This window comes from Serratia fonticola, from assembly GCF_001006005.1.
Lineage (GTDB): Bacteria > Pseudomonadota > Gammaproteobacteria > Enterobacterales > Enterobacteriaceae > Chania > Chania fonticola.
In genome coordinates this window covers 978,243-1,093,585 of sequence record NZ_CP011254.1, presented here as the reverse complement: position 1 = coordinate 1,093,585, position 115,343 = coordinate 978,243, and the positions used below count along the sequence as shown (strand labels likewise).

104 protein-coding genes, 1 tRNA gene, 1 other RNA gene and 1 riboswitch (2 of these 107 cut by a window edge) are annotated in these 115,343 nt (G+C 54.9%); of the genes, 58 read left to right on the top strand and 48 right to left on the bottom strand.

What is annotated here, in order from left to right; translation table 11 throughout:
* From WN53_RS26765 to WN53_RS28915, 3 genes are all read left to right on the top strand, one after another.
* Positions 1–982, top strand: partial view of a tetratricopeptide repeat protein gene (locus tag WN53_RS26765; protein ID WP_024483702.1) — the 3' portion only. Its footprint begins 242 nt before the window's first position; the window shows 982 of its 1,224 coding nt (coding positions 243–1,224); its start codon lies beyond the left edge, outside the window; it ends in the stop codon at positions 980–982.
* A gap of 208 nt (positions 983–1,190) precedes the next feature.
* The gene (locus WN53_RS04725) at positions 1,191–1,862 is read left to right on the top strand and encodes a hypothetical protein (RefSeq protein ID WP_024483701.1); all 672 of its coding nucleotides are present in this window, start codon (positions 1,191–1,193) and stop codon (positions 1,860–1,862) included.
* A 105-nt stretch (positions 1,863–1,967) separates the two neighbouring features.
* Positions 1,968–2,366 carry a hypothetical protein gene (locus tag WN53_RS28915; protein ID WP_024483700.1) on the top strand — a complete coding sequence of 133 codons (399 nt, stop codon included), beginning with the start codon at positions 1,968–1,970 and terminating at the stop codon, positions 2,364–2,366.
* A gap of 106 nt (positions 2,367–2,472) precedes the next feature.
* Here WN53_RS28915 and degS read toward each other — a convergent pair whose 3' ends face one another.
* The 3 genes from degS to zapG form a co-directional block, all read right to left on the bottom strand.
* Positions 2,473–3,531 (bottom strand): outer membrane-stress sensor serine endopeptidase DegS, encoded by a 1,059-nt coding sequence (gene degS, locus WN53_RS04715; protein WP_024483699.1) that lies wholly within the window; start codon positions 3,529–3,531, stop codon positions 2,473–2,475.
* Between the two features lie 89 nt (positions 3,532–3,620).
* A complete protein-coding gene (gene degQ, locus WN53_RS04710) occupies positions 3,621–4,994 on the bottom strand; it encodes a serine endoprotease DegQ (RefSeq protein ID WP_024483698.1) in 1,374 nt (457 codons plus the stop codon).
* A gap of 199 nt (positions 4,995–5,193) precedes the next feature.
* Positions 5,194–5,592: a Z-ring associated protein ZapG gene (zapG, locus tag WN53_RS04705; RefSeq protein WP_024483697.1), complete on the bottom strand. Its 399-nt coding sequence runs from the start codon at positions 5,590–5,592 to the stop codon at positions 5,194–5,196.
* Positions 5,593–5,822: 230 nt separating this feature from the next.
* Between zapG and zapE the strand changes: the two genes are divergently transcribed.
* The 5 genes from zapE (at position 5,823) to sspB (ending at position 9,625) form a co-directional block, all read left to right on the top strand.
* Positions 5,823–6,953 carry a cell division protein ZapE gene (gene zapE / locus WN53_RS04700; protein WP_024483696.1) on the top strand — a complete coding sequence of 377 codons (1,131 nt, stop codon included), beginning with the start codon at positions 5,823–5,825 and terminating at the stop codon, positions 6,951–6,953.
* A gap of 296 nt (positions 6,954–7,249) precedes the next feature.
* Positions 7,250–7,678, top strand: coding sequence for a 50S ribosomal protein L13 (gene rplM / locus WN53_RS04695; RefSeq protein ID WP_021180678.1), 429 nt, complete (start codon positions 7,250–7,252; stop codon positions 7,676–7,678).
* Between the two features lie 15 nt (positions 7,679–7,693).
* Complete coding sequence (gene rpsI, locus WN53_RS04690; RefSeq protein ID WP_024483695.1) at positions 7,694–8,086, top strand: 30S ribosomal protein S9; 393 nt, start codon at positions 7,694–7,696, stop codon at positions 8,084–8,086.
* 388 nt (positions 8,087–8,474) lie between these two features.
* On the top strand, positions 8,475–9,116 hold the full coding sequence (gene sspA, locus WN53_RS04685; protein WP_024483694.1) for a stringent starvation protein SspA: 642 nt from the start codon (positions 8,475–8,477) through the stop codon (positions 9,114–9,116).
* A 5-nt stretch (positions 9,117–9,121) separates the two neighbouring features.
* Positions 9,122–9,625 carry a ClpXP protease specificity-enhancing factor gene (gene sspB, locus WN53_RS04680; RefSeq protein ID WP_037411554.1) on the top strand — a complete coding sequence of 168 codons (504 nt, stop codon included), beginning with the start codon at positions 9,122–9,124 and terminating at the stop codon, positions 9,623–9,625.
* A 310-nt stretch (positions 9,626–9,935) separates the two neighbouring features.
* On the opposite strand, the gene WN53_RS04675 is transcribed toward sspB, so the two are convergent.
* Both WN53_RS04675 and gltB read right to left on the bottom strand, forming a co-directional pair.
* Positions 9,936–11,354: a glutamate synthase small subunit gene (locus WN53_RS04675; protein WP_024483692.1), complete on the bottom strand. Its 1,419-nt coding sequence runs from the start codon at positions 11,352–11,354 to the stop codon at positions 9,936–9,938.
* 11 nt (positions 11,355–11,365) lie between these two features.
* On the bottom strand, positions 11,366–15,826 hold the full coding sequence (gene gltB / locus WN53_RS04670) for a glutamate synthase large subunit (RefSeq protein ID WP_024483691.1): 4,461 nt from the start codon (positions 15,824–15,826) through the stop codon (positions 11,366–11,368).
* A 695-nt stretch (positions 15,827–16,521) separates the two neighbouring features.
* On the opposite strand from gltB, the gene mnmL reads away from it, so the two are divergent.
* From mnmL to mtgA, 4 genes are all read left to right on the top strand, one after another.
* A complete protein-coding gene (gene mnmL / locus WN53_RS04665; protein WP_024483690.1) occupies positions 16,522–17,448 on the top strand; it encodes a tRNA modification radical SAM protein MnmL/YtqA in 927 nt (308 codons plus the stop codon).
* Between the two features lie 114 nt (positions 17,449–17,562).
* Positions 17,563–19,902, top strand: a complete 2,340-nt coding sequence (gene arcB, locus WN53_RS04660) for an aerobic respiration two-component sensor histidine kinase ArcB (RefSeq protein ID WP_046808022.1) — start codon at positions 17,563–17,565, stop codon at positions 19,900–19,902.
* A 237-nt stretch (positions 19,903–20,139) separates the two neighbouring features.
* Positions 20,140–20,793, top strand: coding sequence for an isoprenoid biosynthesis glyoxalase ElbB (gene elbB / locus WN53_RS04655; RefSeq protein ID WP_024483688.1), 654 nt, complete (start codon positions 20,140–20,142; stop codon positions 20,791–20,793).
* Positions 20,790–21,521 carry a monofunctional biosynthetic peptidoglycan transglycosylase gene (gene mtgA, locus WN53_RS04650; RefSeq protein WP_037411553.1) on the top strand — a complete coding sequence of 244 codons (732 nt, stop codon included), beginning with the start codon at positions 20,790–20,792 and terminating at the stop codon, positions 21,519–21,521. The genes elbB and mtgA overlap by 4 nt, the downstream gene beginning before the upstream one ends.
* Positions 21,522–21,719: 198 nt before the next feature.
* Here mtgA and dolP read toward each other — a convergent pair whose 3' ends face one another.
* Genes dolP through WN53_RS04630 form a run of 4 tightly spaced genes read right to left on the bottom strand, consistent with a single transcriptional unit; the run spans position 21,720 to position 25,310 of the window.
* Entirely contained in the window at positions 21,720–22,295 is a 576-nt protein-coding gene (gene dolP / locus WN53_RS04645; protein WP_021180667.1) for a division/outer membrane stress-associated lipid-binding lipoprotein, read from the bottom strand.
* A gap of 10 nt (positions 22,296–22,305) precedes the next feature.
* The gene (diaA, locus tag WN53_RS04640) at positions 22,306–22,896 is read right to left on the bottom strand and encodes a DnaA initiator-associating protein DiaA (RefSeq protein WP_021806942.1); all 591 of its coding nucleotides are present in this window, start codon (positions 22,894–22,896) and stop codon (positions 22,306–22,308) included.
* Between the two features lie 51 nt (positions 22,897–22,947).
* Positions 22,948–23,301: a YraN family protein gene (locus WN53_RS04635; RefSeq protein ID WP_024486687.1), complete on the bottom strand. Its 354-nt coding sequence runs from the start codon at positions 23,299–23,301 to the stop codon at positions 22,948–22,950.
* Positions 23,298–25,310, bottom strand: coding sequence for a penicillin-binding protein activator (locus tag WN53_RS04630; RefSeq protein ID WP_024486686.1), 2,013 nt, complete (start codon positions 25,308–25,310; stop codon positions 23,298–23,300). Before WN53_RS04630 ends, WN53_RS04635 begins: the two co-directional genes overlap by 4 nt.
* Before the next feature lie 62 nt (positions 25,311–25,372).
* Here WN53_RS04630 and rsmI point away from each other — a divergent pair, with 62 nt between their 5' ends.
* Entirely contained in the window at positions 25,373–26,242 is an 870-nt protein-coding gene (rsmI, locus tag WN53_RS04625) for a 16S rRNA (cytidine(1402)-2'-O)-methyltransferase (protein ID WP_024486685.1), read from the top strand.
* Positions 26,243–26,258: 16 nt separating this feature from the next.
* Here the strand turns inward: rsmI and WN53_RS04620 are convergent, their stop codons facing one another.
* Entirely contained in the window at positions 26,259–26,753 is a 495-nt protein-coding gene (locus WN53_RS04620) for a P-loop nucleotide/nucleoside kinase family protein (RefSeq protein WP_024486684.1), read from the bottom strand.
* Between the two features lie 235 nt (positions 26,754–26,988).
* Between WN53_RS04620 and rnpB the strand changes: the two genes are divergently transcribed.
* An RNA gene (gene rnpB / locus WN53_RS26980) (RNase P RNA component class A) lies at positions 26,989–27,367 on the top strand.
* Between the two features lie 54 nt (positions 27,368–27,421).
* On the opposite strand, the gene WN53_RS04615 is transcribed toward rnpB, so the two are convergent.
* Entirely contained in the window at positions 27,422–28,123 is a 702-nt protein-coding gene (locus WN53_RS04615) for a pirin family protein (RefSeq protein WP_024486683.1), read from the bottom strand.
* Positions 28,124–28,230: 107 nt separating this feature from the next.
* On the opposite strand from WN53_RS04615, the gene WN53_RS04610 reads away from it, so the two are divergent.
* Positions 28,231–29,136: a LysR family transcriptional regulator gene (locus WN53_RS04610; protein ID WP_021180661.1), complete on the top strand. Its 906-nt coding sequence runs from the start codon at positions 28,231–28,233 to the stop codon at positions 29,134–29,136.
* Between the two features lie 242 nt (positions 29,137–29,378).
* Here the strand turns inward: WN53_RS04610 and WN53_RS04605 are convergent, their stop codons facing one another.
* The 11 genes from WN53_RS04605 to WN53_RS04555 all read right to left on the bottom strand — a co-directional run bounded on the left by WN53_RS04605 (position 29,379) and on the right by WN53_RS04555 (position 36,868).
* Positions 29,379–30,365: a glutathione S-transferase family protein gene (locus WN53_RS04605; protein WP_024483098.1), complete on the bottom strand. Its 987-nt coding sequence runs from the start codon at positions 30,363–30,365 to the stop codon at positions 29,379–29,381.
* 78 nt (positions 30,366–30,443) lie between these two features.
* The gene (locus WN53_RS04600) at positions 30,444–30,839 is read right to left on the bottom strand and encodes a DoxX family protein (RefSeq protein WP_024483097.1); all 396 of its coding nucleotides are present in this window, start codon (positions 30,837–30,839) and stop codon (positions 30,444–30,446) included.
* Between the two features lie 278 nt (positions 30,840–31,117).
* Positions 31,118–31,405, bottom strand: coding sequence for a YqjK-like family protein (locus WN53_RS04595; protein ID WP_024483096.1), 288 nt, complete (start codon positions 31,403–31,405; stop codon positions 31,118–31,120).
* Entirely contained in the window at positions 31,383–31,802 is a 420-nt protein-coding gene (locus tag WN53_RS04590; RefSeq protein ID WP_021180657.1) for a phage holin family protein, read from the bottom strand. The genes WN53_RS04595 and WN53_RS04590 overlap by 23 nt, the downstream gene beginning before the upstream one ends.
* 2 nt (positions 31,803–31,804) lie before the next feature.
* On the bottom strand, positions 31,805–32,110 hold the full coding sequence (locus WN53_RS04585; protein ID WP_024483095.1) for an ElaB/YgaM/YqjD family protein: 306 nt from the start codon (positions 32,108–32,110) through the stop codon (positions 31,805–31,807).
* A 164-nt stretch (positions 32,111–32,274) separates the two neighbouring features.
* Complete coding sequence (locus WN53_RS04580) at positions 32,275–32,646, bottom strand: DUF1090 domain-containing protein (protein ID WP_024483094.1); 372 nt, start codon at positions 32,644–32,646, stop codon at positions 32,275–32,277.
* A 213-nt stretch (positions 32,647–32,859) separates the two neighbouring features.
* Complete coding sequence (mzrA, locus tag WN53_RS04575) at positions 32,860–33,198, bottom strand: EnvZ/OmpR regulon moderator MzrA (protein WP_037411365.1); 339 nt, start codon at positions 33,196–33,198, stop codon at positions 32,860–32,862.
* A gap of 32 nt (positions 33,199–33,230) precedes the next feature.
* Positions 33,231–33,905, bottom strand: coding sequence for a DedA family protein (locus WN53_RS04570; RefSeq protein WP_021180653.1), 675 nt, complete (start codon positions 33,903–33,905; stop codon positions 33,231–33,233).
* Positions 33,906–34,037: 132 nt separating this feature from the next.
* On the bottom strand, positions 34,038–34,487 hold the full coding sequence (locus tag WN53_RS04565; protein ID WP_024483092.1) for a hypothetical protein: 450 nt from the start codon (positions 34,485–34,487) through the stop codon (positions 34,038–34,040).
* Between the two features lie 187 nt (positions 34,488–34,674).
* Positions 34,675–35,451 carry a transcriptional regulator ExuR gene (gene exuR / locus WN53_RS04560; RefSeq protein ID WP_024483091.1) on the bottom strand — a complete coding sequence of 259 codons (777 nt, stop codon included), beginning with the start codon at positions 35,449–35,451 and terminating at the stop codon, positions 34,675–34,677.
* 118 nt (positions 35,452–35,569) lie between these two features.
* Positions 35,570–36,868, bottom strand: a complete 1,299-nt coding sequence (locus WN53_RS04555; protein ID WP_024483090.1) for an MFS transporter — start codon at positions 36,866–36,868, stop codon at positions 35,570–35,572.
* Positions 36,869–37,264: 396 nt separating this feature from the next.
* On the opposite strand from WN53_RS04555, the gene uxaC reads away from it, so the two are divergent.
* From uxaC to WN53_RS04540, 3 genes are all read left to right on the top strand, one after another.
* The gene (gene uxaC, locus WN53_RS04550) at positions 37,265–38,677 is read left to right on the top strand and encodes a glucuronate isomerase (RefSeq protein WP_024483089.1); all 1,413 of its coding nucleotides are present in this window, start codon (positions 37,265–37,267) and stop codon (positions 38,675–38,677) included.
* Between the two features lie 20 nt (positions 38,678–38,697).
* Complete coding sequence (locus tag WN53_RS04545; protein WP_024483088.1) at positions 38,698–40,188, top strand: UxaA family hydrolase; 1,491 nt, start codon at positions 38,698–38,700, stop codon at positions 40,186–40,188.
* 76 nt (positions 40,189–40,264) lie between these two features.
* Positions 40,265–40,828 (top strand): YgjV family protein, encoded by a 564-nt coding sequence (locus WN53_RS04540; protein WP_024483087.1) that lies wholly within the window; start codon positions 40,265–40,267, stop codon positions 40,826–40,828.
* A 91-nt stretch (positions 40,829–40,919) separates the two neighbouring features.
* On the opposite strand, the gene sstT is transcribed toward WN53_RS04540, so the two are convergent.
* From sstT to WN53_RS04520, 4 genes are all read right to left on the bottom strand, one after another.
* Positions 40,920–42,155 carry a serine/threonine transporter SstT gene (gene sstT, locus WN53_RS04535; RefSeq protein ID WP_024483086.1) on the bottom strand — a complete coding sequence of 412 codons (1,236 nt, stop codon included), beginning with the start codon at positions 42,153–42,155 and terminating at the stop codon, positions 40,920–40,922.
* A gap of 293 nt (positions 42,156–42,448) precedes the next feature.
* A complete protein-coding gene (locus WN53_RS04530; RefSeq protein ID WP_024483085.1) occupies positions 42,449–43,186 on the bottom strand; it encodes a glutamine amidotransferase in 738 nt (245 codons plus the stop codon).
* Position 43,187: 1 nt separating this feature from the next.
* Positions 43,188–44,168: a Gfo/Idh/MocA family protein gene (locus tag WN53_RS04525; protein WP_024483084.1), complete on the bottom strand. Its 981-nt coding sequence runs from the start codon at positions 44,166–44,168 to the stop codon at positions 43,188–43,190.
* 89 nt (positions 44,169–44,257) lie between these two features.
* Complete coding sequence (locus WN53_RS04520; RefSeq protein ID WP_021806929.1) at positions 44,258–44,764, bottom strand: M48 metallopeptidase family protein; 507 nt, start codon at positions 44,762–44,764, stop codon at positions 44,258–44,260.
* A gap of 149 nt (positions 44,765–44,913) precedes the next feature.
* On the opposite strand from WN53_RS04520, the gene rlmG reads away from it, so the two are divergent.
* Positions 44,914–46,053 (top strand): 23S rRNA (guanine(1835)-N(2))-methyltransferase RlmG, encoded by a 1,140-nt coding sequence (gene rlmG, locus WN53_RS04515; protein WP_024483083.1) that lies wholly within the window; start codon positions 44,914–44,916, stop codon positions 46,051–46,053.
* Positions 46,054–46,092: 39 nt separating this feature from the next.
* Here rlmG and WN53_RS04510 read toward each other — a convergent pair whose 3' ends face one another.
* The gene (locus tag WN53_RS04510) at positions 46,093–48,114 is read right to left on the bottom strand and encodes an NADPH-dependent 2,4-dienoyl-CoA reductase (protein ID WP_024483082.1); all 2,022 of its coding nucleotides are present in this window, start codon (positions 48,112–48,114) and stop codon (positions 46,093–46,095) included.
* Positions 48,115–48,526: 412 nt separating this feature from the next.
* Between WN53_RS04510 and WN53_RS04505 the strand changes: the two genes are divergently transcribed.
* The 3 genes from WN53_RS04505 to WN53_RS04495 all read left to right on the top strand — a co-directional run bounded on the left by WN53_RS04505 (position 48,527) and on the right by WN53_RS04495 (position 53,570).
* A complete protein-coding gene (locus WN53_RS04505) occupies positions 48,527–50,146 on the top strand; it encodes an ABC-F family ATP-binding cassette domain-containing protein (RefSeq protein WP_024483081.1) in 1,620 nt (539 codons plus the stop codon).
* Positions 50,147–50,220: 74 nt separating this feature from the next.
* Positions 50,221–51,927, top strand: coding sequence for an amidohydrolase (locus tag WN53_RS04500; RefSeq protein ID WP_024483080.1), 1,707 nt, complete (start codon positions 50,221–50,223; stop codon positions 51,925–51,927).
* Positions 51,928–52,229: 302 nt separating this feature from the next.
* A complete protein-coding gene (locus tag WN53_RS04495) occupies positions 52,230–53,570 on the top strand; it encodes an APC family permease (RefSeq protein WP_024483079.1) in 1,341 nt (446 codons plus the stop codon).
* Positions 53,571–53,878: 308 nt separating this feature from the next.
* Here the strand turns inward: WN53_RS04495 and pdxR are convergent, their stop codons facing one another.
* Complete coding sequence (gene pdxR / locus WN53_RS04490; protein ID WP_024483078.1) at positions 53,879–55,393, bottom strand: MocR-like pyridoxine biosynthesis transcription factor PdxR; 1,515 nt, start codon at positions 55,391–55,393, stop codon at positions 53,879–53,881.
* Positions 55,394–55,513: 120 nt separating this feature from the next.
* Between pdxR and WN53_RS04485 the strand changes: the two genes are divergently transcribed.
* Both WN53_RS04485 and WN53_RS04480 read left to right on the top strand, forming a co-directional pair.
* On the top strand, positions 55,514–56,779 hold the full coding sequence (locus tag WN53_RS04485; protein WP_024483077.1) for a 4-aminobutyrate--2-oxoglutarate transaminase: 1,266 nt from the start codon (positions 55,514–55,516) through the stop codon (positions 56,777–56,779).
* A 12-nt stretch (positions 56,780–56,791) separates the two neighbouring features.
* Positions 56,792–58,246, top strand: a complete 1,455-nt coding sequence (locus tag WN53_RS04480; RefSeq protein WP_021180637.1) for an NAD-dependent succinate-semialdehyde dehydrogenase — start codon at positions 56,792–56,794, stop codon at positions 58,244–58,246.
* Positions 58,247–58,356: 110 nt separating this feature from the next.
* On the opposite strand, the gene yfcF is transcribed toward WN53_RS04480, so the two are convergent.
* Together yfcF and WN53_RS04470 are read right to left on the bottom strand one after the other, a co-directional pair.
* Entirely contained in the window at positions 58,357–58,992 is a 636-nt protein-coding gene (gene yfcF, locus WN53_RS04475; protein WP_024483076.1) for a glutathione transferase, read from the bottom strand.
* Positions 58,993–59,111: 119 nt separating this feature from the next.
* Entirely contained in the window at positions 59,112–59,765 is a 654-nt protein-coding gene (locus tag WN53_RS04470) for a Qnr family pentapeptide repeat protein (protein WP_024483075.1), read from the bottom strand.
* Positions 59,766–59,955: 190 nt separating this feature from the next.
* Here WN53_RS04470 and WN53_RS04465 point away from each other — a divergent pair, with 190 nt between their 5' ends.
* The 11 genes from WN53_RS04465 (at position 59,956) to WN53_RS04415 (ending at position 72,804) form a co-directional block, all read left to right on the top strand.
* A complete protein-coding gene (locus tag WN53_RS04465; RefSeq protein ID WP_024483074.1) occupies positions 59,956–60,600 on the top strand; it encodes a thermostable hemolysin in 645 nt (214 codons plus the stop codon).
* Positions 60,597–62,036, top strand: a complete 1,440-nt coding sequence (locus WN53_RS04460; RefSeq protein WP_024483073.1) for an AMP-dependent synthetase/ligase — start codon at positions 60,597–60,599, stop codon at positions 62,034–62,036. Before WN53_RS04465 ends, WN53_RS04460 begins: the two co-directional genes overlap by 4 nt.
* A complete protein-coding gene (locus tag WN53_RS04455; RefSeq protein ID WP_024483072.1) occupies positions 62,033–62,689 on the top strand; it encodes an iron-containing redox enzyme family protein in 657 nt (218 codons plus the stop codon). Before WN53_RS04460 ends, WN53_RS04455 begins: the two co-directional genes overlap by 4 nt.
* Positions 62,686–63,495, top strand: a complete 810-nt coding sequence (locus WN53_RS04450; protein WP_024483071.1) for an SDR family oxidoreductase — start codon at positions 62,686–62,688, stop codon at positions 63,493–63,495. Before WN53_RS04455 ends, WN53_RS04450 begins: the two co-directional genes overlap by 4 nt.
* Entirely contained in the window at positions 63,492–64,103 is a 612-nt protein-coding gene (locus WN53_RS04445) for a tetratricopeptide repeat protein (protein WP_024483070.1), read from the top strand. Before WN53_RS04450 ends, WN53_RS04445 begins: the two co-directional genes overlap by 4 nt.
* Before the next feature lie 27 nt (positions 64,104–64,130).
* Complete coding sequence (locus WN53_RS04440) at positions 64,131–64,820, top strand: VIT1/CCC1 transporter family protein (RefSeq protein ID WP_024483069.1); 690 nt, start codon at positions 64,131–64,133, stop codon at positions 64,818–64,820.
* Positions 64,821–65,246: 426 nt separating this feature from the next.
* Positions 65,247–66,329: a type I restriction endonuclease gene (locus WN53_RS04435; RefSeq protein ID WP_024483068.1), complete on the top strand. Its 1,083-nt coding sequence runs from the start codon at positions 65,247–65,249 to the stop codon at positions 66,327–66,329.
* Between the two features lie 234 nt (positions 66,330–66,563).
* Positions 66,564–68,021 (top strand): EmmdR/YeeO family multidrug/toxin efflux MATE transporter, encoded by a 1,458-nt coding sequence (locus WN53_RS04430; protein WP_024483067.1) that lies wholly within the window; start codon positions 66,564–66,566, stop codon positions 68,019–68,021.
* Positions 68,022–68,124: 103 nt separating this feature from the next.
* The gene (locus WN53_RS04425; protein WP_024483066.1) at positions 68,125–70,890 is read left to right on the top strand and encodes a DUF2339 domain-containing protein; all 2,766 of its coding nucleotides are present in this window, start codon (positions 68,125–68,127) and stop codon (positions 70,888–70,890) included.
* Positions 70,887–72,263 (top strand): DUF3999 family protein, encoded by a 1,377-nt coding sequence (locus tag WN53_RS04420; protein WP_024483065.1) that lies wholly within the window; start codon positions 70,887–70,889, stop codon positions 72,261–72,263. Before WN53_RS04425 ends, WN53_RS04420 begins: the two co-directional genes overlap by 4 nt.
* A 241-nt stretch (positions 72,264–72,504) precedes the next feature.
* Complete coding sequence (locus WN53_RS04415; protein WP_024483064.1) at positions 72,505–72,804, top strand: DUF1889 family protein; 300 nt, start codon at positions 72,505–72,507, stop codon at positions 72,802–72,804.
* Positions 72,805–72,887: 83 nt separating this feature from the next.
* Here the strand turns inward: WN53_RS04415 and WN53_RS04410 are convergent, their stop codons facing one another.
* Positions 72,888–73,112: a hypothetical protein gene (locus WN53_RS04410; protein WP_024483063.1), complete on the bottom strand. Its 225-nt coding sequence runs from the start codon at positions 73,110–73,112 to the stop codon at positions 72,888–72,890.
* Positions 73,113–73,228: 116 nt separating this feature from the next.
* Positions 73,229–73,305: transfer RNA gene (locus WN53_RS04405), tRNA-Ile, on the bottom strand.
* Positions 73,306–73,453: 148 nt separating this feature from the next.
* Between WN53_RS04405 and mug the strand changes: the two genes are divergently transcribed.
* A complete protein-coding gene (gene mug / locus WN53_RS04400; protein ID WP_024483062.1) occupies positions 73,454–73,942 on the top strand; it encodes a G/U mismatch-specific DNA glycosylase in 489 nt (162 codons plus the stop codon).
* A gap of 49 nt (positions 73,943–73,991) precedes the next feature.
* Here mug and rpoD read toward each other — a convergent pair whose 3' ends face one another.
* From rpoD to rpsU, 3 genes are all read right to left on the bottom strand, one after another.
* A complete protein-coding gene (gene rpoD / locus WN53_RS04395) occupies positions 73,992–75,830 on the bottom strand; it encodes an RNA polymerase sigma factor RpoD (protein WP_021179483.1) in 1,839 nt (612 codons plus the stop codon).
* A gap of 157 nt (positions 75,831–75,987) precedes the next feature.
* Complete coding sequence (gene dnaG / locus WN53_RS04390) at positions 75,988–77,736, bottom strand: DNA primase (RefSeq protein ID WP_021179484.1); 1,749 nt, start codon at positions 77,734–77,736, stop codon at positions 75,988–75,990.
* Positions 77,737–77,873: 137 nt separating this feature from the next.
* Entirely contained in the window at positions 77,874–78,089 is a 216-nt protein-coding gene (gene rpsU, locus WN53_RS04385; RefSeq protein ID WP_001144069.1) for a 30S ribosomal protein S21, read from the bottom strand.
* A 324-nt stretch (positions 78,090–78,413) separates the two neighbouring features.
* Here rpsU and tsaD point away from each other — a divergent pair, with 324 nt between their 5' ends.
* Positions 78,414–79,427, top strand: a complete 1,014-nt coding sequence (gene tsaD / locus WN53_RS04380) for a tRNA (adenosine(37)-N6)-threonylcarbamoyltransferase complex transferase subunit TsaD (protein WP_024483061.1) — start codon at positions 78,414–78,416, stop codon at positions 79,425–79,427.
* Between the two features lie 31 nt (positions 79,428–79,458).
* On the opposite strand, the gene plsY is transcribed toward tsaD, so the two are convergent.
* Entirely contained in the window at positions 79,459–80,097 is a 639-nt protein-coding gene (gene plsY / locus WN53_RS04375) for a glycerol-3-phosphate 1-O-acyltransferase PlsY (RefSeq protein WP_024483060.1), read from the bottom strand.
* A 107-nt stretch (positions 80,098–80,204) separates the two neighbouring features.
* Between plsY and folB the strand changes: the two genes are divergently transcribed.
* The 5 genes from folB (at position 80,205) to lldD (ending at position 85,391) form a co-directional block, all read left to right on the top strand.
* The gene (gene folB, locus WN53_RS04370) at positions 80,205–80,564 is read left to right on the top strand and encodes a bifunctional dihydroneopterin aldolase/7,8-dihydroneopterin epimerase (protein ID WP_024483059.1); all 360 of its coding nucleotides are present in this window, start codon (positions 80,205–80,207) and stop codon (positions 80,562–80,564) included.
* Positions 80,565–80,704: 140 nt separating this feature from the next.
* Complete coding sequence (bacA, locus tag WN53_RS04365; protein ID WP_024483058.1) at positions 80,705–81,532, top strand: undecaprenyl-diphosphate phosphatase; 828 nt, start codon at positions 80,705–80,707, stop codon at positions 81,530–81,532.
* 268 nt (positions 81,533–81,800) lie between these two features.
* Positions 81,801–83,456, top strand: a complete 1,656-nt coding sequence (gene lldP / locus WN53_RS04360; RefSeq protein ID WP_024483057.1) for an L-lactate permease — start codon at positions 81,801–81,803, stop codon at positions 83,454–83,456.
* On the top strand, positions 83,453–84,235 hold the full coding sequence (gene lldR, locus WN53_RS04355; protein ID WP_037411340.1) for a transcriptional regulator LldR: 783 nt from the start codon (positions 83,453–83,455) through the stop codon (positions 84,233–84,235). Before lldP ends, lldR begins: the two co-directional genes overlap by 4 nt.
* Before the next feature lie 16 nt (positions 84,236–84,251).
* The gene (gene lldD, locus WN53_RS04350; RefSeq protein WP_037411338.1) at positions 84,252–85,391 is read left to right on the top strand and encodes an FMN-dependent L-lactate dehydrogenase LldD; all 1,140 of its coding nucleotides are present in this window, start codon (positions 84,252–84,254) and stop codon (positions 85,389–85,391) included.
* 28 nt (positions 85,392–85,419) lie between these two features.
* Here lldD and WN53_RS04345 read toward each other — a convergent pair whose 3' ends face one another.
* Positions 85,420–86,655: a multifunctional CCA addition/repair protein gene (locus WN53_RS04345; RefSeq protein WP_024483056.1), complete on the bottom strand. Its 1,236-nt coding sequence runs from the start codon at positions 86,653–86,655 to the stop codon at positions 85,420–85,422.
* A 244-nt stretch (positions 86,656–86,899) separates the two neighbouring features.
* Complete coding sequence (locus WN53_RS04340; RefSeq protein WP_021179496.1) at positions 86,900–87,517, bottom strand: TIGR04211 family SH3 domain-containing protein; 618 nt, start codon at positions 87,515–87,517, stop codon at positions 86,900–86,902.
* 278 nt (positions 87,518–87,795) lie between these two features.
* On the opposite strand from WN53_RS04340, the gene WN53_RS04335 reads away from it, so the two are divergent.
* From WN53_RS04335 to yjeH, 4 genes are all read left to right on the top strand, one after another.
* Positions 87,796–89,103 carry a CYTH domain-containing protein gene (locus tag WN53_RS04335; RefSeq protein ID WP_024483055.1) on the top strand — a complete coding sequence of 436 codons (1,308 nt, stop codon included), beginning with the start codon at positions 87,796–87,798 and terminating at the stop codon, positions 89,101–89,103.
* A 47-nt stretch (positions 89,104–89,150) separates the two neighbouring features.
* Positions 89,151–91,988 carry a bifunctional [glutamate--ammonia ligase]-adenylyl-L-tyrosine phosphorylase/[glutamate--ammonia-ligase] adenylyltransferase gene (glnE, locus tag WN53_RS04330; protein ID WP_024483054.1) on the top strand — a complete coding sequence of 946 codons (2,838 nt, stop codon included), beginning with the start codon at positions 89,151–89,153 and terminating at the stop codon, positions 91,986–91,988.
* A gap of 429 nt (positions 91,989–92,417) precedes the next feature.
* Positions 92,418–93,848 (top strand): bifunctional D-glycero-beta-D-manno-heptose-7-phosphate kinase/D-glycero-beta-D-manno-heptose 1-phosphate adenylyltransferase HldE, encoded by a 1,431-nt coding sequence (gene hldE, locus WN53_RS04325; RefSeq protein WP_024483053.1) that lies wholly within the window; start codon positions 92,418–92,420, stop codon positions 93,846–93,848.
* 207 nt (positions 93,849–94,055) lie between these two features.
* A complete protein-coding gene (gene yjeH / locus WN53_RS04320) occupies positions 94,056–95,306 on the top strand; it encodes an L-methionine/branched-chain amino acid transporter (protein ID WP_024483052.1) in 1,251 nt (416 codons plus the stop codon).
* A 32-nt stretch (positions 95,307–95,338) separates the two neighbouring features.
* Here the strand turns inward: yjeH and ubiK are convergent, their stop codons facing one another.
* A complete protein-coding gene (ubiK, locus tag WN53_RS04315) occupies positions 95,339–95,614 on the bottom strand; it encodes a ubiquinone biosynthesis accessory factor UbiK (protein WP_024483051.1) in 276 nt (91 codons plus the stop codon).
* A gap of 147 nt (positions 95,615–95,761) precedes the next feature.
* Positions 95,762–95,923, top strand: a riboswitch (FMN riboswitch).
* Positions 95,924–96,034: 111 nt separating this feature from the next.
* On the opposite strand from ubiK, the gene ribB reads away from it, so the two are divergent.
* On the top strand, positions 96,035–96,688 hold the full coding sequence (ribB, locus tag WN53_RS04310; RefSeq protein WP_024483050.1) for a 3,4-dihydroxy-2-butanone-4-phosphate synthase: 654 nt from the start codon (positions 96,035–96,037) through the stop codon (positions 96,686–96,688).
* A 59-nt stretch (positions 96,689–96,747) separates the two neighbouring features.
* Here ribB and zupT read toward each other — a convergent pair whose 3' ends face one another.
* On the bottom strand, positions 96,748–97,515 hold the full coding sequence (zupT, locus tag WN53_RS04305; protein ID WP_021806868.1) for a zinc transporter ZupT: 768 nt from the start codon (positions 97,513–97,515) through the stop codon (positions 96,748–96,750).
* 207 nt (positions 97,516–97,722) lie between these two features.
* On the opposite strand from zupT, the gene ygiD reads away from it, so the two are divergent.
* Positions 97,723–98,505 (top strand): 4,5-DOPA-extradiol-dioxygenase, encoded by a 783-nt coding sequence (ygiD, locus tag WN53_RS04300; RefSeq protein ID WP_024483049.1) that lies wholly within the window; start codon positions 97,723–97,725, stop codon positions 98,503–98,505.
* Positions 98,506–98,622: 117 nt separating this feature from the next.
* On the opposite strand, the gene WN53_RS04295 is transcribed toward ygiD, so the two are convergent.
* Positions 98,623–99,084 carry a helix-turn-helix domain-containing protein gene (locus WN53_RS04295; RefSeq protein ID WP_024483048.1) on the bottom strand — a complete coding sequence of 154 codons (462 nt, stop codon included), beginning with the start codon at positions 99,082–99,084 and terminating at the stop codon, positions 98,623–98,625.
* Positions 99,085–99,267: 183 nt separating this feature from the next.
* Between WN53_RS04295 and WN53_RS04290 the strand changes: the two genes are divergently transcribed.
* Complete coding sequence (locus WN53_RS04290) at positions 99,268–99,978, top strand: RES family NAD+ phosphorylase (protein ID WP_024483047.1); 711 nt, start codon at positions 99,268–99,270, stop codon at positions 99,976–99,978.
* A gap of 30 nt (positions 99,979–100,008) precedes the next feature.
* On the opposite strand, the gene WN53_RS04285 is transcribed toward WN53_RS04290, so the two are convergent.
* The gene (locus tag WN53_RS04285) at positions 100,009–100,650 is read right to left on the bottom strand and encodes a helix-turn-helix domain-containing protein (protein ID WP_024483046.1); all 642 of its coding nucleotides are present in this window, start codon (positions 100,648–100,650) and stop codon (positions 100,009–100,011) included.
* 122 nt (positions 100,651–100,772) lie between these two features.
* Entirely contained in the window at positions 100,773–101,783 is a 1,011-nt protein-coding gene (locus tag WN53_RS04280) for a LacI family DNA-binding transcriptional regulator (protein WP_024483045.1), read from the bottom strand.
* Positions 101,784–101,999: 216 nt separating this feature from the next.
* On the opposite strand from WN53_RS04280, the gene WN53_RS04275 reads away from it, so the two are divergent.
* The 5 genes from WN53_RS04275 to WN53_RS04255 are packed head-to-tail and all read left to right on the top strand — an operon-like array spanning position 102,000 to position 106,347.
* On the top strand, positions 102,000–103,766 hold the full coding sequence (locus WN53_RS04275; protein ID WP_024483044.1) for a class I mannose-6-phosphate isomerase: 1,767 nt from the start codon (positions 102,000–102,002) through the stop codon (positions 103,764–103,766).
* A gap of 4 nt (positions 103,767–103,770) precedes the next feature.
* Complete coding sequence (locus WN53_RS04270; protein WP_024483043.1) at positions 103,771–104,199, top strand: PTS sugar transporter subunit IIA; 429 nt, start codon at positions 103,771–103,773, stop codon at positions 104,197–104,199.
* 9 nt (positions 104,200–104,208) lie between these two features.
* Positions 104,209–104,709, top strand: a complete 501-nt coding sequence (locus WN53_RS04265) for a PTS sugar transporter subunit IIB (protein ID WP_024483042.1) — start codon at positions 104,209–104,211, stop codon at positions 104,707–104,709.
* Between the two features lie 16 nt (positions 104,710–104,725).
* Positions 104,726–105,526 (top strand): PTS mannose/fructose/sorbose/N-acetylgalactosamine transporter subunit IIC, encoded by an 801-nt coding sequence (locus WN53_RS04260; protein ID WP_024483041.1) that lies wholly within the window; start codon positions 104,726–104,728, stop codon positions 105,524–105,526.
* Positions 105,526–106,347, top strand: coding sequence for a PTS system mannose/fructose/sorbose family transporter subunit IID (locus WN53_RS04255; RefSeq protein ID WP_024483040.1), 822 nt, complete (start codon positions 105,526–105,528; stop codon positions 106,345–106,347). Before WN53_RS04260 ends, WN53_RS04255 begins: the two co-directional genes overlap by 1 nt.
* A gap of 46 nt (positions 106,348–106,393) precedes the next feature.
* Here WN53_RS04255 and WN53_RS04250 read toward each other — a convergent pair whose 3' ends face one another.
* The 4 genes from WN53_RS04250 to WN53_RS04235 form a co-directional block, all read right to left on the bottom strand.
* Complete coding sequence (locus tag WN53_RS04250; RefSeq protein WP_024483039.1) at positions 106,394–107,176, bottom strand: glucose-6-phosphate isomerase family protein; 783 nt, start codon at positions 107,174–107,176, stop codon at positions 106,394–106,396.
* A complete protein-coding gene (locus tag WN53_RS04245; protein ID WP_024483038.1) occupies positions 107,169–107,732 on the bottom strand; it encodes a glucose-6-phosphate isomerase family protein in 564 nt (187 codons plus the stop codon). The genes WN53_RS04250 and WN53_RS04245 overlap by 8 nt, the downstream gene beginning before the upstream one ends.
* A 132-nt stretch (positions 107,733–107,864) precedes the next feature.
* A complete protein-coding gene (locus WN53_RS04240) occupies positions 107,865–109,025 on the bottom strand; it encodes a glutathionylspermidine synthase family protein (RefSeq protein ID WP_024483037.1) in 1,161 nt (386 codons plus the stop codon).
* A gap of 3 nt (positions 109,026–109,028) precedes the next feature.
* On the bottom strand, positions 109,029–109,688 hold the full coding sequence (locus tag WN53_RS04235) for a DUF1190 family protein (RefSeq protein WP_024483036.1): 660 nt from the start codon (positions 109,686–109,688) through the stop codon (positions 109,029–109,031).
* A gap of 339 nt (positions 109,689–110,027) precedes the next feature.
* Here WN53_RS04235 and WN53_RS04230 point away from each other — a divergent pair, with 339 nt between their 5' ends.
* The 4 genes from WN53_RS04230 to dhaM are packed head-to-tail and all read left to right on the top strand — an operon-like array spanning position 110,028 to position 114,321.
* The gene (locus WN53_RS04230; RefSeq protein ID WP_024483035.1) at positions 110,028–111,128 is read left to right on the top strand and encodes a glycerol dehydrogenase; all 1,101 of its coding nucleotides are present in this window, start codon (positions 110,028–110,030) and stop codon (positions 111,126–111,128) included.
* Between the two features lie 50 nt (positions 111,129–111,178).
* Complete coding sequence (dhaK, locus tag WN53_RS04225; protein ID WP_024483034.1) at positions 111,179–112,246, top strand: dihydroxyacetone kinase subunit DhaK; 1,068 nt, start codon at positions 111,179–111,181, stop codon at positions 112,244–112,246.
* Between the two features lie 9 nt (positions 112,247–112,255).
* Entirely contained in the window at positions 112,256–112,894 is a 639-nt protein-coding gene (gene dhaL, locus WN53_RS04220; protein ID WP_024483033.1) for a dihydroxyacetone kinase subunit DhaL, read from the top strand.
* Complete coding sequence (gene dhaM, locus WN53_RS04215) at positions 112,891–114,321, top strand: dihydroxyacetone kinase phosphoryl donor subunit DhaM (protein WP_024483032.1); 1,431 nt, start codon at positions 112,891–112,893, stop codon at positions 114,319–114,321. The genes dhaL and dhaM overlap by 4 nt, the downstream gene beginning before the upstream one ends.
* On the opposite strand, the gene dhaR is transcribed toward dhaM, so the two are convergent.
* On the bottom strand, positions 114,318–115,343 hold the 3' portion of the coding sequence (gene dhaR / locus WN53_RS04210) for a dihydroxyacetone kinase operon transcriptional regulator DhaR (RefSeq protein WP_024483031.1). It continues 924 nt past the right edge of the window; the window shows 1,026 of its 1,950 coding nt (coding positions 925–1,950); its start codon lies off the right edge, out of view; the stop codon is at positions 114,318–114,320. The two genes, dhaM and dhaR, sit on opposite strands and share 4 nt — an antisense overlap.

Below are 115,343 nucleotides of genomic sequence, written 5' to 3'. Positions count from 1 at the left end.
TCGCAAAGCGGCAGAACAAGGTTTTTCTTATGCCCAATTTAACCTGGGAGTAATGTATGATTATGGTGCGGGCATTGCAGAGGATCTTGCGCAGGCAGTGGTTTGGTACCGCAAAGCGGCAGACCAGGGTTTGGCTGATGCCCAATATAGCCTCGGCGTAATGTACGCTACTGGCAGAGGTATCGCAAAGGATCATGTTCAGGCGATGGCTTGGTTCCATAAAGCAGCTAATCAAAAATTTGATAAAGCTCAATATGCCTTAGGTTACAAATATGCCAATGGTGACGGCGTGGAGAAAGATGAAGCTACGGCTGTATTCTGGCTTCGTAAGGCAGCCAATCAAGGTTATATTTCAGCAAAAAAAGCGCTTGAAGAAATAAAAGCGAAGGAGGATATGTCGATTACTCCATCCCTGCCTAAACCTACTGAGGTAAAGGCGGCCATTCAGCGAGCAGTGGATTTCATTGACATTGAGACCTTCGATGCGAAACTGTTGATTATAAGTAAATTGCGCGCTGCCGATGTGATCAATGTTCCTGGGTGTGTTTATGAAAGCAAGCGAAAAGTAAATTGCATTGTGCAACTGGATTTTGGCATGAATAATGTGATGTATATGCAACTTCCATTGGAGTATCGATATAGCCACTGGGAGGCTCCTATTTTGGAAAAGGTTGGGCAAGAAAATGTAGCCAATCCTTCCGTGCCATCTCCAACAGTTGAGCAAGCACAACAGGCGCTTGAAACATTTGCGAAAAATAAGACGGATGAAACGAGCGAACTTATAACCTCTGGCCTGCTAAAACTTGTATCAATCAAACAGGAATGTAAATTGAATGAGGATTACGGAACGGTGAAATGCAGTACACAAGTGTCAAAGTGTGATAAGAATAATCAGCAGGAAGGAATTCATGATTGGGACTTGGATTTTCACCTAAAAGGTAGTGAGTGGCAATATGGTCCATTGGAGAACACAGAGGGATAGTGCTAAAATTGATAAATACTGTGTGAATGCGCTTTGGTACCATGGTGTCTAGGCGATTTTACTTAATTTACGTTAGCTGAGTTATTGCAAGTAACATTATTTATGATATGTTTCAACTTAGAAAGTTATGTTTGTAATATTGGAAGGTAAGCAATAATTCATGATGTGAATTTTATTGTTGTAATTATCAATTAGGATGATACAAAGTATGAAAATTTTCCGCCACACTCTTGCGTTTTGCTCTCTGATGGTCGTGCCATTTATGGCGAGTGCAACCCCTTCTCTGCCTCAGCCTCAAGATGTTAAAACCGCCATCGAGCGTGCACTGGATTCGATAGAATTAGTGGAACCCACGTCTGGCAATCGAGAGGAAAGAAATCAATTTCTGATACAAAGATCATCCATCAAATCGATACGCTCTTCGGATGTGTTAAGCGTTCCTGGCTGTGTAATCGAAAGTGAGCAGAGCGTAAGTTGCATCATCGAAATGGACCGTGGCATGGGAAAGATAGGTTATATCAATGTGCCACTGGAGTACCAAAGCAAACGGTGGGAAGCGCCTTTCATGGTAAAGATTTTTGATAAAGAAGTAACGATGCCGGCTGTTCCGTCCCCAACTCTGGAGCAGGCCCAAAAAGCGATAATTCAATCTGCTGAAAATAGCGACGATGAAGGCGCCAAGCTGGTACAAACTGGCTTGCTTAAGCTCATCTCCATTCAGCCCAACTGTGAACTCGACTCTTATAATGGAAACATTATTTGCAAAGGTCAAATATCAAAGCAAGCAACAAAACAGCAGAAAGCTGAGATTATTGACGTGGACAGAATGCATTTCCATTTAAAAGGTAGTGCTTGGGTTTATGGTCGGGCACCGAGTTAAATATCTAGTTGATTTTATTTTGAGCGACTAATCCATTGATTTTTCGCTCAAGATGATTAGTTGGCTCTGATTTCCAAACGAAAAGAAACATTAGGTGACTAAACAATGGATTGCGAGCATAAAGTTATATCTATCAATCGCTCTGGCATCATGCAAACGGCAGATATTTATTATAGCAGAGGAAAAGACTGGTCTTTAAAAGTAGTCTTTAAAGACCAAACCGAGTATGAAGCGATCAGTAGTGATGTGTTTTCTTGTTTTTGCGAAATAAGAAATCATTTTTCTGATGTTGTGTTTATGTGCAAAGGTGCTAAACGTAATGTCTATCCTTCCAGTATGTGCAGAGATATGTCTGGCGGGTTGATTGCCTATGAATTCCATGAGGGCAAGCACGCGACATCAGAGGATATAGTTCCTATTTTCAATTTTGACGATGAAGATATAGTGTCCCCGGCAGAGCAAAAGCAGCATTTTTTATCTTGGGCACAATCTGAGCGATGCTGAGTTCTATATCATAACTGCGTTTAATACCGCTTCACCTGTTGCGCCATTAGACGCAGCCGTTAAGAACGAGTAATAAACCACCGTCTTGCTCGGGTGATCCCTGCTGTTAGTTATTATCCTCCGGGAATTCCCCCACCGCCATATGCAGCGTAATGCGTTGCCCATCGCGCAGCACTACCACCGGGATCTCCGTCCCAGGGCGGATCTCCGCCACCTGATCCATCGTCTCCAATACCGACACCGCCGGTTTGTTATCGACGTTAATGATGATGTCATTAATACGGAACCCCGCATTGGCGGCCGGGCCGTTAGGGGTAATTTCGGTCACGATGATCCCCTGCAGGCGATCGATGCCGGTCGTCGAGGTGCGCACCGGGATAATCTCTTTGCCCTGAATACCAAAGTAGCCGCGGATCACCCGGCCATCACGGATCAGCTTATCCATGATCTTGGTTGCCAGCTCTACCGGGATGGCAAAGCCTAATCCCTCTGGTGTTTCGCCATCGGTGATCTTGTCGTAGGTCAGCGTGTTGATGCCCATCAGCTCACCCAGGGAGTTAACCAGCGCACCGCCGGAGTTACCCCGGTTGATTGAAGCATCGGTTTGCAGGAAGGTTTGTCGCCCGGTGGTGCTCAGGCTGATACGCCCGGTGGCGCTGATAATACCCTGGGTAACGGTTTGCCCAAGGTTGTACGGGTTACCGATCGCCAGCGCCACATCACCGATGCGAGCGGGGCGTGCGGTATTGATTGGGATCACTGGTAAGTTGCCCGGATCGATTTTCAGCACGGCCAGGTCTGTCAGGCTATCGGAGCCGACCAATAACGCCTCATAGCGGCGGCCATCTTGCAGTACGGCGGTGATCTGCTGTGCGTCTTTGATCACGTGGCGGTTGGTAATGATGTAGCCGCGATCGTTCATGATCACACCGGAACCTAAAGAGAGCACGTTGGTCGCGCCGCTGATGTTGCGGTTGTAGATGTTGACGACGGCAGGGGCAGCCCGGCGCACGCCGGTGTTATAGCTGGCCGGCGTTTGATCGCTGGTATTCTCAGATTTGCTGGCGAATATGTTATTGGCGGAACGCAATACGGGCAGGGCGGCCAGCAGTATACCGGCAACGACCAAACCAATAACAATAGAACGCAAGAGCTTAGCAAACATAGAGTTTTAGTTAGTGTTGGGGAAGATGAACGGAGGATAGCACGAGTTAACCGGGCGCAGTATGCTGGCGCGCCCGGTTTCGCAACAAATTAACGCAGCAACAGATAAATGTTTTCGTCGCCACGTACGATGTTCAACGCCATCACCGCCGGTTTAGCCTCAAGCAGTTTACGCAGTGCGTTGATGTTTTCAACGCGCTGACGGTTGACGCCGATGATCACATCTCCTTTCTGCAGGCCAAACTGCGCCGCCGGAGTGCCTTTATCCACCTTGTCGATCTTCACGCCTTTATCACCATTTGGCAGCGCACCGTTGGTGAGGGAGGCACCTTGCAGCGCAGGCGACAGCGTTTCGGCATTGGTTGATACGCTTTCGCTGTTATCCAGGGTGACGGCAACCTCCATGGGTTTGCCTTCACGCAGCAGGCCTATTTTAACGGTAGTGCCCGGTGCGGTGGTGCCCACTTTGGCACGCAGCTCGGCAAAGCTGCTGATAGGCTTGCCATCCAGGGAGACCAAAATGTCGCCGGCTTTGATCCCGGCTTTGGCTGCGGCGGATTTTGGCATTACTTCACTGATAAAGGCTCCGCGTTGGGCATCCGTATTGAATGCTTTCGCCATATCGGCGGTCATTTCACTGCCTTTAATGCCCAGCAGGCCGCGCTTCACTTCGCCAAACTCAATCAACTGCTTGCTCAGGTTCTGTGCCATGTTACTTGGAATGGCGAAGCCGATACCGATGTTGCCGCCACCCGGAGCCAGGATTGCGGTGTTGATACCGATCAGCTCACCGTTCAGGTTCACCAGCGCGCCGCCGGAGTTGCCACGGTTGATGGAGGCATCGGTCTGGATGAAGTTTTCCAGCCCTTCCAGGCTCAGGCCGCTTCGGCCCAGTGCGGAGATGATGCCGGAGGTTGCCGTCTGACCAAGGCCGAACGGGTTACCGACGGCTACGGCGAAGTCACCAACACGCAGTTTGTCGGAGTCGGCGATTTTTACCGCCGTCAGGTTTTTGACATCGCTGACCTGCAGCAGGGCAATGTCAGACTGTTCGTCGCGACCAATCAGCTTGGCGTCATATTCGCGGCCATCATTGAGCTGTACGCTGATCTTGTCGGCGTTGTTGATGACGTGATTGTTGGTGAGGATGTAACCCTTCGCCGCGTCGATAATCACACCGGAACCCAGCCCCTCAAACGGGCGAGTGCTTTCCTTCGGTGTAGGCATGTTCGGGCCAAAGAAGAACTTAAACTGCTCTGGCAGCTGTGGCTGGCGTTGTACCTGAGTGCCTTCTACACGCACGCTAACGACGGCGGGCAGCACTTTTTCCAGCATCGGCGCCAGGCTTGGCAGTGACTCACCAGCAACGGCGGCAGGCATGGCTGCGTTGGCTGCCGGGAGGGAGGCAAATGCCAGGCTAATGCTCATTGCTAATGCACTAAGAATTAAAGATCTTTTCTTCATTGGTTATAGCTCTCTCAAAATCTGCCGGTGAAATTTTTTACGATACTGCCATAGCAATACCATTTGTGAAGTCTAGGACAATGAATTTACGCGAAAAGTTCACTTAATCGTCTAGAGTAAGCATAGTCAGGGCGGGGAATTAGGGACGAACAAAGTGAACAACCCGTGGGTTTTCCCCACGGGTCAGTATAACGGGGAATTAATTGCTGCGTGGTGCGCCGCGCAGCAGGCCAGATGCCCCTTCGGAGTAGTCACGAGGCATCTCCACCGGAGCCTGATCGTTATCCGCTTCCGATTCGGACAGACGGTAGCGGAACGGGTTGTCCTGCATCGGCAGATCCGGCAGCAGGTTATTGGAGCTTTTCGCCATATGTTGATACAGCTGGCGATAGTCGCGCGCCATGTTATCCAACAGTTCGGCACTGCGGGCAAAATGGCCAACCAACTCCTGACGGTACTCTTCAAGCTCGGTTTTGCTTTTATCCAGTTCGTTTTGCAGCACCTGCTGCTGACGTAATTTACTGTTACCAAAACGCATCGCTACCGCACCGATCACGATACCGACCACCAAACCAATCAGCGCATACTCCCAGGTCATGATGACTCCTATTTTGACTTCGTTGTTCCGCAGGGATTTTTCACTTAATAATATCCACTATAACCGTTAACCTTGTCCGAGTGGAATCCTGATAAGCCAATACCTGCAGTTTGCAGGGGTTTTCTTGGGGCACAACGCCGATAAATGTGGCGATCAGGGTGCGAAGCGGCTGCCATCCGCCGCGAAAATTGGATAAATAAATTCTCAGCGTTGTTAGGGATTGCGAATACATGCAGGCACAGTCACCGTTATCACGCTACCAGCAGGCGCTGGATGCGGGGGAATATCAGGCCGATGCGGTTCAGCGCCAGGCCGTTACGCAGTTGGATCAGATTTATCTGGCGTTGCAGCAGCTCCCGGCTCCTGCCGCCGCTAACGCTGGCAAGCGCCGTAACCTGCTTAGCCGCTGGTTAGGTAAGAGTGAGGAAGCCACCACGCAGCGGCCGGTACAGGGGCTGTATATGTGGGGCGGCGTTGGCCGGGGTAAAACCTGGTTGATGGACCTGTTTTTCCACAGCCTGCCCGGCGATCGCAAGCTGCGGCTGCACTTTCACCGCTTTATGCTGCGGGTGCACGAAGAGCTGACGGAGCTGCAAGGGCAGGAAAACCCGCTGGAGATCGTTGCGGACGGTTTCAAGGCGCAAACGGACGTGCTGTGTTTTGACGAGTTCTTTGTCTCCGACATCACCGACGCCATGCTGCTGGCAACGTTGTTGCAGGCGCTGTTCGCTCGCGGTATTACTCTGGTGGCTACCTCTAACATTATTCCGGACAACCTGTATCGTAACGGGTTGCAACGCGCACGCTTTCTACCGGCGATCGATTTGATCAACGAGTATTGCGACGTGATGAACGTGGATGCGGGCATTGATTACCGGTTACGTACCCTGACGCAGGCCCATCTGTATCTGACCCCGCTCAATCAGCAAACGCAGGACACGATGGACCACATCTTCCTCAAGCTGGCGGGCCACGCCGGGGAAGAGGCTCCGGTGCTGCAAATCAATCACCGGCCAATGCCTACCTTGCGCGCGGTGGAGGGGGTATTGGCGATCGATTTTCATACCCTGTGTGAAGAGCCGCGTAGTCAACTGGATTACATCGCGCTTTCACGCCTCTATCACAGCGTAATGCTGTATAATGTGCACATTATGGGGCCGCTGAAGGAAAACACCGCCCGCCGTTTCCTGGCGCTGGTGGATGAATTCTATGAGCGCCACGTCAAACTGGTGATCGCCGCCGAAGCCTCGATGTTCGAGATCTACCAGGGCGAACAGCTGAAGTTCGAGTTTCAGCGTTGCCTGTCCCGCCTGCAGGAGATGCAGAGCGAGGAGTATCTGAAGCTGCCTCATCTGCCGTAAACGGCGTTCGGGCCTGGCTTTCAGGCCCAGTTTCATCCCCGATTATCGTCGCCAAATAGGTCCCCAGCGCTAAATCCGTTTTCCCGGTAAAAACAGGTCGACCTTTGTGAGCGACTTCTCTATAATCTTGCGACCCCACGTTACAACAAAGTTTTTTTCCCAAAACTTTGTATAGTGCCGGCAATGGCTATTCGAAGGGGTAGGTTTGCTGGACTTGTATGGTCGTGTGAGCCTCAACTGTTTTCGAGCGTTGGGTGAACACCTACGTGTAACTAAATTATTGGGTAAGCTTTCTAATGAAAACTTTTACAGCTAAACCAGAAACCGTAAAACGTGACTGGTATGTTGTTGATGCAGACGGTAAAACTTTAGGCCGTCTCGCTACTGAACTGGCTCGTCGTCTGCGCGGCAAGCATAAAGCGGAATACACCCCGCACGTTGATACCGGTGACTACATCATCGTTCTGAACGCAGAAAAAGTTGCTGTAACCGGCAACAAGCGTACAGACAAGGTGTATTACCACCACACCGGCCACATCGGTGGTATCAAGCAAGCGACCTTTGAAGAGATGATTGCCCGCCGTCCTGAGCGCGTGATTGAAATCGCGGTTAAAGGCATGCTGCCAAAGGGTCCGTTGGGTCGTGCAATGTTCCGTAAACTGAAAGTTTACGCGGGCACCGAGCACACTCACGCGGCACAGCAACCGCAAGTTCTTGACATCTAATCGGGATTATAGGCAATGGCTGAAAATCAATACTACGGCACTGGTCGCCGCAAAAGCTCCGCCGCTCGCGTTTTTATCAAGCCGGGCAGTGGTAACATCGTTATTAACCAGCGCAGCCTGGAACAGTACTTCGGTCGCGAAACTGCCCGCATGGTAGTTCGTCAACCGCTGGAACTGATCGACATGGTTGGCAAATTCGATTTGTACATCACCGTTAAAGGTGGTGGCATCTCTGGTCAAGCTGGCGCTATCCGTCACGGTATCACCCGTGCACTGATGGAGTACGACGAGACTCTGCGTGGTGAATTGCGTAAAGCTGGCTTCGTCACTCGTGACGCGCGTAAAGTTGAGCGTAAGAAAGTCGGTCTGCGTAAAGCACGTCGCCGTCCGCAGTTCTCCAAGCGTTAATTTTTTCTGCTTCGGCAGAACGATTTACGCGAAAAACCCGCCTCTTCGGCGGGTTTTTTTATGCCTGCAATAAGATTAAACTTCATATAAATCAGTTTGTTAGGTGATAAAGCGACGCATAATCACCACAAAACAGTCAAAATCTGGTAAACTATCATCCACTTTTGCGCCTGTTCGCCGTGCAGTGCTGTCAGTCTACCTCCGAGGCCGTTTTCCAGACCTAAGGTTTATCTGTGAGCTGCGGGCTTGCGGTCACGATTATTCAGGATAGCAGCCTGAGATACCCAATCAATTTCACGTCGTAGCCAGGCGGCAACAACGCAATGGCTCGTGGAGTGATGGATATTTTGGCTATTCGCCGTATTTTCTAGATAACTTGGAGGTTTTCATGGCTGTCGCTGCCAACAAACGTTCGGTAATGACGCTGTTCTCTGGCCCGACCGACATCTTTAGCCATCAAGTACGTATCGTACTGGCGGAAAAAGGCGTCAGCGTCGAGATCGAGCAGGTAGAACCCGATAATCTGCCGCAGGATCTGATCGACCTCAACCCATACCAGACGGTACCGACGCTGGTCGATCGCGAGCTGACGCTGTATGAATCCCGTATCATCATGGAATACCTTGATGAGCGTTTCCCTCATCCGCCGTTGATGCCGGTGTATCCGGTGGCACGTGGTGAAAGCCGTCTGATGATGCTGCGTATCGAGAGAAACTGGTATACGCTGATGTACAAAATCGAGCAGAGCAACGGCCAGGAAGCTGAATCAGCACGCCGTCAACTGCGCGAAGAGCTGCTGGCGATTGCGCCAATCTTCGGCCAGACCCCGTATTTCATGAGCGAAGAGTTCAGCCTGGTAGACTGCTACCTGGCCCCGCTGCTGTGGCGTTTGCCGCAACTGGGTATCGAACTGAGCGGTGCCGGCTCCAAAGAGCTGAAAGGCTACATGACCCGCGTCTTCGAGCGTGATGCATTCCTGGCCTCTCTGACCGAAGCCGAGCGCGAAATGCGCCTGCAGACTCGGGGCTAAGCATCATGGATATGTCTCAGATGACCCCGCGCCGTCCTTATCTTTTGCGGGCATTCTATGACTGGCTGTTGGATAACCAACTGACTCCGCACCTGGTCGTAGACGTAATGCGCCCAGACGTGCAGGTTCCGATGGAATTTGCACGCGATGGTCAGATTGTGCTGAACATTGCTCCGCGTGCCGTAGGCAACCTGCAACTGGGCGACGACGAAGTGACCTTCAACGCGCGCTTTGGTGGCGTACCTCGTCAGGTGCTGGTGCCAATGGCGGCCGTGCTGGCGATTTATGCACGGGAGAACGGGGCTGGTACCCTGTTTGAACCGGAAGCCAAGTATGAAGATGAAGGGGCTTTCGAGGGGCTGGAAGAGGTGTCTAACCCTACGAGTAGTCTGATGTCAGTGGTTGATAGCGATCGTCAGGATAGCTTGGAAGACGACAACGGCCCTGATGATGAACCGCCACAGCCGCCACGCGGTGGTGGCCGTCCGGCGTTGCGTGTCGTGAAGTAAGCTACGGCGGGCAGGGAAAAAGGTGCAACTCAGGTTGCGCCTTTTTTATTGCCTGTAGATTGGGGGGATATCTAGGCCGCTGAGTCGTTGTTTCCCCTCACCCCAACCCTCTCCCAAAGGGCGAGGGGGCTGGCCGGAGCACGTAGTCAGCCCGTGCAACTTTGGCAAGTAGGGAATTAAAACAAGCAAGGCAAGGTATTACGCAGAAAAACTAGCGAACTCGATCGGTTCCCTCTCCCTGTGGGAGAGGGTTAGGGTGAGGGGCATCACCTGAAGCATGACGCCACCTCTAGCCCTCAACCGATATAAATCACACTTCCAGATAACACATGATGCCTTCGGCAGCTTTGCGCCCTTCGGCAATTGCGGTAACCACCAGATCGGAACCGCGAACCGCATCGCCACCGGCGAAGATTTTCGGGTTGCTGGTCTGGAAGGCGTTATCGACCGATTCCGGTGCCACGATGCGGCCCTGCTTGTCCAACTGCACGTCGTGTGCGGCCAACCAGTCCATCTGGTGCGGGCGGAAGCCAAAGGCCATCACCACCGCATCGGCGTCAATCACGTGCTCGGATCCAGGTACCTGCTCGGCAATCTGGCGGCCATTGGCATCCGGGGCACCCAACTGAGTACGCACCATCTTGACGCCAGCGACGCGCCCTGCGCTATTAAGCTCAATGCTCAACGGTTGCAGGTTGAACTGGAACTCGACCCCTTCCTCGCGCGCATTCTTCACTTCGCGTTTGGAACCCGGCATGTTCGCTTCATCCCGGCGATAGGCACAGATGACCTGAGTCGCGCCTTGACGAATAGAGGTGCGTACGCAGTCCATGGCGGTGTCACCACCACCCAGTACTACCACACGCTTGCCTTCCATGCTGACATACGGCTCGTGCTGCTCTGGCTGGTAGCCCATCAGCTGCTTGGTGTTGGCGATCAGGAACGGCAGCGCATCGTACACGCCCGGTGCCTCTTCGTTCTCCAATCCACCACGCATCGATTGATAGGTACCTACGCCGAGGAACACCGCATCGTATTCGCTCAGCAGCGCATCCATGGTGATGTCTTTACCGACTTCGGTATTGAGCTGGAACTCGATACCCATCTCGCTGAAGATGCCGCGGCGTTTTACCATCACCTCTTTTTCCAGCTTAAAGGCCGGGATACCGAAGGTCAGCAAACCGCCGATCTCTGGATGACGATCGTAAACCACTGCTTTCACGCCGTTACGGGTCAATACGTCGGCACAGGCCAGGCCCGCCGGGCCAGCGCCAATAACGGCTACCCGCTTACCGGTTGGGTGCACGTGAGACATATCCGGCTTCCAGCCCATCTCGATGGCTTTATCGCTGATGTAACGCTCGATATTGCCAATGGTCACTGCACCAAACTCGTCGTTCAGGGTGCAAGAGCCTTCACACAGGCGATCTTGTGGACAAACACGGCCACACACTTCCGGCAGGCTATTGGTCTGGTGTGCCAGATCCGCCGCCTCCATGATGCGGCCTTCATTCGCCAGCTTCAGCCAGTTCGGAATATAGTTGTGAACCGGGCATTTCCATTCGCAATAGGGGTTGCCGCAGGACAGGCAACGGTCGGCCTGCGATTTCGCCTGGGTTTCCGAAAAGGGTTCATAGATCTCTACAAACTCAATTTTGCGGATCTTCAGCGGTTTCTTTGGCGGATCAACGCGCTGCAGGTCGATAAATTGATAAACGTTCTGACTCATTCAATGACCCCTTACTGCGCCTGAACCCGCAGCTCGGCTGCGGAACGACTACGGTGACCCAACAATGCTTTGACATCACTGGACTTCGGTTTGACCAGCGCAAACTTCGGCGCCCATACCGGCCAGTTAGCCAAGATCTCTTCTGCCCGTGATGAACCGGTCAGTTGCACATGCTCGGTGATCAAACCACGCAGGTGCTCTTCATGGATCGCCAGTTGATCGACGTCCAGCACTTCCACCAGTTCCGGGTTGACGCGTTTGCGGAACTCGCCGTCTTCATCCAGTACATAGGCGAAGCCGCCGGTCATGCCCGCACCAAAGTTGATGCCGGTCTTGCCCAAGACGCAGACGATGCCACCGGTCATGTATTCACAGCCGTTATCGCCAATGCCTTCAACCACGGTAATTGCCCCGGAGTTACGCACGGCGAAACGCTCCCCGGCACGGCCTGCGGCGAACAGCTTGCCACCGGTTGCGCCATACAGACAGGTGTTGCCGATGATGCTGGCCTCGTGGCTGCGGAAGGCAGAGCCCACCGGAGGACGCACGGCGATACGGCCACCGGCCATCCCTTTACCAACGTAGTCGTTGGCATCGCCGGTCAGGGTCAGCTCAACGCCGCCGGCATTCCATACGCCGAAGCTCTGGCCTGCGGTACCGGAGAAATGCGCCTTGATCGGATCGGCTGCCATCCCTTGGTCGCCATGCAGTGTGGCAATGGCCCCTGACAAGGTCGCGCCGACGGAACGATCGGTGTTACGAATATCGAAATAGAAGGTCTTGCTGTGCTTGGCCTCGATGTGCGGTTGCGCCTGTGCCATCAATTCCTTGTTCAGCACGCCCTGATCGAACGGCGGGTTGCTGCTTTCGGTACAGTGCAGGGCTTTGCCCGCGTGTGGCGTGGCGGTTTTCAGCAACGGCGACAGATCCAGCTTGTTCTGCTTGGCGGAGATCCCGTCGAGCTCGGTCAGGAACTCGGTGCGGCCAATCAGATCGACCAGTTGGCTGACACCCAACGTAGCCATGATCTCGCGGGTTTCCCGAGCGATAAACTGGAAGTAGTTGGTCACACGCTCTGGCAGGCCGTGATAGTGATCGCGGCGCAGTTTTTCATCTTGAGTTGCTACGCCGGTCGCGCAGTTGTTCAAGTGGCAGATACGCAGGTATTTACAGCCCAGCGCCACCATCGGACCGGTGCCGAAGCCGAAGCTCTCTGCACCCAGAATGGCAGCTTTTACAATGTCGACACCGGTTTTCAGGCCACCATCCACCTGCAGGCGGATCTTGTGGCGCAGGCCGTTGGCCACCAGTGCCTGCTGAGTTTCCACCAGGCCAAGCTCCCATGGGCAGCCAGCATATTTAACTGAAGATAACGGGCTTGCACCGGTGCCGCCGTCGTAACCGGCAATGGTGATCAGGTCGGCATAGGCTTTCGCTACGCCGGTGGCAATGGTGCCCACGCCCGGCTCGGAAACCAGCTTCACCGAAATCATCGCTTTCGGGTTCACCTGTTTCAGATCGAAAATCAGCTGTGCCAGATCTTCAATCGAATAGATATCGTGATGCGGTGGAGGCGAGATTAGGGTAACGCCCGGCACCGAATAACGCAGTTTGGCGATATACGGCGTGACCTTATCGCCAGGCAACTGACCGCCTTCGCCCGGCTTGGCACCTTGGGCGACCTTAATCTGGATCACGTCGGCGTTCACCAGATAGGCTGGCGTCACGCCGAAGCGGCCAGAGGCCACCTGCTTGATACGGGACACCTTGTTGGTGCCGTAGCGCGCCGGATCTTCACCGCCTTCACCGGAGTTGGAGAAACCGCCCAGGCTGTTCATGGCAATCGCCAGCGACTCATGGGCTTCCGGGCTGAGTGCCCCGATGGACATGGCGGCGGTATCGAAGCGTTTGAACAGCGATTCGGCTGGCTCAACTTGATCGACCGGGATCGGCGTGCCTTTCGGTGTGATCGCCAGCAGATCGCGCAGTGTGGCAATCGGGCGCTCATTCACCAGCTTGGCATAAGCCTGGTAATCGCTGTATTCACCGCTGTGCACCGCTTTTTGCAGCGAGTTCACCACGTCTGGGTTATACGCATGGTATTCACCATTGTGGACGAACTTCAGCAGGCCACCTTGATCCAGCGGCTTGCGTTTCAGCCAGGCGCGTTTGGACAGGTTTTGCAGATCCTGCTGGAAGTCGCTGAAGCTGGCACCGCCGATGCGGCTGACCACGCCCTGGAAACAGAGATCGGACAGGTCACGGTGCAGGCCAACGGCTTCAAACAGTTTGGAACAGCGGTAAGAGGCGATAGTCGAGATGCCCATTTTGGACATGATCTTGTACAGCCCTTTATTGATGCCGTTGCGGTAGTTGAGCATCACGTCGCGGTATTTCTTGTCGATCGCCTGGCTGTCGACCAGCTTGGCCAGCGTTTCGTAGGCCAGATACGGGTAGACGGCGGTGGCACCAAAGCCCAGCAACACGGCGAAGTGATGCGGGTCGCGGGCGCTGGCGGTTTCAACGATGATGTTGGCATCGCAGCGCAGGTTCTTGTCCACCAGGCGGGTCTGGATTGCCCCCACCGCCATTGGCGCCGGTACCGGCAAACGCTGGTTGCTGATGGCACGGTCGGACAGGACCAGCAACACTGCGCCGTCACGGACTTTGCGTTCCGCTTCGTCGCACAGGGCATGGATGGTCTGCTCCAGATCCTGCTCCGCCGGATCGAAGGTCAGATCGAGGGTGTCGGCACGGTAATATTCGCCTTCCAGCGTCGTGAGCTGCTTGAAGTCTGAATACAGCAGGATTGGCGATTTGAAGCTCAGGCGGTGAGCCTGGCCTTCGGCTTCGCAGAATACGTTCATCTCGCGGCCGATGCTGGTGGCCAGAGACATGACGTGGGCTTCACGCAGCGGATCGATCGGCGGGTTGGTGACCTGAGCGAACTGCTGGCGGAAGTAGTCATAAATAATGCGCGGACGGCTGGAAAGCACGGCGAACGGGGTATCGTCACCCATCGAACCGGTGGCTTCCTGGCCGATCTCGCCCAGTACGCGGATCACCTGGTCTAGCTCTTCGCTGCTGTAGCCGAACTGCTTCTGGTAGGTTTCCAGCGTGGCGTCATCCAGCTCGCGGCTACCCACCTGATCTTCCGGCAGGTCTTCGAACGGCACCAGACGCTTAACGTTCTTCTCCATCCACTCTTTATACGGGTGGCGGCTTTTCAGGTCGTTGTCGGTTTCGGCGGAGTGCAGGATCTTGCCGCTGCGGGTGTCGATCACCATCAGCTCGCCAGGCCCAACGCGGCCTTTTTCGATGACTTCATCCGGCTGGTAATCCCAGATGCCGACTTCTGAGGCACAGGTGATCAGCTTGTCTTTGGTGATGACGTAGCGCGCCGGACGCAGACCGTTACGGTCCAGGTTACAGGCGGCGTAGCGGCCATCGGACATCACGATGCCTGCCGGGCCGTCCCACGGCTCCATGTGCATCGAGTTGAAGTCAAAGAAGGCGCGCAGATCGGTGTCCATATCCGGGTTGTTCTGCCAGGCTGGTGGCACCAGCAAACGCATGGCACGGATCAGATCCATACCGCCTGCCAGCAACAGCTCCAGCATGTTATCCAGTGAGCTGGAGTCGGAGCCGGTTTCGTTAACGAAAGGTGCGGCGGCCTGCAAATCCGGGATCAGCGGGGTCTGGAACTTGTAGGTACGCGCACGTGCCCACTGGCGGTTACCGGTGATGGTGTTGATCTCACCGTTGTGCGCCAGATAGCGGAACGGCTGTGCCAAAGGCCAGCGCGGCACGGTATTGGTTGAGAAGCGCTGGTGGAACAGGCAGATGGCCGATTCCAGCCGCAGATCGGCCAGATCCAGATAGAAGCGTGGCAGATCGGCTGGCATGCACAGACCTTTGTAGATCGTCACCAGGTTGGAGAAACTGCACACATAGAAGCTGTCGTCCTGGACGCGCTTCTCGATACGGCGACGGGCCACAAACAGGCGGCGTTCCATATCACGTGGACGCCAGCCCGCAGGGGCGTTCACGAAAATCTGTTCAATACGCGGCAGGGAAGAGAGGGCGATCTCACCCAGAACGTCCGGGTTGGTAGGAACTTCGCGCCAGCCGACGATCGACAGCGTTTCGTTCTGCAGCTCTTCTTCAACAATGCGGCGGCTGGCACGGGCTTCCTCTTCGTTCTGGCTGAGGAACATCATGCCAACGGCGTAGTTCTTGGCTAAACGCCAGCCGCGCTCTTCCGCCACCATGCGGAAAAAGCGATCGGGCTTTTGCAATAACAGGCCGCAACCGTCGCCAGTCTTGCCGTCAGCAAGAATTGCACCACGGTGTTGCATACGGGCCAGTGCGTGAATAGCGGTCCTCACCACTTTGTGGCTAGGTTCGCCTTCTATGTGGGCGATCAGGCCGAAACCACAGTTGTCCCTCTCATGGGATTTATCGTACAGCATATCAGTGAACCTCCCCAGGCTCTGTGTGACTCTTACAACCCACTGCGAAGGGCCTGCTCAATTTCAGGCAGAAGTCCAATCAGCAAGGTTAATATCGCCAATCTGCTTTTCCGCCCTCCATCAATGGCCTCTCGTGACGGTTCTCACAAGTGGTAAATGACTTGTTTTAAGAGGGAGTCTTAAATTACTGCATAATTATGACGAGACGTTTGCCCGTCCAGAAAGCTTCCAGCGGACCTCCAACTTAGCGAGAAAGAATACGCAGGTCAAATATGGGCTTAACAGGGATTTCGATGGCTTGCATGAGGTTTATGATGATGAAAAATAAGTTTTTTCAGACGATTTCGGCTCGATGGAAAGGCAGGGGGAGTGCCGCAAAAATGTGAGCTGTCTCACTATAGTGCAATGCCTGAATCTCTGCACCATGCTAGTGCTGGCGGCAATGTCGGAATTTTATGCTGGGAAATTTATATTTATTGTTGTTTATAACTATTTTTCATCGCTTTGTCATAAAGCTGTTAACAGTGCGCTGAGGATTAGAAACTTTCATCGAGATAAAAATGATTTTATTTGCACTAATAATGAATAGTTATGCCTTCGGCGGCCTTTGGGGAAAAGCGTTGATCCCTGTCATCGCGGGAAAAGCCGTTTCTTATTAGCATAACGGCCTTCAAACACAGAGAGACACCAAGATTATGCAGTTGCCGCAATTAGTCAATATGTTTGGTAGCGATCTTCAGCGCCGTTATGGGGAGAAGATCCACAAACTCACGCTGCACGGTGGGTTTAGCTGCCCAAACCGCGACGGCACGCTGGGGCGCGGCGGCTGTACTTTCTGCAACGTGGCCTCTTTTGCCGATGAACAGATGCAGCAGCAAAGCATTGCGGAGCAACTGGCCATTCAGGCGCAGAAGGTTAACCGGGCCAAGCGCTATCTGGCCTATTTCCAGGCCTATACCAGCACCTATGCCGAAGTTGAACTGTTGGCCAACATGTACCAACAGGCGCTGACGCAGGCTGAGATGGTAGGCATCTGTGTCGGCACCCGGCCAGATTGCGTGCCGGAAGCGGCGCTCGATCTGCTGGCAGGCTACCGTGAACAGGGCTTCGAGGTGTGGCTGGAGCTGGGGCTGCAAACGGCGCACGATAAAACACTAAAGCGCATCAACCGTGGCCACGACTTCTCCTGTTACCAGCAGACCAGCCGTCTGGCGCGGGAACGCGGCCTGAAGGTATGCAGCCATCTGATCGTTGGCCTGCCCGGAGAGACTCATCAACACCATTTGGCCACGCTGCAAGCGGTGGCTGAGAGCGGGGTAGACGGCATCAAACTGCACCCGCTGCATATCGTCACCGGTAGCACCATGGCGCGAGCCTGGCAGGCAGGGCGTTTGCCCGAGCTGTCGCTGGAGGATTACGCATTCAGCGCCGGGGAAATGATCCGCCATACGCCGAAGGAGATTATCTACCACCGCATCTCGGCCAGCGCCCGTCGCCCCACCCTGTTGGCACCATTATGGTGCGAAAACCGTTGGAACGGCATGCAGGCCGTCGGCGGCTATCTTCAGCGGCATGGTGGCCAGGGTTCGGCTTTGGCCACAGACCAGCAATACCTGCCTTAAAACCCCGTTCTCAGGTTGCGAATTGCAACCATTCCCACAGTTCACAGTAAGGTTTCTTATCTTGACCGTATTTTACGGTATGATTTGAGAGATTATGTCTGTTGGGAATGGCTCATGAAGCAAATCCGGGTGTTAGCCCAGTACTACGTTGATTTGATGGTAAAACTGGGGCTGGTGCGCTTTTCACTGTTGCTGGCTTCAGCGCTGGTGATACTGGCGATGGTGGTGCAGATGGCGGTCACCATGCTGCTGCGTGGTGAAGTGGAAAGCATCGACGTGGTGCGCTCCATCTTCTTCGGTCTGCTGATCACGCCGTGGGCGGTTTATTTCCTTTCGGTGGTGGTGGAGCAACTGGAAGAGTCGCGCCAGCGCCTGGCTCGGCTGGTGGATAAGCTTGAGGAGATGCGCAATCGCGATCTCGCGCTGAACCAACAGATGCAAGAGAACATCAGCCAGCTCAATCAGGAAATTGCCGACCGTATCAAGGCGGAGCAAGATCGCCAACAGGTGATGGATAAGCTGACCGAAGAGATGGAGCAGCGCGAACAGGCACAGGTGGAGTTGGGCCAACAATCGGCATTGCTACGCTCTTTCCTCGATGCCTCCCCCGATCTGGTTTACTACCGCAACGAAGAAAAAGAGTTTTCCGGCTGCAACCGGGCGATGGAGCTGCTGACCGGCAAGAGTGAAAAACAGCTGATCGGCCTGACCCCCTTTGATGTCTACAGCAAAGAGATCGCCGAAAAAGTCATCGAAACCGATGAGAAAGTATTCCGCCACAACGTCTCCCTGACCTATGAACAATGGCTGGTGTACCCAGACGGTCGCAAAGCCTGTTTTGAACTGCGCAAGGTGCCGTTTTACGACCGCGTGGGCAAACGTCACGGGCTGATGGGCTTTGGCCGCGATATAACCGAGCGTAAGCGCTACCAGGACGCGCTGGAGAATGCCAGCAGGGAGAAGACCACCTTTATTTCAACGATCAGCCACGAGCTTCGTACGCCGCTTAATGGCATCGTCGGCCTGAGCCGTATTCTGCTCGATACCGAACTGAACGATGAGCAACTGAAGTATTTGAAAACCATCCACGTCAGCGCCATCACTCTGGGCAATATTTTCAACGACATCATCGAGATGGATAAACTCGAGCGGCGTAAGGTCCAGTTGGACAATCAGCCGGTCGACTTTACCAGCTTCCTGGCGGATCTGGAGAACCTCTCTGGCCTGCTGGTGCAGCCGAAAGGGCTACAGTTCGTGATGGAACCCGAGCTGCCGCTACCGGAGAAAATCATTACGGACGGCACACGCCTGCGGCAGATCCTGTGGAACCTGATCGGCAATGCGGTGAAGTTCACCCAGCAAGGCCAGATCGTGGTGCGTGTCAGGCGTGAAGAGCAGGAACAGATCGTGTTTGAGGTTGAAGACTCAGGCATGGGGATCCCTCAGGATGAGCAAGACAAGATTTTCGCCATGTATTATCAGGTCAAAGACCAGAACGGCGGGCGTCCGGCGACCGGTACCGGGATCGGCCTGGCGGTCTCCAAACGGCTGGCGCAGAGTATGGGCGGGGATATCACGGTTAACAGCGCGCAAGGGCACGGTTCTTGCTTCACCTTGACCATCAAGGCGCCAGCGGTGGAGGAAGTGGTCAATGAGGTCCAGGCGGTGGAAGAAATGCCGCTACCGGCGTTGCATATCCTGCTGGTGGAAGATATTGAACTGAACGTGATCGTGGCCCGTTCGGTATTGGAGAAGCTGGGCAACAGCGTTGCGGTGGCCATGAACGGCCGTGATGCGTTAGCGATGTTCGACCCGGACGAGTTCGATCTGGCCCTGTTGGATATTCAACTGCCGGACATGAGCGGGCTGGATATCGCCCGTGAGCTGCGCGAGCGTTATGCGGGCCGCTCCTTGCCGCCGTTGATTGCGTTGACAGCTAATGTCCTGAAAGACAAGAAAGAGTATCTTGAAGCGGGTATGGACGATGTGCTGAGCAAGCCGTTGTCGGTACCGGCCTTGACCAAGATGATCAAACATTACTGGGATCATCAACCCCAACATACCACAAAGAAAACGGAGCAAAAGTCGATGCAGATTAATGAATCGTTATTGGATACCGCAATGCTGGAGCAGTACATGGATCTGGTGGGGCCGCAGTTGATCCATCAGAGCCTGGCGATGTTTGAACAGGTGATGCCGGGGTATCTGGCGGTGCTGGATTCCAACATGACCGCGAAGGATGAGAAAGGGATCACCGAAGAAGGGCACAAAATCAAGGGTGCCGCTGGCTCCGTCGGGCTAAAACATCTGCAACAGCTGGCCCAGCAGATCCAGACGCCAACGTTACCAGCCTGGCAAGACAACGTGCAAGAGTGGGTCGATGAGCTGAAGCAGGAATGGCGCAATGACGTGGCGGTGCTGCGAGCTTGGGTAGAGAACGCTGAAAAAAAATGACCCCAGCCGAGGCCGGGGTGCGCGAATATTGCGCCAACACCAGGGAAATCATTAACCTGCGTATTGGTTTTTAGCGTTCTGGTAGAGCAGGTGGTACAAAATTCGTATACATCATACAGCGAACAACATAGCAAATGTAAGCGCTCTTGTTAGAAGAATCATTAAAATATGTGATGTAGTTAGTATTTGTCGCCTCTGGGCCTGCCTTTGCCGGCGGTCCTGGCTGGGAGAATGTCGATGAAACAGGTCGCTGTAGTGCTGAGTGGTTGTGGTGTTTATGACGGGGCAGAAATCCATGAGGCGGTGCTCACCTTGCTGGCTCTGGATCGTGCAGGTGCGCAGGCGGTATGCTTTGCACCCGATAAGGCACAACTGCATGTTATTAATCATTTATCCGGCGAAGAAATGCCAGAGGGTCGCAACGTTTTGCAGGAGTCGGCACGCATCGCTCGTGGCAAAATTCAGGCGCTTTCGCAGGCGGACGCCGAGCAGTTGGATGCCCTGATCGTACCCGGTGGATTTGGTGCGGCGAAGAATTTGAGCAGCTTTGCCACGCAAGGGGCAGAATGTTCCGTGGATCCCGATTTGTCTAAGCTTATTCTGGAAATGCATAAGAGAAACAAACCAATGGGTTTTATGTGCATTGCGCCCACGCTGTTGCCGAAAGTTTTCGATCAACCGTTACGATTGACCATTGGTAACGATCCCGATCTGGGTGAAGTGATTGATGCCATGGGCGGTGAGCCGGTGATCTGTCCGGTAGATGACATCGTGGTTGATATTGAAAACAAGGTTGTCACGACCCCGGCTTACATGTTGGCCCAGTCGATCGGCGAGGCGGCGCAGGGAATTGATAAGCTGGTGTCACGAGTGCTGGATCTGGTGGAATGATAAGGTTTTCTCGTAAATCGTGGATTGTTCGCCTGTGGTTTTGGTTTAAACGAGGCGTTCTTGCGGTTATTGGCCTGTGGCTGGCGGGGATCATTCTGTTCGCTTTTCTGCCGGTGCCGTTTTCTGCGGTGATGGTGGAGCGGCAGCTCGGTGCCTGGCTGAGCGGGGATTTCGGCTATGTGGCGCATTCCGACTGGGTAGCGATGGACGATATTGCCCCCTCGATGGCGCTGGCAGTGATGGCGGCAGAGGATCAGAAATTCCCCGACCACTGGGGGTTTGACGTGGCGGCCATTGAAAAGGCGCTCAGCCACAATGAAAAGCGGCCAACGCGCATCCGTGGTGCTTCTACCCTTTCTCAGCAAACGGCAAAGAACCTGTTTTTGTGGGATGGGCGCAGCTGGGTGCGCAAGGGGCTGGAGGCTGGGCTAACGGCGGGTATTGAGCTGGTTTGGACCAAGCGGCGTATTCTGACGGTGTACTTGAATATCGTCGAGTTTGGTGACGGCATCTTCGGCGTGGAAGCGGCGGCTCAGCACTTTTTCCACAAGCCGGCAAGCCGTCTGACGGCGTCTGAAGCGGCTCTGCTGGCGGCGGTGTTGCCTAATCCGCATCGTTTCAAGGCCGGAGCTCCTTCGGGTTACGTAACCCAACGCCAACAGTGGATTATGCGTCAGATGCGCCAGTTGGGTGGGGAAGGATTTCTTAAGGCGAACGATCTGAAATAATGACCCCTCACCCCAACCCTCTCCCACAGGGAGAGGGAGCTGAACGGAGCGCGTGCTTGGGTGTGAAGTTATTATTTAACTATTTGATATAAAGCAATTTATTGTCGTTAAGTGGTGGCTCGATCGGTCCCCTCTCCCTGTGGGAGAGGGGTAGGGTGAGGGCAGCCGACAACGCCGAATCCACCTCAGTTCGCGAGATTATTTAACGTAGGTAAACGCCGTTGTCACGTGTTTCACGCCGCTAACCTGGCTGGCAATCTGCGCCGCAGACTGGCCTTCCTGCTGTGTCACCAAACCTAACAAGAACACTTCGCCATTTTCGGTAGTGACCTTCACGTTTGAAGATTTGACGGTATCGCTGGTCAGGATCTGCGAACGTACCTTGGTGGTGATCCAGGTATCGGAAGAGGCGGTACCCAAGCTGACTGGTGTGCCCTGGCGGATCTCGTTATACACCTCAGCGGCGCCATCGACGCCAAGTGCGATCTGCTTCGCCCGGCTGGCGAGCTCGGTGGTAGGAGCCTGGCCGGTCAACAGCACTTTGCCCTGATAGGCGGTGGCTACGACACGGGCCTCTTTCTTCAGTTGCTGATCTTTGCTGATGGCATTTTCGACCCGGGCTTCCAACGTGCCGTCATCGACCTGTGTGCCTACGGTACGTGGATCGGTCGCCGTTTTGGTGGCAACTGCGGCACTGCCAACGACAACGCCCGCGACGCAACCCTGCAACAATAGGGCGCTGAACAGCACTGCAAATGTGGCTCTTAGCTTCATCTCGGTTCCTTTAATCGTCCTGGTGGGGGAACAATGTGTTATCAATCAGGTCGCATAGGCAATTGACGGTAAGCATATGCATCTCCTGAATGCGTGCACTGCGGTGAGAGGGGATACGTATCTCCACATCCTGCTGGCCGAGTAAACCCGCCAACTCTCCGCCATCGTAGCCGGTAAGCGCAACAATGGTCATATCACGCGTTACCGCAGCTTCGACCGCTTTTACAATATCACGGCTATTGCCGCGGGTGGAAATCGCCAGCAGCACGTCACCGGTGTGGCCGAGTGCCCGCACCTGTTTGGCATACATTTCATCATGCAGACGATCGTTGCCGATGGCGGTCAGCACCACGTTATCGGCGTTTAGCGCGATCGCGGGCAGGCTAGGGCGTTCGGTTTCAAAGCGGTTGATCATGCAGGCGGCAAAATGCTGAGCGTTAGCCGCCGAGGTGCCGTTGCCACAGCACAGGATCTTGTTGCCGTTCAATAACGATTGAACCAGGGTCATCGCGGCACGGGATATCGCGTCAGGTAAGGCTTCCGCCGCCGCAATCTGGGTTTGGATACTCTCGGTAAAACAGACTTTGATTCTATCCAGCACGTTGTTTTAATCCACTAGGTCAAAGGGCCGGCATACACCGGTCAACAGGGTTTAATCCGCATTGAAGGCATTGGGTATCCATTCTAACTGGCTACCGGTAATGGCTAAAACATCAAAACGGCAAGATGATGTGTCAAAACTGGCTCCTCGCCCCGCCAGCCAAACGGCGGCGGCATGCAGCAATCGCCGTTGCTTGCGGTAAGTCACGCTGGCCGCTGCGTCACCAAAGGCGTCACTGCGGCGGTAGCGGACTTCGACGAACACCCAGGTTTGACCATCACGCATGATGAGATCGAGCTCACCCCCACGTACCGCCACGTTGGCGGCGGTGAAGGTAAGCCCCGCGCGCTCCAGGTATTGGCGGGCCTGGATCTCATAGCCCGCTCCCTTGGCGCGTTGACTCAGGAGACCGGAACGACCGAGCCCTGGCGGTATTGCAGCCAAGTCAGTTTCCTGGTGATCACGCAGTTAGGTGAAGATGTCAGCACACCGGTGGTTCCTGAAATCTGGAATCCTGGCAACTGGCGCATTTGAGCAAAGTGGTTGGCCAATGTCCAGGCATCCATCCCCATGGCGTAGAGACGCACCAGGGAATAGTCGTTGCGGAATTTGGCGGTAGCTTGCTGTTGCAACTGTGGATTGGCCCCTGCCAGCAGAGGAATATCACTGAATTGCAGGCCTTCCATTTCCAGACGGAAGTCTGGACCCGCACCGGCCTGATAGCTGCGTGAACTGGCAAACATGGCTGGCTTGCTACGAGAGCTGGTGGTCATGTCGATCATCGGCTTGATCAGCGTCAGCTGGTCTTGCGTGGCGACGATATACACCGAATCCACGCTGCCGCCGGTAGAGGCCGGGATATCGCTTGGTGGCGCTGGAATAGTCAGGCCAGCGATAGTCACAGACTGCTGCACGGGTGCCTGGGTGGCCACCGGGGTGCCACTCATGCGGATCCCGCCGCTGTTGACCATCTGGCGTAGCTCACCGGCAGAACCGATCCCTTGTTGCAGCACGGTCTGGCCACCGAGTTTTTGCCACTCTTCGGCGAAGGCTTTGGCAATGCGATCGCCAAACGCGCCGCGTGGCAGCAGCAGTAACGGCTGACGCTTTTGCTGTTCCCAGATATGGCGGGCGGCATCGCGGGCTTCATCTTCCGGCGACAGGGCGAAGTAACAGATATTCGGGCTGTCCTTCGGCTGCTCAGGCTGGTTGAGTGCCAGCACGTTCAGCGTCGTTGGGGTAGTGGCGAGCTGATCGACGTTGGCCTTCAGTAGTGGGCCTACGATCAGGGTTGCGCCATCCTGTTGGGCTTGAGCCAACAACGCTGGCAGAGGCTGGCTGGTGGTATCGTAGACCTTTACCTGCCCACCGGTTGCCGGGGATGGAGTGACTGGTGCCGGAGCAGGGGTAGCAGGTTGTACGGCGGCTACCTGAGTTGCATCCGCTTCAGGTGCTGAAGTACTGACGGCACCGTTGGCATTGTCTGGCGTTGCTGCCAGGGTCTGATCTGGATTAGTGGTTGGTTCCATTGCCTGAACAGGCGCGGTGAGTGCGATGCCACTTTGCGCAGCGTTAAAACCCTGTTGGATCGCATCGGCAAACACTTTGGCCTGGCCGTTCAGCGGCAGCAGCAGGGCGATATGCGAAGTCGAAGCCTGGGTGAAATTCAGCACCTGATTCAACTGGGCTGGCAGGTTTTTCGCCGCCGGGTTCTGCGGATAGCGGTTCTGCCAGTCTTTGATCCCGGCCTTCAGCAGATCGGGATCCTGACGGTTGTCCTGATAGACACGTAACAGATCCAGCCAGCCTTGCAGCACGTTTTCGTTGGCGTTAATCACCAGGCTGTTCATGTCGGCCGGTTTCAGGCCAAGCAGCGTTTGCCAGGTTTTATCCAGATTATCCTGATGAGCCTGGCCGCTCAGTAACGGCTCCTGGGCAATATAGGCGCGGATCAGTGGCAGTGAGGCTTGGCCCTGATTTGCCGCGATCTGCGCCTGATACAGGCGAACCAGCTGATTTGGTGACAGCGCGCTGCTGTCTATTTTATTTAGCGCATCGCGGGCTGCGCCCAGATCCTTGTTGGCTACCTGCAGTTCTGCGCTCAAAAGCTGGCGCTCAAGCTGTTGTGTACTCGTCAGATTTTGCGGCAAGGTGCTCAGTTGCTCGTTAGCCTGTGGCAGTTTGCCTTCGCGAGTTAATGCGCGAATCGCAAGTAATTGCCAGTCAGCCTTGTTATCATCGCTGCTTTGCTGCAACTGTTGCAGATAGTAATCAGAGTTGGCACTGGCTTCGTCCTGGATATTTGAGGGCGGAGTTTGTGGAACCTGACTTGGACAACCAGCTAACAGCAAGGCTGCCAGTACAACAGGTACTAATCGCCCTGCTTTGGTACGAAGGAATGTTGAGGAAAGCATACTGTATCCAGTGATGTTTTTTTCAAGATGCTCAATATTAAATCGGCAATCCGGATGAAACAATGAATCAACACCAACAATCAGCTATTTCTGCATCGACACTGTACGTGGTGCCCACCCCCATCGGTAACCTGGGGGATATGACTCATCGGGCCATAGAGGTACTGAAAAGCGTCGATCTGATTGCGGCGGAAGATACGCGCCATACCGGGTTGCTGCTGCAACACTTTGCTATTAGCGCGCGGTTGTTTGCGCTGCACGACCATAACGAACAGCAGAAGGCGGACCAACTGCTGGCAAAACTGCAGGAAGGCCAAAGCATAGCACTGGTGAGTGACGCAGGCACGCCACTGATTAACGATCCGGGTTATCACCTGGTGCGCCGTTGCCGCGAAGCGGGGATCCGCGTCGTGCCGCTGCCGGGCGCCTGTGCTGCCACCACCGCGTTGTGTGCCGCCGGTGTGGCTTCCGATCGTTTCTGCTACGAAGGCTTCCTGCCAGCCAAAACCAAAGGCCGTAAGGATACCCTGCTGGCGCTGGCAGAGGAACCGCGAACGCTGATTTTCTATGAATCTACCCACCGTTTGTTGGAAAGTTTGCAGGACATGGTCACCGTGTGGGGGCCACAGCGCTACGTGGTGCTGGCGCGTGAACTGACCAAAACCTGGGAATCTATCCACGGTGCTCCAGTGGGGGAACTGCTGGCCTGGGTGCTGGAAGATGAGATGCGCCGCCGGGGGGAGATGGTGCTGATTGTGGAAGGCCACAAGGCGCAGGAAGACGATTTGCCGCTCGAGGCACTGCGTACCTTGGCTCTGCTGCAAAAAGAGCTGCCGCTGAAAAAGGCAGCGGCGATAACTGCAGAGATCCACGGCGTGAAGAAAAATGCGCTGTATAAACATGCGCTGGATCAACAGGAACAGGCTAACTGAGCCCCAGCTTTGTGACTCAGCTATGCCGAATGATGTTGAACCCTTCCTGGTCATTCGGCTCAACAAAATGGCGAGTGATGAGATCAAACTGCTCATCGGTCGCGGCAAAATCATGAGTGCCCGACTGATTGCGGGCATGAAGTCTGGCCTTGCAGACATCATCGGGCACGTTGAGATAATGCAGTTGGTTATCGGCGCCCGACTCGCGGATGATATCCATCATCCATTCACGGCTGGCCACGGTATTGGCTGGAAAGTCCAGAATGAGGGTTACCCCGGCGTTAAGCAGCGCAATCAGATGGGGTTTGATGGCGTTTTTCAGCTTGGTACTACAGCGGACATAGTCTGCAACGGTCTGCATCTCATCGGCGTATAGCTGGGCAAGCCAGCGATCTTCCGCGATTATCACGCTACCAGGCTGGGTTGCCAACGTGGCTGAAAGTGTGGATTTTCCTGACGCTATTTTCCCACATAGAAGATGTAGGGTTGGTTTCTGGGGCGAACGGGTCATGGTTAACCTCACTGGAGTGATGCCGGTAAGGCCCGCCTCACCGGCGGGAACAAACTGACGAGCGTCATCCCACCTTGGTTGGTAAGCGGTAAATAATAATCTCGACGCAAATCAGAGCTGAAGGTCTTTGTTTCATATCGCCAAGCTAGCATATCCATAGGGCGCGCCTCTAGATCTGTTTTCCTTTCCCCTAAAACGGTTGACCTGCCGCAACCACAACGCTACTATCCGCGCCGGAGTTGACCAGACAGTCGCCGCTTCATTGCCGTCCTCTTCGGGGGAGACAGATGGAGGGGAGGAAAGTCCGGGCTCCATAGGGCAGGGTGCCAGGTAACGCCTGGGAGGCGCAAGCCTACGACTAGTGCAACAGAGAGCAAACCGCCGATGGCCCGCGCAAGCGGGATCAGGTAAGGGTGAAAGGGTGCGGTAAGAGCGCACCGCGCGGCTGGCAACAGTCCGTGGCACGGTAAACTCCACCCGGAGCAAGGCCAAATAGGGGTTCACATGGTACGGCCCGTACTGAACCCGGGTAGGCTGCTTGAGCCAGTGAGCGATTGCTGGCCTAGAGGAATGACTGTCCACGACAGAACCCGGCTTACCGGTCAGCTCCCTCTATACAGATAACCCCGCGTGACGAGAGTCGCGCGGGGTTTTTCTTTATCTATACCCTACACTGGCAAATCAATCAGCAGCGCACGTAGCGGTGCTTCGGCCTGGATGGTGAGGCGGTTTTCCTCGCGGATAAACGCGCCGTCGCCACAGGTCAGGCGCTGGCTCTGTTGATGGTCGCCATTGACCTCAACGGTACCGTGGATCGATTGCAGGTAGGCGCGTGGCCCATGCAGAGTAAGCGTCTGCTGTGCTCCCGCCGGTAAGTTCAAATGATGTATCCAGACCTGTTGGCGCAGTTGCAGGCTGCCTTGTGCACCATCCGGTGAGGCCAGCAGCGCATAGGGCTGATCTGGCAGGCTCAAACGCTGCACACGCTCGTTACTGCGCTCTGGGCAGGCATCCAGCCACAGTTGCATCCGGGTCAGTGGCGTGCTGCTGCTGACGTTCTGTTCGCTATAGCTAAGCCCCGGTTGCGTAGCCAGCAATAACGCCTCTCCTGCCGCTGCGCGTACGGTATTGCCGTCGCTGTCCCGGTATTCGGCTTCACCCTGCAGGATCAGATTCAGGATATCTACGTTGGGATAGGTGCGTGGCTGGAAGGCAGCACCCGGTGCTAATACCTCTTGATTCAGTACCCGCAGCGACGCATAGCCCATCAGTTTGGGATCGAAGTAGTGGCCAAAGGAAAAGGTATAACGAGCCTGCAGCCAACCAAAGTCAGCTTGCCCGCATTGTTGTGCTGTTCTGCATGTGATCATGGCAATCGGCTCTCTAAATTCATTCTCTTGATGGTAAGCATCTGGACGGCGGATTGTTAGCCAGTTAATCTGGTCGGTATATTCAAATTTCCTGATAGAGAGTTTCGATGGCCAGAGATCGGGCGTTAACGCTTGAAGCGCTTAGGGTTATGGATGCGATCGACCGCCGTGGCAGCTTTGCCGCCGCCGCCGATGAGCTGGGGCGAGTGCCTTCGGCGCTCAGCTACACCATGCAAAAATTGGAAGAAGAACTGGATGTGGTGCTGTTTGACCGATCCGGGCATCGCACCAAATTTACTAATGTTGGGCGCATGCTGCTTGAGCGTGGCCGCGTACTGCTCGAGGCGGCGGACAAGCTGACGACCGATGCAGAGGCATTGGCGCGGGGGTGGGAAACCCATCTCACCATCGTCAGCGAAGCGCTATCCCCTGCCTACAAGCTGTTCCCTTTGGTTGATAAGCTGGCGCTGAAGGCCAATACCCAGGTTTCGATCTTTACCGAAGTGTTGGCCGGGGCATGGGAGCGGCTGGAGCAAGGGCGGGCCGATATCGTTATTGCGCCGGATATGCACTTTCGCGCCTCTTCTGAAATCAACACTCGCAAGCTGTATAAGGTGATGAGCGTGTACGTTGCTGCACCGGAACATCCAATCCACCTGGAGCCGGAGCCGCTGTCGGAGCTGACGCGGGTGAAATACCGCGGTATTGCGGTTGCAGATACCGCGCGGGAGCGGCCAGTGCTGACGGTGCAATTGCTGGATAAACAGCAGCGCCTGACGGTGAGTACCATCGAAGATAAGCGCCGCGCCTTGCTGGCCGGGCTGGGGGTTGCCACCATGCCATATCAGATGGTGGAGAAGGATATCGAGCAGGGGCGTTTACGCGTGGTGGGGCCGGAATATAGCCGTGAGGCGGACATTATCATGGCCTGGCGGCGCGACAGCATGGGCGAGGCTAAATCCTGGTTCCTGCGTGAGATCCCACGCCTGTTTGCACGCGAGGAGAATCAGTAACTTCTTCGCATTTTCGCATTTTATAAGGCCCCTCACCCTAACCCTCTCCCACAGGGAGAGGGGACCGATCGAGTTCGCTAATCGCTCAGCGTTTTATCTTGCCTACTCCCTATTTTCCGAAGTTGTACGGGCTAATTACGCACTCCGAGCAGCTCCCTCTCCTTTTTGGGGAGAGGGCTGGGGTGAGGGGGGAATTGCGACGACGGAATAACAGACAGCACGCTATTTTCTCGCCCAACCTATCAACCAAAGCGCACATCGCGCCCGTGGGGTTCATCCAGATCCTGCGCGGGGCCGATCGAAATGATCCCGTGCGGGTTGATGGTGGCATGGCTGCGATAATAGTGGTTGCGGATATGCGCCATATCGACCGTTTCGGCAATCCCCGGCATCTGGTAGATATCGCGCAGGAAGCCGTACAGGTTGAGATAGTCGCTGATGCGGCGCTGGTCACATTTGAAATGAGTGACGTAGACCGGATCGAAACGGATCAGCGTGGTCCACAGGCGCAGATCGGCCTCGGTGAGTCGATCACCGGTCAGATAACGGTGCTGGCCGAGGATCTGCTCCAGGCGTTCCAAAGAGGCAAACACGCCGTTTACCGCTTCGTCATAGGCATCCTGGCTGGTAGCAAAACCGGCCTTGTACACTCCGTTGTTTACCGAGTCGTAAATCCAGCCGTTGAGTGAATCGATCTTTTCACGCAGTTCTGCCGGGTAGTAATCTCCAGCCCGTGCGCCGACGGCGTCGAAAGCGCTGTTGAACATGCGGATAATATCGGCAGACTCATTGCTGACGATGGTCTGTTGCTGTTTATCCCACAGCACTGGCACGGTAACGCGGCCGCTGTACTGCGGATCGGCCCTTAGATAGAGCTGGTAAAGAAAATCGGAGTGATACAGCGCATCGCCGGTTGCTGCCGGGAAATCCTGGCCGAAGGTCCAGCCGTTTTCCAACATCAGCGGATGCACCACGGAAACCGGGATGGTTTGCTCCAGCCCCTTCAGCTTGCGCATCAGCAGGGTACGGTGTGCCCAAGGGCAAGCCAGGGAAACATACAGATGGTAGCGATTTTGCTCGGCTTTAAAACCCGCTTTGCCATGCTCTCCCGCAGCGCCATCTGGGGTGACCCAATTGCGAAACTGAGAGGTTGAACGCTTGAAACGGCCCCCGGTGGATTTGGTGTCATACCAGGTGTCTTGCCAAACGCCATCAACGAGTTGTCCCATGAGATCCTCCAAAATATCCGAGAGTGAAAGTCAAAAGGCCCGGCATGAAGAGCCGAGCCTTTTGGCGATATTATAAGCTTACCACTTTTTGTTCAAAATGCGGTCAATGCTGAAGCCGCCAGGGCCTGCAACCGCCAGCACGATGAAGCCACCGGCAATGGTCAGGTTTTTCATAAACATCAGCTGGTTCACGCCGTCGGCAAAGTTGGTGTGGAACAGCAGCGCGGTCAGGATGGTGAAACCGGCAGTGAACAGTGCCACGGTACGGGTCAGGAAGCCGAACAGGATTGCCAGGCCACCGCCGAACTCCAGCAGGATGGTCAGTGGCAGCAAGAAGCCAGGTACGCCCATCGACTGCATGTATTGTTGGGTGCCGGCATAGGCATCACCCATTTTGCCGTAACCTGCAACGATAAACAGGATTGGCATCAGAATACGAGCAACCAGCAAACCTGTATCTTCTAATTTTTTCATCATTAACTCCAAAAAGTGTTGTTGCTTGCCAAACTTGGCATTGGTACCGCCAGGGGGTCTGTAGCCACCATGTCCGGTTGATGGAGTGAATGTTAGACGGGAACGCTGCGGGTTGTTAGCAAGTAAAACTGTCGTAATTTTTCAAAAAATCTGAATATTCACCATGAGATAAAAGAATTTTTAAATCAATGCGTTAGCATGTTACGTTGGATTTTTGGATAGAAACCACGCAGAGGGGAGGGATTACCAACGGGATAATTGAACCTGTGGCAGCGCGGTTATTTTTTAGGAAGGGCGTTACGGATCAGGCGAACGGTGCCCCAGACGCTGAGTGCCCGTCGTGACCAACGGATCAACTTGCTTGGATGGCGGATGCCGTACAGCGCAATCACGCTGGAGCCAATAGCCATATACTTACGCAGACCATATAGGGTCTGCCAGCTGCGATCAAAGGATTCGGTCTTTTGCAGCCACTGGCTTTTGTTGGCGGCCAGATCCAGACGTTGTTGCTGGATCTGCCGGATGAGTTGCTCTTTTCTGCGTTCACGGTACTGGCGGCGATTCATGTTTCTCCTCCAGTTCAGCACGGTCGAGTTCCAATTGCTGACGTGTTGCCCCTAACAGTGTCGAACGGCGAGCCTTGGACAGTGTCCAGACAAGCCCCACAACGGCCAGGAACAGCAGAACGGCGGTAGTCGTACCCAACGCCATCAGGCGATAAGCGGGGTCGATAGCCCAGAAGATGAGGATTAACAGGCTCATCAGGCCGAAGGCGGTAAACAGCAGGGTAAGCCCCGCCATCATCAGCAACTGGATGAGGTTGGCTTTCTCCTCTTCCAGCTCGATAACGGCCAGACGCACCCGGGTTTCCACCATGCCGACCATAATGGTGACAATCCGTTGGGCGATATCCAGGACCCCTTTACCGGGGCCCTGAGCGCGCGTTTGCGGCTGCTCTGCCATAATCAGCGGCGCGCGAGCAGAACGCCTAACACCACGCCAACCGCGGCGCCGATACCGATACCGGTCCACGGGTTTTCACGCACGTAATCATCAGCCTGGCCAGCCATCTGCTTGGTCTGGTGGGCCAGTTTGTCACTGGCATCGCTCAGACGGGCACGGGTTTCTTTCAGTGCGCCTTCTGCTTTGGAGCGCAGTTTGTCCAGTTCAGCTTTAGGTTTATCGGTGGAAGAGTTCAGCACTTCTTCCAGCGTATCGGCCAGGGACTTCAGTTCAGCGCGTAAATTTTCTGCATGTGAATCATGTGCCATTTCGATAACTCCTTAACATTAACTTCGACAGACTTTTAACATAGCGGATTTATTCACTTAAGCAAAGGGCTTATCCCCGGTGGATATCACTAACCAATGTCATTATTGATTGGTAAAATCCCGCCAGATGGGGCTCTTAGCGATAAATCCGCTAATATAAAAAATTATTCGGCCTGCGCGGCTTTCAGCTCTGCCTGGGCTTCTGCCAGCTTTCTCTGTTTGTTGGCGATTTTATCTGCCTTGCCGGTTTCCTGAGCCTCTTTCAGCTCCTGCTCACGCTCGGCCACTTTCTCCTGCTTATCAGCAATCTTCTTCTGGCGATCGGCTTGTAAACCGGCCTCGGTGCAGTGGGTCTGTACTTCGCTCAGGGCTTTCTGCAGGCCTGCCACGCGGTGGCTGTTGCCGTGCTTAGTGGCATAATCGATCTGGGTCTGGATCTCCTGGGCTTTGCTGGCACAAGTCTCGACCGCTGCCTGTGAAAGCGCAGAAAAAGTGAACAGGGGGATGGCCAGTAACAATGTGTGGCGTAATTTCATGATTTCAATTCCTTAATGCTGGGAGATAACAAGGTTGCTCCCGGTTTCCTGCTGCCCAAGGGGCAGTGCGACAGGTGGCCTACGCGGCTGACCCATGCAGACAATCAGCATAGTCACAAATTGCGTAGAACCCCAAATGTAGGGGCGCTGCATGCTGCGCCCGATTAGCCGGATGTAACGACAGCCAAGATAATCCCTTAAATGAGAAAGGGATTATCCCAGATTAAGTGGTGCACGTGCAAATTTACGCACCCAGCGGCTGGGGATAGGAGACTCGTTCAGGGCAATGGTATAACCGGGGGGCAGGATGTTTTCCAGGGCTTCACGGGCCAGCAGTTGCTGTTCAGGGGAATCCAGGCGGATCACCAGGCCATCGCCCTCCGGCGTAATGCTTTTGATGCGAATACCGCGTTCATCCAGGCGCTGATAGACGTAAAAACCATCTGGCAACGATAAGCCCTGCTGAACCACGTGAATACGCAGTTCGTTTTCCGTACGTAAAATGTATGGCGCCAGCACGGCGGCCAATGCCAGCAATGGCAATAAAAGCATCAGCGCGTATTGCCAGCGTGGGCGTTTGGCTTTCACGCGTCTTTGCCTGCACGGTCGGCGCGCTTTTTGCGCCACAGTACCACTAGCGAACCGACCAGCCCGGCGACCAGTAGCACCAGTGGCAGCATCATCAGGCCGAACATCAACTGGTCTTCATACTTGCGGAACATCGGGGTTTTCCCGAGGGCAAAACCGACCGATACCAGGATCAGAACCCACAGCAGGCCACTCATCCAGTTAAAGAACTGGAAGCGTGCGTTGCTCAAACCGGACAACCCGGCAATGGTAGGCAACAGCGTACGGACGAAAGCCAGGAAACGGCCAACCAGCAGGGCCGACAGGCCATGGCGGTGGAACAACTGGTGGGCACGCTGATGATAATGGGCCGGTAGATGAGCTAGCCAACCCTGTACCGTAGGCGTATTGCCTAGCCATCGGCCTTGTATGTAGCTAACCCAGCACCCCAGGCTGGCTGCGGTGGTCAGGATAAGAATGGTCACCGGGAAATTCATGGTGCCTTTGGCGACCAGGACGCCGACCAGGATCAGCAGGCTATCACCCGGCAGGAAGGCAGCGGGCAGCAGGCCATTTTCCAGAAATAAAATCATAAACAGCAAGACGTACAGCGTCCAGACCAACGAGGGGTTGGCCAGCGTTTCAAAGTCTTGCTGCCATAAGGCATCCAACAGTTGCTTAATGATATCCATCCGGTGTTCCTAAAAACGTCATTGTTATTTTCGTTCAGCGGCTGGGGGGCGGTAAGCTCGCGGAGGGCCCTGGCTGCTGAAGATGATGAACGGTGTTGCTTTATTCTTTGGTTCTTTTGGGGCGACACCGGATCATGAGTGATACGTTAGCGAGCCACGGTAAAGTATGTTGCTTTCTTTCCAACCCCCGAGCCTGCTTTGCTGCTGCGGGAAGTTCAGCGTCCAATTGACCTGCCGCAACCGGTTAGGGGCTGGGTTATCTGCCTGCCGCTGAGGCCTCAGGCGGTAGCCCAGATCTGTTGCTAAAGTATAGGTCGGAACCGACTGGGTCGGGGCCTGCAACGAGCTGGGGTAGGAATGCATCCGGGGCAAAGACAGCAGTAGTTTGCTGAGGGGCTTGCGGCGGAGTTCACTGTGCGGACGGTAATCCTGATCGTAGGGGGAAACCACATGCTCATCAAATAATGCCTGAGCACTTAACGCGGAGGCTAAGGCTGCGGTTTGTGCTGCATAGAGCTTTGGGCCGGAGACCGAACCGGCCCAGCAGGAAAGAGCAATAAGCATGGCAAACAACCAGCGCATGTATTCGCGTTCCACCCCAAAGTCAGTCGATAAAAAAGTGGGCTAACTCTACCAAAATAGCACGATTGGCAACAGGGAAATCTACGTGGTCGCTGGGGAAATATCGCGCAGTGGGCGGCTGTACCGGGATCGATTCAGCCGTTTTTACAATACCTGACATTCGGTGCGATTTCTTGACGCCAAAACCCTATTTGGTGGTGGTGGCCATGTTATCCAAATGGATCACCGGATTCTCGGCAAACAGGTAGCGATCGGCGTTGTATTCGAAATCGTCGGTGGTGGCATTGAACAGCATCTGCTTGGTGTTTTCCAGATGTTGCCACATGGCCAGTTTGGCACCGTGAGGATCTTTACGTATCAGCGCTTTAAGGATCTCATCGTGATCGTCGCACCAGCTGGCAATGGAGCGCTCATCGATATGTTCGTGCAGTTTGATCCAGTAAGGGTTGCTGACACGCTGAGCCCACATTTTTTCCACTATGGTGGCCATGGCGGTATTCTGGGTCGCCAGTGCGACCTGAACGTGGAATTTGAGATCCCATTGCGAATCGCGGAAGCGATCCTCTTTGCGCGCCTGCTCCTGGATCTCCATCAGTTGGACGATATCCTGCTTGGTCACCTGGGTGGCGGCAAACTCGGCGATGTTACTTTCGATCAACTGGCGTGCCTGTAGCAGTTCAAAAGGCCCAGAGGTAGCGAATTCGAGGCTTTCGCCCGGAACCACCAGGTGCTTCTGCTGGTTGGAGATCACATGGATGCCCGAGCCTTTGCGCACTTCGACGTAACCTTCCACCTCCAGCATGATGATCGCCTCACGCACCACGGTGCGGCTAACGTTCATCTCTTCTGCGATATAACGCTCGGCTGGCAGTTTCTCACCGACCGGGTAGACCCCGCCCTCAATGCGCCGTTTTAGCTCGGCGGCCAATTGCTGATAAAGGCGTCTGGTTTCAGTGAATTCCATAGTGAATACTCGGTGGTAGAAGGGCGTGATGCCATAGGACCTGTTATACCACTTATCCGTTGTAGCTGCTAGCGAGTCAGATACGAAAAACCCGGCACAAAGGCCGGGCTGTGGGGGGTTAGCTGCTGGCATCTACCGTTTGTAATCGTTCCTGTTCCAGTTCGGAAACCGGCTTGTTTTGCAGCACGGTCCAGATCACGATGGCGGCCAGGATATCGAACACCGACAGGGCGGCGAACAGCGGGCTGAAGCCCATGGTGTCAGCCAATGCGCCGACCACCAGAGCGAACATGGTGCTCGCCGTCCATGCAGCCATACCTGTCAGCCCGTTGGCGGTAGCGACTTCGTTGCGGCCAAAGACGTCCGACGACAGGGTGATCAGCGCACCGGACAGTGCCTGGTGGGCAAAGCCCCCGATGCACAGTAAGGCAATGGCGACATAAGGGCTGGTGAACAAGCCGATCATGCCTGGGCCAATCATCAACACGGCGCCCAGGGTGACCACCAGTTTGCGTGAGACGATCAGGTTGACGCCAAAATGTTTTTGGAAGAATGGCGGCAGATAGCCACCCAGGATGCAGCCGAAATCGGCGAACAGCATCGGCATCCAGGCGAACATGGCAATTTCTTTCAGGTTGAAGCCGTAAGCCTTGAACATGAATAGCGGGATCCAGGCGTTGAAGGTCCCCCAGGCGGGTTCTGCCAGGAAACGCGGCAGCGCGATGCCCCAGAACTGGCGGTTACGCAGGATCTGCCAGGCGGACATCTTCTTGGCATTGCTGGTCTGGTGGTGCGCTTCCTGACCATCCAGAATGTAGCTGCGTTCTTCGGAACTGAGTTTCTTCTGGTCTTTCGGGTGCTTATAGAAGATCAGCCAGCAGATGGCCCAGATCAGGCTCAGGACACCGGTAATGATAAACGCCATTTCCCAGCTGTGGGCCACAATCGCCCAGACCACCAAAGGGGGAGCGAGCATCGCGCCCACCGAGGATCCGACGTTAAAGTAACCCACCGCGATGGAGCGCTCTTTGGCCGGGAACCATTCGCTACTGGCTTTCAACCCGGCAGGGATCATCGCCGCTTCGGCCATACCGACCGCACCACGGGCCATAGCCAGACCGACCCAGCTGTTGGCCAGCGCGGTGCCCATACAGAAGATGGCCCACAGGATGGCAAACATCGCATAGCCGATTTTAGTGCCAAGCACGTCGAGGATATAGCCTGCAACGGGCTGCATCAGGGTATAGCAGGCTGAATAGGCGGCAACAATATAGGAATACTGTTGGGTCGTGATCCCCAGTGAACCTTCCAGCGAGGGGGCTGCGACGGACATCGCATTGCGGGTCAGATAACCGAGCACGGTGCCGATAGTCACCAGGCCGATCATATACCAGCGTAAGCCTTTAATTTTACGCATCCCAAATCTCTCCCAGTCTAAAAATTTCGGCCACCGGCAAGCCTGTGGCGGTCATGGTGGTGATTCCTTTTCATCTGGTTGCCGGTATTCCGCTTACCGACGCCGTCCTGCGCGTTGCCATTGAACCGTGGTTATAAACCAGTAGCAGGGTGGCGAGAAGATAACTTGTCATACAGATTTAAAAGTTGAGTGATATCACAAAAACCATTATTTTTTTAAGTGATAATGCTGGTCATCATAAGGCATTGGTTTAATGGGAGTCGTCTGGATAGGCGCTTGGAAGCCGTAATGATGGGTTAACCAAGGTGAAATTTAGCTAGACTCTACGATGAATTGGTGTGATAACTTTCCAAAAGTTGACAGCAAGGCTAGCCAGGAAAAAGGTGAGGAACCCATATGGCCACGTTTTTGAGCGATGATTTCTTGTTAGACAGTGAATTTGCCCGCCGCCTGTATCACGACTATGCAGCGGATCAGCCTATTTTCGACTATCACTGCCATCTGCCACCGCAACAGATTGCCGAAAACACTCGTTTTAAGAACATGTACGATATCTGGTTGAAGGGCGATCACTATAAGTGGCGCGCGATGCGCACCAACGGCGTGGCTGAACGCCTGTGTACCGGCGATGCCTCTGACCGGGAAAAATTTGATGCTTGGGCGGCAACGGTGCCGCATACCATTGGCAACCCCCTGTATCACTGGACGCACCTGGAATTGCGCCGTCCGTTTGGCATCACCGGCAAGCTGCTCTCCCCGACTACCGCAGATGAAATCTGGCAGCGCGGCAATGAACTGCTGTCGCAGGAGGCTTTCAGCGCTCGCGGCATCATGAAACAGATGAAGGTCAAAATGGTGGGCACCACCGACGATCCGATCGACGATCTGCGCCACCATCAAGCCATCGCTGATGACAGCAGCTTCGATATCAAAGTATTGCCAAGCTGGCGCCCAGACAAGGCCTTCAATATTGAAGCCGCTGGGTTTAATGACTATATGCAACAGCTGGAAGCCGCCGCAGACACGTCTATCAGCCGCTTCAGCGATTTGTGCGATGCGCTGAAAAAACGTCTGGATCACTTTGCCGCTCACGGTTGTAAGGTTTCCGATCACGCGTTAGACGTGGTGATGTACGGAGAGGCCGATGAGGCCACGTTAGACAAGATCCTGGCTCAGCGCCTCAGCGGAGAGCTGCCAACGCAGCAGCAGATTGCCCAGTTCAAGACCGCCGTCCTGCTGTTCTTGGCTGCTGAATATCAGCGCCGCGAATGGGTGCAGCAATACCACATCGGCGCGCTGCGTAATAACAATAGCCGGATGTTCAAGACTATCGGCCCGGACATTGGCTTCGATTCCATTAACGATCAGCCGGTAGCCGAATCACTGTCCCGCCTGCTGGATGCTCAAGCCAAGCAGGGGGCGTTGCCGAAGACCATTCTTTACTGCCTGAACCCACGGGATAACGAAGTGATCGGCACCATGGTCGGCAACTTCCAGGGTGAAGGTACGCCGGGCAAGATCCAGTTTGGTTCAGGCTGGTGGTTTAACGATCAGAAAGACGGTATGCAGCGCCAGATGACGCAGTTGGCACAGCTTGGGCTACTTAGCCGCTTTGTGGGCATGCTGACCGACAGCCGCAGCTTCCTTTCCTACACGCGTCACGAATACTTCCGCCGCATCCTGTGCCAGATGATTGGCCGCTGGGTGGAAGATGGCGAAGCACCGGCGGACATTGCGTTGCTGGGTGAGATGGTGAAAAACATCTGCTTCGACAATGCCAAACACTATTTCGCTATCGAATTAGCGTAGTTCTAGCTCGAGGTTGGTTTATGCAAAGCATCATAAAGATCCATGCAAAAGATAATGTGGCGGTCGCACTGTGTGATTTGGCGGCTGGTGACCAGCCTGTCTGGGAAGGGCAGGCGATCGCACTGGCGCAGGACGTTGCTCGGGGGCACAAGTTTGCACTTGAACCGATCGCTGCCGGTGAGATGATCGTCAAGTACGGCTTGCCGATCGGCCATGCGCTGGTGGCCATCGCTGCGGGCGAACATATTCATTCGCAAAATGCCAAAACCAACCTGAGCGATCTCGACAGCTATCAGTATCAACCGGAGTTCCAGACCTTACCGGCGCAGGCGGCAGATCGTGAGGTACAGATTTACCGCCGCAGCAAAGGTGAGGTAGGGATCCGCAACGAACTGTGGATCATCCCGACCGTGGGCTGTGTGAACGGCATCGCCCGTCAGATCCTGCAACGTTTTTTGAAGGAAACCGGAGAAGCAGAGGGGATCGACGGCGTGCATCTGTTCAGCCACCCCTTCGGCTGCTCACAGCTCGGACAGGATCATGAGAATACCCGCACCATGCTGCAAAATATGGTGCGTCACCCCAATGCGGGTGCGGTTCTGGTGATTGGCCTAGGCTGTGAGAACAACCAGGTGGATGCCTTCCGCACTACGCTGGGTGAATATGATGAGCAGCGCGTGCGCTTTATGGTCTGCCAGCAACAGGATGATGAAGTTGCCGACGGATTGGCACATTTGCATGCGCTATACCAGATTATGCGCGACGATCGCCGCCAGCCGGGCAAGCTCAGCGAGCTGAAGTTTGGCCTGGAATGCGGGGGATCGGACGGTTTATCGGGGATCACGGCCAACCCGTTATTGGGCTGCTTCTCGGATTATGTGATTGCTAACGGCGGCACCACGGTACTGACCGAAGTGCCAGAAATGTTTGGTGCCGAGCGCATTCTGATGAGCCGCTGCCGCGATGAAGACACCTTTGAAAAAACTGTCAGCATGGTCAACGACTTCAAACAGTATTTTATTGCCCACAACCAACCGATTTACGAGAACCCTTCACCAGGCAACAAGGCTGGGGGCATCACCACGTTAGAAGAGAAATCTTTGGGATGTACCCAAAAAGCCGGGCAGAGCCAGGTGGTGGACGTGTTGAAATACGGTGAGCGCCTGCGTCTGCCGGGGCTGAACCTGCTGAGTGCGCCGGGCAATGATGCGGTTGCTACCAGCGCGCTGGCGGGAGCAGGGTGCCATATGGTGCTGTTCAGCACCGGGCGGGGGACGCCTTACGGTGGCTTTGTGCCAACGGTGAAGCTGGCGACCAACTCGGAACTGGCGGCGAAGAAACCGCATTGGATCGATTTTGATGCAGGCCGCCTGATCCACGGCTTGCCGATGGCGCAGATGCTGGAGCAGTTTGTCGATCTGATCGTGGACATTGCCGATGGCGCTCCGGCGCGTAATGAAGTGAATGATTTCCGCGAGTTGGCGATCTTTAAAAGCGGTGTCACGTTGTAAAGCCTAGCCAGCGGGAGTAGCATAAAACGGCGTTTTGTTTTAAACGCCTTGCTACTTCCGCCCCAGGATCTCCCTAATGACGTTTTATTGGTTTGCGCAGTCCGTTGGCGTGCTGGCTTTTTTGGTAGGCATCACCAGCTTTTTTAATCGCGATGACCAGCGTTTCAAACTGCAGCTGTCGGGTTACAGCCTGATTATCGGCATCCACTTTCTCCTTATGGGGGCGAATGCTGCAGGGAGTAGCGCACTGCTCAGCGCCTGCCGCAACCTGGTCTCGATGAAGACTCGCAGCCTATGGGTAATGTGGATCTTTATCTCCCTCACGCTCATCATCGGTTTATCCCGTTTTCACCACTGGATCGAAATACTGCCGATCTGCGGTACGACCGTCAGCACCTGGGCGTTGTTCCGCACCCGGGGTTTGACCACCCGCTGTGTAATGTGGTGTTCAACGGCCTGCTGGGTTACCCACAACATCTGGCTTGGTTCGATCGGGGGGTCGCTGATTGAAGGCAGTTTCCTGCTGATGAACGGTTTCAACATTATCCGCTTCCGCCGCCTGCAACTGCGCGGCATCGATCCTTTTGCGGTCGAAAAAAAGGCGCCCGTTGCAGAGGGGCGCCAGCCAGTTAAGCAATAAAGTGCAGGTTGCTGAGATTACCTCTTCTCTTCCAACAGAGCAGAGGCTATCAGCTCCCTCTCCCTGTGGGAGAGGGTTGGGGTGAGGGGACTTAGCGAACTTTCAGCGGATCTTCATTGGCCAAACGCTGGTCTTCCGCCTGACAGGCCGCTGCGGTAAACAGCACGTCGGTGGAGGAGTTGAGCGCGGTTTCAGCCGAGTCCTGCAGTACGCCGATGATAAAGCCGACGGCAACGACCTGCATCGCAATTTCGTTAGGAATACCGAACATGTTGCAAGCCAGCGGGATCAACAGCAGTGAACCACCGGCCACGCCGGAAGCCCCACAGGCACAGATCGCAGCAACCACGCTCAACAGCAGTGCAGTCGGCACATCGACAGGAATACCCAGCGTATGAACCGCCGCCAGCGTCAGTACGGTGATGGTGATCGCGGCACCGGCCATGTTGATGGTCGCCCCTAACGGGATAGAAACCGAATAGGTATCTTCGTTCAGATTCAGCTTTCTGCTCAGTTCCATATTCACCGGAATGTTGGCTGCGGAGCTGCGGGTAAAGAAGGCGGTAACGCCACTTTCGCGCAGGCAGGTGAACACCAGTGGATAAGGATTACGGCGGATCTTCCAGTAAACGATCAGCGGGTTCAGCACCAACGCCACCAGCAGCATACAGCCGATCAGCACGAACAGCAGTTGGGCATAGCCCCACAGTGCGCTAAAGCCGGTATCGGCCAGGGTTGACGCTACCAGGCCAAAGATACCCAGCGGCGCACAGCGGATCACCGCACGAACCACCATGGTCACGGCATGGGACATATCGGTGATCAGCGATTTGGTGGTATCAGACGCATGGCGTAGTGCCAGCCCCAAACCCACGGCCCAGGCCAGGATGCCGATATAGTTGGCGTTGATCAGCGCATGGAATGGGTTCGCCACCACGCTCATCAGCAAGCCTTTGAGCACTTCAACGATGCCACCCGGCGGGTTGATATCGGTGGTGCCTACAGCCAGTGCCAGCGTGGAAGGGAACATAAAGCTGATCACCACGGCGGTAAGCGCGGCGGCAAAGGTACCCAGCAGGTAGAGGAACAGGATGGGGCGGATATTGGTTTTTTGGCCCTGCTTATGGTTGGCAATGGAGGCCATGACCAACACCAGTACCAGCAGCGGTGCCACCGCCTTCAGCGCGCCAACGAACAACGAGCCGAGCAGGCCAACGGCTGCTGCAGCGGCTGGCGAAACCAGTGCCACCACAATGCCCGCTACCAGGCCGATCAATATTTGCTTAACCAGGCTGCCCTGAGTGATGCGTAGTAAGAGTTTATTCATGATGCGCTTGCGTTTCCGCTCCCTGAGAATGTGATGTACAGATTGCTGCGCCTCGGCTGAAACGTGGCCGGGCAACTTATCGTCATATCTGTAACTAAGTATGTTTGCTATGCCAGTATTCAGTAAACGGGGGATCTTGAAAAGGGGAGATGATGAAATTACCTGCATGGATCAATGATTGATAACATGCTGTTTACATTTGTGTGATCGTCATAACATTTGGCGTTTATGGCTATTTGCCAAATAATCGCGGGGCGTCTAGCGCCCCGGATAACAGATTATGGCGGCTAACCTCAACCGACCCCGGCCAATGCCTGCTGGACGCCAAGGCTGGCGACAAAGTCCTGCAGCAACAGCTGGCTGAACGGGGTATCGCTAACCTGTTGTTGTTTAAGCCGATAAGTTTGCTGCTTGGCCGGTTCCAACTCGCTGAGCCAGCTCAGGTAGCGCTGCATGATCGCCCCGTTAAATTCCGGGTGGAACTGGGTGGTCAGGGCGTTATCACCGTAACGCAGGATTTGGCAGGCGTCCTGTTGCGAGCGGGCCAGCACTTCAGCCCCTGGCGGCGGCGTTAGTACGCTTTGCGCATGGATCAGGTTCACGTTGAAGCGAACAGGCAGGGTGGCAAGACGCTTATCTGAGCGGGCAGCGGGTAATAACTCGATCTCGAGAGTGCCAACCTCCATTCCCTGTGGGTGGTAGCCCACCTCGCCGCCCAGCGCATAAGCCAGAAGCTGGTGGCCGTAGCACACGCCAAAGATCGGCAGATTGATTTGCATTGCCTGGCGCAACCATTCTGCCGCCCGTTCGCTCCAGGGAAGTCGTTCGGTCACCATCGCAGCTGAACCGGTGATCACCACGCCGCAGTAATCTTCCGGAGGCAGCGGTGTTTCACCGGCGAGGACGTGCACGATATGTACTCGATCGGCGTCGATATTCCCCTGTTTTAGGAACATCTGCTCAAAGTTGTCCTGCTCCTGCTGGATCATCTGCGGTGCATCACCGGTTTGCATCAACAACAGCGGTTTCATCTTATTCTCCGTCAGCGGGGAACACTACGCCGGTCTGGCGGCGGATCTCCGTCAGCAGGCTGGCGACGATCAGGGAATTCTCCAGGCCCACATGCTCGACCTGCCGTTTTTCCACCAGTTCGGCAAACACTTGTGCTTCATACAGCATGGTATTGATATGTTGCGGCTGGGTCAGTACCTGGCTATTTTCACCGCGTGGCGTCAGCACCACGCCTTGGGCTTCGGAGATTTTTTCAATCACCAGCGTGCCTTCTTCGCCCTGGATCTCGCTCGGAATGTCCGAGTTGCTGACCTTGGAATGGCTGATCACCACGTCAAAGTCACCATAGTTCAGGCACACGCTGCCGTGGGCATCCACCCCGGTATCGAGCAATGTTGCGCTAGCCAATACCGTTTGCGGCGCACCAAACAGCGCCACGGTGCTGGCCACGCAGTAATAGCCAATGTCCATGATAGAGCCGTTGGAAAAGTGCGGGTTGAAGGTATTCGGATTTTCACCGGCCAGGTAACGGGGATAGCGAGAGGAGTATTGGCAATAGTTGATAAATGCCTTACGCAGTTTGCCAATCTTCGGCAATGCCTGTTGCAGGATAAGAAAATTGGGCAAGTGGGCGCTTTTGAACGCTTCAAACAGCACCACCTGATTTTCCCGTGCGCAGGCCACCAGTTGTTCCACTTCGCGCAGATTTGACGCCAGCGGCTTCTCGCAAATCACATGCTTTTTATGGCTGAGGAATAGCAGAGATTGTTGGCAGTGCAGAGAGTTGGGGCTGGCAATATACACCGCATCAATCACGTCGGATTGCGCCAGCGCTTCCAGCGAGTCAAAGAAGTGTTCGACCGGATAGTTGGCGCCAAAGGCCTGCGCCTGTTCGAGCTTACGCGAATAGATGGCGGTCAGCCTCATCTTGCCGCTTTCGTGAGCCGCATCGATAAAACGTTCGGTGATCCAGTTGGTGCCGACAACAGCAAAGCGAATCATGGGTGACTCCAGTTTCCACAGGAAGATAGCTCAAGGAACCAGATTATCACGCCGCAGAGATTAGGCGAATATTTGCTTAAAAAGTCTGATTATTCATAGAGTTCACCGAATAAGGAGAGATGGGTCAGATACAGACGGGTATCAAACTCCAACTGGTGATAGCTGGGTTCCATATGGCAGCACAGGCTGTAAAACGCCTTGTTGTGGTCTTTCTCTTTCAGGTGCGCCAACTCGTGGACCACGATCATGCGCAGGAAAGGCTCTGGGGCGTTTTTAAACACCGTCGCCACGCGGATCTCGGCTTTGGCCTTCAGCTTGCCACCTTGCACCCGGGAAATGGCGGTATGCAGCCCCAAGGCGTGCTTCATCACCTGGATTTTGCTGTCGTAGGCCACCTTGCTCAGCGGTTGAGCATTACGCAGATACTGATTTTTCAGATCGACGGTAAACTGATAAAGCGACTTGTCGGTGGTGCAGCCATGAACCTGCGGATAGCGCTGCAACAAAACCTCGCCCAGACGCTGTTGCTGGATGAGTTGTTGCACCTGCATTTGCAGATGATCGGGGTAGCCTTGCAGGTAGCTCAGTTCAGACATGTTATTCAGTATTCAGTGGTAAACCGGGGCGAGCATTGTATGACGTTTTGTTGCTCAAATCCCTTAAAGGGTAATTAATCCCAAAAAACATTTTACTGCCGAGCGTTTTTAGGGGATAAACAGCCCAAATTTACTATTCAGGAGGGGCAATGAGCCAACTCGATCTGGGAACACAGCAACTTGAGCTGGAGCGTTATCCCCAACAGGAAGAAGCCACCCAGCTGCAGGCGTGGGAAGCGGCGGACGAATATCTGCTGCAACAGCTGGAAAATGTCGATATCGGTGAACGCCCGGTACTGATTTTTAACGACAACTTCGGCACGCTGGCCTGTGCCCTGCATGGCTATAAGCCTTACAGCATCAGCGACTCATACATGAGCCAACTGGCGACGCGCCATAACCTCAAGCTGAACGAGCTCGATGTTGAACAGGTCACCTTGCAAGACAGCCTGGCCGAACTGCCTGCCAACCCGGCGGTAGTGTTGATCCGTATCCCGAAAGCGTTGGCGCTTCTGGAGCAGCAATTACGTGCCCTGCGTGACGTGGTGGCACCCGATACGCTGATCGTGGCCGGTGCCAAAGCGCGTGACGTGCATACCTCGACCATGCAAGTGTTTGAGCGAGTGCTTGGCCCAACCCGCACCAGCCTGGCCTGGAAAAAGGCCCGCCTGATTTATTGCCAGGTAGCTGACATCGTGCCACCGGCAGCGCCGGAAACCACCGACTGGCTGCTTGACGGCACGGACTGGCTGATCCACAACCATGCCAACGTGTTCTCACGCGGTAGCCTGGATATTGGCGCACGCCTGTTCCTGGAAAACCTGCCGAAGGATTTGCAGGGCCATATTGTCGATCTCGGCTGTGGCAACGGTATTATCGGTATGCGTGCCTTGGTGCAGAACCCGCAAGCGCAGATGACCTTCGTCGATGAGTCTTACATGGCGGTGGCGTCCAGCGAGTTGAACGTGGCGCACAACCTGCCGCAGGAGATGGATCGCTGTCAGTTTGAAGTGAACAACTCGCTGGCGGGCATTGAGCGTGAAAGCCTGCAGGCGGTACTGTGCAACCCACCGTTCCACCAGCAGCATGCGATCACCGATCACACCGCCTGGCAGATGTTCTGCGACGCCAAGCGCTGCCTGCAAGTGGGGGGTGAGCTATGGATCGTGGGCAACCGCCATCTGGATTACTACCAGAAGCTGAGGCGTTTGTTCGGCAACTGCACCACCGTGGCCTCCAACCAGAAGTTCCTGATCCTCAAAGCGGTCAAGTCTGGCGCGCGTTATTAATGAAGGGGCGCAGCATGCTGCGCCCGTAAAATCAATGGATTACAGAGCCATGGCTAGCCGCGTGCCCTGATCGATAGCGCGGCGGGCATCCAGCTCGGCAGCCACGTCGGCACCGCCAATCAGATGCACCGTTTTCCCCATCTCCAGCAGTGGTTGCTGCAATTCACGGCGCGGTTCTTGCCCGGCACAAATCACCACCGTATCTACCGGCAAGCAGCTTTCCTGCTCGGCACGTAGGATATGCAGCCCTTCGTCGTCAATCCGTTGATAGTTCACGCTGTTAAGCATCTTCACGCCACGTCCCGCCAGGCTGGTGCGATGGATCCAACCGGTGGTTTTACCCAGGCCTTCACCGACCTTGCTGGTTTTACGTTGCAACAGGAATATCTGGCGTGGCGAGGCTGGCACTTCCGGCCCTTGGGCACTCAGGCCCCCGCGCTGCTCGAGCTGTGAATCGATCCCCCATTCGCGGTTAAACGCTGCCGGATCCAGGCTACTGGAGGTGCCGTGCTGGCTGAGGTATTCGGCGACGTCGAAGCCAATTCCCCCGGCCCCAATGATGGCGACCCGTTGCCCAACCGGTTTTTTATCGCGCAAAACATCGAGATAGTTCATCACCTTGGCGTGTTCGATGCCCGCAATCGCTGGCATACGCGGCACGATTCCGCAGGCGAGGATCACCTCATCGAAATCCGCCAGATCCTGCGGTTGCACCTGCTGTCCCAGTTTCAGTTCCACTTCATTGAGCGCCAACTGACGGCGGAAATAGCGCAGCGTCTGGTGAAACTCCTCCTTGCCGGGGATTTGCTTGGCGATATTGAACTGGCCACCGATCTGCTCGGCGGCGTCAAACAGGGTTACCTGATGCCCACGGCTGGCGGCGGTGGTGGCAAACGCCAACCCGGCAGGCCCAGCGCCCACCACGGCCAGTTTTTTAGGCATTGCCGTGGCGATGAGTGGCATTTCGGTTTCGCGGCAGGCGCGAGGGTTGACCAGGCAGGAAGTGAGTTTGTGATCGAAAATCTGATCCAGGCAGGCCTGATTGCAGCCAATGCAGGTGTTGATTTCGTCTGCACGGCCTTCAGCGGCCTTCTGCACGAACGCCGCATCCGCCAGGAACGGGCGCGCCATGGAGACCATGTCGGCACAGCCATCGGCCAAAACCTGTTCCGCCACCGCCGGATCGTTAATGCGGTTGGTGGTGATCAGCGGGATCTTCACTTTGCCCATCAGCTTGCGCGTCACCCAGCTGAACCCGGCGCGTGGCACCATGGTGGCGATGGTAGGAATGCGTGCTTCGTGCCAGCCGATACCGGTGTTGATCAGCGTTGCGCCAGCCTGTTCGATCGCCACGGCAAGCTGTTCGATCTCCTGCCAACTGGATCCATCCTCCACCAGATCGAGCATCGACAGGCGGTAGATCAGAATAAATTCCGGCCCGGTCGCTTCACGCACGGCCCGCACAATCTCGACGGCGAAACGCATGCGGTTGCTGAAACTGCCGCCCCATTGGTCGGTGCGCTGGTTGGTGCGCGAGACCAGGAACTGGTTAATCAGGTAGCCCTCAGACCCCATGACTTCCACGCCGTCATAGCCAGCCTGCTGAGCCAATGCCGCGCAGTTGGCGAAGTCGGCAATGGTTTGTTCAACTTCTTGGGTAGTCAGCGCCGCTGGGCTGAATGGGTTGATCGGTGCTTGCAGCGCAGAAGGAGCTACCGGCTGTGGCTGATAGCTATAGCGCCCGGTATGCAGGATTTGCAGGGCAATCTTGCCCCCAGCCTGATGGACAGCCTCAGTCACGATCCGGTGATGGGCAACCTGCTGTGGCTGGTTCAGGACCGATGCTCCGCGATACACCACGCCTTTCTCATTGGGGGCAATACCGCCGGTGACGATCAGGGCGACACCGGCAGCGGCCCGTTCGGCATAGAATGCTGCCATACGCTCGGGGCCATTAGGCAGTTCTTCCAGGCCGGTGTGCATCGAGCCCATCAGCACCCGATTTTTCAGGGTGGTGAAGCCAAGATCCAGCGGCGCAAGCAGGTTGGGGTAAGCACGCATTGCAGTCTCCACAATATATACCCGTCGTCTTTCAAGCTGCAGCGTTGTTACCTGCGCTTGCTCACCCCAGTCACTTACCCAAAAGTAAGCTCCTGGGGATGAGCAAGCTTGTCGCCTAGCTGCAGCTTGAAATCCATAGGGTATGAGTTGTTATAGTTTTGACGACCACTCAAGTGGTCGGATGAGATAAATCTAGCCGTTGTTGGCGCACTTGGGAAACGCGGATGTGCTGAATGTGATAGACCTCATGTTTGCAATCGGTATAAAAGATCGGCTAACATCGGCTCGCTTTATCCCTTTTCTCTCTGCGGAGCCATTACCGAAAATGAACAACCACACCTGCTGATATCTGGTCCCATGCCGAGCACGCCCGTGCCGTATGGGGATGTTTTGATTTCATTCAGGAGTGCTTATGGCTCATTTTGCGCAGTCCCCTTATTTCGTTTTACATCAATTAACCTGTCAGTTTGCCAATGGCGAAACGTTGTTTGGCCCGCTTAATCTGGCCGTTGAACAGCAGCACTGTGGCTTGGTGGGGCGTAACGGCGTGGGGAAAACTCGCCTGCTACGTCTGATTGCCGGGCTGGATCAACCCGCCTCTGGCCATATTGAAACGCAGGCAACCTTCGCCTATGTGGCGCAGCAGCCGCACTTCACCGAACAGACGACTCTGGCAACGCTGCTGGGCTACGGCGAGGTGTTTGCCGCCCAGGCCCGTCTTGAGCAAGGTTGCCCACGGCTGGACGATATCGATCGTCTTGAGGGCCAATGGGATCTGGCAGATCGCCTGAGCACGGCTTTTGCGGCGGCGGGATTGCCTGATTTTGACCCGCAACGGCCAGCCGGAGAGCTGAGTGGCGGCGAGCGTATGCGTGCGGCTTTGTGTGGCGCGTTAATGTCGGGGGCCGATTTCCTGTTGCTGGACGAACCGACCAATCACCTCGATAGCACGGGCCGTGAATGGCTGTATCAGCAATTGGCACAGTGGCGGGGTGGTTTGTTGATTGCCAGCCACGATCGGCAACTGCTGGCGCGGATGCAGCGGATTGTCGAACTGACACCCGAGGCACTGCGCAGCTATGGCGGTAATTATCACGATTACCATCGGCTGCGGGAGCAAGAGCAACAGGCGGCGCGTGCCCAACTGGAACATGCCGCGCTGGAAAGACGGCGCGTCCGCGCCCGCCAGCAGAAAGAACATGACAATTACCAGCGCCATTCCGCCCGCACGCTGAGAACCGTGGACTCGCTGAATATCGCCTCTTTTGAGAAAGCGGCCCTCAAAGGGGCTGCGCGCGACACGATGGGCACCTTGCGTAAACAGCATCAGGGGCAAAAGAACACGCTGGATGAAGCGGTGCGCGAGGCGAGGGAACGGGTTGAAGAGGATAACCCGGTAATGCTGACCTTACCGGGCAGCGCGGTGGCTACGGGTAAGCAGGTGTTGGTACTGGAACAGTTACAACTGCCGTTTGTCACCTTGCCGCCGCTCGACTGGCGGATGGATGGCCCGATGCGCGTCGCCATCACCGGCCCCAACGGCTGTGGCAAATCCACGCTGTTGAAGGTGATCCTGGGGCAACTGGCTGCCAGCGCTGGTCATTGCCATTGCTCGGTATCGCTGGCCTATCTCGATCAAAACCTGTCCCAACTCGATCTGACGCGTTCGGTGGTCGATCATCTGGGTTTACAGGATACCCCGCTGGCCGAAGGAGTGTTGCGTAGCCAACTAGCGCAACTGCAACTGAATGCCGACCGGGTCACGCTGCCGTTGGTGGCATTGAGTGGCGGAGAGCGGTTGAAAGCGGCGCTGGCCTGTGTGCTGTGGCGGCGTGAGCCTGCGCAGCTCCTGCTGTTGGATGAACCGACCAACCATTTGGATCTGGCCTCATCGCAGGCAATTGAAGCGGCGCTGGCGGAGTTCCCGGGGGCGATGCTGGTGGTATCGCACGATGAGGATTTCTTGCAGGCGCTGCGATTGACCCATCGTTTGGCTTGGTCGGCAGAGGGTTGGTGCTTTCAAGCAATGTAACCCCGCCTGAGGGGCCAAGCTGGGGAGTTTTTGGTATACTTAAGGTCATTTTGTGAGGTTTCGAGACAATGACTATGACTCCAGTGGCAACAGCAGCCGAGGTAATTTATTACAACGGCACTATCTTCACCGCAGATGCGGAAAATCGTGTTTGTAGTGCGTTGGCGATAGGGCAAGGATACATTCTTGCTGTAGGGACAGATGAGCAGGTGCTTGCGCTGGCGACACCCACCACCGAACGCATCGATCTGCACGGTAAAATGATGATGCCGGGTCTGATCGACAGCCATATGCACCCGTTCTGGGGCGGCAAACAGCTCAGGGGGTGCAGCCTGCACTATGCGGCGCTGACGGCAGAGCAGACCTTGCAGCATATACAGGATCATCTGGATAAGTATCCGGTTGGCGATGACGAATGGCTGACGGTGCGCGCCTGGCAGCGTCAGGCGATGATCCCGGTGGGGGCGGACATGAGCCGTGCTCTGCTGGACTCTCTGAACACCCGCCGCCCGGTAGCGTTGTTCGCTAACGATTGCCACACGCTGGCGGCTAACAGCCGTGCGCTGGAGATGTTGGGCATTGATGAAAATACGCCAGTGCCGCCAGATGGCAAGATCGCCCGCGATGCCAATGGCCAACTGACCGGGATCCTGGAAGATGCTCCGGCCATGCGCGCCTTCGACAGCATTCCTTCCGGCACGGCGGAACAGAACGTACAGGTGGCTGCCCATGTGCAGCAGGTACTGCATGAGCAGGGCGTAACCACGGTGATGGACACCCGCGTGTTTGCGGAACAGCTGGAGGCTTTCGCCGTACTGCGCGATCGCGGTGAGCTGACCTTACGCGTGCTGGGGGCTAAAGAAGTCACGCCAGATAGCGTACAAGGGCCGGAAGACGCTGCCCGTGCGGTGCAAGAGGTTGTCGCCTTTGCCGAACAGTGGAGCAGCCAGCCTTGGACGCCACAGGCCGGGATCTCTGTTGGCCATCTTAAGCTGTTCGTTGATGGTGTTTTGCAGCCACCCACTATGACAGCAGCGCTGCTGGAGCCTTACCGCGAACATCATGGGGAAGCCAAGAGTGAGCGTTATGGCGATCTCTACTTCACCACGCCGGTACTGAACGCACTGATCGTCGAATGTGGTCGTGCTGGCCTGCATCCGCATACCCATACGGTAGGCGATGGGGCAATCGAGCAGGTGTTGGATGCGGTTGAGCTGATGCGTGCGGCCTGCCCGGGCAAGGATATCCGCCCAGGGTTGGCCCATAACGAACTGGTTGCGCCGCATCAGTATGCGCGCTTTGCCTCTTTGGCCGCGACGGCGGTACTTTCGTTCCAGTGGGCCGGTTTACCAGGCGTGCTGATCGATGAAGAGCGCGAGATGCTGGGTGAAGCTCGTTTCCCTCACCTGGAGCCCGCGGCACGCTTCCTGGATGCCGGTGCGCGGCTGGCCTATGGCAGTGACTGGCCGATCGATCGCCTGGATGAGTGGTATAACCTGCAGGTGGGGATGACCCGCCGCGCGTGGGATAGCGAAGGCAACCCTGCTGGGCCACGTCTGGATAACGATCGCGATCTGACCCTGATCGAGACGCTGCGCGCAGCCACCATCGATGCGGCCTATATGATCGCCAAAGAGCAGTACATTGGCTCACTGGAAGTGGGCAAATTTGCTGATGCGATCGTCCTGCACCATAATCTGTTTGAGCAACCGGCAGAGAAACTGTACCAAACCCGCATCGAGCGGACGTTGGTTGGTGGGAAGATCAGCTATCAATCCTGATAGCAATGTGAATTAAGCGGTCATTTTACTGGAGGCGTTGCATGCAGCGCCTCTACAAATTCGGCAACATTGCCATGAAGGGTAATTTTTACCGCTTTTCCTCATCCTGCAAACAATAAATCAACGGGTTGTGCCCCAGTTCTTTACCTATTGCCACCTGGTTTTCTGAAAGCGGATTGTTAGCTTCCCCGGCAGCCTAACTTGTGCCAGAATCCGTCCCCTTGTTTTTACCGCAGCGAATCAAATAGCCTATTGGGATTGGCCCTGAATAGCGCTGAGCTGCGCCAGGAGATGATACGGTAATGCCGCAAAACATTCGGTTGCAACGAGTTCTTAAAACCCCCGCCCTGGTTGCGTTTGGCCTTGCCTATATGGTGCCACTGGGCGTGTTTACCACCTACGGTCAGGTTACCGTGTTAAGCCAGGGCCACTTACCCGTCGCTTATCTGGTTACCATCGTGACCATCCTGTTTACCGCCCTGAGCTATTGCCGGATGACCAACGCCATGCCGCTGGCAGGTTCGGCCTATTCCTACGTACAGCGTAGTTTTGGTGGTAAAACCGGTTTCCTGGTAGGTTGGGCGCAGATCCTCGATTATCTGTTCCTGCCGATGCTTAACTATCTGGTTTTAGGTATCTTCTTGCACGAGGCATTCCCGTCGATCCCTGCTTACGTGTTTATTCTTGGCTCGATTGCCAGCGTCAGCGCGCTGAATATTCTGGGCGTGCGCCTGCTTAGCTCGGTGAACTTCACGCTGATTGCCTTGCAGATGGTGTTTATCGTGCTGTTTATCGTGCTGGCGTTTAGCGAGGCCGATCTCAGCCCGGCGTCATTGATGAAGCCGCTGCTGGTGGATGCCGGTGACTTCTCTGGCCTGATCGCCGGGGCTGCGGTGCTGTGCCTGGCCTTCCTGGGTTTTGATGCCATTGCTACCATGGCCGAAGAGGCCGCCGACGCCAAACGTACTTTGCCGCGCGCGATCCTGATTACCGTGATCTGTGCCGGTGGCATCTTTGTTGCCGTCTCCTACGCCGCGCATCTGGCCTATCCTGACTGGCAATCACTGATCCCGCATCAGGACACCGCCAGCCTGATTATTTCGGAGCACGTGGGCGGCAAGTGGATGTACAACTTCTTTATGGCCACTTACCTCACCGGGGTGTATGCCTCTTCCATGTCTGCACAAACCGGCGTCTCACGTATTTTCTACGCCATGGGGCGTGAAGGCGTGTTGCCGCGCAAAGTGTTCTACCACCTTCATCCTCGTTTCCGCACTCCGTGGCGCGCGATTGTGTTTGTCGCGATCATCTCGTTGCTGGCGTTGTGGATGGATTTGAGCATGGTGGTGTCGATGATCAGCTTTGGCGCACTGGGGGCGTTCACCTTCGTTAACCTTAGCGTGATCAAACACTTCCTGATTAACCAAAAACGCCGTGGGCTGAACGCGATGTTCAAATACGGCCTGCTGCCGCTGATTGGTTTCGGTATGTCGGTATGGCTATGGGTCAACCTGGATCCCGAAGCGCTGAAAGTGGGCTTCACCTGGCTGTTTGCCGGTTTTATTTATCTGCTGTGGCTGACCAAGGGGATGCGTCAGGATCCCCCATCCACCCAGGATGATATCGGCGATTTGCTGGATTGATGCCCCTCACCCCAACCCTCTCCCACAGGGAGAGGGAGCTGTTAGCCCCTGCTCTTTTAGCAGTAACTCGCTCGGTTCCCACAATGGAGGGCGCTGTTAGTCTCTACTCTTTTTGCTGTAACTCGATCGGTTCTCAGAAAGGAGGGAGCTGTTAGTCTCTGCTCTTTTGGCAGTAACTCGCTCGGTTCCCAAAAGGGAGGGAGCTGTTAGTCTCTGCTCTTTTGGCAGTAAATAGGCAATCTCAGCAAACGCGAATGTCCCTTCAACCAAGGCGAATCAGCCGGTGCTCATGAAGAATCACGATACTTTCAGCCCACTCGATCGGTTCCCTCTCCCTGTGGGAGAGGGTTAGGGTGAGGGGAACCTATACACTCCAATAACACGTCAAACGCCGCCGCCATCTGCTCTTCGGGCACGCAGGCAAAGCCCATCAGCAGGCCGCGCCGCGCGTTTGGCAGCATGTAATACCGTGACAACGCTCTTACCAACACCCCGCGTTCATTGGCCGCCGCAGCGATGGCGACATCGTCGGCATCATCCGGCAGATTGAGCACCAGGTGCAGCCCGGCATTGCTGTTGAACTCGCTCAACGCCTGCTTACCCAGATGCTGCTCAATCAACGCGGTGAGGAACCCACGGCGTTTGGCATACAGCAACCGCATGCGGCGGATATGCGCCGTATAGTGGCCCTCCTGAATAAACTGCGCCAGCGCCGCCTGAATGATCAGGTGACCACCACGATAAAGCTCGGCGTGGGCCGTTTTTAACTCGTCCATCAGTGGCTTGGGCAGCACCACATAGCCCAGCCGCAGGGCCGGATAGAGCGTTTTGCTGAAGGTGCCGATGTAGATCACCGGCGCATCGGCTTCCAACCCCTGCAAGGCGGGGATCGGTTGGCCGGAGAAGCGGAATTCGCTGTCATAATCATCCTCTACGATCCAGCCGCCAGCCGCACGGGCCAAAGCTAGCAGCCGTTGCCGACGTGCCAGGCTCATCACCGAGCCCAACGGGTATTGGTGCGAAGGGGTGACAAAAATCAGCCGTGGCAAGGCCGCCGGTTGTTCTGGTGGCACCATCCCGGCCTCGTCCACCGCCCAGGGGCAGATATTGACGCCGTTCATGCGCAGGATATTGCGGATCCCCCAATAGCCGGGCTCCTCGATCCAGGCGTCATCTCCCGGATTGCACAGCATGCGGGTGACCAGATCGATCGCCTGGTGAATGCCTTCGGTGATCAGAATTTGTTCCGGCGAGCAGCGCACCGAACGCGACACCCGCAGATAGTCCACCAGCGCATGCCGCAGCTCCGGGCTGCCGCCCTGGTTGCTGTAGGTTAAGCGTTGCGATGTCGGGCGGCGGCTGATGCGTGCCTGGAGTTTGCTGAAGATGTGATGCGGGAATGCATTCACGTCGGGGACGCCGGGGATAAAGGCTCCCCACTGTTTCGGGCTGGCACTGGCGTGTTGCAGTAGCGTGATGCCACGTTGTGACAGCTCGGCACGCCGTTGCTCACCGTCACCGCCAATCGGCTGGCTGGCGGTGGATAAACAGCTGTCGGGTACCGTTTCTGCGACGAAGGTTCCACTTCCCTGGCGCGAAAACACATATCCTTCCGCCAGCAATTGTTCATAAACGGTTAAAACCGTATTACGTGAGAGACCCAGCTCTTGTGCCAGATCGCGTGACGCCAGCAGGCGGCTGGAAGGAGGCAGGCTGCCATCCAGAATACTGGTACGAATGGCATTGTATAACCGCTTGTGCAGTTTATCATCGGGCTGCTCGCCGAGGCGTTGCAGCAGCAGGTCACCACTCAATGAGCGCAATTGGATCCCTCAATTAATCGTAACTGGCACTCGATTATAGGGCCACATCAGGTGTAAATAAACGCAATGTTTCACGTTTGTGAACAAAACCGATAACTGGTCCCGCCCGGAGAGAACAGCATGAAAAACGCAGAACTGAATCAACGTCGTCTGGCCGCTACCCCAAGAGGGATTGGCGTGATGTGTGGTTTTTACGCCGAGCGTGCAGAAAATGCCACCCTGTGGGATGTGGAAGGCAATGAGGTGATCGACTTTGCCTCGGGCATTGCGGTGCTTAATACCGGCCACCGTCATCCCAAGGTGATCGCCGCCATTGAAAAGCAGCTCCAGGCGTTTACCCATACGGCATACCAGATCGTTCCTTATGAAAGCTATATTTCGCTGGCAGAGCGCATCAACCAACGCGCTCCAATCGAAGGCACCTGTAAAACCGCCTTCTTCACCACCGGTGCAGAAGCGGTAGAAAATGCGGTGAAGATCGCCCGCGCATACACAGGGCGTCCAGGCCTGATCACCTTCGGCGGCGGATTCCATGGCCGTACCTATATGACCATGGCGCTGACGGGTAAAGTGGCCCCTTACAAGCTGGGCTTTGGCCCGTTCCCTGGCTCCGTTTTCCACGGCCAGTATCCGAATGCGTTATATGGTGTCAGCACCGAAGATGCCATGAACAGCCTGGAACGCATCTTTAAGGCCGATATCGATCCCAAGCAGGTTGCCGCGATCGTACTGGAGCCGGTGCAGGGTGAAGGGGGCTTTAACGTGGCTCCGGCAGAATTCATGCAGGCGCTGCGTACGCTGTGTGACCAACACGGTATCCTGTTGATCGCCGATGAGGTGCAAACTGGCTTTGCCCGTACCGGCAAGCTGTTTGCGATGGACCACTATGCGGTGAAACCGGACCTGATCACCATGGCGAAGAGCCTGGCTGGCGGTATGCCGCTGTCTGCCGTGGCGGGCCGTGCTGAAGTGATGGATGCCCCAGCCCCCGGCGGCCTTGGCGGTACCTACGCCGGTAACCCATTAGCCGTTGCTGCCGCGTTGGCGGTATTGGACGTAATTGAAGAAGAGCAGCTGTGCCAACGCTCTCAGCGTTTGGGGCAACATTTGGTGGAAGTGCTGCAACAGGCACGTAGCCACTGCCCGGCGATTGTGGATATTCGCGCGCTGGGTTCCATGGTGGCAGTAGAGTTCAACGACCCGGCAACCGGTAAACCGTCGCCGGAGTTTACCCGTCAGGTACAGCAAAAAGCCCAGGAAGAAGGACTGTTGCTACTCAGCTGTGGGGTGAACGGTAACGTGATCCGTTTCCTGTACCCGCTGACCATTCCTGATGCCCAGTTTAACCAGGCGCTGGCAATCCTTTCCCGCGCGCTGGCCCAATAAGGAGCAATATCCATGAAACTGCAAAATCCCGATCTGCTGCGTAGCCAATGCTTGATTAACGGCGAGTGGTGCGATGCGCGCAGCGGCAAACGTGAAGCCGTGATCAACCCGGCCAACGGTGTGGAGCTGACAACGGTGCCTTTGGTGAGTGCAGAGGAAACTCAGCAGGCAATTAACGCTGCGCAGCAGGCACAAATCGGCTGGAAGCAACAGACCGCCAAGCAGCGTTCCGTATTGCTGCTGGCCTGGGCCGATAAAATCATGGCGGCTCAGGAAGATCTGGCGCAGCTGATGACCGCTGAGCAGGGTAAATCGCTGGCGGAAGCGCGTGGCGAAGTGGCCTATGCCGCCTCGTTTATTACCTGGTTCGCCGAGGAAGCCAAGCGTGTAGACGGTGCCGTATTACAGGCACCACAGGCTTCACAACGTCTGGTCGTGGTGAAACAGCCAATCGGCGTCTGTGCGGCGATCACGCCGTGGAACTTCCCGGCAGCGATGATCACCCGTAAGGCAGCACCTGCGCTGGCCGCAGGCTGCACCATGATCGTCAAACCGGCTGAGCAAACGCCGCTGACCGCATTGGCATTGGCCAAACTGGCGCAGGATGCCGGTATTCCCGCAGGCGTATTGCAGGTGGTAACCGGCGAAGCGGCACAGGTGGGTAAAGTGCTGTGCGATAGCCCGGTAGTGCGCAAGCTGAGCTTTACCGGATCGACCGAAGTTGGGCGCATCCTGATGGCCCAATGTGCGCCAACCATTAAAAAGCTTTCGTTGGAACTGGGCGGCAACGCGCCGGTGATCGTGTTTGACGACGCGAATCTGGACGCGGCCGTCGCCGGGATCATGGCCTCCAAATTCCGCAACAGCGGGCAGACCTGCGTTTGCGCCAACCGCATCTACGTTCAGGACGGTATCTACGATCGCCTGGTGGATAAGCTGGTGGCCGCGGTTGAGCAACTGAAAGTCGGTGATGGCACACAGGAAGGGACAACGCAGGGGCCGCTGATCGATGAGGCCGCGATAGAGAAAGTGCAGAGCCACATTGATGATGCGCTGATCAAAGGGGCGCAGATCGCCACCGGCGGGCAGCCGCATGCGCTGGGCCGTACCTTCTTCCAGCCAACGGTGGTTACCGGTGTGACCCAGCAGATGCGCTTTGCCAAAGAAGAAACCTTTGGCCCGGTGGCGCCGCTGTTCCGTTTCCATGACGAAGCGGAAGCTATCGCGATGGCCAATGATACCGAATTTGGTCTGGCTGCTTACCTGTTTACGCAAAACGCTGCTCGTCAATGGCGGGTGCCGGAGGCGTTGGAATACGGCATGGTGGGCATCAATACCGGTTTGATCTCCAACGAGGTGGCGCCTTTCGGCGGTATCAAACAGTCCGGGCTGGGTCGCGAAGGCTCTCGCTACGGCATTGAAGAGTATCTGGAACTGAAATATCTGTGTATTGACGTGAGCTGTTAACCCTCAAGACTTGAACGCTCCCCGCTGGCCTACGCTGGGGAGCGTTTCCTCCGAGCAAGAAGTGATGTTTCTCACCGTTGAGAACGGCGGCGTCGTGGCCGCCGGTTTTTTTAGCTCCGCATTTTCTCTGGTAATGCCAACCACGCCTGCACTGATGGGCGCTGCCACTGTTTTTGTGCATAGTGGCGCAGCGGCTCCGGCACCTGATCGCCATGTATCACTAGCCGGTTGAGCATCAGCGCCAGATCGGTATCGGCGATGCACCATTCGTGGAACAGATGATCCTGGCCGTGGCTCAGCAACTTTTGCGCCGCGGTCAGCAGTTTGTTGGCTGCCCGTTGGGCATCCGCACTCAATGGGGAAAATTTGACCGCGCTGAAAATCACCTCGGTTGGGCGTTCGGCCCGCAGCGGCAACAGATCGCTACGCAACCATGCCTGGATCTCACGGGCTTTGGCTCGCTGTTTGATGTCACGCGGGTAGAGCGGATGGGCTGGGTGGAGTTCTTCCAAATATTCCTCAATGGCGGAAGACTCGGAAAGCTGGAAGCTGCCCATCACCAACGTCGGTACCCGCAGCGTTAACGACAGGCTGCCGTAGGCCTGGCTTTGCTGTTCCCCCAGTGAAAGATCCACCGGCTTGACGGTAAACGGCATGCCTTTCTCCGTGAGCGCCACGAAGGTCGACATGGCATAGGGGCTGAAAAAGTCGCTATCAGTGTAGAGAACAGTGGCCGATGGGTTCATACAGATCCTTGAGGATGGAAAAAGTATTTGGAATCATTGGCGAACGGCGCAATAAAATCAAGGCGATGGCCGATGATTAATCTTAATGGCGTATTAGGCACTGTGATGGCGGCTGGCAATCAGGAGTCACTGACCAGGATTATCCCCAGCCGATCGATTAGCCCAACGACTTGCTGGCTATCCAACTGTACCCCCTCCAGATCAACCTGGCGGATATCCATCTCCCCCAGCTCTGCGCCGGTCAGATTGCAGTGGTTGAAGATGGCGGCCCGCCAGTCAAACTGATTGAACTCCCCGCCGGACAGATCGGAGCCAATAAAGCTGGCACCCAACACGTTAGCGCCACTCCAGCGGTTTTCCCACAGCTCACATTTCTCCAGCACCAGCTTGGAGAAATTGCTGTAGCTCAGATTGCTTTTGATGATAAAGGCGCTGCAAAAATAGCTGCGCTGCGAAATCATGTTCATAAAGCTGGCGCCACGAAAATCGGCCCCCTGTGCCTTGCATTCGCGGATCTCCAGGCCGAGGGCCTGGGTATTTCTGAAATCGGCCAGCGAGAGATCGCAGCTTTTAAAGCTGGCATCTTTCAACACCGCGCGGCTGAAGTTGCAGCCGAGCTGGGTCTCTTCGTCATAGAAAACGCAGCCGATAAACTGGGTATCGGTCAGATCGATGCCGGAGAAATCGCAGTTCAGAAACTTGCCGTTGGTGATGGTTTCACCACGGAATTGATCGCGGGAAATCTTGGCGGATTGCAGCAGTAAGGGTTGCATGTCGTTACCTGTTTTTTTATACAGCTTGTGGTGATACTACCTGAGGTTAACGGTGAAGGGAAATAGTGGATAAAGCAGCCAGGTTGCTTGATGGCCTTGAGTTTTAAATAGGGTTCTGTGCTCTCTCGCCTTAACTCTTTCTTAAGCTTATATCGCTACACTGCTCATTATCAGTCAGAGGGGCGCGATTATGAGTATGCATATCCAGGCACCGTACCAGTTGTTATTTGCTGAGAACCATGAGCATAGGGCCTTATTACAGGCTTATATACAGCACGAATATGGTCGGCAGTTTAATGCGCTCATTCCTCACTTCCTGCCTTATCTGTTAGGTATGTACCGCGCTGATGGCGTTCTGGTTGGTGCCTGTGGTCTGAACCGCGCTGACAACGCGCCACTGTACCTTGAGCGTTATCTGGATGCGCCTATTGAAGAGGTGGTTGCCGCACAGACGGGGACCATCTTGCCACGTAACCGCCTGGTTGAAATAGGAAACTTTGCCTGCTCTGAATCCGGAAATGCCCGGATCATGTTTGCGGCAATTTGCCGGCTACTCTACGAAAACCAACTCGACTATGTGGCATTTACCGGGACCAAAAAGTTGAGAAATATCTTCCACCGGTTGCACCTAACCCCTCTGGAGCTGGCCCCCGCATTGCCGGATCGAATGGGTGAGGATGCCCTGGCCTGGGGAGAATATTATCAGGGGCAGCCCTGTGTCATGGTTGGCGATCTTAAACAGGGCCGCCAAATTCTGAGTGAAACCAGTTTATTGCTTTCATTGTTTGGCCCCATGCCGGATATCTTTCCCGTGCAAATGAGCGTGCAGCTATGATCCTTTTTGAGCGTATTGAACACATTGCGGCCACAGACGGCTCTCGCCCTGCGTTATGTGATAGTCAGCAGAGCATCAGCTACGCCGATTTATTGCGACAAACCACTTCTCTGGCCGAGCAACTCAGTAATGAGAAAATATCGCGGCTGGCCCTGTTTTTGAATAATGGCCTGGAGTGGGCCATGATCGATCTGGCTTGCCTGTTAGCCAATATTGTCATCATACCGGTCCCCGTTTTTTTCAGTGCTGAACAACAAGACTGGTTGCTGGAAAGTAGCGGTGCCGATGCCTTGATTGGGCCTGCCCGGCAAGGGTGGATAACGACCCCCTTCCTTGATTACTCTTTGCAACGCCGGCAGCCACTATCTGTTGCTGAATTGCCCGCCAATACGGCCAAGATCACCTATACATCAGGGACAACCGGGCATCCCAAAGGGGTATGTTTGAGTCAGGAGCACTTGATGCAAGTCAGCCTGGCGCTTGCCGAGCGGGTTGCTGCGGCAAACATACAGCAGCATCTGACATTGCTGCCACTGTCTACTTTGCTTGAAAACATTACCGGGCTGTATGTTCCGTTGCTCAGTGGCGCATGTAGCCGTATCCCCTCGCTGGCTGAAGTGGGGTTGACAGGATCTAGCCAGTTCTCTGCTCAGATCCTTGCCCAAGCTATTACACAATGGCGGCCGCACAGCTTGGTATTGGTGCCTGAACTGCTGCGTTTATTCGTTATGATGTGCACCCATAACCCAGGGTTGGTGGAGAGCCTACGTTTTGTCGCCGTCGGCGGGGGAAAGGTTGCTGCGGATTTAGTGGTTAAATCGCATCAATTGGGTTTGCCGGTTTTTGAAGGGTATGGCTTATCAGAATGCGGCTCGGTTGTTGCCCTCAATGCGCCAAGGCATGCATTGCCTGGCTCGGTGGGTGAACCGTTACCGCACTGCCAGATAACCATTGCTCCGGATGGGGAGATCTTGATTTCTGGCGCCACAATGCTGGGATATCTGGGGGAACCTGTTGCAAGATCCCCGGTGGCAACCGGCGATCTCGGTCATTTTGATGCCCAAGGTTTTCTTCATATCACCGGCCGCAAAAAGAATATTCAGATCACCGCCTTTGGTCGAAATTTTTCACCGGAATGGATCGAGGCGGAAGCTCAGCTTTTTCCGGCAATATCCCGCATGGTCATCTTTGGTGATGGCTTATCCGCAAATGTTGCGCTGATCCAAGTGACACCCGGTTATGAAAGTAGCCTTGCCGATCAGCTATCTCAACTTAATGGACGGTTACCTGATTATGCACGGATCCATCATTATTTTTTGGCACAGTTAACGGTTGAAAACGGTTTATTAACCACCAATGGGCGCCCGAAAAGACAGCAGATTTTGTCCACCTATCACACACGTATTCATCAGTTAATCGCGGGAGATATCACATGAGTTTTTATCAATTGTTACAGCGAGAGACGGCGGTGGACAGAGAGAAACTCCTTTCCGCCCCGGTCATAGAGGCTTGCCGCTGCGGGAATATTAATGCCGCAATGTATATCGCCTTTTTGACACAGGCTTTTTATCATGTCAGCCATACCGTGCCTTTATTGATGACTGCCGGTGGCCGGATGAACTCAGAATATGAATGGGTTCGCGGAGCCATTGCCGAATACATTGATGAAGAGTATGGCCATCAGGAATGGATATTAAATGATATCAGGACGTGTGGCGGGGATGCCGAAGCGGTTCGTCATGGTCAGCCGGTATTGGCAATCGAGTTGATGATTGCGTTCCTCTACGATCACATATCTCGCCTCAACCCTATGGGTATTTTCGGTATGGTGCATGTCCTTGAGGGCACCAGCGTCGCCATTGCTACTACCGTTGCCGAACAGCTCAAACAGGGCCTGGGATTACCAGAGAAAGCCATGAGTTATCTCAGCTCGCATGGTGAATTGGACAAAGAACATCTGGCCTTTTTTGCATCATTAATGGACCAGGTGGAAAAAAGTGAAGATCGTGCCGCGATTATACATACTGCCAAAGTGGTCTACCAACTTTATGGCGACATGCTGCGTGGCCTGATGGAGCCAGCGCAATGAGGCTCAACAACAGCCGTATTTTTCTTACCGGTGCCAGCGGTGGTATTGGCCAGGCACTGGCTCATGCTTTGGCAAAGCAGGGGGCTTGTCTGATATTACATGGGCGTAATGAAACGGCTCTCACCACGCTAGCTAATACATTACCCCGCCCGGAAAATCATCAGGTTTGGATCGCCGATCTTGGCGATTTCACGCAATTGACAAAGCAAGTTGAGCTGCTTTGCCAACAACAGCATATTGATATCCTGATCAATAATGCCGGGGCTAATCATTTTGCCTGGCTTGAGGATCAAAGCGAGCAACAAATAATGCAGCAGTTAGCCATAAATATTCAGGCCCCAATACTACTGACCCGGGCTTTGCTGCCTTATATAGACCGACCCGGCATCATTATGAATATTGGTTCCAGCTTTGGCAGCATTGGTTATGCCGGATATAGCGTTTATTGTGCGAGCAAGTTTGCTCTTCGAGGCTTCAGTGAAGCTCTCGGCAGGGAACTTGCCGGCTCATCGATTAACGTGCTCTATTTTGCTCCCCGGGCGACACAAACCACGCTTAACTCCGCGGCGGTGAATGCCATGAATGCTGAATTAGGCACCAAAAGTGACAGTGCTGAATGGGTTGCTGATGAGGTGATTGTTGCTCTAAACAAACAGATAAAACGACGATGGCTGGGTTGGCCAGAGCGGTTCTTTGTCAAACTGAATGCACTGTTCCCTGCAGTGGTCGATAAAGCGCTGGCTAAACAGCGGCATATTATTGCCCGCCATGCCAAAGCTGCCCTTGAGAAGAAGGACTCACGATGAAAAAGTTATTGTTGGTGTTGACGCTCTTTGGTAGTACAACCGCTGTTGCCCAGAGTGATTTGGCCGATATTCAGAACCAATGGGCGGTTTGCCAGTATCAGGTTGCGGCGAAACAGAAAGAAGGCTGTCTGGAGCAACTCAGCGCCGTTGCGGATAAAGCCAGTTCAGCTAACGGTTCACGCGTAGACCTGTTGATCTGGTCTGCGATCGTCAAGAGTAGTTGGGCCGGTGAGAAGGGGGGGCTGGGGGCTTTGGAACTGGCCAAAGAGGCGAGAATGAAGTTGGAACTGGCAATAAAGTTGGATGACAAGGCGCTGGATGGCTCCGCTTATACCAGTCTCGGTGCCCTCTATTATCAGGTTCCTGGCTGGCCGATTGGCTTTGGTGATGACAAGCAGGCTGAACGGTTGTTGAAACAGGCTTTACAGATTAATCCAACGGGTATTGATCCAAACTATTTCTACGGTGACTTTCTGATAGATCAAGGGCATAAGGCACAGGGCAAACTCTATCTACAGAAAGCACTGGCGGCTCCGGCCCGTCCAGGCAGAGAATTAGCCGATAAAGGCCGCCATCAGGACATTCAACAACGACTCGATAAACTTTGATACTACGGGTCCATAAAGGGAAACAAGATGCACCGGGAACGACACAGCATGGAAAAAATTGGCTGGCTGCGGGCTGCTGTTCTCGGTGCTAATGACGGGATAGTTTCTACCGCCAGTCTGCTGTTGGGCGTAGCGTCGGCTAACGTAACTCAGCAAAGTTTGCTATTGACCGGGGTGGCTGGCTTGGTGGCTGGAGCGATGTCGATGGCAACCGGTGAGTATGTTTCAGTGTCTTCCCAGGCTGATACTGAAAAGGCCGCACTGGCTGAAGAGCAAGCTGAGCTGAATAGTGATTTTCAGGGTGAACACCGGGAGTTAACCTCGATTTATGTCCATCGGGGGCTTGATTTGGCTCTGGCTAAACAAGTGGCAGAAAAACTGATGCATCATGATGCGCTAGGAGCCCATGCGCGTGATGAACTGGGGATCTCAGAAATCACCACCGCGCGTCCTTTACAGGCCGCGTGGGCTTCAGCGTTGAGTTTTGCAGCCGGGGCAATATTACCGCTATGTGTAGCGGCCATCGCGACAACTGAATGGACCATCCTCGCCATTGCCTGCTCAGCATTGGTCTCCCTGGCGGTGCTTGGGGGCGTTTCGGCCAAAGTGGGCGGTGCACCAATCGGCCCTGGAGTGATGCGCATTACCTTCTGGAGTGCACTGGCAATGGGGGTGTCCTCGGGGATCGGGGCGTTATTTGGTTTGGTTACGGGGTAAGAGTGAAACCAATAGCACGATGTTTTTCTCTGAGTCGCCGTCACTCAAAAGTACGGCCTTTCTCAAAGGTATAATCCCTGTTGATGGTGTTAGGTATCAAAGGGATCTGTATGTTCTGCCAAAGCCAAGGTCACGTAGAGATCCATTTAATTGTGATTAAATATAATACCATCCATTTATTATTACTATTAAAATAGTGAATTGATTTAATTATTATAAGTTTAAGTTATTTGCCTGATAACTTACAAAGCAGTTTTTAGCAGGATTTAGGTATTATTCACAATCTAATTTATTTAATTGGTTTAGTATCTTTTTGAAATTAAGTGATCGCTGTCTTGTTCTGAAAATAAAAAAGGACAACAGCTGTTTTTTTATATAAATTAGATAACGTGAAGAAACTATAACTATTTGACACGGAGGGTTTTTATGGAACTTTTGGGCGAGTTACAAAGTCTCTCAGCTAAGATCAAACAACAGGCTGCAGTTATTCAAACTGAGGAGGCCACAAAAAGCGCTTTCGTGATGCCATTCATTAATAAAGTGCTTGGCTATGATGTTTTTGACCCAACGGAGGTTACCCCGGAGTTTATCTGTGATGTTGGGATAAAAAAAGGTGAAAAAATCGACTACGCCATTTTGAAAAACAATGAGATTCAGATACTTGTTGAATGTAAAAAGATTGGTGAGCCGCTAAACGTTAATCATGCTTCGCAATTATTTAGATATTTCCATGTAACCAATGCGAGGATATCCATTTTAACTAACGGGCAGATCTATAAATTTTTCACCGACCTTGATGCTCCTAATAAAATGGATGAAAAGCCATTTCTTGAACTAGACTTATTGGATATTGATGAGAATGTAGTTCCCGAAATAGCCAAGCTAACTAAATCAACATTTGATGTAGACTCAATAGTAAATGCCGCCGGTGAGTTAAAGTATGTAAGTCAAATTAAGAAAATAATTTCAACTCAGTTTAATAATCCTGAGGAAGATTTTGTAAAATTCTTTGCGTCTAGAGTCTATGATGGGATACTGACTCAAAAAGTACGTGAGTTGTTTACTACTTTAACCAAAAAAGCGTCCAGCCAGTGGTTGAATGATCAGGTAAATGAACGTCTTAAGTCTGCAATCAGTGGGGCTCAGCAGCAGCCTTTAGCAATCGAACCTAAGGAGGAGGTCGTTGAGCAAGCGTTAGTACCTGTTGAAGATGATGATGGTATTGTAACCACTGAAATTGAGATTGAGGGTTTTCATATCGTTAAATCTATAATTCGTACTGTTGTTGATCCAAGTCGAATTACTTATCGCGATACTAAAAGTTATTTCGGTGTGTTGCTTGATGATAATAATAGAAAGCCTATTTGTAGACTTCATTTTAATCGGAGTCAGCTGTATGTCGGTTTGTTTGATTCTGATAAGAAAGAAACTCGTTATCCTATAGAAGTATTGGATGATATCTACCAACATGCTGAACAACTTAAAGTCACGGCAGAAAGTTATAATTAATTAGTGAGGAGTGGCTATGTTCACCATGGCCACTTATTAATATTTCCGGATGGAAAATTTGCAAGTTTATTATTTATAGCAAGCATAAAAATTATTTTTTATTCATTTTTTTGGATTTTACCTAATCAACACATTGTTACGGTTTCATACCGATAGCGAAAAAATGCCTTGCAGAATAAGCGCCGATAAACCATCATTTGAAACGACGTTTCACTTCCTTGCTACAGGCCAACCTTGAACTTACACGGGCTACTGCCCCAGCAGATTGCCAAGACGCATTGGCATGCCAAGCGAAAAAGCTATCGGGTGCTTTTTTGGCGCGAGATCACGCCACTGGCGGTACCGATCTTTCTAGAGAACACCTGCGTACTGCTGATGGGGGTGCTCAGCACCTTCCTGGTGAGCTGGCTCGGTAAAGAGTCGATGGCGGGTGTTGGCCTGGCAGACAGTTTCAACATGGTCATCATGGCCTTTTTCGCGGCGGTGGATCTGGGCACCACGGTGGTGGTGGCCTTTAGTCTTGGCACTCGCGATCGTAAACGGGCACGGGCCGCGGCACGCCAGTCGCTGGTATTAATGACCGTGCTGGCGGTGCTGCTGGCGGTTGGGATCCATTTGGCCGGGCAACAGATCATTAACGTGATCGCCGGTGAAGCCACGCCCGAAGTTAAAGCGTTGGCACTCTCTTATCTGCAAACCACCGTCTGGAGCTACCCGGCAGCCGCCATCGCCCTGATTGGTAGCGGTGCCCTGCGTGGGGCGGGCAACACCAAGATCCCGCTGCTGATCAATGGCGGCATGAATATCCTCAACATCCTCATCAGCAGTACGCTGATTTATGGGGTATTTAGCTGGCAAGGGCTGGGTTTTGTTGGCGCGGGGCTGGGGCTGACCATTGCCCGCTATATTGGCGCGATCGCCATTATTGCTGTTCTGGCGGTGGGCTTTAATCCGGCGCTGCGTATTACGCTCAAAAGCTATTTTACGCCACTCAACAGCAGCATCCTGCGTGAGGTGCTGGGGATTGGTATTCCCGCCAGTATCGAATCAGTGCTGTTCAACGCGGGCAAACTGCTGACACAAATGTTTGTCGCCGGGATGGGCACCAACGTCATCGCCGGTAACTTTATCGCTTTCTCTATCGCTGCCCTGATTAACCTGCCGGGAAATGCTTTGGGATCTGCTTCGACCATCATCGTCGGCAGGCGTCTGGGGAAAGGGCAAATTGCTCAGGCCGAACGGCAGATGAAGCACGTCTTTTGGCTGGCGACGATTGGCCTGACGGTGATTGCCTGGGGAACCGCTCCCTTTGCCGGACTGTTTGCCTCATTTTATACCCAGGAAGACGATGTTAAAGAGGTGGTCAAAATCCTGATTTGGCTTAATGCCGCGTTTATGCCGATTTGGGCTGCATCCTGGGTGTTACCCGCTGGGTTGAAGGGCGCGCGTGATGTCCGATTTGCCATGTGGGTGACTATGTTGGGCATGTGGGGCTGCCGGGTAGTCGCTGGTTATATCCTGGGCATCGTGCTGGGCATGGGCGTAGTGGGCGTCTGGCTAGGAATGTTCATGGACTGGGCCGTTCGCGGAGTCTTCTTCTACTGGCGTATGGTCAGTGGGCGCTGGCTATGGAAATATCCACGGCTCAGAAAAAACCAGCCTGAATCAGCCGAAGAACAGCCGCCAAGCTAACGGTATTTTATTAGCCTGAGCCGGGTTGGCAGTATCAATCCATTGTCGGCGGTTATGTTTTGGTGTAAGACTGATGCCACGATAAATGATCTAAAGGTGCACCATGGATGGATTGATATTTATCGCTGGTTTGGCGTTGTTCCTGTGCCTGGTGGTATTACCCATTTCAGTGGTGGTATCGCTCGGCCGTGGCAACCGCAATCAGCGGGAAATTGCCCAACTGACACTGACCATCACCCAGTTGCAAAAACAGGTGGATGATCTCCGCTTCGAGGAAACCGGGAGATCGCGGCCAACGCCCGTTTCTCAGGCGCAACCTGTGGCTCCGAAGACAACGCATGACTTTGCGGCGCACGCGGCACAACAGTCTGCCGTTAAACCCGCAACTGACATGGCCGTTACCCCTCCGGTTATATCGCCATGGGAGCCCACAGCTCCAAAACCAGCCGCACCAGTAACAACCATTCCTCGCCCACCTATTGCTGATAAACCTGCCATTGATAAGCCGCAGCAGCCGAAAAACGACCTGCTCAGCGGGCTGGTAGGCTGGTTTATGCAAGGTAACCCGCTGGCGAAGTTGGGTGTCTTGCTGCTGTTCTTCGGTTTGGCCTACCTGATGAAATACACCGTTGAACGCGACATGCTGCCTATTGAGTTCAGGTTAATGGGCGCGGCGGTGGCTAGCGGCATTTTACTATGGTTTGGCTGGCGTCTGCGTGTTAAACAGACGATGTATGCCCTGATCCTGCAAGGGGGCGCGGTTGGCGCGCTCTATATCACCGTATTTGGTGCCTTCCGGCTTTATCAACTGTTGCCACATATGCTGGCATTTGGCCTGATGTTGGTGATCTGCGCCGCCAGCGTGGGCTTGGCCGTATTGCAGCGCGCCCTCAGCCTGGCGATGCTTGCCAGCATTGGCGGCTATCTTTCACCGTTGCTGCTGTCCACCGGTGGCGGCAGCTATGTCGCGCTATTCTCCTATTATCTGCTGCTCTCGCTGGGCATTCTGGCGATCAGCGTCTGGCAGCCATGGCGGCCACTTAACCTGCTGGGCTTTGTGTTTTCCTTTGGCGTCGCAGGGCTGTGGGGAGTAAACAACTACCTGCCGGAATACTACCTGGGCTGCCAGCTGTTCCTGATTGCCAATATCGTGATTTTTGGTGTGCTATGCCTGGCTTTGACTCTACGTGCACAGTTGCCTGGCGAGAAGATTATCGATGGCGTGCTGCTGTTTGGCCCGCCGTTAATCGGTTTTGGCATGCAGTATCTGATCGTTCGCCAGTGGGAGTTTGGCCCGGCCTTCTCGGCGCTGGGCTTCGGTTTGGCTTACCTGTTACTGGCTTGGGCCGCATTGAAGCGCTACCCATCCCTGGGCCGCATGTTGGCGGTTTCCGGTTTGGCGCTGGGCGGAGTGTTCACTACGCTGGCGATCCCATTGGCCCTGTCCGCTGAATGGACATCCATGGCTTGGGCGCTGGAAGGGTTGGGCATTCTGTGGCTTGGTCGTGAACAAAAGCAAATCCGCATGAGCCTCAGCGGTTCTGGTCTGTTGGTGCTGGCCTTGGCTTCAGCCCTGGTCGCTCTTGGCGCAGGAATGACGACGCTCTCCTTCACGCTGGTGTTCGCCGTACTGGCATTAACTTGGCTCGCGGTGGCATTCCTCTGGCGCGATCTGGAGAGCGATGCTGCATTCAGGTTGGTGGTTAGCCGGTCCTTCCTGGCTGGCGGCATCCTGCTCTGGCTGGTTTGCCTGCTCGGTTTTGCCGGGCGATTGCCGCTTGATTATGGCTACGGGGCTTTCCTGGCGTTGGCCTTGTTGACGCTATCCGTAGTGCTGTGGCGTTGGGTGGCACAAAGGTTGGCCTGGCTCGAACTGCGTTATAGCATTTGGCTGCTGTGGCCGGGCATGTTGGCCATGCTGATGTTCCAATTGGTCGACTTGGATTCTTTATTGTCCTTCGGCTGGCCGAATCTGGTCTGGTTACTGACCTTGCCGGTGGCGTACTGGCTGCTGAAGCGCGAAGCAGGCTCTCTGCCGTTACTGCGCCTGCAGCAAGGATTACACCTGTCGCTGTTCTGGATGGTGGTGTTTGCGCTGGGTTATGAAGTCTTTTGGCGCACGATGCGCTTGCCGTGGGGCATGGATGAGTGGCAACTGGGCCTGCAAATGGGCTTCCTCTCCCTGATCATCCTGGCAACACATGGTGCGCTGCGCAAAGGATGCTGGCCGTTTGCCGAACATCGTCAACTGTATGGGGCGATTGCCCTGGCCCCATTGGCGGCGTTGGCTCTGCTGCTGTTGCTGGTAGGCAACGTGTTTGATGGGGTCAGTATAGGCTGGCGTTATTTGCCGCTGTTGAACCCGTTGGAAGAGGGCGCTGGTTTTGCACTCTTGGCTCTGGTGACTATGGGGCTATTTGTCCGGCGGGAATACCCGCAATTTGCCGCATTGCTGAAACAGGCGCTGCCGCTGTTTACCCTCGCGATGCTGTTCTGGTGGGGCAATGGGGCAGTCCTGCGTGCGCTGGCCTATTACGCCGATATTGCCTGGCGGGCCGATACGCTCTGGGGCTCCCGTATGGTGCAGACTACCTTCGCTTTGCTGTGGATGCTGATAGCGCTGATCGTCATGGTGTTATCAACCCGCCGTGGACAACGTGAGGTCTGGTTTGGCGGTGCGGCGTTGCTCGGTATCGTCATTGTTAAATTGATGCTGGTTGATAGCGCCCGGGGTGGGGGATTGGCTCGTGCCATCGCGTTTATCGGCGTGGCGATACTGGTGTTGATCGTGGGATATTTTTCTCCATTGCCACCCAAAGCGGTGCGCGGTAAGGAACCCAATGTGGCAAGCGAACGAGGGAATGTATGAAAGTAAAACTGAATAACTGGTTGCTGCTGGGGTCGCTTTGTCTGGCTGGTGCTGCCAGTGCGGAGCCGGTGGCTGAAAAACCGCAAGACTTCGCCTATGGCATATCGCTAACCACTGAAGGCAGCGCGCCATTTTTCCGTATTGAACTGCCTGAGGCCGTGTATACCGAGAGCGTTTGGCCGGATCTGCGCGATGTGCGGGTGTTCAACAATCAGGGGCAGGCCGTCCCCTTTGCGCTGGCTGCGAACGTCACCACTCAGGAGAATAGCCAGACTTTCCCTCTGCGCCTGTTCCCGATGAAGGGTAAAAGGGTCACTAATCAGGAACAACAGGTGATTTCGTTAAAATCCGCGGGTGGTGTTGAAGTGACCTTACCTGTGGATAGCGACCAGCCAATGGGGAACACCTATCTGCTGGAGATCCCGCAGCATGAGGGCAACTATCCCCGCCTGACCCAGTTGAAACTGGCCTGGGAGCGTCTGCCCGAAAATTGGCAGACCCGCGTTAGCCTGTTTCATAGCAGCGATTTAAAAGACTGGTCGAGCAGCGCTGAGGATGTGCCTTTGATGGATCTGGTTTCCGGCAGCGATCGGTTGCTGTTGGATACCATCGATCTTGATGACTATGCCAGACCTCGTTATCTGCTATTGGTGTTCAACGATGCCAAAACGGCCCCTGATTTGAAGATCCAGTCAGTGCAGGGGATTGCGGCTTCCAGACACACCGAACAGCAAAGGATCGGCCTGACCGTCAACCAAAAAGCCATTACGGCTGGTGAGGCGGAATATAGCTGGTCGAATCCTCAGCCCTTGAACAATATCAGCATTCGGCCGACGCAGGGGAATACGGTGCTGCCACTCGAGATCGATTACCGCAGCGCAGCTAGTGACAGTTGGCACCCCCTGACCAAACAGGTGGTGTTCTCGGTGAATGGCCGCACCGCAGAGGCAATCCCTATGAACGGCTTGCTGGTGCAGGGTATCCGCTTGAAAGGTATCAACCAGCAATGGGGCGATTCACTGCCGGAAGTCTCGGCCCAGCGCGACAGCCAAACCTTGATATTTAATGCCCAGGGAACCACGCCATTCATGTTGGCGTGGGGAAATAAAGCCGCCCAACCTCAGGCTATCCCTTTAGATAGCCTGATCCCGGCAGAGCTGCGTAAAACGATAGATGCCGATGCGTTGCCAGAAGCTGGATTGCAATCCCAAGTAACTCTGGGTGGCACCGAACGTTTGAGCGCGGTGGATGCCGCAGAAGAGGCCAGCATGTGGAAGAAAGGTCTGCTCTGGTTCCTGCTGGTTCTGGGGGCGGGGGGATTGGTGTTGCTGGCGCTGAAGTTGTGGAAAGAGGTTCAGCAGAAGCCGCAATAGGGGGGATGGCTGGTGGGATGGAAACCAAGGGGTGATGCTGCATGCTTTGCCCTTTGGTGGCTGATAAAGCTGGTAAATATCATCTCCGAAGGGATCTATACCGATGACAACAAGTTATCCTTCATCAATTGTTTGACTACACGAAAAATGAAATAAAGTTAATGATCCCTATGACATCACGGCTTATTTTAGTTCATATTATAAACTTGTTTATTACGTAGTTAATTTTAAGGATAAGAGTATGTCAACAGTAATAGATAAAGCACTGGACTTCATTGGCGGTATGAACACATCAGTACCCACGCCGCATCCCATGGATGAAAGTACCGCTAAGGGAATATTGAAGTATTTGAAAGAATTAGGTGTTCCGGCTAGCCCAGTCGATGTCACTGCACGTGGTATTAAGGAGGGATGGGATGCCGGGTTCACGAAAAAAGTGGCCGGATGGGCTGATAAAATTCAGTCTGGTGGGCGTGTTGTTATTAAAAATCCTGAATACTTTTCTTCGTACATGCAAGAAGAACTCCGAGCTCTAGTGTGAGTTGACCGTTAGCAAATGGGTTAACTACTCAAGGCGCTCTTACTATCAATGTGGGGGCGTTCGTTCCAGCTATCAATCACGCATTACGAGTGATATTCGTTATACCAGTTTAAAGAATCCATAATTTCTCTCATTAGGCTATCGGGAAGAATAGATTCATCATCACTATTAGCCAGTTCGAGTATTTTCCTCGGAGTAAGCCCCACATCGGCTAATAACGGCCATCTGGTCTGCACATTCTGGATCGTAACAGCATCAGGAACATCATTACGATCAAAAGACATGCTCAAAATGGCGCGTCTGAGCATGCAATTCTTTGTTTCTGTAATGATTAATCCCCCTTGGTAATACTCGCTTATACTTCGTTGCGGTATCCTAGAAAAAGATAAGGACTCACGTTTTTAGCGTAAGTCCTTGTTATATTTGGTGGCCCCTACTGGACTTGAACCAGTGACCAAGCGATTATGAGTCGCCTGCTCTAACCAACTGAGCTAAGGGGCCAGGCGGCGTGATTATACGGTAATCATGGGATGCAGGTCTACACCCATAAAACCATATGATGTTTTTATGCACAGTTCTAGCCTGTTGTAATTGCAGGCAGATTTTGCGATAACCGCTGTTAATTCTTTTTAACGGACTGGTGATACTCATGGAACTCTTGGCGCCAAACCTACAGGTGGTGTTCTGCGGCATCAATCCTGGCCTTTCCTCTGCCCATCAGGGCTATCCCTTTGCCAATGGTAGTAACCGCTTCTGGAAGGTGGTCCATCAGGCGGGCTTCACCGATCGCCAGTTGGCACCGGAACAGTGGCTACAACTGCAAGATAACGGTTGTGGGATCACCGCTCTGGTCGCGCGCCCAACGGTGGCGGCTAGTGAACTTTCACGTGATGAACTTCGCGGTGGTGGGGAGGCGTTAAAAGAAAAAATCCTGCGTTACCAACCCCGTGCTTTGGCGATCCTGGGAAAACAGGCGTTCAGCAGTGCGTTTGGCGTGCGTAATGCGGCCTGGGGGCGTCAGGAGATGATGCTGGGTAAAACCGAGGTGTGGGTATTGCCTAATCCCAGTGGATTGAATCGTGCCACGCTGGAGCAGCTTACCGAGAGTTACCGCGAGCTATTCCTGGCGTTAAAATAGGGCATAAAAAAACCCCGGCGAGCCGGGGTTTTTACGAGGTCGTTAAACCTTAGTCATCCAGGAAGCTACGCAGCACTTCTGAACGGCTTGGGTGGCGCAGTTTACGCAACGCTTTGGCTTCGATCTGACGAATACGCTCACGGGTAACGTCGAACTGTTTGCCCACTTCTTCCAGCGTGTGGTCAGTGTTCATATCGATACCGAAACGCATACGCAGCACCTTCGCTTCACGTGCGGTCAGGCCAGCCAGGACGTCGTGCGTGGCAGAACGCAGGCTTTCAGAAGTGGCAGAATCCAGTGGCAGCTCGAGGGTGGTATCCTCGATGAAATCGCCCAGATGTGAATCTTCATCATCACCAATCGGCGTTTCCATGGAGATCGGCTCTTTGGCGATCTTCAGCACCTTACGGATTTTGTCTTCTGGCATCAGCATACGCTCGGCCAGCTCTTCCGGCGTTGGCTCACGGCCCATCTCTTGCAGCATCTGGCGTGAAATACGATTGAGCTTGTTGATCGTCTCAATCATATGCACCGGAATACGGATGGTACGTGCCTGGTCGGCGATAGAGCGGGTGATAGCCTGACGGATCCACCAGGTGGCGTAAGTTGAGAACTTGTAGCCACGACGGTATTCAAACTTGTCTACCGCTTTCATCAAGCCGATGTTGCCTTCCTGGATCAGATCCAGGAACTGCAGGCCACGGTTGGTGTATTTTTTGGCGATCGAGATAACCAGACGCAAGTTGGCTTCAACCATCTCTTTCTTCGCGCGGCGGGCTTTCGCTTCACCGATCGACATACGACGGTTGATATCTTTCACCTGCTCGATGGTCAGGCCGGTTTCTTCTTCGATCTGACGCAGTTTTTGCAGGCTGCGCTGAACATCTTCATTAACGTCTTTCAGCTTCTCTGACCATGGTTTACCCATTGCCAGTGCCGCTGCGAACCAGGTATCGCTGGTTTCGTTGCCGGCGAACAGGGTGACGAAGTTTTTCTTCGGCATTTTGCACTGCTCAACGCACAGCTTCATGATAATACGTTCTTGCGTACGAACGCGATCCATCATGGTACGCATGCTGTTGACCAGGAAGTCGAACTGTTTTGGCACCAGGCGGAACTGCTTGAACACTTCAGACAGCTTCAGGATCTCTTCTGCTGCGCTGGCGTGGCTGCGGCCGTTCTTTTTGATAACCAGACGAGTAGCTTCGTACTGATCGCGCAGATCGGTAAACTTCTGGCGCGCCAGTTCTGGATCGATGCTGTTGTCGTCTTCAGCTTCGTCTTCTTCGTCTTCGTCTTTGTCGTCGTCGTCCTGCTCTTCGGTGGTTAATTCAGAACCGATGTGCGTAGCGGTAGGGGCGATGTCCTCTTCCGCGTTAGGATCGACGAAGCCGGTGATCAGATCGGACAGGCGTGCTTCGCCAGCCTCGACACGATCGTACTGCTCCAGCAGATAGGTGATGGCTTCAGGGTACTCAGCAACCGAGCACTGCACCTGGTTGATGCCGTCTTCGATACGCTTGGCGATGTCGATTTCGCCTTCACGCGTCAGCAACTCAACGGTACCCATTTCACGCATGTACATGCGCACTGGGTCAGTGGTACGCCCGATTTCAGATTCTACGCTGGACAGCACCTGAGCGGCAGCTTCTTCCGCATCTTCGTCTGTGCTGTTGGTGTTTTCAGCCAGCAGCAGGTCATCGGCGTCCGGTGCTTCTTCCATCACCTGGATGCCCATGTCGTTAATCATCTGGATGATGTCTTCGATCTGATCGGAGTCGACGATATCTTCCGGCAGATGGTCATTGACCTCAGCATAGGTCAGATAGCCTTGCTCCTTACCACGTTGGACAAGAAGTTTAAGCTGTGACTGCGGGTTTTGCTCCATAAGACGGTATCCACACTTCAGAGTATTTGGGTTGGTGTCGGTCGGCGAAACCGCCAACAATAGCATTTGGGGCGTTTTTGTTGTTGCCGCGGCCCACTGTGGCGGCATATTGCAGGGCTCTGCCCTCGCATTTATCGGCACTTAAGCCGTTTGGTATTCAGTCTTTCTTCGCCAATGCCAGCTGTAATGACCAGAGTTCTTTGCGTTCGTCTGCATTCAGGCCATGCGTTCTGTCACGTGCGATCAAATCTTCCTGACGTTTTTCCAGCACTGAGTCATAGAGATTCGTCAGAGTATCTAAAAAGTGTTGCTCAACTTGTTCCTCAACGATCATATGGTTCCATGTCGCCAAGGTTTCAAGCTGCTGGCTCAATTTGTTATCCCGGTACAGTTCCAGCAACTGGCCGGTAGTCAGGCCCGGCTGCGCTAAACAGGTCTGCACCAGTTCAACAAATAGCGGTAAACCCGCCTGTTTAGTCTGCTCGAGCCCTTCCAGGGAAGGGATAAGTGTAGCCAAACGCGGATTTTGCACCAGTAATCCTATCAGTATACGCATGGTTGTGCGTTTTAGCTGGGGCGCCTGATAAGTATTCGCATTTTCCGCCTGTTTGGGCATCAGCTTGTCGAGCTGGCTATCGTCCAGCAGGCCCAGTTTGCTGCCTAGCTGTTGGCGCAGGTAGAGACGTAATGTCTCGCCCGGCACCTGAGTGATCAGCGGTAGCGCCAAGGTACTTAGTTTGGCACGGCCATCCGGGCTGCTCAGGTCGACCTGTGGCATCAACGTTTCGAACAGGAAAGTGGAAAGCGGCTGCGCCAGCTCCATTCGTTGTTCGAAGGCGTCTTTGCCTTCTTTACGGACCAGGGTGTCCGGGTCTTCGCCGTCTGGCAAAAACATAAACCGTAACTGACGCCCATCGTTCAGATAGGGCAGTGCGGTTTCCAACGCGCGCCAGGCGGCTTCACGGCCAGCCCTGTCGCCGTCGTAACAGCAGACAACGTTATCGGTGGCGCGGAACAGCAGCTGAATATGTTCAGCCGTTGTCGAGGTTCCGAGTGAGGCAACGGCATAATCAATGCCATATTGCGCTAACGCCACCACGTCCATATAGCCTTCGACCACCAGCAAACGTTGCGGATTGGCGTGGCTCTGCTGCGCTTCATACAGGCCGTACAACTGACGGCCCTTGTGGAATACTTCGGTTTCCGGCGAGTTCAGGTACTTGGGCATACCGTCGCCCAATACGCGTCCACCAAAAGCGATTACCCGCCCGCGTTTGTCGCGGATGGGGAACATCACACGTTCGCGGAAGCGATCGTAAGTGCGCCCTTGATCGTTAGTCACCAACATTCCGGCATCGTTCAGTGCTGCCCGGCTGTCGGTATCACGCCCGAAACGTTTTAACGCATTATCCCAACCGGCAGGTGCAAAGCCGATGGCAAAATGGCGGATAACGTCGTCACTCAATCCGCGCTGTTGCAGGTAGTTGCGCGCCTGCGTACCGTTGGATTGATGCAGTGACTGTTGATAGAACGCGCTGAGCTGTTCCATCAGTTGATATAGGCTTTGACGCTGATGGCGTTCGATTGGCGTCGGTCCGGTGCCTGCCTCGTAAGGCACTTCCAGCCCGTGCATGGTGGCCAGTTCCTCGATGGTTTCGACAAACTCAAGTCTGTCGTAATTCATCAGGAAGTCGACGGCGTTACCGTGCGCTCCACAACCAAAACAGTGATAAAACTGTTTGTCGCCATTAACGGTGAATGAAGGCGTTTTTTCGTGGTGGAACGGACAGCACGCGTGATAGTTCTTGCCCTGCTTTTTAAGCTTTACCCGGGCGTCGATCAGATCGACGATGTCGGTGCGAGCCAGCAAGTCATTGATAAATACACGCGGAATTCGTCCAGCCATAAGCCCCTGTTACGATTGCCTATAAACGAGAACAAGCCGCGCATTCCTTTCGGAAAGCACGGCCTTCGTATGCAACTACTCGGTCTGCGTGTTCTTGAAAAAGAAAAAAATCACGCGGTGGGGTTACCCCCGAAGGATTAATACAGACGAGTGCGGCGTGCGTTTTCGCGAGCCAGTTTCTTCGCGTGGCGTTTTACTGCAGAAGCTTTAGCGCGTTTACGTTCGGTAGTCGGTTTTTCATAGAACTCACGACGACGAACTTCAGCTAAAACACCTGCTTTTTCGCAGGAACGCTTGAAACGACGCAGTGCAACGTCAAATGGCTCGTTTTCACGTACTTTAATTACCGGCATGTGCCTCTCACCTCAATAGAATTCGGTTTGCTGCTGGCCAAGCGCCAGCCTTTTCAAAATGGTGCGGAATTTTACTTCAATGGATGCTGCTTTGTAAAGCACCATAGCAAATTGAAACACGCCGCGTTCCGGCAAACTCGCGCAATTATGCATCGGCCGCCGATTATAGACTAATCAGAAAAAATTGCTCGTTTTTAATCACCCGGCGGGCAACCTTGTGAATCATCGACATAGCGCACCATCGCGGCCAGGGTGCTGCAGGCTGGCGGTAAATGGCGTTGATTGTGATAAACTGGCGGCCGCACGTGAATGATGGGAAATGTAATGCGCGTATTGGGTATAGAAACGTCCTGCGATGAAACCGGTATTGCAGTGTATGACGATCAAGCCGGTTTGTTAGCCAACCAACTCTACAGCCAGGTGAAACTGCATGCCGATTACGGCGGCGTGGTGCCGGAGCTGGCTTCTCGCGATCACGTGCGCAAGACCGTGCCGCTGATCCAGGCCGCACTGAAAGAGGCGAACCTGAAGCCTACCGATATCGATGGCGTGGCGTATACCGCCGGGCCGGGTCTGGTGGGGGCCTTGTTGGTCGGGGCAACCATTGGCCGCGCACTGGCGTTTGCCTGGGGCGTGCCTGCGGTGCCGGTGCATCATATGGAAGGCCACTTGCTGGCACCGATGCTGGAAGATAATCCGCCCGCATTTCCGTTTGTGGCGCTGCTGGTGTCTGGTGGCCATACCCAACTGATCAGCGTGACCGGGATTGGTGAATATACCTTGCTGGGGGAGTCGGTCGACGACGCCGCTGGCGAAGCGTTCGACAAAACGGCCAAGCTGTTAGGGCTGGATTACCCAGGCGGGCCGATGCTGTCGAAAATGGCGCAGCAGGGCACCGAAGGGCGTTTTACTTTCCCACGCCCAATGACCGACCGCCCAGGGCTGGATTTCAGCTTCTCCGGCCTGAAGACCTTTGCCGCCAACACCATCCGCTCTAACGGCAACGACGATCAAACCCGTGCCGACATTGCCCGTGCTTTTGAAGATGCGGTGGTGGATACGCTGGCGATCAAATGCAAACGCGCGCTGGAGCAGACCGGGTTTAAACGCCTGGTGATGGCCGGTGGCGTCAGCGCCAACCGCACGTTGCGCAGCAAGCTGGCAGAGCTAATGAAAAAACGCGGTGGCGAAGTGTTCTATGCCCGCCCGGAATTCTGCACCGACAATGGGGCCATGATCGCTTATGCCGGGATGGTTCGAATGAAAAACGGGGGGAACCCGGAGTTGGGCGTTACCGTACGCCCACGTTGGCCGCTGGCAGAGCTGCCTGCGGTGTAAAAGCCAAGGGCCGGAATTTCCGGCCTTTCAATCATTCTTCTTTGTGTTCTTCCTGTTCTAAAACACCGTTTTTCTTCTTGCGGAACTTACCCCAGATCTTCCCTTCCTGGCCGCGCCACAGGCGTTGGATATTGTCGTGATGGCGCATCAGGATCAGGCAGGAAAGCATCGCCACCGGGAAGGTAAACTGCGGTTTGAACCACCAGACGTAGAACGGCGCAATCAGCGCGCTGACGATCGCCCCGAGCGAAGAATAGCCGCTCAGCAGCACGGTCAACAGCCAGGTGCCGGTCATCAGGCCGGTGAGATCCCAGCCGATCGGCGCAATGGCACCGAATGCCGTAGCCACTCCCTTGCCCCCACGGAAGTGGAAGAATACCGGGTAGATATGCCCAAGACAGGCAGCGATTGCCGTCAGGCCCAGATACAGCGGTGGGACGTTGAACGCATAGGCCAACCAGACTGGCAGCATCCCTTTGAGAATATCGAACACCAACACCGTAGCCGCCGCCAGGCGGCCACCGATACGCAGGACGTTGGTCGCCCCTGGATTTCCCGATCCATGTTCACGCGGATCCGGTAGCCTGGCGATCCGGCAAACCAGGATCGCGCTGGAAATTGAGCCACACAGATACGCGAAGATAATCATGCCAAGCGCGGTAGCACTCATAACGCGGTTCCGTTTAATAATGGTCGTTTTACTCGCAACATCTATGGATAATACGCATATTCCGTCGGAAGTGGTATCCGGCAAGGCCAAAAACTGAGAATGACGTGATGGATATCGTATTTATTGAAGAGCTTACCGTGATCACTACCATTGGCGTTTATGATTGGGAACAAACCATTCAGCAAAAGCTGGTGTTCGATATCGAAATGGCGTGGGACAACCGCCAGGCAGCCGCCAGCGATGATGTGAATGATTGCCTGAGCTATGCCGATATCAGCGATGCGGTCATCCAGCATGTGCAGCCCAATCGTTTTGCGTTGGTGGAGCGTGTAGCAGAGGAGGTATCCGAAATTTTGCTACGGCGCTTTAAATCTCCTTGGGTCCGTATTAAGGTCAGCAAGCCGGGGGCAGTCGCGCACGCCAGCCGGGTTGGGGTGATCATCGAGCGCGGTCAGCGCCCAGCCTGACAAGTTGTCACCAATATGCAACTAAAGACCGATATGCTGGTCTGTAACTAGAATTGTTTAAGCGGCAAGGTATTGAACATTGCCGCTTTTTTGTGCTTGTACCTTTAATAGCGTTAATTTTGAAATGGGGTAGTGGTCTGATGGCGGACATGCATTCATTGTTTGTGGCATTTGTGCTTGGGGTAGTCGAAGGGCTGACAGAGTTCCTGCCGGTTTCCTCAACTGGGCACATGATTATAGTTGGTGAGTTACTGGGTTTTACCGGCGATAAGGCGAAAACCTTCGAAGTTATTATCCAACTGGGTTCGATCCTGGCGGTGGTAGTGGTGTTCTGGCGCCGTCTGTTTGGCCTGATCGGCATTCACTTTGGTGGCAAACCGGTACCCCATGAAGGGCACACGGCAGGGCGGCTGAAGCTGGGCCATATCCTGCTGGCGATGATCCCGGCGGTTGTCCTGGGGCTGATCTTCCACGATGTGATCAAATCCCTGTTTGAACCGAAAAACGTGATGTATGCCTTGGTCGTTGGGGGGCTGTTGCTGCTGGCCGCCGAATGGCTGAAGCCGAAAAAGCCGCGCGCGGTCGGGCTGGATGATATTACCTACCGTCAGGCATTTTTGATCGGTTGCTTCCAGTGTCTGGCGCTGTGGCCTGGTTTTTCCCGTTCCGGCTCTACCATTTCGGGCGGTATGCTGGTCGGCGTGAGCCGCTATGCGGCCTCTGAATTCTCCTTCATTCTGGCGGTGCCGATGATGCTCGGGGCCAGCGGTCTGGATCTGTACAAGAGCCTGCACTTCCTGACGCTCAATGACCTGCCGATGTTTGCAGTCGGTTTCGCTACTGCGTTTGTGGTAGCGCTAATCGCCATCAAGACCTTCCTGCAGTTGATCAAGCGTATCTCGTTTGTGCCTTTCGCCATCTACCGCTTTATCGTCGCGGCGGCTGTCTACATGGTGTTTATTAATTAATTCTGGCGCCAGCTCGAACGATTTCTCCTCTCCAATAGTGGGCTCTTTGCCCACTATGTTTATATTTAGTTGCCTTCGCCTCCCCCCTTTTGGTCCGACCAATGCCGGAAAAATGTGAACCTCTGGCACATAAACGGCAAAAACCCAAACAGACACATTGCATGTTTTTAACAGTAAGTTAACTATCGGTTATCAATTATATGACTTCGCCCTGTTGGTACGACCCATTAAGCGGAGGAGTATGTGAATAATCGCGGGAGTTATCTACATGGAAGTCTGGCAACAAGTTTATGATCCCATTGGCAATATCTGGCTATCAAGTGCGATCGCGGCGCTGCCCATTGCGTTTTTTTTCTTGGCGCTGATTAAACTGAAGCTCAAGGGGCATATTGCAGCAACGTTAACCGTTGGGATAGCTTTGCTGGTGGCGTTATTCCTCTACCGGATGCCCATTGACCGAGCGCTTGCTGCGGTGGTTTATGGTTTTTTCTACGGGCTGTGGCCGATAGCCTGGATCATTATTGCCGCAGTATTTGTCTACCAGATTTCGGTGAAGACCGGGCAGTTTGACATCATCCGCTCCTCCATTCTCTCTATCACTCCCGACCAACGTTTACAGATGCTGATCGTCGGCTTCTGTTTTGGTGCCTTTCTGGAAGGTGCCGCCGGGTTTGGCGCACCGGTAGCCATTACCGCTGCCTTGTTGGTTGGGCTGGGGTTCAATCCTTTGTATGCCGCAGGGCTGTGTCTGATCGTCAACACCGCCCCGGTGGCTTTCGGCGCTATGGGCATCCCGATTATCGTTGCGGGCCAGGTGACCGGGTTGGACAGCTTTGAAATCGGCCAGATGGTCGGGCGCCAATTGCCGTTCCTGACGATTATCGTGCTGTTCTGGATCATGGCGATTATGGATGGCTGGCGCGGCATTAAAGAAACCTGGCCTGCGGTGGCCGTGGCGGGGGGAAGCTTTGCCTTGGCGCAGTATCTCAGCTCCAACTTTCTTGGGCCAGAGTTGCCAGACATCATCTCCTCGCTGGTTTCACTGGTATGCCTGACGCTGTTTCTGCGCGTTTGGCAGCCAAAACGCCTGTTCCGTTTTGATAATGCCGAGGGGGCGGTCGTCGACCAAACGCTGGTGCAGCAGCACTATGCTTTAGGGCAGATTATTCGCGCCTGGATGCCGTTTATTTTTCTGACCGCTACGGTCACCCTGTGGAGCATCCCGCCGTTTAAAGCGCTGTTCGCGCAAGGTGGGTCGCTATACGATTGGGTGTTCTCTATTCCGGTACCTTTTCTGGATAAGCTGGTGGCCAAAATGCCGCCGGTGGTGGCAAACATCACGCCTTATGTCGCCGTTTTCAAACTTGACTGGTTCTCTGCCACCGGCACCGCCATTATGGTTGCTGCGATCGCCTCTGTGATTTACCTGCGCATGAAGCCCAAAGACGCGCTCATCACGCTGGCTGAAACGCTAAAGGCGTTGATGCTGCCCATTTATTCCATTGGCATGGTGTTAGCCTTTGCCTTTATTTCCAACTATTCCGGCCTGTCGGCAACGTTGGCACTGGCATTGGCGCATACCGGCAGCGCGTTCACCTTTTTCTCACCGTTCCTTGGCTGGTTGGGCGTGTTCCTGACCGGCTCAGACACTTCGTCCAACGCGTTGTTCGCCGCTCTGCAAGCCACCACCGCCCAGCAGATCGGCGTTTCGGATGTGCTGTTGGTTGCGGCTAACACCACCGGTGGAGTGACAGGCAAAATGATCTCACCACAGTCTATCGCGATTGCCTGTGCTGCCGTGGGGTTGGTGGGGAAAGAGTCTGACCTGTTCCGCTTTACGGTAAAACACAGCCTGATCTTCACCTGTATGGTGGGGGTTATTACTACGCTTCAGGCTTACTGGCTGACCTGGATGATCCCATGACTGCAAATCTTCAACCCACTGATCCACTATGCTCGTCCGATCGTTTGGTTGAGCGTATCAAGGTGATGATCCGCGAACGCCAACTGGAAATGGGGATGCGCTTGCCCGCCGAGCGCCAGTTGGCCAACGAGTTGGGCGTCTCGCGTTCCTCTTTGCGTGAGGCGATTCAAAAGCTGGTTGGTGAAAAAATGCTCATCAGCCGACGTGGCGGTGGAACCTATGTCTGCGACGAGCTTTCCCCCTGGTCGGAGCAATGCATCGTGGAACCGCTGAGAACCTTGGTTACCGACGATCCTGACTATCGTTATGACATTCTGGAAGCTCGCCACGCCATTGAGGCCAGCACCGCCTGGCACGCGGCAATGCGAGCCACCGCCGCAGACAAAGAAAAGCTACAGGCTTGCTTTGACGCCATGTTAGCGCTTCAGGAGAGCGATCATCCTGAACTTGCCGCTCAGGCGGATGTGCGCTTCCATTTGGCGATTGCCGAGGCTTCACACAACGTGGTGTTACTGCAAACCATGCGCGGCTTTTTCGATTTAATGCGCTCCTCCGTCATGCATAGTCGCCAGCGTATGTACACCCAGCCGACGATCTTCACCCGGCTGACTGAACAGCACGAGGAACTGCTGCTGGCGATCCTGGCAGGCGATCCTGAACGGGCGGGTAAAGCGGCAAAATCTCACCTGGGATTCGTTCATTCCACCATTAAGAATCTGCATGAAGATGAGGCCAGGCAGGCGCGAATTACCCGCCTTCCTGATGACAATTCACTGTAACAAGGAAGATCGCTTGATGATTATCTCAGCAGCCACGGACTATCGCGCAGCGGCGCAACGTAAACTGCCGCCGTTTCTGTTTCACTACATCGATGGCGGCGCTTATGCCGAACACACTTTACGGCGTAACGTGGAAGATCTGGCTCAGGTCGCATTGAGACAGCGTGTTCTTAAGAACATGTCGGCGCTCAGTCTGGAAACCAAACTGTTCAACGAAACTTTGGCGATGCCCGTCGTCCTTGGTCCGGTAGGGTTGTGTGGCATGTATGCTCGCCGTGGTGAGGTGCAGGCCGCGCGCGCCGCAGAGCAACAAGGCATTCCGTTTACGCTTTCCACCGTATCGGTGTGCCCAATCGAAGAGGTGGCGCCGGCCATCAAGCGGCCCATGTGGTTTCAACTGTATGTGTTGAAAGATCGTGGATTCATGCGTAATGCCTTGGAGCGGGCGAAAGCCGCGGGCTGTACCACCTTGGTCTTCACCGTGGATATGCCGACACCAGGCGCCCGTTACCGCGATGCGCATTCGGCAATGAGTGGCCCCTATGCTGCCCAACGGCGGTATTGGCAAGCCGTTACCCATCCTGCCTGGGCGTGGGATGTTGGCCTGAATGGGCGTCCGCACGATCTGGGGAATATTTCCTTTTACCTCGGAAAGCCCACCGGATTAGAAGATTATATCGGGTGGTTGGGGGCCAACTTTGACCCTTCGATTTCATGGAGTGATTTGGAATGGATCCGTGATTTCTGGCAGGGGCCGATGGTGATAAAGGGCATTCTCGACGCCGACGATGCACGTGATGCTGTACGCTTTGGCGCCGACGGCATTGTGGTTTCTAACCACGGTGGTCGGCAACTGGATGGGGTGCTCTCCTCTGCCCGTGCGCTGCCGATGATTGCCGACGCGGTGAAAGGGGATATCACCATCCTGGCAGACAGCGGGATACGCAGCGGATTAGACGTGGTACGCATGATCGCGCTTGGGGCGGACAGTGTGCTGCTTGGGCGCGCTTATCTCTATGCGCTGGCGACTGCAGGCCAGGCTGGGGTGGAAAACCTGCTCGCATTGATCAAAAAAGAGATGTGCGTAGCGATGACGCTCACGGGGGCGAAAAGTATCGCTGAAATCAGCCGTGATTCGTTGGTGCTGGAGGGATAGGTAGGGGCGCATGCTGCGCCCGTTTTACTTAAGACTGAGGTTCCTGCTGTTTCTTCCAATCCGCCAGCGCCTGCTGACGGCGGCGTTTGACCTCGTCGCGGATCGCCAGTCCTTGCAGGCCACTTTCCACCACCTCTTTGACCGAAACCGCGTTGGCGACCTGATAGGCCTGGCGCAGGTAATCGCCTTGTGGATAAGGGTTGTTTTCAAAACCGGTACGCCCGCGGGCATCGGCTTCGCTGGTGAGGATCATCTGCTCTAGCCGCTGCGGTTTACGCCACACGTCGATGGCATCAAACAGTTTTAACAGCGTTTCTGGCCGCAGTTTATTAACCGTGTGGATCAGGTCGTGGTACTCCGCCACCAGCTTCGCCAGCTCACGTACTGGATTAGGCACACGCAGCCGTTGGCAAAGCTTCTCTACCAGCCTGACGCCCGCAGGGCCATGGCCATAGTGGTGTGGCCAGAGTTCTTGCGGCGTGAGGCCTTTACCAAGATCGTGGCACAGCGCTGAGAAACGGATATCTACCTCGGGGCTGAGCTGGGTGGCAATCGCCAGCGTCATCAGCGTGTGTACGCCGGTATCAATTTCCGGGTGCCATTTCTCTGGGGCTGGTACGCCAAACAGGGCGTCGATTTCCGGGAACAGCACTTTCAACGCTCCGCAGTCGCGTAGCACCTGGAAATACACCTGCGGGCTCTGACTCTGTAACGCCTTCTCGGTCTCTTTCCACACGCGCTCCGCCGTCAGGGAGGCCAGTTCACCGCTTTCGGCCATCTGCTGCATCAGCGCGCTGGTTTCAGGGGCAACGGTAAAGCCCAGGGAGGCAAAGCGAGCGGCAAAGCGCGCCACGCGTAACACTCGCAGCGGATCTTCGCCAAAAGCGTCGGAGACATGGCGCAGCAGGCGGGCGTCGAGATCGGCCTTGCCGTTATAGGGGTCAACCAATACTCCATCATCACCCCGCGCCATGGCGTTGATGGTGAGATCGCGCCGCAGCAGATCCTCTTCCAGTGTCACGTCCGGGGCGGCGTAGCAGGTAAATCCGGTGTAACCCTGGCCGGATTTACGTTCGGTGCGGGCCAGCGCATATTCCTCATGAGTTTGCGGGTTGAGGAATACCGGGAAGTCTTTACCCACCTGCTGATAGCCAAGAGCCAACAGATCGGCAGGCGTTGCGCCGACCACCACCCAGTCGTGATCCACTACCGGTAAGTTGAGCAGGGTGTCACGGACGGCACCGCCGACCAGGTAAGTTTTCACGGTTCAACTCCTAAATGCGGTATACCCGTCGTCTTTCAAGCTGCAGCGTTGTTACCTGCGCTTGTCCACCCCAGTCACTTACAAAAGTAAGCTCCTGGGGATGAACAAGCTTGTCGCCTAGCTGCAGCTTGAAATCCATAGGGTATATATAGGTGGTTCGTTTGATCAGATTACATCAATTGGGCTGCGGATGCGCCAGGCAATAAAAAAGCGCCCGTAGGCGCTTAAACTGGCGGAACAGCAATCAGTTCATCCAGCGATTATTCTTGCGACGTGGGATCAGGTGCGGCAACAGCAGACCGAGCAGCAAACCAACGCCGGCAACGCCGCCGCCGTACATAAACCATTGCAGAATAATGGTGCGCTGTTTGTCATCAAGTTGCAGATTCACCGCGTTCACCTTCTTCTGCGCCACAACCAGCTGATTTTTCAGATCCTGGTTTTCCTGCTGCAGGCCGCTGATGGTGCTGTCGCTGGCGGCCACTTTCTGCTGCATTTCGGCGGTGCGCTGGTTCCAGCTATTATCAATATTGGCCAGCTTGTCGGTCAGGGTTTTCACCTGCTGTTCCAGCTCTGGCACTTGGGTGCGCAGGCTTGGCGTCTGGCTCAGCTGATCCAGCGGGATCCAGACGCTGCGTCCTTTGGAATCGCGGATCTGGCCGTAGCTGGTGCTGTCGTTGACGCTCAACAGCGTGACTTCTTCACCGGCATTCAAGGTGCCGACGATACGGTATTGGTTACCTGGGCCGCTATGGACATAAGTATTTAATTCATCGGAGATATAGCGTTTATCTTCGGCATGTGCGCCCCAAGTGATGCTAAAACTTAGCACGGCAAGGCAAATCAGGCGTAATTTCTGCATTATGTCATCGTTTCTGCGTGGATTTATGGAACGATAGTAGAGCGTTCAGTCTGACGGCGCAACGCCAAAACCGGAATGGGAACTATCTTACTATGCTAAATCCCGTCAGTTGCGCAGCATTCTATAACGTAACAGGTTTTTTCTGCAGTTGGCAGAGTCAAGTCAGGGGGAATCGCGGTAAGATACTCTCACTGTGCGTCGTCGGGCTGAGTGCGGCCGGCAGACTCCGCCGCCGTGAACACTCACGCGAATGCCTAACCTATTGGTGTAAAAGAACTATGAGCGTTGAAATAGAACTGAAGTTTATTGTTTCCCCCGCAGCGATTGCCAGCCTACCGGAGCGTATTGCCGCCTGGCCCAATCAGCATTCTGCGCCGCAGAAGCTGACCAATATCTACTATGAAACCGCCGACAACTTCCTGCGCAACCATGATATGGGCCTGCGTATCCGCGGTTTTGACGATAGCTATGAAATGACCATCAAAACCGCCGGTTCGGTGGTGGGTGGGTTGCACCAGCGGCCGGAATATAACGTCGCCATCGCCAAACCCGCGCTGGCGCTGAAAAAATTCCCGGCGGATATCTGGCCGGAGGGCTGTAAATTGGCTCCGCTGCAAAAGGCGTTGCAGCCGCTGTTCCGCACCGACTTTGTACGTGAAAAGTGGGTGGTCACTTACGGCGCAAGCGAGATCGAGATTGGCCTCGACCAGGGTGAAGTGCGCGCGGGTGAACTGGCTGAACCGTTATGCGAGCTGGAGCTTGAGCTGAAAAGCGGTGAGACCGCTGATTTGCTGGCATTGGCCACCGCATTGGCGGAACAGGGTGGTTTACGCCAGGGCAGCCTCAGCAAAGCGGCTCGCGGCTATCATCTGGCGCAGGGCAATGCCGAACGTGAATTACGCCCATTGAGCGTGTTGAAGCCAGCCCCTAAATCCACGGTAGAACAGGGCATGGTGGCCGCTTTCGAGCTGGCGCTGAGCCATTGGCAGTATCACGAAGAGCTGTGGCTGCGTGGCGACAAGCAGGCACGTCGCGCGGTAATGGAAGCGATCGGCCTGATCCGCCAGGCGTTGGTGATCTTTGGCGGATTGGTTCCGCGCAAGGCAAGCACCGATCTGCGCGCTCGGCTGACGGCTTTGGAGCCTTTGCTGGTGGATAAAACCACCCAGCCGCAGGAGCTGTGCTATGGCACGGAGTATCTGCAATGTAAGTTGGCACTCACATCGTGGTTGATCACCGGTGCATGGCGGCCATTTATCGATGCCAAATCGCAGGCCAAGCTGGATGGTTCATTCAAGCGTTTTAGCGACATCATGCTGGGCCGTAGCGCTTCAGAGCTGAAAGAAGCCTTTACGCGCACCCTGAATGAAGATGAATATCAAGAGCAACTGCCCCGTCTGACGCGCCAGGTGCTGGCGTTTATCCTGCTTTCTGGTGCCTATCCGGATAGCGAAACTGGGCCGTATATCGACAGCTGGCGCGAACTGCAATCAGCCATTGCCGAGCGTCGTCAGGGTTGGTACGAAGCCAGCCGCAAACAGGCATTATCCCATGCGCCATTCTGGTTAAACGGCGCGGTTCGTTAACTCCAGCGGGTCTGCCGGGCTGCAGGCCACAGAACGGGTCATTCACTATGTTGCCACTCTCTGCTGCGTTACAGCTTCAGGCACAGAACATCGTGCAGCGATTTCAGGAAACTCAGGGCGCGGAGTTGATGCTCAGCGCCGCAGAACAAAGCGTTCTGGCCTCGAGTGATTTTGTCAGCGACATGTTGCTCGGCCATCCTGAATGGTTGGTAACGTTACGCCAGCAGCCGCCGGTGGCCGATGAGTGGCAGCACTATGCCGCCTGGTTGCAGGATGAGCTTGAAGAGGTGCAGGAAGAAGCGCAGTTAATGCGTGTGCTCCGTCTGTTCCGCCGTGAGAGCCTGGTGCGCATTGCCTGGGCGCAGGCTCTGCAGCTATGTACCACGCAGGAAACGCTACAGCAGCTGAGTGCTCTGGCAGAAACGCTGATCGTCAGCGCCCGTGACTGGCTCTATCAAACCTGTTGCCGCGAGTGGGGCACGCCTTGCAATGCCGATGGCGTGCCACAGCCTTTGCTAATCCTGGGGATGGGCAAACTCGGCGGTGGCGAACTGAATTTCTCCTCTGATATCGATCTGATCTTTGCCTATCCGGAAAACGGCCACACCCAAGGCGGGCGGCGTGAGCTGGATAACGCCCAATTCTTTACCCGCCTGGGGCAACGGCTGATCAAAGCGTTGGATCAGCAAACCATCGACGGCTTTGTCTACCGCGTCGATATGCGTCTGCGGCCGTTTGGCGATAGCGGCCCGCTGGTGATGAGCTTCGCAGCGCTGGAAGATTATTACCAGGAGCAGGGGCGCGATTGGGAACGTTATGCGATGGTCAAGGCGCGCCTGATGGGAGGGCATGAAGATGCCTACAGCCAGGAGCTGCGTAAGACATTGCGGCCATTCGTGTTCCGTCGCTATATCGATTTCAGCGTGATCCAGTCGCTGCGTAATATGAAGGGCATGATTGCCCGCGAAGTGCGGCGGCGGGGGCTGAAGGACAACATCAAGCTGGGTGCCGGTGGCATCCGCGAAATCGAATTTATCACCCAAGTGTTCCAACTGATCCGTGGCGGGCGTGAGCCCAGTTTGCAGGGGCGCTCACTGCTGCCGACGTTGCAGGCGGTTGGTGAACTGGGGTTGTTGACTGCGCAGCAGGTTGCTGAGCTGAGTGACGGTTATCTGTTCCTGCGGCGTCTGGAGAATCTGTTGCAGGCGATTGCCGACCAGCAGACGCAAACCTTACCGCAGGACGAGCTGGATCAGGCGCGCCTGGCCTGGGGAATGGACCAGCCAGACTGGCCGTCGTTGATGGCGGTGCTGGAAGAGCATATGCACCAGGTCCGTGCGGTATTTGATGACCTGATCGGCGACGATAGCCCAGACGTAGGCGAAGATCCCAACTACCAGCATTATCACAGCCTGTGGCAGGATGCGCTGGACGAGAACGAGCTAGCGCCACTGACGCCCCATCTGGACGAAGAAGCGCGGCGGCAGATGTTGCGATCCATCGCCGACTTCCGCCACGACGTGGACAAACGTACCATTGGCCCGCGTGGCCGTGACGTGCTGGATCAACTGATGCCACGCTTGCTGGCCGAAGTGTGTTCGCGCGTGGACGCGGCCACGGCTCTGACGCGACTTACTCAGCTGTTGCTCAGCATCGTGACCCGAACTACCTACCTTGAGCTGCTGGTGGAATACCATGCCGCTCTCAGCCACCTGATCCGCCTTTGTGCTGCATCTCCGATGGTGGCCAGCCAACTGGCACGTTACCCGCTGTTGCTCGACGAGCTGTTGGATCCGGCCACGCTGTACCAACCGGTGGCCCCGGATGCCTATCGTAGCGAACTGCGCCAATATCGCCTGCGGGTGCCGGAAGACGATGAAGAACAGCAGTTGGAAGCGTTGCGGCAGTTCAAGCAGGCACAGCACTTGCGCATTGCCGCTGCGGATATCGCCGAGGCGTTGCCGGTAATGAAAGTGAGCGATCACTTAACCTATCTGGCCGAGGCGATCATTGATGCAGTGGTGCAGCAGGCGTGGAAAGACATGGTCGCGCGCTACGGCCAACCGACCCATCTGCATGAGCGGGAGGGGTTAGGGTTCGCGGTGATCGGCTACGGGAAGCTGGGGGGCTGGGAGCTAGGTTACAGCTCGGATCTCGACCTGGTGTTCTTGCTGGATTGTCCACCAGACGTAATGACGGATGGCGATCGCTGCATCGATGGACGCCAGTTCTATCTGCGTCTGGCACAGCGGGTGATGCATCTGTTCAGCACCCGCACCTCTTCCGGCATTCTCTATGAGGTGGATGCCCGTCTGCGTCCTTCCGGTGCTGCCGGGATGTTGGTCAGCACCGTCGAAGCCTTTGCCGATTATCAGCGTAACGAAGCCTGGACCTGGGAGCATCAGGCCCTGGTGCGGGCGCGCATTGTGTATGGCGATCCGGCGCTGCATCAGCAGTTCGATGCGATCCGCCGCGAAATTTTGTGCAAACCGCGTGAAGTGAATAAGCTGCAGCAGGAGGTGCGTGAAATGCGCGAGAAAATGCGCAACCATCTGGGCAGCAAACAGCGCGATCTGTTTGATATCAAAGCGGACGAAGGCGGGATCACCGATATCGAATTTATTGCCCAATACCTGGTCTTAGGTTATGCCGCGGGCGAACCGCGCCTGACGCGTTGGTCGGATAACGTGCGTATCTTTGAGCTGATGGCCAATTACGACATCATGCCGGAAGACGAGGCCCGGGCGTTGACCCAGGCCTATGTCACCATGCGTGATGAGATCCACCATCTGGCGTTACAGGAACACTCCAGCAAAGTCAGCAGTGAGCTGTTTGCTGCCGAGCGTGAGCAGGTGCGTGTCAGTTGGAGCAAATGGCTGGGCTGAGGGAGGCATATGTGTTCCCTCACCCTAACCCTCCCACAGGGAGAGGGGACCGATCGAGTGTGGTTTGAAATTATAGTGACTCATCCTGGCTTAGGAGGCGATCGAGTTTGTTGAGGTTATCGCTTTAGTGCCAAACGAGCAGGGGCTACCAGCTTCCTCTCCTTGGGGTGAGGAGATCGTCCATGCCACAACTTGGCTCTGTCATTTGGCTGTAGCTCCATCAGGGAGGGCGGATTTAACGTGTCAAAGATAGACCCCGGTACCTGACAGCAACTCCGTACCAGCTCCCTCTCCTTGGGGAGAGGGTTGGGGTGAGGGAGACGTATCGTTTGCTGAAGCATTGCGCTGGTTGGCAGTTTTTACGGGTATTGCAGGCTATTATGCTAATATCTGCCGAATTTATTTTTATGACTTGTTTGGAGTTATCGGATGAAAGTTACACTACCTGATTTTCGCCGCGCCGGTGTGTTGGTGGTTGGTGACGTCATGTTGGATCGCTATTGGTATGGGCCGACCAGCCGAATTTCACCGGAAGCGCCGGTGCCGGTGGTCAAGGTTGAAACCATCGAAGAGCGTCCCGGTGGTGCGGCTAACGTCGCGATGAACATCGCCTCGTTGGGTGCTAATTCACGCCTGGTGGGCCTGACGGGGATCGACGACGCGGCGCGTGCGCTGAGCGCCAAGCTCAACGAAGTTAACGTGCGTTGTGACTTTGTCTCGGTGCCTACGCATCCAACCATCACCAAGCTGCGTGTACTTTCCCGTAACCAACAGCTGATCCGCCTGGACTTCGAGGAAGGTTTCTCCAACGTCGATCCGCAGCCAATCATGGAACGTATCCAGCAGGCATTGCCGCAGATTGGCGCACTGGTACTGTCGGATTACGCCAAGGGCGCGTTGAGCAAGGTGCAGGGCATGATCGCGCTGGCACGTGCTGCGAAGGTTCCGGTACTGATCGACCCGAAAGGCACCGATTTTGAACGTTACCGTGGCGCCACGCTGCTGACACCAAACCTGTCCGAATTTGAAGCCGTAGTCGGTCATTGCCAAAGCGAAGAAGAGCTGGTGGCGCGTGGGATGAAGCTGGTGGCGGACTTTGAACTGTCTGCATTGCTGATCACCCGTTCCGAGCAGGGGATGACGTTGCTGCAACCGGGCCGTGAGCCGTTGCATCTGCCAACTCAGGCGCAGGAAGTGTTCGACGTGACCGGGGCCGGTGATACGGTGATCGGTGTACTGGCTGCCGCCCTGGCTGCGGGTAATACGCTGGAAGAGTCATGCTTCCTGGCCAACGCCGCCGCTGGTGTGGTAGTGGGTAAGTTGGGCACCTCGACCGTCTCGCCAGTCGAACTGGAAAACGCCATTCGTGGCCGCGCCGAAACCGGGTTTGGTGTAATGACCGAGGCCGAGCTGAAAAAAGCGGTAGCGCAGGCGCGCCAACGCGGCGAGAAAGTGGTGATGACCAACGGCATCTTCGACATTCTGCACGCAGGCCATGTCTCGTACCTGGCGAATGCGCGTAAATTGGGCGATCGCCTGATTGTTGCAGTGAACAGCGATGCGTCAACCAAACGCCTGAAAGGGGAAACCCGCCCGGTTAACCTGTTGGAAAACCGTATGGTGGTATTGGGCGCGCTGGGTGCCGTGGACTGGGTAGTGCCGTTTGAAGAAGATACGCCGCAACGCCTGATCGCCGAAGTTCTGCCAGATTTACTGGTGAAGGGCGGCGACTACCAACCGCATGAAATTGCCGGCAGTGCCGAGGTCTGGGCCAACGGTGGCGATGTGCGGGTACTGAACTTTGAAGATGGGTTATCCACCACCAACATCATCAAGGCCATCAAGGATGGGCGCGGTTAACTTTATCTGTATATCTATACCCTATGGATTTCAAGCTGGCCGCTCTCAGTGCATCCCTGCACTCGCGGCATTTGTACATCCCTGTACAGCACAGCGGCGACAAGCTTACCCATCCCCAGGAGCTTACTTTTGTAAGTGACTGGGGTGGGTAAGCGCAGGTAACAACGCTGCAGCTTGAAAGACGACGGGTAAACAGGGTGGTTTGCAGTGAGTGGACTTAAGCAGGAGCTGAGTTTAGCGCAGGGCGTTGGGCTATTGTCCACTTCACTGCTGGGCACCGGGGTCTTTGCCGTCCCTGCATTAGCGGCGCAGGTGGCGGGCGGCGATAGCCTGTGGGCCTGGCCAATACTGATTGTGCTGGTATTCCCGATCGCCATCGCTTTTGCGGCGTTGGGACGCCATTTCCCTAGCGCCGGTGGTGCAGCGCATTTTGTCGGCCTGGCCTTTGGGCCACGCATGGCAAAGGTAACCGCTTGGCTGTTCCTCTCTGTGATCCCCGTGGGCTTGCCCGCCGCATTACAAATCGCCGCAGGATTCTGGCAGGCCACCTTTGGTTGGGATGCCAACGGCCTGTTGCTGGTGCAAATAGTCACGCTAGTGGTGATTTGGCTGCTTGGCACACGCAGCGCCGGTTCCAGTGCCAATATTCAGACCTTGATTGCCCTTCTGGTGATCGCTCTGGTGGGGGCTATCTGGTGGCAAGGCGGTATTACTCCATCCCAAATCCCATGGCCAGCGGTCAGCGATATTTCTCCTCCTAATATGTTCCACGCGTTGGCGGTGATTTTCTGGTGCTTTGTCGGGCTGGAGGCATTTGCTCATCTGGCGACCGAGTTTCGCCATCCAGAGCGGGACTTTCCACGTGCGTTAATGCTCGGGTTGTTGGTGGCGGGAGCGGTCTATTGGGGCTGTACCGTAGCGGTGCTGCACTTCCATGCTTACGGCGAACATCAGGCGGCGGCCGCTTCATTGCCGGGGATCGTGGTGCAACTGTTTGGCGAACATGCGCTGTGGATTGCCTGCATCATCGGCTATCTGGCCTGTTTTGCCAGCGTGAATATCTACACCCAGAGCTTTGCCCGCCTGGTCTGGTCTCAGGCCCAGGAAAAGCCTGCTAGCGGCTTAGCCAAACTCTCTGCGGGCCAGGTGCCGGTCAATGCATTGAGCGCGGTGGTCGGTTGCTGCCTGCTGTTCACTTTGCTGATCTATACCCTGAAGCTGCCGCTGGATACGCTGCTGGTATACGCCAATGGCATTTTCGTGCTGATTTATCTGCTGTGTATGTTGGCGGGTTGGCGGATCTTGCAGGGGCGTTCGCGGTTGATGGCGATCGTTGGCTCCGCGTTGTGCTTGTCATTGCTGGTGATTATCGGCTGGAAAAGCCTGTATGCGTTGGCGATGCTGGTGCTGATTTGGCTGGTGCTGCCGCGTAAAACGCAGGCGGTGGTCTCCAAGTAATAAGGGCGCATTGATGCGCCCCTTACAACAACTTATTCGTCTGCTGGCTTGGCTAACGGCGCGGTGTTCAGCTTGCCTTCCAGCTCGGTCAGACGCTGTTCCAGCAATGCCAGCTTTTCACGGGTGCGCAGCAGGACTTGAGTCTGCACGTCAAATTCTTCGCGGTTAACCAGATCCAGACGGGTCAACTGCGCTTGCAGCACCTGACGGATTTTTTTCTCAACGTCTTCCCCGAATTCACGTACGCCTTTAGGCATCGACTCTTGGACCTGGCGTGCGATCTGTTCAATTTTTTTCGGGTCAATCATGGCGTTTCCCTTTCTGATATTTGGTGGCTGACGCCTAGTGTAATGCGAGTTGCTCGCCGGATAAACCATTACCGTGTTTGCTGCGCGATCCCTCATTACGCGACCGGATGGCTTGAAACACTAAAGCGATGGGGTTATAGTCGAGATGCTTATTCTCAGGGCGGGGTGCAAGTCCCCACCGGCGGTAAATCACCATTCACGGTGAAAGCCCGCGAGCGCTCAACCTATCTCTCAGGAGTGGGTTAGAGGTCAGCAGATCCGGTGTAATTCCGGGGCCGACGGTTATAGTCCGGATGGGAGAGAGTAACGACACCTGTCGGGCGTATGCCCCGCTTGCGTTATTTTTTTGGCTATTGGCATAGCCACTCCTCAAGATCGCCCTGGTTCTGGTAATCCATAATTTTAATGAGGTTTTTTACCATGAATCAGACTCTACTTTCAGATTTCGGCACGCCGGAAGAACGCGTTGAACGCGCTCTTGATGCACTGCGCAACGGGCGCGGTGTAATGGTGCTTGATGATGAAAACCGTGAAAACGAAGGTGACATGATCTTCGCCGCAGAAACCATGACCGTTGAGCAGATGGCACTGACCATTCGCCACGGTAGCGGCATTGTTTGCCTGTGTATCACTGAAGATCGTCGCCAGCAGCTTGAGCTGCCGATGATGGTCACCAACAACTCCAGCCAGTTCCAGACCGCCTTTACCGTAACGATTGAAGCGGCGCAGGGCGTGACCACTGGCGTATCGGCTGGCGATCGCCTGACGACCATCCGTGCGGCCATTGCAGACGGTGCCAAGCCAAGCGATTTGAACCGCCCTGGCCACGTGTTCCCACTGCGTGCTCAGCCTGGTGGCGTATTGAACCGCCGTGGCCACACCGAAGCGACCATCGATCTGGTCTCAATGGCCGGTTTCAAACCCGCTGGCGTGCTGTGCGAGCTGACTAACGATGACGGCAGCATGGCGCATGCGCCGGAAGTGATCACCTTTGCCAAGCAGCATGACATGGTGGTGCTGACTATCGAAGATCTGGTGGCTTACCGCCAGTCGCACGAAAAGAAAGCCAGCTAAGTCGCTGACTGAAATGAAAAAGCCGCTTATGAAGCGGCTTTTTTTGTGCTAAAAATTCTTTAACCGATGCCACCGCTTTGCAACAGCGTCAGGCTAAACCCCATCACCGCCATGCCGCACAGCACGCCATAGCTTGGATTATTGTGTGGGTCGATCTCTTTGGCCAAGGGCATCAATTCATCTACCGACAGCGCCACCATAATCCCGGCTACCGCAGCCATAATCGACGCCATCACCACCGGTGAAACCATCGGGCCGAGCACCAGGAAGGCCAGTACGCCACCCAGAATTTCTGCCATCCCGGAGATCCCGGACCACAGTAGCGCTTTAGTTTTGGAGCCGGTTGCTGCATACACCGGCCCGGCGACTGCCAATCCTTCTGGAATATTGTGGATGGCGACCGCGAGCGCAATGCCCATCCCCAGTTCCAGATCGGCGCTGGCGGTGACAAAGGTGGCAATCCCTTCCGGGAAGTTGTGCAGGCTGATGCCGAGCGTCAGCAGCATGGCGGTGCGTTTCAGGTTATGGGGCTTGATGGGCTTTTGCACCAGGTCTTGCGGGTGCTGGTGTGGCAGCATGCGATCCAGCGCAAAGTAACCTAACAGCCCGAGCATAAACATGCCGTAGCCAAGCATGGGTGACATGCCGACGGTGTGCAGCGCAGCGGGCAGCATTTCCATCAATGAAATTAACAGCATAATCCCTGCGGCAAAGCCGAGCGCAAACGCCAGCAGGCGGTTGGAGGGCTTCTGGCCAATAATGCCGAGCAGGGCACCGACAAAGGTAGCGCCCCCGGCTAACAAGGTCAGGATCAGCGGTACAGACATGCATTCTCCTTGTATGCCAATAATATTTATCAGTTTCTGATACTAACAGAGCCAAAGCATAAATCGAGTGGATTTGGCTGATGGTTTCAATCGCTCCAGCCATTCAAATTTCTTGAAGATCACCATCAGGGTTATCCGGCTGCCTTGGTAGGACAAACAGCGTAATGTAGTCAGCAGAACACTTGTCATGCTAACCAAGGATATTTTATGACCACCTCTCGTATGCCTGCACTCTTTCTTGGTCACGGAAGCCCGATGAACGTGCTGGAAGAAAACCGCTATACCCAGGCCTGGCGTGCGTTGGGTGAGCAATTGCCACGGCCAAAGGCGATCGTTGCTGTGTCTGCCCACTGGTACACTCGTGGGACGGCAGTGACGGCGATGGAACATCCAAAAACCATTCACGATTTTGGCGGCTTCCCGCAGGCGCTGTTTGATACGCAGTATCCGGCACCGGGTTCACCAGAGCTGGCGGCAGAGCTGCAAAGCCTGTTGGCCCCGGCGCAGGTGATTGCCGATACCAGTGAATGGGGTTTGGATCACGGCAGTTGGGGCGTGCTGATCAAGATGTACCCGCAAGCTGATATCCCGGTGGTGCAACTGAGCATCGATGGGACTCAGCCAGCGGAATACCATTTTGAGCTGGGCCGTAAGCTGGCGGCGCTGCGCGATCGTGGGATAATGATCGTGGCCAGCGGCAACGTGGTGCATAACCTGCGCATGGTGAAATGGCAGGGTGACACCAGCCCGTATCCTTGGGCGGAGTCATTCAACCAGTACGTACGTGATAACCTGGATTATCAGGGCGAACATCACCCGCTGGTGAATTTTATGCAGCATGAAGGCGCAGCGTTGTCGAACCCGACGCCAGAGCATTATCTGCCGTTGCTGTATGTGTTGGGCGGCTGGGATGGTAAAGAGCCGATCTCGGTACCGATCGATGGGATCGAAATGGCCGCGCTGAGCATGCTTTCGGTGCAGATTGGTTGATTGCTTGGGGTTGAGAGTGCTAACTCAATCGGCTCACTACAAGGGGCGCTGCATGCTGCGCCCCTTGTGATAATCAACGGGTTAGTCGCAGTCTTGCTGGGTAAGGCGAATGCGTCATTAATAGATATCCATATCCTGTGAAAGACGAGTCAGTTCATCCATTGCTGCAGCAGCTTCGATGTCTCGCTGCTCTTTGTAGGCCATAAGGTCTGCAAAGCGTATGCGGCGATGACGCCCTGTTTTATGGAATTCGATTTTGCCTTCTTCTAGCATTTTCACAACATGCGGCCTGGATACATTAAGTAAATTGGCGGCTTCTTGGGTAGTCAATTCCGCATGAACGGGCACAACCTGAACAGCGTTCCCGTTTGCTAGTTCTCCTAGTATCTCAACGAGCATTTTCACCGCAGAAGGTGGAACCTCAATAGAGTGTTCATTTTGCTCATCGTCCCTGATCGAGAAGTGGCGAATATCTAGTTTTGTTGCCAACATCGCCGATAAATCTCGATAACCTTTTTGGGCAATCTCTTTTTCTTGCACACCAGGCAAGTTGATTTTGGAAAAAGTTGCACTGGTCATATGGCATGTCTCTCTGATTTCTATAGCACGAAATACAATATATTCGAAATAATCGAAAATCGCAATATTCGAAACGCTGTGGATTGCCTTGATGACGTTTAGGAAAACCATTGAGTAAAAAAAAAGCAAAATGGTATGCTTGCAAGGGTTCAGATAGGCAAGCACCTCCAGGGGGGAACAAGGATGAAAAAATGGACTTTCCAACCTGAAAAGGTCAAGCGTGCCATTGCAGCGCTAAAAAAATCCGGACGTAAAATCCCGAGTATTGAGCGGCATGCAGGTGAGGTTCTAAAGCGTCATCAATGGCAGCGTTATGCCAGTGCCATTAATTTTACCGCGCCTATAGAGGTGGAAAAATGTGGTCGGTTCAACCCTGTGGGAGGATGTATCGCAGTCTGGTACGCTTCTGATGCAGCGCTCACCGCAATGGCAGAGAGCTATGGCCGGATGGTGCAACTTGTGCAGACGGTTTCGTATCCTGAGTCTGTTCTAGACCAGCATTACATCTGCTCTGTGGATGTGCTCAAAGAGGTCGAGGTGATTGATGTCGTGGCGCTATTGGCGTTGCTTCACATACCTTTAGACAGTCTTGAAAATGAGGACTATACATTTCCTCAATGGCTAATGGAGCGGCTGTATACAGAGTTTGGGGATGAATATGATGGCATTGCTTACGACAGCAGACACCGTCGTTACAAGAAATGTTTTGCTTTCTGGCGTAAGCCGCAAAGTAATGAGCTATTCAAGGATACCGCTGGTGGTATGACATCATTGAAGGATTATAAAGAGTACGACGCCGAAATATTTCCCTCTGATTGGCGCTCTCTGTACATATCAGGCGAGGACATGCTTGAGGAACTGTTAAATTTTGAGATCACGCCAGAACTGCAATAAAGCAGGAGGAGCATAATCTGCCCCTCTTTTTTAGCTTGCGGTTTGGTGGCCTAAAAGGCTTGCGTTGCGAACCAACACTGCGATGTCTTTTTGATCTGCACCGTTTTGCAATATCTCGATAGGCGATTTTCGTATCCCATCCCCATGGATATCGATCGGTGCTTTCAACAGGTTCAAAATCATCATCGGATGAATTGTTGGGTCGAATGCAGCCAATATCTCTTCAAAACCAGGCAGCAATCCTTTTTCAGTAAACTGGAAGCGTGGATAGATAAAGTCGCCGTGCTGTTTGAAAGCCAGTAATTTGTTCTTTTTCACGCGTGCGTATACGCCCTGGCGAGAAATACCCAGAATGTCAGCGACATCGTTGACTTTAATCGTGCCGCCTAGCTCCTGAAGCTGAGAGTAGAATTTCTCCAGGCTTTCACGACGGCGGCGAGCTTTACGCAGCTCGCTGTCCGATACGTGAGTGTTCTGCTCAAGCATCGTGGTGTACAGACGCTGGAACAGCGTTTTGTCATCTAAACTGACAGCATTCATGGCCTGTGCTTTATCTGCAAATTCAGGCATCAGCGCCAGAGCGATATTGTTAATGCGCTTAAGAAGGTTCAGTTGGTACTCGTTCAAATTGGCAGTAGCAACCGGGTCTCTTTCGAGAGTGGCATTCATCATAAGTCACCTCCATTTGACTAATAGTCTATTCTAACTTTACCAGTTCGTCAAAGTTGGATTTGAAACTGGTAAACTACCCGCTCCGCCAAGATGAGATTTCGTAGAACATGGCGGTGATCCCACTACAACCCGTAACCGCAGGACTCACGGATCACCAGCGAAGGCGGCAGAATGATGCGCTTTGGCGGTTCATCGTTACCCTGAATGCGGCTATACAACAGTTCTCCGGCCTTGCGGCCAATCTCGCGTGAAGCGACGGATACCGTGGTCAGCCCCGGCTGTACCAGGGAAGCCTCGGTAATATCATCAAAGCCAATCAGCGCAAAGTCGCGGCCTACCTGGCGACCAAGTTTGCGTAAAGTCTGCATAACACCCAGCGCCACGATGTCCTGATAGCATAATGCGGCGGTGATCTCCGGGTACGCCGTAAACAGTTGCTCTGCGGTTTTAGCGCCGGAGCTTTGGCTAGCCTCACTGCAAACAATCCATTCCCCGTTGACCTGAATACCCCTTTCCAACAGCTTGCTGGTATAGCCACCCAGGCGTTGCGCGCGCGAGGTGGAACTGACCGAACCACCAATAAAGGCGATATGCCGATGGCCCAGATCCAGCAGGTGCTGCGTGGCTAGCTGAGTGCCCAAAAAGTTATCGGTACCGACAAAGTCAAAATGAGCGTCTGCAACCGGGCGAACCACCATAATGGCCGGGATCTTGCGGCGTTTGAGTGTTTCAAAGAACAGTGGTGGCGTTTGACGTGCGGAGCACAGCACCATGCCACTGGCATTGTTCTGCAACAGCGAGTCGACAAATTTTTGCTGTCTGGGGGCAGACTCTTCGCTGTTAGCCAAAAACAGCATGAGCTGGTGGCGCTCCATCTCCTGGCTCAGCCCGGCGGTCATTTCCGCATAAAACGGGTTGGTGATGTCGTGTAGCAGCAGGCCGACCTGATTACTGCTGCGATTGCGCAGGTTAGCCGCGGTCTGGTTATAGACGTAGCCTAGCTCATCGATGGCGCTCAGTACGCGCTTGCGGGTTTCATCCGAGATGCGACCACGATTACGCAATACCATGGAAACCGTGGCGGTGGAGACTTTGGCTAGGGCGGCGACGTCGGCCAGCGTGATGGTGCTCATTTCATATCCTGTTTGCAGGCGGGATCTGTCATTAAGGTATAACGATTAACCTTATTCTGGCAATTGATGAAAATAATTTGTGATGCCCATCGCAATAATTTGGGTTTTAGTCCGCTTTATCGCCGTTGTTTGAGGTTAATCCCGTTAACCACGCTGTTTAAGATTGGGTTAATCGATTAATCTTTTATTATGTTTTCAGTGCATAGGCAAAAGATCATGTCCGAGCAACATCGTAAAGCAAACTATGACAAATACCCGGAACTGGTGGTGCAGGGGTTTGACTGCGCAGCCTGGCAAGGTTGGCCAGCCGTGGTGCAGGCCATCAGCAGCCATATCGCTGCGCAAGGATTGGCGAAAATCGTGCTGGTAGTGGATTGCTATCACGGTGTGGATCTGGAGGAGCTCAAGTCACAGCTGATCGATCCTTTGCTACCCGCTCTGGCGCTGAACGCAGAGCAGGCCAAATATAATGAAAGCCATATCCACGCGATGATCGAGCGTAATCTGACAGATGACCGGGTCTTTGGCGTGTTGTCCTGCCACGAAATGCCGGAGTTTTTTGCCGATGAGGCCGTGCAGCAGCAGCGTGCGGCAATCGCGGCCGTCGAAAGCGGCTTGGTGGTGGTGTATGGGCCAGGGGCGGCACTCATCGCGGCAGGGGATGTACTGGTCTATGCCGATCTGGCACGCTGGGAGATACAACAACGTTTTCGCCGGGGCGAGTTGGGCAACTGGGGCGTTGCCAACCTGAATGAAGACGTACTGCGCCGCTATAAGCGCGCGTTTTTTGTGGAATGGCGGGTCTTCGATCGTCATAAAACCCCCTTGTTGCAACGAGCCAACTTTGTACTGGATACCAATCAGGCCGGTTCACCCAAGCTGGTAGCCGGTACCGCGTTCCACGCCGGGTTGCAACAGGCCACTCAGCAACCGTTTCGCGTAGTCCCGTTCTTTGACCCCGGTGTATGGGGCGGTCAATGGATGAAGCAACAGTTCGATCTCGACCCGGCGGCAGCCAACTATGCATGGTGTTTTGACTGCGTGCCCGAGGAAAACAGCCTGCTAATGCGGTTTGGTGACGTCCGGGTCGAGATCCCCTCACAGGATTTGGTGCTGTTGTATCCTCGCCCTCTGTTGGGTGAACGAGTGCATGCCCGGTTCGGCGCTGAATTCCCGATCCGTTTTGATTTCCTGGATACCGTCGGCGGGCAAAACCTCAGCTTCCAGGTGCACCCGATTACCGAATATATCCAGCAGCATTTCGGCATGCATTACACCCAGGATGAAAGTTACTACATTCTGGCGGCGGAGCCGGAAGCCAAGGTTTATCTGGGCGTGAAAACCGGCACCGACCCACAGGCTATGATGGCCGATCTGGCTGCTGCTCAGCGGGGTCAAAAAGCCTTTGATGATGAGAGGTTTGTTAACCAATTCCCGGCCAACAAACACGATCACTTCCTGATCCCGGCGGGAACGGTGCATTGCTCTGGCGATGGGGCAATGGTGCTGGAAATCAGCGCCACGCCTTATATCTTCACCTTTAAACTTTGGGACTGGGGTCGCCTGGGGCTGGATGGTTTACCGCGCCCGGTGCATCTGGAGCATGGCGAACAGGTGATCGACTGGCAGCGTGACACCGCCTGGGTGCAGGAACATCTGGTAAACCGTACCGAGCCGGTGGCCGAAGGGCCGGGCTGGCGGGAAGAGCGCACCGGTCTGCATGAACGTGAATTTATTGAAACTCGTCGCCATTGGTTCAGTGAACCGGTGTTGCACCATACCGAAGGGCGGGTGAACGTGCTGAATCTGATCGAAGGGGAAGAGGCCGTGGTCGACAGCCCTGAGGGCCGATTTGCCCCGTTTGTGGTGCATTATGCGGAAACCTTTATCGTCCCGGCAGCGGTGGGATCTTATCGTATCAGCCCTTATGGCAGCAGCCAGGGTAAAACCCTCGCCACCATCAAAGCCTGGGTAAGGGGATAAACCGATGTTGAAAGTGATTGTGATCTCGCATGGCCCACTAGCTGAGGCTCTGATGACCAGCGCCAGCATGGTTTATGGCGAGTTGCCACATACCAGTTACGTCAGCCTCGATGAAACCGGTGGTATTGAGGCTTTCAAGCAAGATTTTGCCACCGAACTGCAGCGGGTTAGCTCCGGTGCCGATGGTGTGTTGGTACTGTGCGATTTGCTGTGTGGCACCCCCTATAACGTGGCCTGTCGCCATGCGTTTGACCCGAATAACGCCGTGCCAATAGCGGTGGTGACCGGGGTGAACTTCCCCATGCTGTTGATGAGTGCCGACTTGCTGGAGGGCGTGGATGTGCAGCATGCCGCACAAGAGTTGGTGGCGCAGGGGGGCGAAACCATTGTGGTTGCCCGCCCGGCGCAAGCAGCACAACCGGACGATTTCTGAGGAAAAATCATGGCGATTTCATTTGTACGTATCGACGATCGGGTGATCCACGGCCAGCTGGTTACCCGTTGGGCGAAGGAGCTGCCCTGCGACGGGATTGTGGCGATCGACGATGAGGTAGCGGCAGATCCGCTGCTGTCATCGGTGATGAAAGGAGCGGTACAGGACACCAAGGTGTGGTTGTTCACCGTGGCACAGGCGATAGAAAAGCTGCCGAAGGTGATTGCCAGCGACAAGCAATACTTCGTGATCGGTAAATCGCCGGTCACGCTGCGCAGGCTGTTGGAAGCCGGTATCGATTTAAACAACCGTAACCAGAAGATCAACGTTGGGCCGATGTCGGCACGGGCACAGACCGTGACCATTGGTCCGAACCAGTCGGTAAATCACGAAGAGAGCGCTGCCTTCGATTTTCTCAGTGAACGTGGCCATGCGATCGAATTCCGTCTGGTACCCGACGCCAGCCATTTCAGCTGGCTAGATGCCAAAAAGAAACTCAAACAGGTCTGACTGACAGGAGTTAACTATGTGGTTTGAAGCGACGCTTATCGGGATACTCTGCTATCTCGGCGCGCTGAGCAGCCCTTGGCTGCTGGGGTTGACAGGAGGCTGGTATATTCTCAGCCGCCCGTTGGTCTCCGGTATGCTGGTGGGGGCGATCCTCGGCGATGTACAGACCGGTATCATCATCGGTGTTGCGGTTCAGGCGGTGTATATCGCCATGGTAACACCAGGAGGATCGATGCCGGCCGATCTCAACTTTGTCGCCTTCCCGGCGATCGCTCTGGGGATACTTTCCGGCAAAGGGCCGGAGGTGGCGGTCGCACTGGCGGCGACTATCGGCATCATGGGCACCGTGCTGTTCAACGCCATGATGGTGCTCAACTCCTATTGGAACCACCGTGCGGATGTGGCGGTAGAGCAGGGAGATGAGCGGGGGATCTATCTTAACAGCGCCATTTGGCCGCAGGTGACCAACTTCCTGCTGCGCTTTGTGCCGACCTTTATCGCGGTGTTCTTCGGGGCGCGCTACATCAATGCCTTTATGGACAGCCTGCCCGCGCTGGTGCTAACCACCATGAACGTGGTCGGTGGCATTCTGCCCGCGGTGGGGATTGCCATTCTTCTCAAGCAGATCATTAAAAACTACAGCATGCTGATTTACTTCCTGGTGGGGTTTATCTGCATCGTGTTCCTCAAGCTGAATATGGTGGCGCTGGTGATTGTTGGCGCGCTGTTAGCGCTGATCCACTACAACTATAAGCCGGAGCCGCAGGTTGCCAGCGCGCAGGCAGGGCCACAGGCCGATGATGAGGATGAATTCTGATGGAAACGCCAACACCCAAACTGAATAAACAGGATCTGCGCCGCTGCTGGCGCGCCTGGATGATGTATAACCTGTCCTCGATGAGCTTTGAGCGCCTGGAGTCTTATGGTTTTTGCCTGAGCATGATGCCGGCGCTGAAAAAGCTGTATCAGGACAAGCAGCAACGCATTGAAGCCATTCGCCGCCATACCTCATTTTATAATACCGAACCGCAGCTGGGCGCGATCGTCAACGGTATGGTGATCGGGCTGGAAGAGAAGCGGGCCAACGGGGAACCGATCGACGGTGAAACCATCAACACCTTGAAAGTGGGCCTGATGGGGCCAGTAGCCGGGATCGGCGATTCCATGCTACCGGGGATGTTGATCCCCATCCTGTTGAGTATCGGCATGGCGCTAGCCGCCGGCGGCAGCGTGATTGGGCCGCTGTTTTACATTATTGCCTTCAGCCTGATCGTTATCCCTGGCTCTTACTGGCTGTTTATGAAGGGCTATAACATGGGGTCCGGCTCGGTGGAGATGCTGGTCAGCAGCAAATCCTCCCGCCTGCGTGAAGCGCTCTCCCTGTTAGGGGTGTTTGTCATGGGCGGCGTGGCCGCCAGCTACGTCAAGCTGGGGACCGGGCTGGAGTTTATCACCAAGGATGGGGTGAACATTCAGCTGCAACACATGCTGGATGGTATTTTCCCTAACCTGATGCCGCTGATCGTAGTGCTGGCTACCTGGTATCTGATGGCTAAGCGCGGGCTTTCACCGGTGAAGGCGATGCTAGGCCTGCTGGTGTTGGCCGCTGCCGGAGTCGCCTGCGGTCTGTTTTCCTGATCCTTCTGCAATATCGGGCGCAACCAAAGGTTGCGCCCGTCTTCCATCAAGGTTCAAATCTCTGCCATTGTTCCGCTACGCTGCCCGGCTTGGAAATAAACTGGAAGCGTGCCGGGTCCGCCTCAAATTGCGCATAGAGCGGCTCATCGCTCAGACCAAACTCGGCGTAATGCCGTGGCCCGATGGCGTGCAACCTGCCGGATTGATAATGCGGGTTTTGCTGCCAGACGATGTTATCGCCCTGCAATAATGGATACCATGCCAGCCCTTTGTAGGCCCGTACCGCCTCATACTCAAAGCCGTATTCGCGATCGCACCAGGCGGCAAAGGTTAGCGGCTGATGGGGATCGGCGGAAATGGTGGCATGTGCCCAACCCGGTGGCACCAGCACTTTTTCCCCAGGCCCGGCATGGACGGCAAAGCAGCGGCCAGGGTCCCGCTCGACCCGTTCCTGCATATAGATGATCGCTTTGCCCTGCCAGATTTCGTACAGCTCCGGCGGGGACCAGCCGCTGTGCTGGCTGACACGGTGAATATGCCCTTGGCTGCGTATCGGTTCACGCCCTAGTTGGCCTTTGGCATAGGTCACGATGCCAAACAACAACATGCGCTTCTTTAACTCCGCCAGATGTTGCTGCTTGGCCACGTCCATCACGATGGCGTATACCTGCTTTGGGCCATCACAGTCGGGGTCGCGTAGCGAAGGGCGGATTTGATCCAACGTGCGGATCTCTGGCAACGGACCTATCACCTCATCCCCATAGCCAAAACCCATCGGCTCGCGGGTAACGCGCACGTCCAACCCATACGGCAGCATGGAGTCACTCATATTGGGCCTCCGCTTTCCAACCTGCGCCGTCGGCGAACACCCGTAGTTTGAAGCCCTGCGGCTGTAAGGCAATGTAATCATGCCCGGCCACCGTTGGCCAGACCGCTAGTGCCGAGAGCACCTCATCGCCGATGTTAATCAGGCGGTGGGCGGTGAAGGAGGGAATATGGTGGACGCTGCCAGCAAACACTTGCTCAAGGATGCAGTCACCGTCCTGATGTTGCAGCAAGAGCAAGCCCTTACCGCGCAGCCCGAAGTAGAACTCGGCCTGTTCACGGCGCTGGTGGAAGTGCCCACGGGTCATAAAGAACTCGTTACCCACCTTGCCCGCCTGCAGGTGCGTAGTACCAACAAACAGCTCACCTTCCTGCGAGGGAGAAGGCAACATCTCTACGCTGTAGACGGCAAACTCTGCTGGCATCTCCTGCCAGGCGTGACGATCGGCAAATATCCCCGCGAGGTTGCCCAGGGTCGTGGATTTATGTTGTACATCAGGTGCAGTAAAGCGCCCATCATGCAGGTTTACCTGCGGCGGGATAAGGGAAGTCAGCTTCATATCTGGTAGCTCCGCCCGAGGAGAACAGACGCTTTGAGTATATGAGGTTAATCGATTAATCACCAGCAGAGACCAATAAAAAAGGCGCGAAAATTTCGCGCCTCTACGGTCGAATAGGTTCGACCCTACGGATTAACCAAGAATAATATGCGGGTAGAAACGCGACAGATCCTGGGTGATCAACTCGCGATCTTCACGCAGGCCGATGCCGCAAGGCTGATCGTTGACCAGCCAACTGCCGATCAGCGTATAGCTGCCTTCAAACTGTGGCAACTGATGGAACTGCTGCACAATCATGCCTTCTTCGCCGTATGGCCCATCTACGCGCGCCACTTCCTGACCGTTTTGGACGATCTGGATGTTGGCACCCTCGCGTGAGAACAGCGGCTTGGTGACGTAATGATCCATCTGCGGATGATCGTCCTCGGCAAAGTAGGCTGGCAGCAGGTTTGGATGATCCGGGAACATTTCCCACAACAGCGGCAGCAGAGCCTTGTTGGAGATAATGCTCTTCCAGGCCGGTTCCAGCCAGCGTACGCCAGCGTCTTCCAGCTTGGTGGAGAACATCTCGCGCAGCATAAATTCCCACGGATAGAGCTTGAACAGGTTACTGATAACCTGATTTTGCAGATCGGTGAACTGGCCTTTCTCGCCCAGGCCAATCTCTTCCATAAACAGGAATTCGGTCGGCAGGCCCGCTTCCAGCGCGCAATCTTGCAGATATTGCACCGTACCGCGATCTTCCTCGCTGTCTTGGCAGCAGGCCAGATGCAGCAGGCTAAAGCCGTGGTTGGCTTGCAGATCGGCGAAACGTTCGATCAGTTTTTCTTGCAGGCTGTTGTACTGGTCAGCGGCGGGATCCAGCTTGCCAGCGTTGATCTGATCTTCCAGCCACAGCCATTGGAAGAACGCGGCCTCATACAGTGAGGTGGGCGTATCGGCGTTATTTTCCAATAGCTTGGGTGGATTGATGCCGTCATAGGCCAGATCGAGGCGTGAATACAGCGAAGGCTGATTAGTGCGCCAGGAGCTGCGAACGAATTCCCAGGTGTGCTTGGGGATGCAGAATTTGGTCATCAGTTGATCGCTGTTGACCACCTTATCAACCACCTTCAGGCACATCTGGTGCAGTTCGGCGGTGGCATCTTCAATCTCTTCGATCTGCGCTAACGTGAATTGGTAATAGGCATCTTCACACCAGTAGGGTTCGCCATACATGGTGTGAAAGGCGAAACCAAATTCGGTGGCTTTTTCGCGCCAGTCTGGGCGCTCGCTAATCGCAACGCGTTTCATGTCTTAACCGCCCATGCTGCGTGAACTGCTGGAGGTGGCGCTGCTGCGCTGCATGCTGGTCTGTTTGGCCACGGACTCACCGAAACCACCACGGGTAACGGTATTGGTCACCGCGGGTTTAGGGGCCATTGCGGTTTTAGGTACCGTCATGGAGCGGCCGCCTGCGGTTGCCGGGCCATAGCTTTTACCGCTGGCGTCAACAAACTTGCCGTTTGCCGGGCTGGCGGCGTTTTTAGAGGAAAACAGCGGCTGTTGAGCGTAGCCCCCGCCACCCATCATGCGGCCCATCATGTAGCCGGCCATCAGCGGCATCCACATGCTGCCACTGCTTTGTGATTCTGCGGCCATACCAGCCTGTGCTGGAGCCTGAGTACATTGCGCTTCGCCGAATTCGGCTACGCAGTCTTCACGAGTGGCGTATTTAGGCGCGGTTTTTTCCGCTTCCTTCAGCGCGTTGTTATACGCGGTGGTGCACTGCTCGCTCATCGACGGGTTGGAGGTTGAACAATCGTCGGCATTTTTATACAGGGAAACCGTCTCATCCGCCTGTTCGCAGCCGGCCAGCATAAACACTGCGCTGATCGCCAAAGCCACGGGGGCAACACGGTAGCTGCGCCAGGATTTGCGGAAGGTGTCTTTGTTGATGTTTTTGGTCCGTTTCATCGATATTTATCCCATCATGCGGGCTGTATTCGCCCTTGCCCAGTAGTGGTCGATAGGATAGGGGAAAGATGCTCAAAATTAAAGCTGAAACACCCGCAGGATCCACTCTTTACGCACTTATACGTTACGGTGTGCGCCAGTTCGCTTTACGGCGCATAACTGCAGTAAAAGCGTTACATAATGGAACGTTTTGTCCGAAGCTACGTTCCATTATGTAACGTTTTTTTCCTTACTCGCCAAGCGGTCGGCAGGTCGTATAGTCAGCAACAGAACAATACGTCGATATCACCCTCTGAAATCTGAACGTTATTTGGTTAACGTCCCTACAAGGAGTCAGTTATGTTGAGAATCATTCAATCCCCGAGCAAATACATCCAGGGAGCCAATGCGTTGGCCTCCGTTGGCCAATATGCCAAAGCCCTTGCCGATCATTACTTTGTGATCGCCGACGATTTCGTTATGAAACTGACAGGCGATACTGTGATGGGCAGCCTGCATCAGCATGGGGTGAAGTATCACGCTGGTACGTTTAATGGCGAATGCTGCCGCAAGGAAATCGACCGCCTTGGCCAGGAGCTGAAAAGCCACGGCTGCAAAGGGGTGATTGGCATCGGTGGCGGTAAAACGTTAGATACCGCCAAGGCGATTGCCTATTACCAGCATGTGCCGGTGGTTCTGATGCCGACCATTGCTTCGACGGATGCGCCTACCAGCGCGTTGTCGGTGATCTACAGCGAAAGCGGCGAGTTTGAAGAATACCTGATCTATCCCGCCAACCCGAATATGGTGGTGATGGACAGCGCGATTATCGCCAAAGCGCCGGTACGCCTGCTGGTGGCGGGCATGGGCGACGCGCTCTCCACCTATTTTGAAGCTCAGGCCTGCTTCGATGCTCAGGCCACCAGCATGGCGGGCGGCAAGTCTACTCTGGCGGCGCTCAATCTGGCGCGTCTATGCTATGAAACGCTGTTGGCTGAAGGAGTTAAGGCCAAGCTGGCTGCGGAGTCTGGTGTGGTCACCGAAGCGGTGGAGCGCATCATTGAAGCCAACACCTATCTGAGCGGTATTGGTTTTGAAAGCAGCGGCCTGGCGGCGGCGCATGCCATCCACAACGGTTTTACCGTGCTGGAAGAGTGCCATCATCTGTATCACGGGGAAAAAGTGGCGTTCGGCACCCTGTCGCAACTGGTGCTGCAAAACAGCCCAATGGCACAGATTGAAACGGTGCTGAACTTCTGCCAGCAGGTCGGGCTGCCGATCACCCTTGCACAAATGGGCGTCACCGGTGAACTGACAGAAAAAATCGGCAAGGTGGCAGAGGCCAGCTGTGCCAAGGGTGAAACCATCCACAACATGCCGTTTAGCGTGACGCCGGAAAGTGTACTGGCGGCCATCCTGACGGCAGACAAACTGGGCAACGCCTGGTTGCAACGCGCATAAATCATCGGGCGCGGTTAACGCGCCCGCTGTTCCCTACAGAGGAATTAACCGTGAAAAAGCTAATCAATCAGGTCGATTCGGTACTTAACGAACAGTTACTCGGCATGGCTGCTGCTCACCCGGAGCTGCAGGTGCATCAGGATCCGGTATTTGTGACCCGCACGGCGGGGCCGATCCCAGGCAAAGTGGCGATCCTGTCTGGCGGTGGTAGCGGCCATGAGCCGATGCACAGCGGCTTCGTGGGCGAGGGAATGCTGGATGGCGCTTGCCCAGGGGAGATTTTCACCTCGCCGACGCCGGATAAAATGTACGACTGCGGCCAGGCCATTGACGGCGGTGCCGGGGTGTTGCTGATCATCAAGAACTACACCGGTGACATCCTCAACTTTGAGACGGCGACCGAATTGCTGCATGACAGCGGCGTGCCTGTGGCAACGGTGCTGGTGGATGATGACGTGGCGGTGAAAGACAGCCTATTTACCGCTGGCCGACGTGGGGTTGCCAATACCGTGCTGATGGAAAAACTGCTCGGCGCGGCAGCGGTACGGGGTGACGATCTGGACGCTCTGGTCACGCTGGGGCACAAAATCAACAATCAAGGCCACTCGCTAGGGATCGCTCTGGGCGCTTGCACCGTGCCTGCGGCAGGTAAACCGTCGTTTACTTTGGCGGATAACGAGATGGAGTTTGGCGTTGGCATCCACGGCGAACCGGGGATCGAACGGCGGACGTTCACCACCCTCGATCAAACGGTGGATGACATGTTTCATACTCTGATCGATCACGGTGATTACCAGCGCTCGATCCGCGTTTGGGATCGTCAGCAGGGGGAATGGCGTGAAGAGAGCCAGAGCAAACGAGCTTTGACGCAGGGCGACCGGGTGATTGCGCTGGTCAATAACCTGGGGGCTACGCCGCTTTCCGAACTGTACGGGGTTTACCACCGTTTGGCGCAGCGTTGCGCCGCAGCCGGGATCGTGATCGAGCGTAACCTGGTGGGCTCATACTGCACCGCATTGGATATGCAGGGGGTTTCCATCACCTTGCTACAAGTGGATGACGAGTTGTTATCGCTGTGGGATGCGCCGGTGAACACGCCAGCGCTGCGCTGGGGCTGAGGAGGAAACATGACATTAAGCAAACAGCAGGTCGTTGAGTGGTTGATGCGTTGTGGTGAGGTCTTTACCCGCGAGCGTGATTTCTTGACTCAGTTGGATAGCGATATCGGCGATGGCGACCACGGCCTGAATATGAACCGTGGCTTTAGCAAGGTGGTAGAAAAGCTGCCTTCGGTCGCGGACAAGGACATCGGCTTTATTCTCAAAAACACCGGTATGACGCTGCTCTCCAGCGTTGGTGGTGCCAGTGGTCCGCTGTTCGGCACCTTCTTCATCCGTGCGGCTCAGGCAGCTAACGCCAAGCAGAGCCTGGATCTGGCGGAGTTGAAACAGGTGATCCAGGAAGGCGCGGAAGGCGTAGCGATGCGTGGCAAGGCAGAGCCGGGTGATAAAACCATGTGTGATGTCTGGGGGCCGGTCGTTGCAAGCCTGGGCGAGTCGCTACAGCAGCAACTCAGCGTGACCCTGGCGCTACAACAGGCCGCCGTTCGGGCGGAGCAGGCCGCACAGGCCACCATCGTGATGCAGGCCCGTAAAGGGCGCGCCAGCTATTTGGGCGAACGCAGCATCGGTCATCAGGATCCGGGCGCAACCTCCGTGATGCTGATGATAAAAACCCTGGCCCAGGTGGTCGAGGAGGCAGGATGATCAACATCGTCGTGGTTTCGCACAGTGCACAATTGGCGCAGGGTGTTGAGCAACTCGCCCGCCAGATGATGCGCGGCGAGGGGTGCAAACTGGTGCTGGCGGCGGGGGTCGATGATGAGCTCCACCCGATCGGCACCGATGCGGTGAAAGTGATGGAAGCGATCGAATCCGTGGCGGACGGAGAGGGGATCGTGGTGCTGATGGATCTCGGCAGCGCATTATTGAGTGCAGAAACCGCGCTTGAGTTGCTCGACCCAGAGGTGGCGGCCAAGGTGGTGCTGTGTGCGGCACCGCTGGTGGAAGGCACGTTGGCGGCGGTCGTAGCGGCTAACGCGGGCGCTAGCCTGGAGCAGGTGCTGGCAGAGGCGCAAGGAGCCCTGCAGGCCAAGCAGGCACAGCTTGGTGAGGCGATACCCGCCAGCAAACCACTTAATTTACCGCTGAGTCAGGGAAAAAGCCTGAGTTGGACGGTACAGAATCCACACGGGTTGCACGCTCGCCCGGCGGCGCGTCTGGCAGAGGTTCTGGCTCCTTTTACAGCGGAACTGGTGCTGGAAAAGCATGGCCAATGTGCCAACCCACGCAGCCTGAATCAGTTGGCTTTGTTGCAGGTTCGCCACGGTGACACAATCCGTCTGATTGCCGATGGTGCCCAGGCCGATGAAGCGCTGGCGGCTTTCAAGGCGTTGGCTGAGCAGCATTTTGGCGAAACCGTATCTGAGCAGCAACTGCCTTCGCTGCACGGTATCCCCGTGGAGGAAAGCGTCAGCAGTGGTCCAATATTCCAGGTGTCGAGCTTCTGGCCGCAAACGGAAGAACGCCAGCTAGGGGCCGATGACGTGCTCAATGAACAGCAGCGCCTGCGTATCGCATTGCAGCAGACGTTAGACGATCTGAACAAGCTGGCCGATCGCACTGGCAACCTGATCGGCAAACCGCAGGCGGCGATCTTCGGGGCGCACAGCATGCTGCTAGACGATCCCGACCTGCAACAGGCCGCCTTTACCCGTATCGCCCAACAGCAATGCAGCGCGGAACTGGCGTGGCGGCAGGAGCTGGAGCAGATTGCCGCCGAATATCGGGCGCTGGATGATGAGTATTTGCAGGCGCGGGAACTGGACGTGCGTGACATGCTGCGCCGTACGCTGAGCCATCTGGCACGGCAACCTATCCCGGCGATCGTGCTCAATGAACCAGCGATCCTGGTGATGGATGAACTGATGCCCTCCGACGTCGTGATGCTCGATCGGCGCATGGTACTCGGTATTTGCCTGAGCGGCGGCAACGCCTTGTCACACACCGCGATCTTGGCCAAAGCGATGGGGATCCCGATGGTAGTCGGCATGAGCGAATGTATGAGCAAGACCCGCAGCGGCCAGAAAGCGATGCTGGATGCGGCGCGCGGTACCTTACAGCTCAGCCATTAACCCCGCAGCTTGAACTGGCTGATATCGATATTCAGCTGTTTGACTTTACGCCACAGAGTGGTGCGGCTGATGCCCAGCAGCTGCGCCATCTCGTTAAGCTGCCCGTGGCTGACGTTGGCCACGCGGATAATCGCCTGCAGCTCCATTTCCGCCAGCGTCATCAGTGGCATGGCCGGTTGAGAGTCGCTTTCCACAAGCGGCTGATGGCTGAGCAAGTGAGCGGGTAGGTCGGCCAGTTGAATATGGTGGCCGTGGCAAATCATCGCGGCGCGCTCTATCACCCCTTTCAGTTCCAGATCGTTACCCGGCCACAGGTACAGACCAAGCTGGGTCATTACCTCGTCGTCTACCCGGAAGCGGCACTGGAAGTGTTGCTCCAGGGCGCGCAGATGATGCTGGACCAGCAAAGGGATGTCACTGAGGCGCTGGCGTAACGGCGGAATTTGGATCTCGAAGGCCTGCAGGCTATAAAACAGCTGGCGGCGGAAGCGGTTCTGTTGCACCAACAGCGGCAGGTTGGCGGCGCTGGTAGCGATCACCCGCACGTTCACCGGGATCACGCGGCTGGAATCCATACGCATCACCACGCCGGTTTTTAGCACCTGCAACAGGGCGGACTGCATGGCCAGTGGCAGGTATTCGACCTGTTCAAGATACAGTGTGCCGCCATTGGCCAGTTCGAACTTGCTGAGCTGGCCGGCCTGTTCTTCGTTGGCATCACTGCCCAACAGCTCCTTCAATCCTTGCGCCTCGGGCAGCAGTTGGCAGTTTAAGGCGATATAAGGCCCGGCGGCACGTTCGCTGGCGTTGTGAATGGCATGGCTGACCAGCTCTTTCCCCACCCCTTCTTCACCACACAGCAAAATCGGGTGATGGCCCTTCGCCGCCTGCTGGCCATAGCGGATCAGGCGGCGCATTTCCTGAGTGCCTGAGGGCATCTGTTCGAAGGTATGGCTGACCCGGCCGATCTGGCTGCTGACGTATTGATGCAGCCTTTCCAGTGGGTGCAGCAAGGCGATAAA

Coding starts and splice junctions, on each gene's coding strand:
- WN53_RS04250 (WP_024483039.1), bottom strand. CDS start 107,176: ATGAGTGACTCCATGCTGCCGTATGGGTTGGACGTGCGCGTTACCCGC.
- WN53_RS04455 (WP_024483072.1), top strand. CDS start 62,033: ATGAGTTTTTATCAATTGTTACAGCGAGAGACGGCGGTGGACAGAGAG.
- WN53_RS04675 (WP_024483692.1), bottom strand. CDS start 11,354: ATGAGTCAGAACGTTTATCAATTTATCGACCTGCAGCGCGTTGATCCG.
- plsY (WP_024483060.1), bottom strand. CDS start 80,097: ATGAGTGCTACCGCGCTTGGCATGATTATCTTCGCGTATCTGTGTGGC.
- sspA (WP_024483694.1), top strand. CDS start 8,475: ATGGCTGTCGCTGCCAACAAACGTTCGGTAATGACGCTGTTCTCTGGC.
- WN53_RS04545 (WP_024483088.1), top strand. CDS start 38,698: ATGCAAAGCATCATAAAGATCCATGCAAAAGATAATGTGGCGGTCGCA.
- WN53_RS04595 (WP_024483096.1), bottom strand. CDS start 31,405: ATGAATCGCCGCCAGTACCGTGAACGCAGAAAAGAGCAACTCATCCGG.
- lldP (WP_024483057.1), top strand. CDS start 81,801: ATGGAAGTCTGGCAACAAGTTTATGATCCCATTGGCAATATCTGGCTA.
- WN53_RS04240 (WP_024483037.1), bottom strand. CDS start 109,025: ATGAAACGCGTTGCGATTAGCGAGCGCCCAGACTGGCGCGAAAAAGCC.
- WN53_RS04605 (WP_024483098.1), bottom strand. CDS start 30,365: ATGGGACAACTCGTTGATGGCGTTTGGCAAGACACCTGGTATGACACC.
- WN53_RS04245 (WP_024483038.1), bottom strand. CDS start 107,732: ATGAAGCTGACTTCCCTTATCCCGCCGCAGGTAAACCTGCATGATGGG.
- WN53_RS04230 (WP_024483035.1), top strand. CDS start 110,028: ATGTTGAGAATCATTCAATCCCCGAGCAAATACATCCAGGGAGCCAAT.
- WN53_RS04270 (WP_024483043.1), top strand. CDS start 103,771: ATGTTGAAAGTGATTGTGATCTCGCATGGCCCACTAGCTGAGGCTCTG.
- WN53_RS04445 (WP_024483070.1), top strand. CDS start 63,492: ATGAAAAAGTTATTGTTGGTGTTGACGCTCTTTGGTAGTACAACCGCT.
- rlmG (WP_024483083.1), top strand. CDS start 44,914: ATGAGCCAACTCGATCTGGGAACACAGCAACTTGAGCTGGAGCGTTAT.
- WN53_RS04450 (WP_024483071.1), top strand. CDS start 62,686: ATGAGGCTCAACAACAGCCGTATTTTTCTTACCGGTGCCAGCGGTGGT.
- dolP (WP_021180667.1), bottom strand. CDS start 22,295: ATGAAGCTAAGAGCCACATTTGCAGTGCTGTTCAGCGCCCTATTGTTG.
- WN53_RS04235 (WP_024483036.1), bottom strand. CDS start 109,688: ATGAAACGGACCAAAAACATCAACAAAGACACCTTCCGCAAATCCTGG.
- exuR (WP_024483091.1), bottom strand. CDS start 35,451: ATGGAATTCACTGAAACCAGACGCCTTTATCAGCAATTGGCCGCCGAG.
- WN53_RS28915 (WP_024483700.1), top strand. CDS start 1,968: ATGGATTGCGAGCATAAAGTTATATCTATCAATCGCTCTGGCATCATG.
- WN53_RS04585 (WP_024483095.1), bottom strand. CDS start 32,110: ATGGCACATGATTCACATGCAGAAAATTTACGCGCTGAACTGAAGTCC.
- folB (WP_024483059.1), top strand. CDS start 80,205: ATGGATATCGTATTTATTGAAGAGCTTACCGTGATCACTACCATTGGC.
- lldR (WP_037411340.1), top strand. CDS start 83,453: ATGACTGCAAATCTTCAACCCACTGATCCACTATGCTCGTCCGATCGT.
- glnE (WP_024483054.1), top strand. CDS start 89,151: ATGTTGCCACTCTCTGCTGCGTTACAGCTTCAGGCACAGAACATCGTG.
- hldE (WP_024483053.1), top strand. CDS start 92,418: ATGAAAGTTACACTACCTGATTTTCGCCGCGCCGGTGTGTTGGTGGTT.
- WN53_RS04255 (WP_024483040.1), top strand. CDS start 105,526: ATGGAAACGCCAACACCCAAACTGAATAAACAGGATCTGCGCCGCTGC.
- degQ (WP_024483698.1), bottom strand. CDS start 4,994: ATGAAGAAAAGATCTTTAATTCTTAGTGCATTAGCAATGAGCATTAGC.
- mnmL (WP_024483690.1), top strand. CDS start 16,522: ATGCAGTTGCCGCAATTAGTCAATATGTTTGGTAGCGATCTTCAGCGC.
- WN53_RS04440 (WP_024483069.1), top strand. CDS start 64,131: ATGCACCGGGAACGACACAGCATGGAAAAAATTGGCTGGCTGCGGGCT.
- WN53_RS04415 (WP_024483064.1), top strand. CDS start 72,505: ATGTCAACAGTAATAGATAAAGCACTGGACTTCATTGGCGGTATGAAC.
- zapG (WP_024483697.1), bottom strand. CDS start 5,592: ATGACCTGGGAGTATGCGCTGATTGGTTTGGTGGTCGGTATCGTGATC.
- WN53_RS04540 (WP_024483087.1), top strand. CDS start 40,265: ATGACGTTTTATTGGTTTGCGCAGTCCGTTGGCGTGCTGGCTTTTTTG.
- zupT (WP_021806868.1), bottom strand. CDS start 97,515: ATGTCTGTACCGCTGATCCTGACCTTGTTAGCCGGGGGCGCTACCTTT.
- WN53_RS04570 (WP_021180653.1), bottom strand. CDS start 33,905: ATGGATATCATTAAGCAACTGTTGGATGCCTTATGGCAGCAAGACTTT.
- mtgA (WP_037411553.1), top strand. CDS start 20,790: ATGATAAGGTTTTCTCGTAAATCGTGGATTGTTCGCCTGTGGTTTTGG.
- tsaD (WP_024483061.1), top strand. CDS start 78,414: ATGCGCGTATTGGGTATAGAAACGTCCTGCGATGAAACCGGTATTGCA.
- WN53_RS04435 (WP_024483068.1), top strand. CDS start 65,247: ATGGAACTTTTGGGCGAGTTACAAAGTCTCTCAGCTAAGATCAAACAA.
- WN53_RS04580 (WP_024483094.1), bottom strand. CDS start 32,646: ATGAAATTACGCCACACATTGTTACTGGCCATCCCCCTGTTCACTTTT.
- WN53_RS04500 (WP_024483080.1), top strand. CDS start 50,221: ATGACTCCAGTGGCAACAGCAGCCGAGGTAATTTATTACAACGGCACT.
- WN53_RS04470 (WP_024483075.1), bottom strand. CDS start 59,765: ATGCAACCCTTACTGCTGCAATCCGCCAAGATTTCCCGCGATCAATTC.
- zapE (WP_024483696.1), top strand. CDS start 5,823: ATGCAGGCACAGTCACCGTTATCACGCTACCAGCAGGCGCTGGATGCG.
- WN53_RS04725 (WP_024483701.1), top strand. CDS start 1,191: ATGAAAATTTTCCGCCACACTCTTGCGTTTTGCTCTCTGATGGTCGTG.
- WN53_RS04480 (WP_021180637.1), top strand. CDS start 56,792: ATGAAACTGCAAAATCCCGATCTGCTGCGTAGCCAATGCTTGATTAAC.
- WN53_RS04530 (WP_024483085.1), bottom strand. CDS start 43,186: ATGAAACCGCTGTTGTTGATGCAAACCGGTGATGCACCGCAGATGATC.
- WN53_RS04630 (WP_024486686.1), bottom strand. CDS start 25,310: ATGCTTTCCTCAACATTCCTTCGTACCAAAGCAGGGCGATTAGTACCT.
- WN53_RS04465 (WP_024483074.1), top strand. CDS start 59,956: ATGAGTATGCATATCCAGGCACCGTACCAGTTGTTATTTGCTGAGAAC.
- WN53_RS04460 (WP_024483073.1), top strand. CDS start 60,597: ATGATCCTTTTTGAGCGTATTGAACACATTGCGGCCACAGACGGCTCT.
- rsmI (WP_024486685.1), top strand. CDS start 25,373: ATGAATCAACACCAACAATCAGCTATTTCTGCATCGACACTGTACGTG.
- WN53_RS04420 (WP_024483065.1), top strand. CDS start 70,887: ATGAAAGTAAAACTGAATAACTGGTTGCTGCTGGGGTCGCTTTGTCTG.
- rpoD (WP_021179483.1), bottom strand. CDS start 75,830: ATGGAGCAAAACCCGCAGTCACAGCTTAAACTTCTTGTCCAACGTGGT.
- rpsU (WP_001144069.1), bottom strand. CDS start 78,089: ATGCCGGTAATTAAAGTACGTGAAAACGAGCCATTTGACGTTGCACTG.
- WN53_RS04600 (WP_024483097.1), bottom strand. CDS start 30,839: ATGAAAAAATTAGAAGATACAGGTTTGCTGGTTGCTCGTATTCTGATG.
- dhaM (WP_024483032.1), top strand. CDS start 112,891: ATGATCAACATCGTCGTGGTTTCGCACAGTGCACAATTGGCGCAGGGT.
- WN53_RS04335 (WP_024483055.1), top strand. CDS start 87,796: ATGAGCGTTGAAATAGAACTGAAGTTTATTGTTTCCCCCGCAGCGATT.
- WN53_RS04525 (WP_024483084.1), bottom strand. CDS start 44,168: ATGATTCGCTTTGCTGTTGTCGGCACCAACTGGATCACCGAACGTTTT.
- WN53_RS04620 (WP_024486684.1), bottom strand. CDS start 26,753: ATGACCCGTTCGCCCCAGAAACCAACCCTACATCTTCTATGTGGGAAA.
- dnaG (WP_021179484.1), bottom strand. CDS start 77,736: ATGGCTGGACGAATTCCGCGTGTATTTATCAATGACTTGCTGGCTCGC.
- elbB (WP_024483688.1), top strand. CDS start 20,140: ATGAAACAGGTCGCTGTAGTGCTGAGTGGTTGTGGTGTTTATGACGGG.
- WN53_RS04265 (WP_024483042.1), top strand. CDS start 104,209: ATGGCGATTTCATTTGTACGTATCGACGATCGGGTGATCCACGGCCAG.
- WN53_RS04285 (WP_024483046.1), bottom strand. CDS start 100,650: ATGATGAATGCCACTCTCGAAAGAGACCCGGTTGCTACTGCCAATTTG.
- WN53_RS04290 (WP_024483047.1), top strand. CDS start 99,268: ATGAAAAAATGGACTTTCCAACCTGAAAAGGTCAAGCGTGCCATTGCA.
- WN53_RS04425 (WP_024483066.1), top strand. CDS start 68,125: ATGGATGGATTGATATTTATCGCTGGTTTGGCGTTGTTCCTGTGCCTG.
- rpsI (WP_024483695.1), top strand. CDS start 7,694: ATGGCTGAAAATCAATACTACGGCACTGGTCGCCGCAAAAGCTCCGCC.
- WN53_RS04610 (WP_021180661.1), top strand. CDS start 28,231: ATGGCCAGAGATCGGGCGTTAACGCTTGAAGCGCTTAGGGTTATGGAT.
- arcB (WP_046808022.1), top strand. CDS start 17,563: ATGAAGCAAATCCGGGTGTTAGCCCAGTACTACGTTGATTTGATGGTA.
- lldD (WP_037411338.1), top strand. CDS start 84,252: ATGATTATCTCAGCAGCCACGGACTATCGCGCAGCGGCGCAACGTAAA.
- WN53_RS04280 (WP_024483045.1), bottom strand. CDS start 101,783: ATGAGCACCATCACGCTGGCCGACGTCGCCGCCCTAGCCAAAGTCTCC.
- WN53_RS04340 (WP_021179496.1), bottom strand. CDS start 87,517: ATGCAGAAATTACGCCTGATTTGCCTTGCCGTGCTAAGTTTTAGCATC.
- WN53_RS04615 (WP_024486683.1), bottom strand. CDS start 28,123: ATGATCACATGCAGAACAGCACAACAATGCGGGCAAGCTGACTTTGGT.
- WN53_RS04295 (WP_024483048.1), bottom strand. CDS start 99,084: ATGACCAGTGCAACTTTTTCCAAAATCAACTTGCCTGGTGTGCAAGAA.
- WN53_RS04485 (WP_024483077.1), top strand. CDS start 55,514: ATGAAAAACGCAGAACTGAATCAACGTCGTCTGGCCGCTACCCCAAGA.
- WN53_RS04590 (WP_021180657.1), bottom strand. CDS start 31,802: ATGGCAGAGCAGCCGCAAACGCGCGCTCAGGGCCCCGGTAAAGGGGTC.
- WN53_RS04495 (WP_024483079.1), top strand. CDS start 52,230: ATGCCGCAAAACATTCGGTTGCAACGAGTTCTTAAAACCCCCGCCCTG.
- bacA (WP_024483058.1), top strand. CDS start 80,705: ATGGCGGACATGCATTCATTGTTTGTGGCATTTGTGCTTGGGGTAGTC.
- ubiK (WP_024483051.1), bottom strand. CDS start 95,614: ATGATTGACCCGAAAAAAATTGAACAGATCGCACGCCAGGTCCAAGAG.
- WN53_RS04510 (WP_024483082.1), bottom strand. CDS start 48,114: ATGCGTGCTTACCCCAACCTGCTTGCGCCGCTGGATCTTGGCTTCACC.
- WN53_RS04275 (WP_024483044.1), top strand. CDS start 102,000: ATGTCCGAGCAACATCGTAAAGCAAACTATGACAAATACCCGGAACTG.
- dhaL (WP_024483033.1), top strand. CDS start 112,256: ATGACATTAAGCAAACAGCAGGTCGTTGAGTGGTTGATGCGTTGTGGT.
- rplM (WP_021180678.1), top strand. CDS start 7,250: ATGAAAACTTTTACAGCTAAACCAGAAACCGTAAAACGTGACTGGTAT.
- mug (WP_024483062.1), top strand. CDS start 73,454: ATGGAACTCTTGGCGCCAAACCTACAGGTGGTGTTCTGCGGCATCAAT.
- WN53_RS04505 (WP_024483081.1), top strand. CDS start 48,527: ATGGCTCATTTTGCGCAGTCCCCTTATTTCGTTTTACATCAATTAACC.
- gltB (WP_024483691.1), bottom strand. CDS start 15,826: ATGCTGTACGATAAATCCCATGAGAGGGACAACTGTGGTTTCGGCCTG.
- yfcF (WP_024483076.1), bottom strand. CDS start 58,992: ATGAACCCATCGGCCACTGTTCTCTACACTGATAGCGACTTTTTCAGC.
- uxaC (WP_024483089.1), top strand. CDS start 37,265: ATGGCCACGTTTTTGAGCGATGATTTCTTGTTAGACAGTGAATTTGCC.
- ribB (WP_024483050.1), top strand. CDS start 96,035: ATGAATCAGACTCTACTTTCAGATTTCGGCACGCCGGAAGAACGCGTT.
- WN53_RS04520 (WP_021806929.1), bottom strand. CDS start 44,764: ATGTCTGAACTGAGCTACCTGCAAGGCTACCCCGATCATCTGCAAATG.
- ygiD (WP_024483049.1), top strand. CDS start 97,723: ATGACCACCTCTCGTATGCCTGCACTCTTTCTTGGTCACGGAAGCCCG.
- degS (WP_024483699.1), bottom strand. CDS start 3,531: ATGTTTGCTAAGCTCTTGCGTTCTATTGTTATTGGTTTGGTCGTTGCC.
- WN53_RS04565 (WP_024483092.1), bottom strand. CDS start 34,487: ATGCGCTGGTTGTTTGCCATGCTTATTGCTCTTTCCTGCTGGGCCGGT.
- mzrA (WP_037411365.1), bottom strand. CDS start 33,198: ATGCTTTTATTGCCATTGCTGGCATTGGCCGCCGTGCTGGCGCCATAC.
- WN53_RS04555 (WP_024483090.1), bottom strand. CDS start 36,868: ATGCGTAAAATTAAAGGCTTACGCTGGTATATGATCGGCCTGGTGACT.
- sspB (WP_037411554.1), top strand. CDS start 9,122: ATGGATATGTCTCAGATGACCCCGCGCCGTCCTTATCTTTTGCGGGCA.
- WN53_RS04410 (WP_024483063.1), bottom strand. CDS start 73,112: ATGCTCAGACGCGCCATTTTGAGCATGTCTTTTGATCGTAATGATGTT.
- WN53_RS04260 (WP_024483041.1), top strand. CDS start 104,726: ATGTGGTTTGAAGCGACGCTTATCGGGATACTCTGCTATCTCGGCGCG.
- sstT (WP_024483086.1), bottom strand. CDS start 42,155: ATGAATAAACTCTTACTACGCATCACTCAGGGCAGCCTGGTTAAGCAA.